Genomic DNA, 115,343 nt, shown 5'->3' with positions numbered 1-115,343 from the left:
CGCAAACGATGCACGCGCAGCAAACTGGGTCATCCGCGTCAGCTTGCGTTGCTTCAAACACGCTTGATGGACAGGCAAGCAATTTTAGTATTTGTCTCATTGCTGGGCCGTTTCCTGCGTCGCACGGTGGAGTTCCTTCCAACGTCGTACAGGAGTGGTTCCATGCATCGAATCCAACGCCGCACACGTCGCATTTGCCTGGTGCTGGCACTCGCTGCGCTTGCCGCACCATCGCTACAGGCCGCGGAACGCAGTCTCGATGGTGTCAATTTCACCGGCCCGTTGATCACGCCGAATCCGGCCGGCCTGCCGCAGAGCAACTGGTACATCGAGCCCTATCTGGTGCGGGTCGACAGCCGCGACCACTACGACAACAACGGTGATCGTCGCCGCAGTGCCGGGCACATTGGCGCCTGGGCCACGGTGGTGCCGATCATCTATGGCTTCAGTGACCGGGTGATGGGCCAGGTCAATCTCAGCGCCTCGCGCGCCGAATCCGGCAGTGCGCGCAGCAGCGGCTTCCGCGCCGGTGACACCACCGCACGCCTGCAGTACCTGCTGCAGGCGCCGAATGCCGATGGCACCCGTCCGGCCATCTCGGTCGCGCTGGTGCAGCGTTTCAGCACCGGCAGCCATGACCGTATCACCGGCAATCCGCTGGATGCACAGGGCGACGGCGTTCAGCGCACCACCGCGGCGCTGGGCGTGCAGCAGGTGGTGTGGCTGGGCAATGACCGCCCCGTGCGCTGGCGCGCCCAGCTCAGCGCCGGGCCGGCACCGTCGCGCACTGCCATTTCCGGCACCAGCGTGTACGGCACCGACGACAGCTTCCAGGGGCACATTTCGCGTGGCTCGGTACTGGGCCTGTCGGTCGGCGCCGAGTACAGCTTCAATTCGCGCTGGGTGGGGGTGATGGAAATCGCCGCCAGCCGCGAGACCGGCCAGCGTCTGAGCGGCTTCGCACGCAACGGCAGTGGTGCGATCGAGCGGATTGAAGAGCACCGTCCGGCCAGCCGCAACGTCAGCCTGGCGCCCGCGGTGGAGTATCACTTCAGCCCGTCGCTGGGCCTGATCGCCGGCGTCGAATTCACCGTGGCCGGGCGCAACACCGGCCGCATTATCAGCCCCCAGGTCGCCCTGGGCATGTTCTTCTGAGGGGCTGCCGATGAACATCGAATCCATCGTCAACACCATCCTCGGCATCGTCTGGAGCCCGTACCTGGTGGTGCTCTGCCTGCTCGCCGGCCTGTACTTCAGCGTGCGTACCCGCTTCATCCAGCTGCGCGCTGCCGGAGATGCTGCGCCTGATGTTCCGGCACGAGCGCTCCGAAGCCGGTGTGTCACCGTTCCAGGCCCTGTCGCTGTCGTTGTCCAGCCGCGTCGGCGTCGGCAACATCGCCGGCGTTGCCATGGCCATCGCCTTTGGTGGCCCGGGCGCGATCTTCTGGATGTGGATCGTCGCCTTCCTCGGCGCCTCCAGCGCCTTCATCGAATCCACGCTGGCACAGATCTACAAGGACCGCGATGCCAAGGGCCAGTACCGCGGTGGTCCGGCGTACTACATCGAAAAGGGCCTGGGCCAGCGCTGGTACGCGGTGCTGTTTGCGCTGGTGACCGTGCTGGCCGGTGCGATGCTGGCCGGCACCCAGTCCAATGCGATCACCAGTGCGGTGAACGAAGCCTGGGACGTGCCGGTGATGACCACCACGGCGGTTCTGCTGGTGGTGCTGGGCGCGATCCTGATCGGCGGTGTGCGCCGCATCGCGCGGGTTGCCGAGTGGGTGGTGCCGTTGATGGCGGTGGCGTATCTGCTGGTGGCGGCACTGGTGATGGTGCTCAATGCAGAGAAAGTGCCGGAGGTGATCATGCTGGTGCTGCGCAGTGCATTCGGTGTGGATGCAGCGTTCGGTGCAATGATCGGCACCGCCATCCAGTGGGGCGTGCGCCGTGGTGTGCTGTCCAACGAGGCCGGCATGGGCAGCGGTGCGCATCCGGCCGCCGCCGCCGAAGTCACCCACCCGGTCAAGCAGGGCCTGGTGCAGTCATTTTCGGTCTACATCGATACGATGGTGGTGTGCAGTGCTACCGCCTTCCTGATTCTGTCCACGGGCCTGTACAACGTCTACGACCCGGCTGTGAACGGTATTCCGGATGAGGCGCGCCTGCTGCTGGGCAATCTGCCTGGCGTCGAGGCCGGGCCGCGCTTCGTGCAGCACGCGGTGGAGTCCGCGCTGCCGGGCTTCGGCCGTTCGTTCGTGGCGCTGGCGATCCTGCCGTTCGCGTTCACCACCATCCTGGCGCTGTACTACATGGCCGAGACCAATATCAGCTACCTGTGCCGTGATCGTCCCGCGCCGTGGGTGATGGGCGGGTTCCAGCTGCTGTTCCTGGCCGCGACCGGCTACTCAGCGGTGAACAGTGCAACGATCGCGTGGTCGCTGGGCGACATCGGCGTCGGCCTGATGAGCTGGCTGAACATCATCGCCATCCTGCTGCTGCAGAAGCCAGCGCTGGCGGCGCTGCGCGACTACGAACAGCATCGCCAGGCGGGCAAGGATCCGCTGTTCAACCCGAAGCTGCTGGGTGTGCGCAACACCAGCGTGTGGGAGGGCTGACAGGATCGGGTCAGATCCCTCGCCACGGCGAGGGCTCTGACCCACGCCATCGCCCGGTGGGTGCGCCCTTACCCGGTGGGTGCGAACCTTGGTTCGCACCGCTCTCGCCGCTGCTTTCGCCGGGCATGGTCCGGCGCTACCGCATCACTCGTTCGGCGGCGTGGTCGCCTTGGCTTCGCTGCCGAAACTGCCATCGGCTTCCGCGGCCAGATACGCGAACACGGTGTACGCGGCCACGTTCTGCGCCAGCGCCTTCGGGTCGATCTTGTCCAGCGTGTCGTCGGCGGTGTGGTGCAGGTGGAAGTAGTCCGAGCCGTCCTGCGCCAGCCATGCCCACGCGCCACCCTTGGCGGCCAACGGGCCGACGTCCGGGCCCGGGCCACCCTTGTCGGCCTGGTACTCGATGCCCAGCGGCTTCATCACTTCGGCAATCTGCTTCGTCGCTTCGCGCGAGCCTTCCGGGTTCGGCGAACCGGTATTGAAGGCATAGATGCGGCCGGCACCGAAGTCGCTCTCGGCGGCCAACTGGTGCAGGGCCACGTCCTTGGCGTGTGCCTCGGCATAGGCCTTGCCGCCGTACAGGCCCTGTTCCTCGTTGGCGAAGGCGATCACGCGGATGGTGCGCTTCGGCGCCTGCTTGAGCTGGCCGATCAGATGGCCCGCAGCCATGGTGATGCCCACGCCGGCACCGTCATCCACTGCGCCGGTGCCCAGGTCCCAGGAATCCAGGTGACCACCGATCACCACCACTTCCTTGGGCAGGCTGCGGCCGGTGATCTCGCCGATCACGTTGTACGAGGTGGCGGTGCCGTCCCAACCGCAGTCCAGCGCGACCTTCACCGTTGTCGCGCCACGGGCCAGCAGGCGGGCCAGCTGATCGGCGTCGGGCACCGACAGTGCTGCCGACGGCACCGGGGTCAGGCCGTCGTCGAAACGGGTGATGCCGGTGTGCGGCACGCGGTGCGAGTCGGTACCGGCCGAGCGCATCAGGAAACCGACCGCGCCCTTGCGGATTGCTTCGGACGGGCCCTTGCTGCGGATCGCGCCGCCACGGCCGTAGTCGCGGCCATCGCGGAACGGCAGCATCTGGTAATCAACGAACGCGATCTTGCCCTTCAGCGAACCGGCCGGTGCGGCCTGCAGTGCGGCCAGGTCGGCGAAGCGGACCACTTCGGCTTCAACGGTGCCGCCCGGGCTCCCGCCCAGCGCCGTGATCTGCAGCGGCTGCGGGTTCTTGCCGGTCACCGCGGCGTGTTCGCTGCGGCGCTCCCACTTCGGGAACGTCACCGGTTCCTTCCAGACCTTGTCGAAGCCGAGCGACTTGAACTTGGCTTCGGCCCAGGCCACGGCGCGGGCGTCGGCTTCGCTGCCGGCGATGCGCGGGCCGATTTCGGTGGTGAGCGATTCAACCACCTTCCAGCCGGTGTCGTCAGCCAGCGCCTGGTCGCGCAGCTGCGCAGCGGTGGCCAGCGACGCCGGGGGCAGGGTGGTGGTGTGCGGCGCCGCGAAGGCCGGGGCGGCCAGCAGGGCGAGGGAGGATGCGATGGCAAGGACGCGGCGACGCATGGACAGCTCCGGGAAGGGACCAAGCCTTGGAGCTTAACAGTCGTTCAGGCCCGCGCATGGGCGGGAGGTCATGGCTGCCGCGAACGCTGTTTTCCGCCACGTCCGGCAAAGCGAAAGCCCCGCCAGGGCGGGGCTTTCGTGCAGTCGCGGTAGTGCCGGCCGCTGGCCGGCTCCCGCATGTTCCGATGTTGCCGGCCAGCGGCCGGCACTACCGGTAGGCGGCCTTACTTCTTCAGGCTGTCGCGGATCTCGCGCAGCAGCACCACTTCCTCGGCCGGTGCGGCCGGGGCGGCGTCCTGCTTGCGCGACAGGCGGTTGATCGTCTTGACCACCAGGAAGATGGCGAAGGCCACGATCACGAACTGGATCAGCGTATTGATGAAGTCGCCGTAGCCGATCACCACGGCCGGGATTTCCTTGCCGTCGGCACCGATGCTGGCCGGTGACAACGTCCAGGCCAGCTGCGAGAAATCCACCTTGCCGATCAGCATGCCCAGCGGCGGCATGATGATCTTCTCGACCAGTGCGGTCACGATCTTGCCGAAGGCCGCGCCGATCACCACGCCGACGGCGAGGTCGATGACGTTGCCGCGCATCGCGAATTCCTTGAACTCGGTGAGCATTCCCATTGTTGTTTTTCTCCGGTGGGGGAAGTGGACAGCGCGCAGGGTAGCGCAGGTGATGTCAGCCGGCGATCACGCCGTGGCGCTCGGCCACGTTTTCCAAGCGGGCACTGAAGCGGTCGCCGGGCTTCAGCGCGGCCACTCCGGACGGGGTACCCATGAACACCAGGTCGCCGGCACGCAGCTGCCACAGCTTGGACAGCTCATGCAGAATCTCCGGCACGTTCCAGATCATCTGGTCCAGCAGCGCCTGCTGGCGCACTTCGCCGTTGACCTCCAGCGACAGGTTCAGCGCGGCCAGGTCGCCGACTTCCTCGGCATGGACAATCTCGCTGATCGGTGCCGAGGCATCGAAGCCCTTGGCTGCATCCCACGGATGACCCTTGTCCTTGGCGGCGGCCTGCAGGTCGCGGCGGGTCAAATCCAGTCCGACGGCATAGCCGTAGACCAGAGCGTCGGCATCGGCCACGGCCAGTTCGCCGGCTGGCGCATCACGGCCGATCGCCACCACCAGCTCCACTTCGTGGTGCAGGTTGGCGGTTGCCGGGGGATAGGGAATGGCATCGTCGTGGCCGACCACGATCGCATCGGCCGGCTTGCTGAAGAACATCGGACGGCCGCGATCGTCGGCCGCCGGCACTGCTGCGCCCATTTCGCGGGCATGGTCGGCGAAGTTGCGGCCGACGCAGTAGATACGGTGCACGGGGAAACTGCCGCCACCGGCTACCGGCACACGCGGCACGGCTACGGCAGGGATCACATCGGAGACATCGGACATGCGGGCATCCAGGAAGGGCGTGCCCGCAGTCTAGAACGCATGACGCCCGCCGTCAGCGGGCGCGGAGGGCGTGGATCAACGCGAGGCCGGCAGCACCGGCTTGCGCACCACGCGGAACTCACCCTCGACCACGTTCGGGTCGAGCGGACGGGCAGTGCCCGGCTTGCGCGAAGCCAGCAGCTTCCACGCCAGGCCGACCAGGATCATCGCCGCACCGACGAACACGCCGATGAACACCATCGCGGCCAGGATCGCCAAGCCGAGCAGGCCCACGGCCACACGCACCAGCGGGTGACGCGGCTTGCGTGGCGCGAACAGGGTGCGGAACTGGTTGAAGGCGGATGCGCGATTGAACATGGCGGCTCGATAGGCTGGGATCAGCGAAACCAGAGTATCGGGAGGTGCCACTGTCATTGAGTGAAAAACTCGTTAAATATAGCCTGTGCTTATTACGAATCAATGACTTGTGTTCATGTTGCAGCCAGTCACCTGAGCGGGCGTGCGACAATGCGCGTTTACTGTCCGAGCCTTCGCCATGACTGCCGCCGCTGCCCTGATCGCCCTTGATGCCATTGCCGATGGCGCGTTTGCCGAGGTCGAGGCGGTGGTTGATGGCGATGCCGAATCGCTGGTGCTGTACCGCGACGGCGCGCAGGTGCGCGCGTTCCTGAACATCTGCCCGCACGCCGGCCGTCGCCTGGACTGGGCCCCGGGCCAGTTCCTGAAGAGCCGCGAGGGCCACCTGGTCTGCGCCGCCCACGGCGCCTCGTTCGCGCTGGACAGCGGCGACTGCATCGCCGGTCCCTGCAAGGGCGACCGCCTGCGCGCCGTGCCGGTGGATGTGCGCGACGGGCAAATCTACCTGGCCTGACCCATCGGTGTGCGGACCAACGGTCCGCACCCACCGGATCAACAGATATCCAGAGATCCATCCACGCATGGCGTGGATCTACCGTGTCGACCAAGGTCGACATCTACCAAAGCAGTGCAGGACGCCGTTCCGACAGATCGCAGAAATCTGTCGAAGGCGGGGTGGGTCCGGTTGCGGGGGCGTGAGCCGCATGGATGCGGCGACCGAGCTTACAGGGACGTACTTGCAGCGTCCCCCGCAACCGGACCCACCCCGCCATCCCACGGATAGCCCGCTGTTGCTGTTGCTTCGGCCGTTGCCGTTGCCTCTGCGGGTGCAGGGCGCAGCCCTGCCAACAAACCCAACCCTCAGAACATCAGGTTGATCATCAGCACCACCACGCAGGTGTAGATCAGCGACAGCGGGCCGCCGACCCGCCACATCTCGCGCGGGGTGTAGTTGGCCGGGCCGGTGATCATCGAAATTACCGGGTTGGAGGCCGTCATCAGGTTGTTGGACGCCGACAGCGCCACGATCAGCGCGAACGCCGTCGGGTTGCCGCCCGCCGCCAGCGCAAGGTTCACCGCAATGGGCACCATCACGATGGTGGCGCCCACATGGCTGATGACCAGCGAGAACGCCGTGGTCAGCAGCGCCAGCGCCACCTCCAGTACCCATACCGGAATACCGGTGGGCAGCTTGTCGATGGTATGGCCGGCCACCCATGCCGCCGCACCACTGGAATCCATCGCCCAGCCGAGCGGGATCAGCCCGGCCATCATGAACACGGTCTTCCAGTTGATCGATGCATACGCCTCGTCCATGCGCAGCACGCCGGTCAGCAGCATGCCGGCCACGCCGGTCATCAGCGTCAGCGCCACCGGCAGCTTGCTGGTCAGCGCGATCAGGATGGTCAAGGCGAAGATCGCCATCGCGATCTTGAACTTGTGCGGGCGCTGCTCGCCGGTCGGGTAGTCGGTCACCACCACGAAGTCACGGCTGCGGGCGGCCTGCGCCAGGTCGGTCCAGATGCTGTGGAAGACCAGCATGTCGCCGGCGCGCAGCTGCACGTCGCGCACGTCCTCGCGGATCACCTGCTTGTCGCGGTTGATCGCCAGCAGGCTGATGCCGCGCTCCTTGCGCAGGCGCAGATCGGCCGCGCTCTTGCCGATCACGTTCGAGGTAGGCGGCACCACCGCTTCGGAAATACCGGCACGGCTCGGGTTGAACAGGTCGCCCAGGTGCTTCAGCCGCGAAGACATGCGCAGGAACTGGTTCTGCGCGAAATCGTTGATCTGCTCACGCGGGCCCATCGCGCCGAGCACGCTGCCAACCCAGATGCGCATCTCCGCCGGTGGCGCCAGGCGGGTGTCATTGCCGGTTTTCAGGGCCAGCAGCAGCGGGGCATCGTGCAGGTTCTCGGCCTCGCCCAGGGTCATGCCCACCAGCGGGCTTTCGGCACTGACCACCAGCTCGAACACATCGCCTTCGATGCCATAGGTCTTGGCGAAGTAGCTCTCGGTGCGCGCGGGCGTGACCCCGTCGTTGACCAGGTTCTCTTCCTCGATCAGCTTGCGGTCGCCGTAGTAGCGGAAATACAGCAGCGAAGCGATCAGCAGCGCCACGCCGATCGGCAGCGGCGCGAACATGCGCAGCGGCTCGATCGTGGCCAGGCCGGAAGGCAGGTTGTTGTTGGCCGAGGCCAGCAGATCGTTCAGCAGGATCAACGGTGAATTGCCGACCATGGTCAGCGCACCACCCATCACGATTGCCGCCGAAATGGGCAGCAGCAGGCGCTGCAGGGTCAACCCGGTGCGCGCTGCCAGTCGCGAGGCGACCGGCAGGTACAGCGCCATCACCGACGGGTTCTGCATGAAAGAGGAATTCAGGCCGGCAATGGCCGTGGTCATCATCAGCAGCCGCTGCTCGACGCCATGGCCGCGCCGCAGCAGCCACGCGGCCAGCCGGTTCAGCGCCCCGGTGCGGTCCAGGCCCGCACCGAGGATGGTGGTGGCGATGATGCTCATCACCGCGTTACCGGAGAAGCCGCCGAAGATTTCCTCCGGCGCGATCAGCCCGGTGACACCGAGCACCACCAGGACCACCAGCGCGACCACGTCGGCGCGGATGCGCTCGAACAGGAACATCGCCATCGTGAAGCCGACCAGCCCGAGCACGAGCTTCATGTCGTTGGTCAGCGTCAGCGCGGTATCCATGTGGGGCGCGGTGTCCTCAGGCGATCGTCAGGTGCGGTCGTACAGCAGGTCCCAGACGCCGTGGCCGAGCTTCTGGCCGCGGGTCTCGAAGTGCGTCTGCGGCCGCCAGTCCGGGCGCGGCACGCTGCCACGCGGGCCGGCGCGGTTGACCAGGCCAGCGGTGGCGTCGAGCACGTCCCACATCTGCTCGGCGTAGTCTTCCCAGTCGGTGGCGCAGTGCAGGCGGCCGCCCGGGCGCAGCTTGCGCACCAGCAGCTCGGCAAATGCAGGCTGCAGCAGGCGGCGCTTGTTGTGGCGCTTCTTGTGCCACGGGTCCGGGAAGTAGATGCGCACTTCATCCAGCGCGCCATCGGCAATCTCGTTCTGCAGCACTTCCACCGCATCGTGGTGGTACAGGCGCACGTGGTCGGCGTTGTCGTCGGCCAGCGCGTTCAGCAGGCGACCCACGCCGGGCGCGTGCACTTCGATGCCGATGTAGTCACGCGACGGATCATGCTGGGCGGCGAAGCGCAGCGCGGCACCGTTGCCGAAGCCGATTTCCAGCACCTTGTGCGCCTGGCGGCCGAAGGTGGCGTCCAGATCACGCGGCTGGCCGTTGTAGTCAATGCCGAAGCGCGGCCAGCGTTCGTCGAACGCGCGCTGCTGGGCAGGCGTGAAGCGGCCTTGGCGCAACACGAAGCTGCGGACCTCGCGGCGGCCCTCGCTCACGGTGAAGGGCTTGGGCGGGGCCTTGGAACCGGCGCTGTCGAAGGGATTGGTCATCAGCCGATCAACCCATCCACCGGGGAGGAGGCGCTGGCGTAGCGCTTGCGCGGGATGCGCCCGGCCAGGAAGGCCTCGCGGCCGGCCTCGACCGCCTTGCGCATGGCGCTGGCCATCAGCACCGGGCTGCGCGCACCGGCAATGGCGGTGTTCATCAGCACGCCGTCGCAGCCCAGCTCCATCGCGATCGCCGCATCCGACGCGGTGCCCACGCCGGCGTCGACGATGATCGGCACCTTGGCGTCTTCGATGATCTGCAGCAGGTTGTACTTGTTCTGGATGCCCAGGCCCGAACCGATCGGCGCAGCCAGCGGCATCACCGCAGCGCAGCCGATCTCTTCCAGGCGCTTGGCCAGGATCGGGTCGTCGGAGGTGTAGACCATCACTTCGAAGCCGTCCTTGACCAGCTGTTCGGCGGCCTTGAGGGTCTGCACCACGTCCGGGTACAGCGACTTCTGGTCGCCCAGCACTTCCAGCTTGGTCAGGTTGTGGCCGTCCAGCAGTTCGCGCGCCAGCCGGCAGGTGCGCACCGCGTCTTCGGCGGTGTAGCAGCCGGCGGTGTTGGGCAGGATGGTGTAGCGCTCCGGCGGCAGCACGTCGAGCAGGTTCGGCTCGCCCGGGTTCTGCCCGATGTTGGTGCGGCGGATGGCCACGGTGACGATCTGGGCGCCTGCAGCCTCGGTGGCCAGGCGGGTTTCTTCCAGATCCTTGAACTTGCCGGTGCCGGTGAGCAGCCGCGAGCCATAGGTCTTGCCGGCGATCACCAGCGAATCGGGGGAGACATGAACGTTCATGGCGCGATTATCGCTTATCCGCCTGAAGATGGGATCACGCAATGGCGTGCAGCCAGCAGAAGGGTAAAGGTAGTGCCGGCCGCTGGCCGGCAGATGCAGGGTGCCTGACGGCGTCGGATTGCCGGCCAGCGGCCGGCACTACCCGGGATGGCCTCAGCCCCCGCCCAGCGCGTGCACGATCTCCACCACGTCGCCTTCAACCAGGACATGCTCGCCATGGCGGCTGCGGCTGACGATCTCGCCGTTGACCTCCACCGCCACCCGGCGCTGCAGCAGCTGCTCGGCCTCAAGCAGGTCGTGGAGGGTCGCCGAGGCGGGCAGGGTGCGGGGTTCGCCGTTGAGCTGGATGTTCATCCCTGCATTGTCGCTGATAGCCCGTCGGGATCGGAACGTTTGTAATTTGAACCGGGCGCCAGCTCCGGCACAGCAGGGTTCGGCGTGGTCAGGCGACAATCCATGCGGCGGCGCAGCGTGAGCAAACGGCAGCGCGGTGAAACCATTGACCGTGCGCCGGCGTACGTGCGCCGGATTCCAACTTGTTTACCCCACAGGAGTTCCTAGATGCAGCTCAGCAAACACCCGATCCGCTCCCTCATGGCGGCTGCGATCGCACTGGCCGCGCTGCCGGCCATGGCAGGCGAAAATCCGTACTCCAAGGCGGTGTTCTTCGGTGACAGCCTCACCGACGCCGGCTACTTCCGCCCGCTGCTGCCCGAGGCCACGCAGGGGCTCTCCGGCCAGTTCACCACCAACCCGGGCTGGGTGTGGTCGCAGCAGGTCGCCAATTACTACGGCCTCAACAAGGACCCCAACGGCAACGGCCAGAACGGCGACAACTACGCTGTCGGCGGCGCCCGCGTGTCGGTCGAAGGCAGCGGTGCCCTCGGCGCGATCCCGTCTCTGAAGTCGCAGGCGGCCCGCTACCTGGCGGCAAACGGTGGCAAGGCTGACCGTAACGCCCTGTATACCGTCTGGGGTGGCGCAAACGACCTGTTTGCCGCCGCCGGCGCTGCCGGTGCGGGTGCGCCGCCGGCCCAGGTGCAGGGCATCATCGGCGCGGCGGTCACCGACCAGATCGCGCTGGTCGGCGCCCTGAAGCAGGCCGGTGCCCAGTACGTGCTGGTGCCGAACCTGCCGGACGTGGGCATCACCCCGCAGTTCCGCGGCCCCAATGCAGCAGCCGCCACCGCCATGTCGGTCGGCTACAACAAGGCGCTGTATGGCGGCCTGAAGCAGGCGGGCATCGAGTTCATTCCGCTCGATACCTTCAGCATCCTGCGTGAAGTGACCGCCAACCCGGGCATGTACGGTTTCACCAACGTCACCGGCACCGCCTGCAAGATCAACCCGGCCAACACCACGGGCAGCATCATCGGCTGCAACCCGACCACCTACGTCAGCCCCGATGCGTACCAGACCTATCTGTTCGCCGATGGCGTGCATCCCACCGTTACCGGTCACCAGCTGCTGGGCCAGTACGCCGTCTCGGTGCTGGAGGCTCCGCGCCTGCAGCAGGTGCTGAGCCACTCGGCACAGACCGTCGGCCGTTCGCGTGCCGACCAGGTCAGCAACCACCTGGGCGCCCGTCCGGCCGATGGCCTGTCGTGGTGGGGTGGCGTGCGCGGTGACCTGCAGCGCTATGACCACGCCGACCTGTACGACGGCGTGGCGCCGGCCGGCCTGTTCGGTGTCGACTGGGCACGCAACGGCGTGGTGGTCGGCGGCTTCGCCGGCTTCGGTCGCATGAGTGCCGACTTCGGCAACAGCCGTGGCGACTTCACCCAGAAGGACACCACCGCCGGCCTGTTCGCTGCCTGGTATGGCGACCGCGTCTGGGTCAACGGCCAGGTCAGCTACACCTGGTTGTCGTATGACGTGAACCGCAAGGTCCAGCTGGGCCCGGCTACCCGCGAACACGGTGGCTCGCCGGACGGCAGCAACCTGACCGCTGCACTGAATGCCGGTTACGAGTTCGGCACCGAAGGTGGCTTCCGCCACGGCCCGATCGCTGCGGTGATCTGGCAGAAGGTCAAGATCGATGGTTACAGCGAAAGCGCTGCTGCGGGCACGCTGGCCACCGCCCTGGGCTACGACCGCCAGAACGTCGACTCGACCGTCGGCCGCATCGGCTGGCAGGCCCGCTTCGATGGCGGCACCGTCAAGCCGTACGTGCAGGTGACCTACGACCACGAGTTCGAGGACACCAAGCAGGCCAGCGCGTGGCTGCAGACCCTGCCGGAACTGGGCAGCTACCGCGTGCCGGGCCTGGACTTCGACAAGAACTACGCCACTGCCGTACTGGGTGCGCGCATGGACCTGTTCGGCCTGCAGGGCAACGTTGGCCTGAGCACCACGGCCGCGCAGAAGCGTGCCCGTGACGCGACGATCTTCGCCACCGTGGGTGGCAGCTTTTGATGAATGCAACATCCCGGGCACCGCAAGGTGCCTGGGATGCCTGCACGGCAGCGCCGGGCCATGCCCGGCGGGTGCGGCGGCCACCATTGCGCAACACCGGCCGCTCCGCATAGACTTTCACCCGCAATGCGGGCGTAGCTCAATGGTAGAGCTGTAGCTTCCCAAGCTACTGACGTGGGTTCGATTCCCATCGCCCGCTCCATGTCTCCCAACGGTTTGCGCCGCTTCAGGCGCTCCGCGATATCCAGACTGCTCCGCATTTCACCGCGTCGGAGTGGCCTTGGCCCCACTTCTTTCGCACGTAGATCTCGGTCGTGGTGACCGATGAATGGCCCAGTTGGTGCTGCGCCTCGCGAATGTCCTTTGCCGAATCGGCCTTGTCCGTGCCCGCCTTGGTGCGGATATCTCGGAACTGGAACTCCCCCTTTGCAGTACCCGCTGCCTCCCGGGCCTTGTCGAACCGGTAGCGCAGGGCCGCGCGCCCCAGAGCTAGGCCGTCGTCGTCTACGATCAGCCGCGTGCTGTAGACCTTCTCTCGCCCATTCGGGCACTTCTCCCTCTTGCGTTTTGCAACGCGCTCGAGCAGCGCAGCCAACTCGCCTGTGATCTCCATGGCGACGCGGTTGCTGGTCTTCGACTTCTGGATGATGAGGCCGCGCGCTGCGACCTGGCTCACGTCCATTGCGGATGCCAACGGGCAACCAGTCTTCTCCCAGGTCCCGGCAACTGTCTTGTACGGAGTGCACTGATATACCAGCAGGCTTTGAGGCGTACACCTCATCTGGAACGGTGCATGTCCGAAGCGATCTGCTCAACTTCCATTTGCGCCATAATATCGATATCAACGAAGCTTGCGCCGTTGCGTACCATGTGTCGAGGATCATAGTAGCCCGGTACGTCACGCTTGACTTCCAGGCCAAGAGCCCCGTAGTTGCGGTCACTGGTCCGAACAGCAACTTCGGGCTCAACGTGATTTTGACTAATCTCGGAGGCAACAACTGGCGAGTGTCGGCCTACGCGGGCTCATCGTTTGTATTCGATACGGTGCGGGTATGCGACTCGGTTGTGACCGGAACGCCGGGCAAGACCGGAATCGAGGTCTACCGAGCGCACACCGTGGAGCTGGCCTTCGCTTTGTGGGCGAAGCCCCTGCGCATCATGGGCGTAGCTACTGCCCTGTTCGGGGCGGCAGAGGACGCCTATATGCTGGTGCCGGCTGGCCGGCGCTACGCGGTGATCTCGTCTCGTTCGTGTCAGCGGATTGAGCGTGGCGTGGGCTTCCGCCTGACCGGGCCGCAGAAGATGGGACCGGTGTAGCGGGTTCGGGGCGCTTCTACTATGCCGGTGCGACTGCCCTGATCCCGCAGTCCGACAATGAGACACAGTTCAGCGCATCCGGCCACTTCGTGCTGATCGACGTGACCGGGCACTAGGCTGCGGCGTGTCAGATTGCGCCGATGTGCTACTCAGCCCAGATCACCGCCGTGTATCAGAGGCTGTGCCGTAGCATCGGCGAGGGAATGTTGATGCATGAGGTTGCGTCTGAGGACGAGAAATGGCGCCGATTGCTTGGATGCGCGATCAGTCCAGTCGAGGTAGTATCGGTTGGTCACTGTAGAGAGAAGCAGGCTTGGCGGTCTACTTCGGAAGTGACGGAAATCGCATTGTTACCAAGGAGAAGGTCGTGTTGAAGGGCTGTTTTGCTGGGCTTCTTGCGCTGGTGGGATTCATTTCCTTCGCTCCCGATGTTGAGGCGAAAGCTGTTCGTTGCGATACATGTACTAGGGACCTTGATTTCCGCAATGAAGCAATAAGGCTAGGTGCGGGAACACATCTTGTTTATAACGTATCCGCCAATTTGATCCAGCAGTACTACATCGGATACGACAGCACTGGAGGTGGAGGTGGAGGTGGTGGCGTTGTTCCCCGTGCTGCGGGTCCTGTGGTGCAGCGTCAGACGCCACCGTCAGGAGCAGTCGAGGAGGTTAAGCGTGCGCACCAGGTAATGGTGGAGGGCGGCGGCACCCTACGGCCCACTTATATCGTTCCAGTTGATGTTTTGGGTCTGAACCCAAGTGCCTCGGGCAAGACCGCCTATGACTACGTCGGTGATCACAACTTGCGCGCGATGGTAGAGTCAGCAGCTGGCAGTACTGGTGTAATCACAAAGATTGTTGGTGCCAACGTTTTGACAGCGATGTCTGATCTTCTCCAGCACGTGACCAACTACACAGGACTTCGCGATCAAGCTCGACTGTTGATGCGGATTGTGTTCAAAGATGGATCCTACGTTACGGTTATTGTGAATCTTGAGTATCAGAACGGTCAGAGCGAAGTAGGTAGTGAGCGTACTGCCGCAGGTCAATTGATTCCTTCCGATATTCAGCAGGTGCAGGGGGAGTGGACGGACTACAACGGGGAGAACCTTGCACAAATGGTCACGCACCTGCATGGCCTTGGTGCAACGATGACTTCGTCTGGTCCATCCTCTGGCTCCGTGCAGGCAATTACTTGCAGCGGTGCCGGCGCGGCCAAGACATGCCATGTACAGTATCTGATTCGCTGATTGTACTGGCCGCTGGAATAGCCCCTGTATAAAGGGGCTATTTTATTGTGAGGCGAATATTGTCGAAGCTGGGGTGATGGCCGCTAAATCCCTCTGCGCCTGAGCAGCGCCGCGCCGGCCAAGCCGTCGACGACCAAGCCCCTTCCGAAGGACGCCATCAAAGCGTGGGTGAGGGCAGAGATTCAGCAGATGCAGCGTTTCGTCTCAGGGGCCCGAGCGCACTCCGCAATTGCTGCGGATACTGCGTTTCTCTCGGTAAAAGTGAATCTGCAGCGCGGCCCATTGCAGAGCGGAAATCATAGGTAAGCCATTGAAGCGTAGGGGGTCATGACGAGCTTCCCAAGCTGCTGACGTGGGTTCGATTCCTATCGCCCGCTCCATGTCTCCAAGGTACTCCCCCCAAGCGAACGCGGCGCAATCGCTGAACCACACCGAAGTCCAGCGTGTGGCGGCAGCGCCCTGATTTCTCTCTTCAATGCGTTGGACTGTGGCTTCTCCGAACCGCAGCTCAAGTGACTTGTTTACAAGGCGCATTGCAATCGCGTTCGAATCGTCGACGCTGGCTCCTGCAACCTCCGCTGTCTGCCGGGTCCGCCGGGCCGCGGGGTTCAGTTGGTGCTGGGCTTGGGGATGCTAAAAGATCGTTAACCCTTGCCTCCCATCGTCAGCTGCCCGGAGCGCGAATGATCCCCGCACTTTTGCCCCTCAGGCGTTGCTTTGATTTTTCAGGGCGATCCAACCGGAAGGAGTTCTGGTCATACTCCCTGTCTGCTGCCCTTGTTGTGGCAGTGGGCTACACCTTGATGGACGGCGGATACTGGCTGACGGGCACCGTGCTGCTCGACGGGGAGGCCTTCGAGCCGTTCCGGACGCTGGGGTGGGTCATGACGGTCTGCGCGGTCATCGTCCTCCTTCCGCCCATGCTGGCCCTGGCCGTTCGACGACTGCACGACATCGACGAGTCCGGCTGGTACGTCGTGATCGCCTTCATCCCGTTGGGCGTATTCGTCCTCTTCCCGGTCATGCTTCTGCCGGGCAACGAGGAAGAGAATCGATTCGGCGGTGTTTCCGGCCTGCCAGGTGCCTGACTCAACGCCGGGCGAAGTCCACCAGGTCGGAAGGGTAGTGGGGGCAGGTGCGTAGCGTGGCGTCGTCACCGCCATACAGCACCACCAGCGCAGCCACTTCAAATGCCCAGTAGCCCCACGCGTTCGGCCCGATCAGGCGCCGGGTCCGCTTCTGAGCCTTTGGCGGCAGCAGGAAGAAGTCGCGGTACTGCACCTGCAGGTAGCCGGCCAGCAGTGAAGGGTCGAACGCTTCACCGTCGCGCAGCGGCGCGAACAGCTCGGCGAACGGTCGCGGATGAAAGACCTCATCACTGGCTTCCACCAGGCCCAGCGCCGGCGCGCTGAGGTAGTCCAGCACGCGGTCGGTGTCGAAACAGAGCACTTTCTCCACCAGCGCCGGCAGGCGTTCCTGCGCATCCAGCAGCACGCCCAGTGACAACAGCTGCAGTGCGTATTCGTAGTGCTGCGTTGTACGCGATTGCAACGACGCAGCCAGCGCGATGTCGTGGCCTTGCTGTTGCAGGCTGTCCCGGGCAAGGGCCAGCAAACGCGCATGCTCGAGCCAGAGATCTGCTACGTCGGCATGCATCTGCTGCAACGCCGTGGGGGCGAAGCCGCGGTCGATGCCTTTCAGCAGCAGGTTGCTGCCGGTCTGTGCAACCGTCTCCCAGCCGTAGGCATGCTCCAGGGCCGCATGTCCCTGCAGCGGTTCCTCCACAGATTCACCGCCATTGCGCGCATGGCGTGCAAGCAAGGCCATGCCTGCGTTCCAGTCCGCCTGCCAATCCGGCAGGCGAAGCGTGCGGCGCGGCTGGCCCGGGGCCTTGGCCAGTGCTCTCCATCGCGGCAGCATGTCCTGCAGCAGATTCCGGCGATTCACGGCAGTCATCGATTCCATCATCAGCGAGAGTCTAGCGGCATTGCCGGCTCGAACCCCATTGCCTGGCACAGCGTTGAAGGTTTGAATGGTGCACAGTCGCCGCCACCCAGCCTGCATGACCGTTGATCGAATCGCCCTCCGCCGTTTCACCCAGTGGCTGCCGTTCCTGATATGGGTAGCGATCTGCGTGGTGTGGTGGTCGCCTTGGGGCGTGGTCGTTGGCCTGGCCGCATGCCTTGCCCTGGGCGGCGTGCTGCAGCACTTCGATCTGGTCGGCGATGCTGTAGGGGGCGCACTGCTGCGCTCGCGGGCGAAGCTGCCCTTCGCCACCCGGCCGCCCACGCATGATGTCCTGTTGGATTGGGGCGAGCTGGGCATGGGCGGGCCGGCCTACGGCACCCTGATGCTGCGCGATGGCGCCATTGTCGAGGGCGTATCCACCGCAGGCAGCCACGATGCCAGCGGCGAGTGGCTGGCGCTGGCGGGTAGTGCGCTGCGTGTGGCCAGTGGCTACAGTGATCGCAGCGAAGCGGTGATCGTCTATGACGAAGCGGACAAGAGGGTGATGCACCTGCTGGCGATTGTTCCCAGCCTGTTCTGGCAGGAGCTGCACGAGCGCCGGCAGCTTGGCGGGGATGCCGAAGCCGCGATGTGGTTGCGGGATATTCCCAGTCGATCGACCACGCTGCGCCCCTGCCGGGGTCTATGGCTGGAACAGGAGCATCCGGCGCTGGCCGCCGGGGTGCCGCAGGTGTTGCGGCATGTCCTGCCTGATGCCCGGGTGCTGCAGGCCATCCCGCTGCTTCCCGACGACCTGCGCCTGACTGCGCATCCGACCTTGTTCGCGCGCATCTGCCCGTACGCGCTCTGTCTTGATGGCGAGCCCAGTGACCGTCACGTCTGCGATCTGGAGACGGTCATTGCCAGCCCGTCCGGACGATGCGTGGTGGTGGCGGGCAGCGTGCTTGATGGGGATCTGCGTCCCATCGAGGGCGTATGGCTCGTTCACTGGCAGGGGCGTTGGCAGGCCATTGGCCGCCGTGCGATGGGCGGCACTGGCAAGACCCGGAGTGGGGCCTGGATCGATGTGATCGCGGTCGGCGATGACGGAACGCTTCGCTGCGAAGCCTATGAGGAACACTGGACGTTCGAGGCGATCACACGCGTCCCCACGCCACACACGGCATTGGCGCTGCCTGTGGAATGGCGGGAAACCGCATTGGCCGTGCGTGTCCGCGATGGGGGCTTCTCGCTGCGCCTGCCCCGCGCGGATCAGCGGCCCTCAGTCACAGGTTAGACTGCGTCGAATCAAGCAGGGAGGTTCCGGCATGCGTCGTCGATGCAGGCCGGGAAAGCGCTGGAAAAGCTGAAGAAATGGGCTGCGGGCAGTACCGGGTGCGGATGACCGGCCTTCCGTATGGCTCATGCGTCTGCCGCCTGCACCTGTTGCGCATACTCCTCGGTAAACAGCCCTGACAATGCCCGGCGCTGCTCTGCATCGATGGCGCGCGAGGCGTTGGTTGTGTAGTCGAAATGCACCATCACGCAGCGCCCGCTGGCCACCAGGGCCTCGAACTGGAACGCCTGCTGCACGATCGATAGCGAGGAGCGGCCGATGTTTTCGATGCGGGTCTCGATGCGCACTTCGTGTCCCGGCTGTATCTGCTGCAGGAAGTCGATTTCGTAGCGGCGCAGGATCAGCGTCAGGTCGCGCATGCTGGCCTCGCGGCTGAAATGACGGAAGATCTCCTGGCGACCTTCCTCGAACCAGACGGGCAGGGCGGTGTTGGTGACGTGGCCGAGTACATCCACTTCGGAGAAACGCGGAAGGATCGTCAACGGCATGAAGTCTCCGGGGTGTAGTGGGTGGGGTCTCCGGCGACGATGCTGCCATCGCCGGAGACAGTGCGGCGACTACCGGCTGTCAGTCTGAGTAGAAGCCGTTGCCGAGGGTGCCGGGCAGGCCGGGTTCCGGCCACGGCATCAGTGACGTGCAGGCGTCATACAGCGTGCAGAAGTCCTGCCGCAGTTGTGCAGGCACCCAGCTGCCATAGGAAACGTCGGTCGAGTCGCCCTGGCAGGCGTAGGAAACATCGATCCAGCGGGTATTGGCGTGTGAGGCAACGCCCTGGTGCTGTGTCTTGCCCGTGCAGTAGCGCAGGCCCTGGCCGATCAGGGTGTTGTTGGCATCGAAGTAGAGCCGGGAGACTGCGTGGGTTGGCGCAGCCTGTACGTGTGCGGCGCTCCCCATCAGGCCAAACAGCAACAACAGCGGAATTCCCATTCGCATCTGTGGTTCTCCTTGGGTTGTGTAAGCCGGCCGTGTCCTGTCCTGTAGCCGGCAACAGCCATCTTCGCACAGCCCCGGCAGGCACGCAGATGCGGCGGCCTGCAGGGCATCATCCGCCCGCCACACGCCCGCGCTATGCTGCGCGCCTGCCGTCCGATCCTGCCGCGATGAAGCTCGCCATCCTGTCCCGCAACAGCTCCCTGTACTCCACCCGCCGGCTGGTCGAGGCGGCCCCGCGCGCGCGGCCACACCGTTCGCATCCTCGACCCGCTGCGCTGCTACATGCGCATCGCCGCCGATGGTTTTTCGATGCACTACAAGGGCCGGCCGATGACCGGCGTGGACATGGTCATCCCGCGCATCGGCGCCTCGATCACCCGCTATGGCACCGCCGTGCTGCGCCAGTTCGAGCTGATGGGTGCGCGCACTCCCAACCCGTCCGATGCGATCCTGCGTTCGCGCGACAAGCTGCGCGCGCACCAGCTGCTGGCAGCCAAGGGCATCGACATGCCGGTCACCGTGTTCGGCGACAACCCCGATGACACCGTCGACCTGCTGTCGATGCTCGGCCCGCCGCCGCACGTGGTGAAGCTCAACGAGGGCACTCAGGGACGGGGCGTGATCCTCACCGAGAAGGCCAGCGCTTCGCGTGGCATCGTCGAGGCCCTGCGGGGCCTGTACGCCAACTTCCTGATGCAGGAGTTCATCGGCGAAGCCAAGGGCGCCGACCTGCGCTGCTTCGTGGTCGGTGACCAGGTGGTGGCGTCGATGCAGCGCCAGGCGCCGGAAGGTGACTTCCGCTCCAACCTGCATGCCGGCGGCACCGCGGTGGCGGCCAAGGCCAGCCGCGCCGAACAGCAGGTGGCGGTGCGTTCGGCCAAGGCGCTGGGCTTGTCGGTCTGTGGCGTGGACCTGATCCGCTCCGCGCGTGGGCCGCTGGTGCTGGAGGTCAACTCCACGCCAGGGCTGGAGGGCATCGAAGCCGCCTGCGGGGTGGATGTGGCCACGCGTATCATCGAGCATGTCGAGAAGTTCAAAAAACCTTGATTAATCAATGGCTTGAAATTCTCATGGGCAAATGGGGCCAGCTTTAACGCGCCTTTAATCGGCGCCGGCGTAGCCTTCAGCGAACCGCAGCTCTGCCTCTCAGCAGGATCGGTATCGGGATACGACTTCAGACCCAGGCGGGGCACCGTCTGGGTCTTTTTTATGCCGCCGGAAGTCCCTTGTGGAGGCAGCGTGACGGCCGTAGAGTGGCGCCCATCGTTCCTGGATGGATCCGGAGGCTGGCGATGTACCGCATCACGATGATCGCGTTGTTGCTGGGGCTGTCTGGTGCTGTCTCCGCCAAGCCGGAGAAGACCGCCATACAGATGGATGGGCAGGCCCCGGTGGCCGAGCAGGTCCGGCGGGTTGAGAAGGCCCTCGATGACGGCGAGTACAGCGAGATTTCCGCCGATGACCGCGCCCAGGTGCAGCAGGCACTGGCGCGCATCACCCAGCGCATGGGCGACCACCGCACGCTTCAGGAGCTCCCGCCGCAGGTCCAGGCGGAGGTGTTCAACGACCAGGAGCGTATCAATACCGTTCTTGTCCGCGCCCACGAGGACAGCCGCCAGATCTGCCAGCACACCCGCACCACCGGCAGCAACATGCCTAAAAGCCGCTGCCTGACCGTGGCCGAGCGCCGCCGGATCGAGGAAAAGGGCAAGGCACTGCTCAACGACCAGCGCACCTTCAACAACTTCAACCCCGCCACCAACCACTAGGCCGTCCGATGCCCCTGCGCATGGCACTTGCTGGCGTGAAGGTGGTGCGAATACAGTCAACACTCAACTCAAACAAGGATTCGTTTGTCATGAAGTCCCTCCTGATGTCGGCGGTCCTGATCTCGGGCCTGACCCTGGCCACCGCCGCCTCTGCATCGAACCAGTCCGGTGAGGTCTTTATCCCCGGCAAGCCGCTGCAGCAGCAGATCGAGCGCATCGAAATCGAACTCAACGATGGCGAGACCTACAGCGAACTGAAGCAGACCGACCGCAGCCGCGTACGCGAGGCGCTGGTGCGCATGCGCACGGCCGTCGAGCAGCATCCTGACCGCGATTCCATGCCTGAACAGGTACGAACCGATGTCTTCAACGACCAGCAGATCGTGAACACGGTTTTGACACAGGCACGTGAAGATAGTCGTCTAATATGCCAACGTGAAAAGGCCACGGGTTCGAACCGGTCCACGACGCAGTGCACTACCGTTGCCGAGCGCGCCCGGCGGAAGGACAAGGCACAGCGTGATATGGGCCAGGCCCAGCGCATCGGCAAATTCGTAAATTAGAGGTGACAGTGAGAATCCTGGTAATCGAAGACAACAGCGACATTGCGGCCAACCTGGGCGACTACCTGGAGGACCGGGGCCACACCGTGGACTTCGCGGCTGACGGGGTTACCGGTCTGCACCTGGCCGTGGTGCACGAGTTCGACGCGATCGTGCTGGATCTCAATCTGCCAGGCATGGACGGCATCGAGGTCTGCCGCAAGTTACGCAATGAAGCGCGCAAGCAGACCCCGGTACTGATGCTCACCGCCCGCGATTCGCTGGACAACAAGCTGGCCGGCTTCGATTCCGGCGCGGACGACTACCTGATCAAGCCGTTCGCGCTGCAGGAAGTGGAAGTGCGTCTGAACGCCCTGTCGCGACGCGGCAAGGGCGTGCAGACCCGCGTACTGGAAACCGGCGATCTGGAATACAACCTGGATACGCTGGAAGTGCGCCGCCAGGGCAAGCTGCTGCAGCTCAACCCGACCGCGCTGAAGATCCTGCAGGCGCTGATGGAAGCGGCCCCGGCCGTGGTGACCCGCCAGGAGCTGGAAACCCGTGTGTGGGGTGAAGAACTGCCCGATTCGGATTCCCTGCGCGTGCACATCCATGGCCTGCGTGCGGTGGTCGACAAGCCGTTTGAAGTGCCGCTGATCCAGACCCGCCATGGCATCGGATACCGCATCGCCACCCCGGAAGCCTGATTCGGTGGCAACCAAGGGGGAGCGCCGGCGCACGCCTTATCGGCGGCGCCTGCGCAGCCGCATCATCGTTTCGTTCGTGTTGTTGGGCTTCTGCCTGACGACACTGTTCGCGTTCGCCACCAACTGGGCCCGCCTGCGCGTGGAAAACCAGCTGGTGGAAGAGCTGATGAACCGCAACATCGACGAGTATGCGCGCCGCTATTACGAGCACCCCGGGCATAACCCGGACGCACCGGTGCTGCAGATCAAGGCCTATGCGTATTCGAAGGACAAGTTCGACCGGGTGCGCGAAGAACGCGCGCAGTGGGCGGGCTTTTCCGATGGCATCCACAGCGTCAGCGGCGATGAGCACGGCGAGCCGTACTCCTACAAGCTGGCCGTGCGCAAGACGCCCGACGCCTGGTTCTTCCTCGCCTATGACATGACCGACAGCGTGCGCGGCGGCAAGCAGCTCAACCGCGCGCTGGTGCTGTCGGTGCTGGTGTTCAGCGTGCTGTCGCTGGTGCTGGGCTGGTGGTCGGCCTCGAAGGTGATGAAGCCGGTGTCGGATCTGGCCGCGCGGCTGCGTGCCTATCGCGGCGGCACCAGTGATCCCGAGCCGTTGGCGCCACGCTTTCCCGACGACGAAGTGGGGCAGCTGGCCCAGGCGCTGGACGACTATTCCTCGCGGCTGACCGAAGTGGTGCAGCGCGACCGTGAATTCAATGCAGACGTCAGCCATGAGCTGCGTACGCCGCTGGCGGTGATCCGTGGCGCCACCGAGCTGCTGCTGACCCGGCCCGGCCTGGACGAGAAGGTGCTGCAGCGCCTGCAGCGCATCCAGCGCGCCGAACAGCAGTGCAGCGATCTGATCGGCGCGCTGCTGCTGCTGTCGCGCAACGAGCGCGGGCAGGGCACCAGCAACGTCGCCCGCGTGGCCGAGCAGCTGCTGGACGCACACCGTGCGCAGCTCGGTGGCAAGCCGCTGGAGCTGCTGCTGGAAGGTGAGCGCAATCTGGTGATCGACGCGCCCGAGGCGGCGCTGTCGGTGGCACTGGGCAACCTGATCGGCAACGCCGTGAAGTACTCGCAGGACGGCGAGGTACGCGTGTTCGTCGGCACCAATTCGGTGTCGGTAACCGACAGTGGCCCGGGCCTGAGCGAGGAAGACGCGGCCAAGCTGTTCCAGCGTGGCTACCGCGGCACGCATGCCGGCCACTCGCAGGGCGGCGGCATCGGCCTGTCGATCGTCAGCCGCCTGTGCGACCTGTACGGCTGGCAGGTAAGCGTGCGCCCCGGCGGCCAGCGTGGCGTGATCGCCACCCTGACGTTCTCGCCGAAGCCGTTGTAAGCGGTAGGTGCCGACCTTTGTCGGCACAAACCCTGCCGACCTTGTATCGCGCCCTGTGTCGCTGGTGCCACCACCGTGATCGCTGCCGCGCCCCGCGCGTGTAGATCCCGCCATGCGTGGATACGCTTCGGTAGTGCCGGCCGCTGGCCGGCAACCAGGCCTCACCCCCCGGCCAACCCCAGATACCGCGCATGCAGCTGTTCCACCTGCACCTGCAGGTCCTCCGGCTGCCCATCATTGACCACCACGTCATCGGCCAGCGCCAACCGCTGCGCGCGGCTGGCCTGCGCAGCAATCATCCGGTCGGCCAGCGCGGCATCAATGCCATCGCGCTGCATCAGCCGCGCATGCTGCACGGCTTCGGGCGCATCCACCAGCAACACCCGGTCCAGCCACGGGTAGGCTTTCCGCCCACCTACCTCGGTCAGCAGCGGAATCGCGGCAATCGCATAGGGGCTCTCAGCCTGCTCGCACTGCTGTTGCATCAGCCGACGGATGGCGGGGTGGGTGATGGCTTCCAGCGCCGTCCGCTCGGCCGGGTCGGCAAACACGTGGGCGCGCAGGCGCCCCCGGTCCAGGCTGCCATCGGCCAGCAGCATGTCGGCGCCGAAACGCTCGGCGATACGGGCCAGCGCCGGGCTGCCGGCAACCACCACGGCCCGTGCGGCCAGATCGGCGTCGGCCACCACGATCCCCAGCGCCTCGAAGCGCCGGGTCACCTCGCTCTTGCCGGAGGCGATGCCTCCGGTCAGGCCAACCACATAGCGGCTCATGGGGACTCCCCTCAGCGCAGCCCGCTCATCACCAGGTACTGCTCCACCAGTGGCGCACCCCACATGAAGTACAGCCAGCCGGCGATGGCCAGATATGGCCCGAACGGGATGGGCGTGGCGCGGTCACGGCCCCGGCTGTACAGCCAGATCGAACCGATGATGGCGCCCAGCACCGACGACAGCAGGATGATCGGCAGGATCCCCTTCAGACCACACCAGGCGCCCAGGGCCGCCAGCAGCTTGAAGTCGCCGTGGCCCATGCCTTCCTTGCCGGTCAGCTGCTTGAACAGCCACCAGACCGTCCACAGCGACAGGTAACCCACCGCCGCGCCCACCAGGGCGGGCTTGGCCGGCATGTACAGATTGTCGATGCTGCCTATCAGCCCCAGCCACATCAGCGGCAGAGTGAGCTGGTCGGGTAGCAGCTGCGTGCGCAGGTCGATGCCGGACAGGGCGATCAGGAAGCAGGTCAGCACGATGGCGCCGAAGCCCTGCCAGCCGAAGCCGAACTGCCAGACGCATGCCAGTACCAGCACCGAGGTCAGCGCCTCCACCAGCGGGTACTGCAGCGAGATCGGCGCCTTGCAGTGGCGGCACTTGCCACCCTGGATGATCCAGCTGAACAGCGGGATGTTCTCGTACCAGCTCAGCTTGTGCTTGCAGTGCGGGCAGTGCGACGGCTCGACCACGATCCCCGGTGGGGGTGGTTCATAGAAGTCCGGTTCCTCCAGGACCTCGCGCGCATCGCGCTTCCACTGCCACTCCAGCCGCTTGGGTAGCCGCAGGATGACCACGTTCAGGAAACTGCCCAGCAGCAGTCCCAGGGCGGCCGCGGCGGGGTAGCCGAGGCCGGGGTGCTGGTCGAGAAATGCCATTGATACCTTTAGCCGACGACGGCGCCGAGTTTGAAGATGGGCAGGTACATCGCGATGACCAAGCCACCGACAATGGTACCAATGAACACCATGATCATCGGTTCCAGCAGGCTGCTCAAGGCATCCACGGCATTGTTCACTTCCTGCTCGTAGTATTCAGCCACCTTGAACAGCATGGCGTCCAGGGCGCCCGCCTCTTCGCCGATGCCGGTCATCTGGATGACCATGTGCGGGAACAGGTTCAGCTGCTTCATGGCCATGTTGACCGGGTAGCCCACCGAGACGTCGTCGCGCATCCGCAGTACCGCCTCGCCATAGACCTTGTTGCCGGTGGCGCCAGCCACGATGCCCAGCGCCTCCACCAGTGGCACGCCGGCCTTGAAGGTCACCGCCGTGGTGCGGGCGAAACGGGCGATCGAGCTGTTGTGCATGATCTGGCCGATCACGGGCACCTTCAGAATGGCCCGATCCAAGCCATGCTGCATCTTTGGCGATCGCTTGTAGGCCATAATCGTTCCAACGACCGCAGCGACGATCACGATCACGATGGGCAGCCACCAGCTAACCATGAATCGAGATAGTCCCACGACCATCTTGGTGAAGGCCGGAAGGTCTGCACCGAAACTCGTGAACACTTCTTCGAACTGGGGAACGACCCATACGAGCAGAATCGTGCTGACCAGGAAGGCCACCACAAGCACCATGGCCGGGTAGAACAGGGCCTTCTTGATCTTGCCCTTCAACGCTTCGATGTTCTCCTTGTAGGACGCGATCGTGTCCAGCACCGTTTCCAGCACACCGGCGCTTTCACCGGCACGTACCAGATTGCGGTAGAGCTCGTCGAACTGGACGGGGTGACGGCTGATCGCCTCGTTCAGCGAAGATCCGCCTTCGATGTCGGCGCGGATCCCATCCACCATCTTCTTCATGCGCGGGTTCTTGTGCCCGCTGCCGATGATCTCCAGTGCCGAGACGATCGGCACGCCGGATTTCATCATCGTGGCCATTTGCCGGCTGAAGAAGGCGATGTCCTTGGCATTCACCGGCTTGCCGGCCGCGCCGAACAGCGGCTTAGGCTTGGGCTTCACTTGGCCGGGATTGATCCCCTGCTTGCGTAGTTCGGCGCGCAGCAGATTGGCGTTCTTCGCCAACTGCTCGCCCTTCATCTTGATACCCCGCTTGTCGGTCCCCTCCCAGACAAACGGCTGCAGCTCCATGGTGCTACGCGCCACGGGCTCTTTCTTGATCGCACTGCGACTGACAGACATGTTGGCTCCCCAAGGCCCGCCATCCCCAGGCGGGCATCCTGACCGGCGATGGTAGCTGGTTCAGGGCCGTCCGGGGAGCCCGCTGGCGTGACGCCGCGCAGGGTTTTCGACCTGGCGAGACGAAAGGTGACGTACCGCGTCACATTGCCGCGTCCATCGCAGATTCGCTTCTGGGGGGTTCCCATCCGCGAAATTGCTGCCATCATTGGCGAGGGGAAATCGGGGAGACGCTGCCATGGGAGATTGGCACGTAACCTGCGTTGATCCACCCGCGGGGACGGGCAGCCTGCTCATCCGGCCTTCTGACCGGTCGGCAGCCACCCCCGACATCAACCACCACTTATCTTGGGGATGTACCACCATGAAGAACCAGAAGGGCTTCACCCTGATCGAACTGATGATCGTCGTTGCGATCATCGCCATCCTGGCCGCCATCGCGCTGCCGGCGTACTCCGATTACACCAAGAAGTCGAAGGTCTCGGAAGTCGTGCTGGCCGCTTCGGCCCTGCGCACCGCTGTTGCTGAATACGCTTCTTCGAACAATACTCTGCCGGGCGCGAGCTGGAGCGGCTTTGAGGCTCAGTCGTCCAAGTACGTCAGTGGTGTCACTTGGGATGGCACCAAGATCACTGCAACTGCCCAGAGCATTGGTAGCGGCGTCGATGGTGCAACCATTGAACTGACTGCGAGCTTGAACTCGGCCAACGGTACTGTTGACTGGAAGTGCAGCGGCGGCATTCCGTCCAAGTACCGTCCGGGCAGCTGCCAGTAAACAGCTGCAAACGCTGTAGTTTCTTAGTACTAAAAGCAGCCCCGCTATAGCGGGGTTTGCTTTTCTTGGGGGAGCGGACGGGGTACATGGGGATGTCTACCTTGCGCAAACTTGCGCCTTGGTGCTTTGCGCTGGCATTGATCATCTATCTGCGACCCTATACGGGGATCAGACATGACGCCACGCTGTACTTAGCTCAAGCGTTGCGGATTATCAGTCCTGATATCTATGATGGCGATTTGTTCTTTGCGGCAGGTAGCCAGGCAGATTTCACCCTATTCCCGCAGCTGCTCGCGTACCTGCTACGTCACGTTGAGCCGGGATCCGCTTTTCTGGCATTAACCTTTGCGCTTCGTGTCATCTTCTATGCGGCAAGCGCATACGTCGTCCGGGCGCTGTTCCCTCAAGGATGGCGTTGGCCAGCGATCTTCGCACTGATCGTTATGCCTAGTCTGTACGGCGCATTCAGCATGTTTTCCTATGCTGAGCCCTTCTTGACCGCGCGCCCATTGGCTGAGGCTCTCTCTCTCCTTGCAATCGGTCTTCTGCTGCGCCATCGCCTTTTGTGGTCATTCGTGTGCCTCGTCATCGCGGGATTGATGCATCCCTTGCAGGGTGCGGCAGCTGGTCTTGTAATCTGGTGCTGGCTGCTCATTCAAGATCGCAGATGGCTGTGGGCAGTTTCTGCGATTGTGCCTGTTGCTCTCTTGGGGCTCTTGCATGTGGGGCCGTTTGGAGGTCTCTTCCAGTCCATCGACTATGAATGGTATGAGCAAATCTCTGCGTTGAGTGCCCAGATTTTCGTTGGATCTTGGGAGCCGCGGGATTGGTGCATTGTCCTATCGGATTTCTATCTCATCTATCTTCTGTTTCAGCGTACAGAAAGAGATGTTGCTTTATCAAAAATGGCAGCGGCAACCATTCTTGCGGTTGCAATCGGCTTCGCATTCAGCGCAGTTTTTGCAGATGTACTGAGGCTGGTGCTGCCAGCTGGGTTGCAGATCTGGCGTGTTCTTTGGTTGGCGCATTGGTTGGCGATGGCTAGTATTCCATTTTTGATCAATGATCAATGGATCAGAAGCAATCGAGACCTGGTGGCGACATCGCTGTTGATCGCAATTGCTGTAACGGGCGCCAGCGTTCCTAGGATTACCTTGCCGTGGGCGGTGCTTGGTTTAATTCCCTTGCACATGTTGTGGCCCTACGCGGCAACGAGGGTTAGCCGCACTGGAAGGGCGCTAATTTTATCGGGACTTCTCCTGATTCTCGTGGCTGCGCTTTTCTGGTACCAGATACGTGCCTGGACGGTATTTGAGGCGCTCGGGAGTGATCTGGAAAGAGTGCGGCAAGATGTCGTTGTTGTCGGCTACCCGTTGATCGCGGGGGGAGTAGTAGCGGCTACCGTCTGGCTCTATCGGCGATCGGGATCGCGTTTGGGGGCTCTACTTGGCGTTGGAAGTATCTTTCTCCTGATAGCAGCAATATTCGTTTGGGATGCGAGAAGCCCTTGGAGCAAGACGCTGGAAACGGCAAAAGGAACGGACATCTTTGGTGTAGAGATTCCGCGCCATTCCAGTGTCTACTGGTATGCGAGTGAGCCGTCGCCGCTGGGGCCATGGTTGGTGCTGGAGCGGGCCAATTATTTCAGTATTTTTCAGCTGTCCGGTCAGATGTTCAATCGGGGGACGCCAATGGAGGGGGCCAGGCGCAAGGATCAGGTCGATCCAGTAAACAGCCAGGGAGAGATCTGTGACACCATGAATGCGGTCAATAAGGATGAGGACTCATGCTGGATCGGTACTGAAGGGATTCAGCATCTCTGCACGGCGCGCGGCAGCACGCCGGCGCCGGATTACTTCGTTCTTCCATTCAGGCAAAGGCAGCACGTGCGCGGCGTTTGGGATGTTAAGCACCCTATGCGCGACGAGACTCTTGGGCGACTTTATCTTTACAAATGCAGTGATTGGGTCGCTTTCGACGATGCTACGCATCAAGAACTCGAAAGAAGTGTTGATGCGAGGTTTGGGGAATGAGTGCCCGGTCGAGGGCGGGTTTGGTCATCAGATCACTACGCATTCGGCTTGGGTCGTTTGCTGAGGGGGTCGGGTATCTACTCGCCTCGGCAGTGGCCTTGCTCGCAGACCTCGGAACCTTCACGTTGCTTTCGTGGTGGTGGGGGGGCTGGTATTCAGCTGCCGCTGGCGGTTTCCTGGTGGGGAGCGTGGTGGCCTACGTTATCAGCGTGCGTTGGGTATTCGCTCGGCGCGTGGTCAGCTCTGCTTCGGCTGAATTGGCCATATTCGTGCTGATTGGTTGCTTCGGTCTGCTGGTTGTCCAAGGCGTGATGTGGGGCTGTATTGAGTGGTTTGGTTTGCCCGGTGGCATTGCAAGGTTGGTTGCGGTCGGATTCTCGTTCACATCGAATTTCGCGTTGCGTAAGTTGATTCTTTTCCGGTCGCGGGGGCGCGAACGGGCCATCGGGGAGGTGGCATGAGCAAGCATGTTGTAATCATCGGTGCGGGTCCGGCAGGCTTGACTGCCGCGTTGGAACTGGTTGGGCAGCCGGATGTGAAGGTGACGGTGCTGGAGGCGGATGATTGCGTGGGTGGCATCTCACGCACTGTCAACCACAATGGCAACCGCATCGATATTGGCGGGCACCGGTTCTTTTCGAAATCGGACTGGGTGATGCAGTGGTGGGCCAACCTGATGCCCATCGAGCACACAGGCGACGTTCCGTTGAACCTTCGCTACCAGGGCCAGGCGCGCGAGGGCTTGCCAACGGGGGCGCCTGTGGCAGATGGCTCGCAGCCGACTGCGATGCTGGTGCGCAACCGCCTGTCACGCATCTATTTCAATCGGCGCTTTTTCTCTTACCCGTTGAAGTTGAATGCGGACAGTTTCCGCAATCTGGGTGTGGGCAAGTCCGTATTGTTCGGTTTCAGCTATCTGCGCTCGCAGGTTAGCAAGATCGAGCCGGAAGTGAGTCTTGAAGACTTTCTCGTCAACCGCTTCGGGCAGCGTCTTTATCGCCAGTTCTTCAAGGAGTACACCGAGAAGGTCTGGGGTGTGCCTTGCAACCAGATCAGTGCAGAGTGGGGCGCGCAACGCATCAAGAGTCTGTCGATCACCAAGGCGGTGCTGCATGCTGCGCGAAGTGCGCTGGGCTTGAACGGGAAGGCTGAACAGACTTCGTTGATCGAGAACTTCCTGTATCCGAAGCATGGCCCCGGTGAGATGTGGGAAACAGCTGCTCAGCAGTTCGTCGCGCGTGGCGGCACATTGCTGATGAAGCATCGTGCCGTTGGACTGGAAGTGGGCGATGACCAAGTGCACAGCGTCACCGTACAGTCCGGGTCTGGCGAAGCCTTCAAGCTCGAGTGCTCGCACGTGGTCTCGACCATGCCCGTGCGTGAGCTGGTATCCGCATCGCGGACAAGCTGGCCCGAAGATGTGGCAACGATTGCGGATGGGCTGCAGTACCGTGATTTCATCACCGTCGGCCTGCTTTACGATGCGTCCGATCTTCCTCGGGCATTGGGCGACAACTGGATCTACATTCAAGAGCCGGGTGTGAACGTAGGGCGTGTACAGGTCTTCAACAATTGGAGCCCGTACATGGTTCGCGACGCATCGAAAGTATGGATGGGGCTCGAGTTCTTCTGCCGTGAGACTGATCCGCTGTGGAACATGGGTGATGCAGACCTTCAGGCACTGGCCCAGCGCGAGATGCTCCAGATCGGCCTGGTCACCGCCGAGCGTGCGCAGGATGCGGTTGTGATCCGAGTACCCAAAGCCTATCCGGGCTACTTTGGTGAAGCCTACGCCCAGTTCGATCGATTGCGGTCCGCGTTGGATCAGGTGCAGAACCTGTTCCTGGTGGGGCGCAATGGGATGCACCGTTACAACAATCAGGATCACTCGATGCTGACAGCCAAAGAGGCTGCCGATCAGATCCTGTCCGGTAACGTGGACAAGAGTCGGCTGTGGTCAATCAATGTGGACGATGAGTACCACGAAGAGGCCAAGGCCTGAGCCCAAGCTGCCCTCATGCCTCCTTCCCGGCACTTGCCGGGATTGGGGAGGACGGTAGCCAGGTGCGGTATTCGATCTGACGTGGAGTCATGCAGATGTGGAACGTCCTTGTTTGTGGAGGGGCGGGTTACATCGGTAGCCACATGTCACAGTGGCTGGCCGAACAGGGTCATGCCGTAACCGTGTTGGACAACCTGTCCACCGGTCACCGGCAGGCAGTGAAATGGGGAGAGTTGATCCAGGCAGATCTGCTTGACGAGTCTTCGCTGGAGCGTGCGTTCAGCGGGCGGCGTTATGACGTGGTGATGCATTTCGCTGCGAGTTCGTTGGTTGCGTCTTCCGTCGCCGATCCATTTTCCACCTATCGGAACAATGTGGCCGGAACTCTGAATCTGCTGGCGCAGCTGCGGTACCGGGATATAGGCAAGGTGGTCTTTTCATCCACGGCCGCTGTGTTCGGGCAGTCATCGGCTTCCCTAGTTGACGAACAGCAGCCGATGCAGCCGATCAATCCCTATGGTGCCAGCAAGTTGATGGTTGAGCGGATGCTTGCAGACGCTTGGGAAGCGTATGGCTTGTCGTCGGTAGTTCTTCGCTACTTCAATGCTGCCGGCGCTCTTCCTGAACACGGCATAGGTGAAGCGCATGCCTGTGAGACTCATCTGATTCCGAACGTGCTCAGGGCCGCCGCCGGACAGGCGCCTCCGCTGAAGGTATTTGGTGCGGACTACCCCACACCTGACGGAACCTGTGTACGGGACTACGTACATGTGCAGGATCTCGCGCGTGCCCACGGCTTGGCGATGAACCTGATGGAGCGGAGTCCTGGAACCCATGACTTCAATCTGGGCAGTGAGCAGGGCTACTCAGTCATGGATATCGTTGAGGCCGCCGCGCAGGTGGTCGGGCGCGCAGTACCTTTCGAGGTCGTCGGCCGTCGGGCCGGGGATCCAGCCCGGCTGGTGGCCTCCAGCGCCAAGGCGCAACGGGAGCTGGGATGGGAGCGAAGTTGGCAGGACCTGGTAGCCATCGTCAAAAGCGCCTGGGATTGGCATCGGGAGCAGCCGTTCTGAAAGCGGACTGTGGGTGTCTGGACAAGCGTTCACACGGGGTGCGCGGTTAGTATGTCACCCCTGTAGACAACACTATGGCCGCCATGGCGGCCGTCTTGGGTCAGTAAAGGAAGCGTATGAGCGCAGTCACCACCCCCAACCTCGTCGGCATCACCGGCCTGGCCCGCCGCCTGGTTCAGGATGGCGCCTTGGACGAGGCTTCCGCCCGCGACGCCATGGCCAAGGCCGCCGCCGCTCGCCAGCCGCTGCCAACCTGGTTCGCGCAGAACAAGCTGGTCAGTGCCTCGCAGCTCGCCGCCGCCAACGCGGTCGAGTTCGGCATGCCGCTGTTCGACGTGTCCACGTTCGACACCAGCCAGAACGCGATGAGCTTGGTCAGCGAGGAGCTGCTGCGCAAGCACAACGTGCTGCCGCTATTCAAACGCGGCGGCAAGCTCTTCGTGGGTACCAGCAATCCGACCCACGCGCTGGACGAGATCAAGTTCCACACCAATCTGGTAGTGGAACCGATCCTGGTTGATGAAGACCAGATCCGCCGCACGCTGGAGCAGTGGCACGCCAGCCACGACACCATCGGCGATGCGCTGGGCGGCGACGACGAGGGTATGGCCAACCTCGATGTTGGCCTGGGCGACGAAGACAACGCGGGGGGCGACTCCGGCATCGATGCCAAGGGCGACGACACCCCGGTGGTGAAGTTCGTCAACAAGGTGCTGGTCGATGCCATCCGCAAGGGCGCATCGGACATCCACTTCGAGCCCTACGAAGACGATTACCGCGTGCGCCTGCGCATCGACGGTCTGCTGAAGATGGTGGCGCGGGCGCCGGTGAAGTTGAACCAGCGCATCGCCGCGCGCCTGAAGGTGATGGCGCAGCTGGACATCGCTGAGAAGCGGGTGCCACAGGACGGGCGCATCAAGCTGAACCTGTCCAAGTCCAAGCAGATCGACTTCCGCGTCAGCACGCTGCCGACGCTGTTCGGCGAGAAGGTGGTGCTGCGTATCCTCGATGGCAGCGCGGCCAAGCTGGGCATCGACAAGCTGGGCTACGAGCCGGACCAGCAGAAGCTGTTCCACGACGCCATCCACAAGCCCTACGGCATGGTGCTGGTGACCGGCCCGACCGGTTCGGGCAAGACGGTGTCGCTGTATACCGCGCTGGGCATCCTCAACGATGAGACGCGCAACATCTCCACCGCCGAAGACCCGGTGGAAATCCGCCTGCCCGGCGTCAACCAGGTGCAGCAGAACAACAAGCGCGGCATGACCTTCGCTGCTGCGCTGCGCTCGTTCCTGCGACAGGATCCGGACATCATCATGGTCGGCGAAATCCGCGACCTGGAGACGGCCGAGATTGCGATCAAGGCGGCGCAGACCGGCCACATGGTGCTGTCCACGCTGCATACCAACGATGCGCCGCAGACCATCGCGCGCCTGGTGAACATGGGTTCGCCCCGTCATCACCCGCGGGGGGGGGGGGGGGGTCGCGGCGCGCCGGGGGCGGGGGGTGTGGGGAAGGGGGGGGGGGGGGGGGGGGGGGCGGCGCAGCTGGATGCGGGCATCCAGTTGTACGAGGCGGTGGGCTGCGATGAGTGCACCGAGGGCTACAAGGGCCGAACCGGTATCTACCAGGTGATGCCGATGACCGATGAGATCGCCACCATCGTGCTGGCCGGTGGCAACGCACTGCAGATTGCCGAGGCGGCGCAGCAGATCGGGGTGAATGACCTGCGGCAGTCGGCGTTGAAGAAGGCGGCAGCGGGTGTGACCAGCCTGGCCGAGATCAATCGCGTTACCAAGGATTGAGGTAGATCCACGCCATGCGTGGATGACGCGATGCATGAGGTTGCCGGCCAGCGGCCGGCACTACCGCGTTGGTGGGTAGATCCACGCCATGCGTGGATGACGCGATGCATGAGGTTGCCGGCCAGCGGCAGGCACTACCGCGTTGGTGGGTAGATCCACGCCATGCGTGGATGACGCGATGCATTGGGTTGCCGGCCAGCGGCCGGCACTACCACGTTGGTGGGTAGATCCACGCCATGCGTGGATGACGCGATGTATTGGGTTGCCGGCCAGCGGCCGGCACTACCACGTTGGTGGGTAGATCCACTCCATGCGTGGATGGCGCGGCGGCGCACGCCAACCAAGGTTGGCACCTACCAGGGCCGTTCGGCCCTTACTCCATCCCCAGCTTCTTCAGCTTGTAGCGCAGCGCGCGGAAGGTAATCCCCAGCTGCGCAGCCGTGCGGGTCTTGTTCCAGCGGTTCTCTTCCAGCGCGCTGGATGGCGCTGCGCTCCAGCTGCTCGATGTACGAGGGCAGGGCGGCACCGCCCGGCTGCAGGTCGGCCACGGCTTCGGCGGGAGCAGCGCCGCCGGGCGCACGTGGGGCGTGCTGCGGCAGGCGCAGGTCGTCGGCACCGATGCGGTCTTCTTCGGCCAGTGCCAGCGCGCTCCAGAATGTTCTCCAGCTCGCGCACATTGCCCGGGAACGCATAGTGGGCCAGCGCTTCCAGCGCCGATGGCGCCAGCAGCGGTGTGGCACGGCCGTGGCTTCGGGCCAGCCGCGCCAGCACGGCGGCAGCCAGTTCCGGCAGGTCCTGGCGGCGCTCGCGCAGCGGCGGCACCTTCAGTTCAATCACGTTGATGCGGTAGTACAGGTCGTGGCGGAAGCGCCCGTCCTCGACCAGCTCGGCCAGGTCACGGTGCGTGGCCGAGAGAATGCGCACGTCCACCGGTTCTTCGTTGGCCGCACCCACCGCACGCACCGACTTTTCCTGGATCGCGCGCAACAGCTTCACCTGCATCTGCAGTGGCAGCTCGGCCACTTCGTCCAGGAACAGGGTGCCGCCGTGTGCCGCCTGGAACAGGCCGGGCTTGTCGGCATGCGCGCCGCTGAAGCTGCCTTTGCGGTGGCCAAAGAATTCGCTCTCCATCAGCTCGCCGGGAATGGCGCCGCAGTTGACCGGTACGAACGGGCCGGCCGCACGCGCGCCCTGGGCGTGGATGGTGCGCGCGACCAGTTCCTTGCCCACGCCCGATTCACCGAGGATGTAGACCGGTGCCTGGCTGCGCGCGACCTTGCCGATGGTGGTGCGCAGTACGTCCATCGCCGGCGAAGCGCCGAGCAGGCGTGCAGCCTGTTCGGTGGCGGGGCCGGGCGCAGGGCGTTCGGTGTTGTTGAGTTCCAGCGCGTGCTTGACCAGGCCGCGCAGCACCGAGATGTCCACCGGCTTGCTGACGAAGTCGAAGGCGCCGGCCTTCAGCGCTTCCACGGCCAGGTCCATGCTGCCGAATGCGGTGATCATCGCCACCGGTGTGCGCGGGTAGTGCTGGGCGATCTCGCTGACCAGCTCGATGCCGTTGCCATCCGGAAGGCGCATGTCGGTGATGCACAGGTCGTACGGGTTGCTGGCCAGCAGCTCGCGCGCTTCGGCCAGGTTGGCGGCGGTACTGATGCGCAGCCCCATGCGGCCGAGGGTCAGTACCAGCAGTTCGCGGATGTCGCGTTCATCGTCGACGACGAGGGCGCTGCGGGTTTCGTTCATGGGCGTGAAAGATAAACGAGGGGGCTGGAAGCGACAAATGTTTGACGCACAGAATTGGAATCAGGTGGGCAACAGCGTGTGCGGGCCAGGCAGCACCAGGCGGAAGCAGGAGCCGCCGGCGGGCACCGGGATGTAGTCGAGCCGTGCCTGGTTGGCGCGGCACAACTCGCGGGCGATATACAGGCCCAGCCCGGTGCCGTGCTCGGAGGTGGTGAAGAACGGGCGGAACAGCTGTGCGGCCACGCTCTCGGGAATGCCGGGGCCACGGTCCATCACGTCGATCACCGCGCTGCGCTCGTGCTGCGCCACGCGCAGGCGCACGCGCGCCGGCTGCTGGCCGATGCGGCCGTACTTCAGTGCGTTGTGCACCAGCACGGTGAGCACCTGGTACAGGTGTTTGCTGTCGACCTGGGCCATCACCGCCGTGTCGCTGATGATCGGTTCGATGCTGTCGGTTTCCAGCGTCTGGCCCTGCTTGTACTCCAGCACGAAGCGGCGCACGAAGGCGACCAGGTCGACGTTCTCGGGTGTGGCGCGCTCGCGCCGTGCCAGCCCCAGCACGCTCTCGACGATGCCGTTGGTGCGCTGGCATTGCTGGCGGATGATCTGCAGCAGGCGGCGGTCGCTTTCGTTGAAACCGGTGCCTTCCTCCAGCAGCTGCACGGCGTAGTTGATCGCCGCCAGCGGATTGCGGATTTCATGGGCGAGGCTGGCCGAGAAGCGGCCCATCGCCGACAGGGTGAGCGATTCGGCGCGCCGCGAGACCACGCTGGAGTCGTCCAGGAATACCAGCGCCAGTTCGCTGCCGGCCAGCAGGCGGGCGAAGCGCGGTTGCACTTCTGGCTGGTCGGGGTTGAGCTGCAGCGGCAGTTCGTCCTGCGCCCAGCCGTTGCGCCAGCGCTGCAGACGGCGCGCCAGTTCCGGCGCGGCACTGGCCAGATCCAGCCGTCCCGTCTCACCGATGCCGTCGTTGTCGCCGAGCAGCATCGAGGCCGCTTCATTGGCCAGGGTGATGCGGTTGTCGGCGTCCACCACCAGCACGCCGGTGCGCATGCGGCGGATGATCAGTTCGTTGATCTGGAACAGGTTGGCCACTTCGTCGCCGCGCTGGTTGGCCAGCTGCTGGTTGCGGCGCGCGGTTGCCCACCTGGTAGCTGATGAAGGCCAGCGCCAGGTAGCTGGTGGCGAACATGGCCAGCTCGGCCAGCGTGCGGGTGGGATCACCGCCTTCGAGCACCTTCCAGAGGTATTCGGTACCGGTGGCCAGGCTGGCAGCGACCGCCAGGCCCAGGCCCCAGCTCAGCGGCAGCAGGGTGGCGGCGGCGGCGATGTTGAACAGCAGCGACATCGAGATGCCGGCGCTGGCACCGGGCAGGGCATGCGCCAGCAGGGTGGCGGCGATGATGTCCACCAGCACGCTGCTGACCACGATCGGGCGCAGCCAGCGTTCGTTGCGGCCGATCGCCAGGGCCAGCAGCGACAGCAGCAGATAGATCGCCGCGACGGTATCGGCCAGACGCGGGTGATGGGCCTCGCCGACCATGCCGGACAGGGGGCTGTAGAGCAGGCCGGCGATGACCGCGGCGATCAGCACCCGGTACAGCGCGAAGAAGTACAGCTCACGCCGCGGAATCGATTCGATGCGGTCGATCAATGAAGCACTGGGTGACACGCCGGAACTCCCCTTCTGGCTGCCTGGGTCTGGAATCTGCGGCGGCCCTGCCTGGCATCCCCTGAAGCCGGGCGGGTACGTCGCTTCTCTATGGCCTGCGGTGGAAGCCGCCGGGCAGGCCCGACACTACACACCTTGGTTGACCAGTATAGGGCCCCCGGCAGGGCGCCGCCGGAGCCGCCCGGATCGCGCATTTGGCCCGCCGTGGATACCGGTGGCCAACGGCGGCCCGGGCGCAACTGCCTGAATGGCGGTGGAAATCTGGCCGGGTCTGGCGATTTGTACAGACTTCTTTGCGCCCCGGCGCTCGCTCGGCCACAATAGTGGGCCCGCCGCGGTCCATGCCGGCGCCCCGCCGGGGCCCTGAGGAATTGCGTGCGGTCGTTCCTATTCCCACGGTGACGCATGAATTTCCACGAATACCAGTCAAAACAACTGCTTGCCGAGTACGGCATCCCGGTCCCGGCCGGCAAGGTCGCTGCGACCCCGGACGAAGCGGTTGCCGCTGCCAACTCCCTGGGCCAGGGCCCCTGGATGGTCAAGGCGCAGATCCACGCTGGCGGCCGCGGCAAGGCTGGCGGCGTCAAGTTCTGCAAGACCACCGACGACGTGAAGGCCGCTGCGGCCAAGATGCTCGGCACCAAGATGGCCACCTACCAGACCGCAGGCGTTGAACTGCCGGTCAACCTGGTGCTGGTGACCACCGCCGGCGAGATCGTCAAGGAACTGTACCTGTCGGTGCTGGTCGACCGTGGCACCAAGACCATCACCTACATCGCCTCTTCGGAAGGCGGCGTGGAGATCGAGCAGGTCGCCGCTGAAACCCCGGAGCTGATCCACTCGCTGAACGTCGACTTCGTCGAAGGCGTGCAGGGTTACCACGGCCGTGATTTCGGCTTCAAGCTGGGCCTGACCGCCAAGCAGGCCGGCCAGTTCGCCAGCATCATGGTGAACCTGTACCGCCTGTTCAACGAAAAGGACCTGGCGCTGGTTGAAATCAACCCGCTGGCCATCCTGGACGACGGCAACCTGTACGCGCTGGACGGCAAGTTCGACAGCGACGACAACGCCGCGTTCCGCCAGAAGGCCCTGGTCGCCATGCGCGACAAGACCCAGGAAGATCCGACCGAAGTGATCGCTTCGGAGCTGGACATCAACTACGTCACCATGGACGGCAACATCGGCTGCATGGTCAACGGCGCAGGCCTGGCCATGGCCACCATGGACGTCATCAAGCTCAACGGCGGCGAGCCGGCGAACTTCCTGGACGTGGGCGGCGGTGCCAACAAGCAGCGCGTCATCGAAGCCTTCAAGCTGATCCTGTCCTCGGACAAGGTCGAAGGCATCTTCGTCAACATCTTCGGCGGCATCGTCCGCTGCGACATGATTGCCGAAGGCATCATCGCCGCCGTGAAGGAAGTGGGCGTCAAGGTTCCGGTCGTGGTGCGCCTGGAAGGCACCAACGTGGAAGAAGGCAAGCAGCTGCTGCGTGACAGCGGCATGGCCATCATCCCGGCTGACAACATCAACGATGGCGCCAAGAAGATCGTTGAAGCTGTCAAGAACGCTGCCTGATTCGACACCAAGGAATTCCCATGTCTGTTTTGATTAACAAGAACACCAAGGTGATCGTGCAGGGCTTCACCGGCCAGCAGGGCACCTTCCACGCCACTCAGATGATCGAGTACGGCACCCAGGTTGTTGGCGGCGTGACCCCGGGCAAGGGGGGCACCACCCACATCGACCTGCCGGTCTTCAACACCGTTGCCGACGCCGTGCAGAGCACCGGCGCCAACGCTTCGGTCATCTACGTGCCGCCGCCGTACGCGGCCGACGCGATCCTGGAAGCCGCTGCTGCCGGCATCAAGGTCATCGTCTGCATCACCGAAGGCATCCCGGTGCTGGACATGCTGCGCGTCAAGAACGTGCTGACCCGTTCGCATCCGGACACCGTGCTGATCGGGCCGAACTGCCCGGGCGTCATCACCCCGGGTGAGTGCAAGATCGGCATCATGCCGGGCCACATCCACCAGCCGGGCAAGATCGGCATCGTGTCGCGTTCGGGCACCCTGACCTATGAAGCGGTCAAGCAGACCACTGAAGTCGGCCTGGGCCAGTCCACCTGCATCGGCATCGGTGGTGACCCGATCAACGGCCTGAACTTCGTCGACTGCCTGAAGCTGTTCAACGAAGACCCGCAGACCGAAGGCATCATCATGGTCGGCGAAATCGGCGGTGACGCTGAAGAAGCCGGCGCCGAGTACATCAAGAACCACGTGAAGAAGCCGGTCGTCGGCTTCATCGCCGGTGCGTCGGCTCCGGCCGGCAAGCGTATGGGCCACGCCGGTGCGATCGCCTCGGGCGGCAAGGGCACCGCGGAAGGCAAGTTCGCCGCGATGGAAGCTGCTGGCGTCGTCACCGTCCGTTCGCCGGGCGACCTGGGCGCTGCCATCGCCAAGCTGGTGAAATAAGACCGCTTGTGTAGAGTCGAGCCATGCTCGACTGACGCTCTTGTTTCAAACAGAAAGGCCGCCTCCGGGCGGCCTTTCTGCGTCTGGTGCCCTGACCATCCCGGTAACCCCATCCACGCATGGCGTGGATCTACTGAGCCGGGGCTGTCCACGCAGTGAGCGCGCCCAGCGCATGGCGCAGCGCTACAATGGGCACATTGCAACCACAGGCTGGATTCCCATGGCTTCGATCCGCATCGCGATGGCGCAGTTCGACTTCCCGGTCGGCGATGTCGCCGGCAACACCGAGCGCATCATCGAGATGATCGACCAGGCGCGCGACGAGTACGGCGCCGAGCTGGTGATGTTCCCCGAGCTGGCGGTGAGTGGTTATCCGCCGGAAGACCTGCTGCTGCGCCCGGGCTTCCTGTACGAGTGCGAGCAGGCGATGGCCCGCATCGCTGCTGCCTGCCGTGGCATCACCGCCGTGGTTGGTTGGCCGCAGGCGGCCGGTGCGGTGGTCTACAACGCCGCCAGCGTGCTGCGTGACGGCCTGGTCGAGCAGACCTACCGCAAGCGCGAGCTGCCCAACTACGCGGTGTTCGACGAGCGCCGCTACTTCGATGTCGATCCGGATGGCGGCAGCTGCGTGTTCGAGGTCAACGGCATTCCGGTCGGCCTGCTGATCTGCGAGGACCTGTGGTTCGCCGAGCCGCTGGCCGACACCGTGCGCGCCGGTGCGCAGCTGGTGGTGGTGCCGAATGCCTCGCCCTACGAGCGTGGCAAGCATGCCCAGCGCGATGCAGTGCTGGCCGCACGCACCCGTGAGAGCGGGGCGGCGATCGCCTACCTCAACGTGGTCGGTGGCCAGGACGCGCTGGTGTTCGACGGCGCCTCGGTAGTGGCCGATGGCGACGGTACCGTGCACCCGGCCGCCGCCGCCTTCGTCGACCAGTGGCTGGTGGTGGAGTACGACGGTGAAAGCCGCCGCTTCATGCCGCACGTGTGGATGGACGATGGCGACGAGAGCATGGACGCGCTGGCCTGGCGCGCAGTGACCCGTGGCATCCAGGACTACTGCCGCAAGAACGGCTTCAAGAAGGTGTGGCTGGGCCTGTCCGGCGGCATCGATTCGGCGCTGGTGCTGGCCATGGCCGTGGACGCGATGGGCGCGGAAAACGTCACCGCCGTGCGGTTGCCGTCGCGCTATACCGCGGGCCTGTCCAACGACCTGGCCGCCGAACAGTGCCAGGCACTGGGCGTGAAGCTGGAGGCGGTATCGATCGAGCCGGCGTTCAAGGGACTGATGGAAGCGCTGGCGCCGATGTTCGAAGGCACTGCGCCGGACGTGACCGAAGAGAACCTGCAGTCGCGCAGCCGTGGCGTGATCCTGATGGCGCTGGCCAACAAGTTCGGTGGCCTGTTGCTGACCACCGGCAACAAAAGCGAATACGCGGTGGGTTACGCCACCATCTACGGCGACATGTGCGGTGGCTATGCGCCGCTGAAGGACCTGTACAAGACCGAAGTGTTCGGGCTGTCCAAGTGGCGCAACACCGTGGGCGGCGCGCCGGTGATCCCACCGGCCGTGATCAGCCGCCCGCCGTCGGCCGAGCTGCGCGAGAACCAGCTGGACCAGGATTCGCTGCCGGCCTATGACGTGCTGGACGGCATCCTGTACCGCTACATCGACCAGGAGCAGTCGCGCACGGAGATCGTGGCGGCCGGTTACGACGCGGCCGTGGTCGACCGGGTGCTGCGCCTGGTGCGCATCAGCGAGTGGAAGCGGCACCAGGCCGCGCCGGGGCCGAAGGTCTCGCGCCGGGCATTTGGCCGCGAGCGTCGTTACCCGATCAGCAACGGTTACAAGGGCTGAAGCTGCGGTTGGCGGGTAGTGCCGGCCGCTGGCCGGCAACCCCGTATACCGCGTATCCACGCATGGCGTGGATCTACCGGGCGTCCTCAAGCAACTGTTCGAGGCTGGCGGTTTCCGCAGCGTCGTTGAAGCGTCCGTCTCCCAGCCGTGCCCGCACAAACGCCAGGCCATCCGCCGCCGCCGCGTCCAGCGTGCCACGGTGGTCGACCGGGTAACGCCGGAACGCGACCGGCTCGCCTCGCAGGGCCAGGCCTGCGGCATACAGCAGGGTGGTCAGATAGGGCACGTCGCGGTCCTCGCTGCCGTGGCCCAGCATCAGCGGTTGGCTGAAGCCGCGGCGCGGTACGCCGAGATAGTCGTACAGCACCGCCCAGATGCCCGGCACGCTGGTCAGCGGTGCAGTGAACATGCTGCCGGTATCCGCACCGTCCAGCGTGGTGGCCAGTTCGCCCAGGCACTGTTCGCGTGCCACTGCCACGCGGGCGCGACCGGTGTCGCTGAGGACGCGGTCGATCTGTGGCGCAACCTGCAACAGACCGTCGAGCAGATACGCGTGATACGCGTTGAGCGCGCCAGGATTGGCGCTGCGGTTGTCCGGCTTCATCACCAGCGCGGTCAGCTCGACGGCGGTGGGCGTGCCGGTGGTGAAGCTGCCGCGGTAGTGCAGGGAAGGGCCACCATAGGTGGGCGCCAGATGCCCGGCTGTGAGGGCTGCAGCGCCACCCTGTGAATGACCAACCGAGACCCAGCGCGGCGACAGCGCTGCGTTGCCCAGGTACTGGCGGCTGGCCTTGACCAGGTCGATGGCATTGCGCGCGGCCGTGCGGACGTGCAGATAGGCATGCTCGCCGGGGCTGCCGAGCCCCTGGTAGTCCGCGGCGACCACCGCATAGCCCTGGGCCAGGAACTGATCGAGGAAGCGCCTGTCGCGTTCGGGTTGGTAGGGGCCGGACACCGAGGGCGCGCAGCGATCTGCGATGCCCTGGGTGCCGTGTGCCCAGGACACCACCGGCCAGCCGCCCGCTGGAGCCGCGCCGGCGGGCAGGTACAGCAGGCCGGTGCCTTCGGCCAGCTGGCCGCGAAGATCCGGGGTGCGGTAGTGGAGCTTGTAGGCCTGCGCAGCCTTGGACGGCACCCATGACGCGCGATAGGGGGCAGCAGACAGCAGATCGCCCGGTGCACCCGGTGCGGCAGCCAGGGGGCCCGAGGACAGCGCCAGCACGGCGGTGGCAAGGAGGCAGGCGAGGGGGCGGAAACGGCGGGGCGGTAGGGTCATGGGGCGCTCCTTCACGGCCGGGATGGCCGTTGCGCCGCAGTGTGGAGGGCGTCGCCGGAGCGGGATGCGACCGGCGTCGCATCCGCCGGGAATTCGTAGAATTCCTAGTGTCGTGGTCCATGGGCGTACGAACCATCCACGCATGGCGTGGATCTACCGACAAAGAAAAGGCCCCTTTCGGGGCCCTCTCTTACTTCTTTTCCAGTCGCGCGTTGCGCTGGCCGGTGCTGGCGGATTTCTCGCCGGCGAACGGGTTCAGCTTGCGGATCATCCACGGGTACTTCGGCCATTTGCCTTCCAGCCACGGGTGGTCCGGCTGGTTCAGCTGCAGGACGCGGCGGGCATCGTCGGCCAGGGTCTTGTTGCCCAGGTGGGTGTAGGAATCGGCCAGCACAGCCACGGCGTCGTACTGGAACGCGCTCTGCGGGTAGGTTTCCAGCAGGTAGTTGGCGCGGCCGGCGGCCGAGACCCAGGCGCCGCGGCGCATGTAGTACAGGGCGTTGTCCAGCTCATGCTGGGCGAACACGTCACGCAGCTCCAGCATGCGCTGGCGCGCATCGGCGGCGTAGCGGCTGTTCGGGTAGCGGTCCACCACGATGTTGAAGTCCGAATACGCCTGGTGCGGCGTGGACAGGTCGCGGCGGCTGGCATCCAGAGACCATACGCGGCGCAGGAAAACCGTACTGCGGTTGGAGTTGGCCAGGCCGCGCAGGTAGTACAGGTACGCGATGTTGCGATGGGTCGGGTAGGTACGGATGAAGCGGTCGATGCTGGACACCGCGTCATCGTGCTTGCCGGCCTTGTACTGGGCGTAGGCGGTCTCGATCATCGCCTGCTCGGTGTACGGACCGTACGGATACTGGGCCACCAGGCGGCGGAAGCTGGCTTCGGCGCCGCTCCAGTTGCCACCCTGCATCAGCTTGTGGCTCTTCTCGTACAACTGTTCGACCGGCGTCCCTTCATCGGGGCGATCACCCTTCTTGGCACCACGGTGGCAGCCGGTGGCGGCGATGACCAGCACCAGCAGCAGGGCGGTGAGGCGGACGGGCGCGGAGAGCATGGCGGAGCGTCGGATCATGGGGTCGAGGCGGGACGCGGCTGGAATACGAAGGGTCGATGATAGCCTAGTGTCCTGTCCAGCGACTGAAACCGGCCGCCGGGACCCCAAAATTTCAAAGAATGCCCCCTGCCATGTCTGAACAACCCTCTGAATCGGCCCGCCAGGCCATCGTCCCCGACACCGCTGCCGGCCGCCGTTTCGACGCCGTCGTGGCCGAACTGTTCCCCGAATACTCGCGTTCGCGCCTGACCGAGTGGATCAAGGCCGGTGAGGTGCTGCTGGACGGCGCCCAGGTGCGCCCGCGCGATCCGCTGCGCGGCGGCGAGCTCGTGACCCTCAACGTGGTGCTCGAGACCCAGACCGACGCCCAGCCGGAGGACATCCCGCTGGACGTGCTGTTCGAGGACGAGCACCTGCTGGTGATCAACAAGCCGGTCGGCCTGGTGGTGCATCCGGGTGCGGGCAACCACAGCGGCACCCTGGTGAATGCCCTGCTGTTCCGCGACCCGTCGGTGGCGGTGCTGCCGCGCGCCGGCATCGTGCACCGCCTGGACAAGGACACCAGCGGGGTGATGGTGGTGGCCAAGACCCTGGAAGCGCAGACCGCGCTGGTCGAGCAGCTGGCCGCGCGACGTGCACCGCCAGTACCTGGCCATCGTGATGGGTGCGCTGGTGGCCGGCGGTACCGCCGATGCCCCGATCGACCGCCACCCACGCGACCGCCTGAAGATGGCCGTGCGCGAGGACGGCAAGGAAGCGGTCACCCATTACCGCCTGCGCGAGCGCTTCCGTGCGCACACTGCGCTGGAGTGCCGCCTGGAAACCGGCCGTACCCATCAGATCCGCGTGCACATGGCGCATGTGCGCCATCCGATCATCGGTGACCCGCTGTACGGCGGTGCGCTGAAGCTGCCCAAGGGCGCCAGTGATGAGCTGGTAGCCGCGCTGCGCGGCTTCAAGCGCCAGGCCCTGCACGCCGAGACCCTGGAGTTCACGCACCCGATCACCGGTGAGCTGGTGCGCAACACCGCGCCGGTGCCGGACGACATGCTGCACCTGATGAAGGTGCTGCGCGAAGACAGCGAAGCCTTCGCCGCACGCGAGCGGGACCGCTGGTGATGGCCGCCGCGTTGCCTTTGCTGCAGGCGGACTGGCCGGCGCCTCCGGGCGTCCATGCGCTGACCACGCGTCGGCACGGTGCGGGCATTTCGCCGGCGCCGTTCGCGCAGTTCAACCTGGGCAACCGGCACGCGGCCGATGGTGATACCCCGGCCAACGTGGAGCACAACCGGCAGCTGCTGCAGCAGGGGCTGGCGCTGCCGTCGGCACCGCACTGGCTGCGCCAAGTACACAGCAGTACCGTGCTGCGCTTCACAACGCCGCCGGTGCCAGGCGCAAGCGAACCGGTGGCCGACGCTGCGGTGACCTCGGTGCCCGGCGTGGTGCTGGCGATCCTGACCGCCGACTGCCTGCCGGTGGTGTTCGCCGCTGCCGACGGTAGCGAGGTGGGCGCCGCTCACGCTGGATGGCGCGGGCTGGCCGACGGCATGCTGGAGGCCACCGTGGCCGCCATGCAGACCCCGCCCGCGCAGCTTCGCGCGTGGCTGGGCCCGGCGGCCGGGCCGGCCGACTACGAGATCGGCGAAGAGGTCTTCCACGCCTTCGTCGGCCATGATCCGGCGGCCGAGGCGGCGTTTGTGGCGACACGCCAAGGGCACTGGAAGGTGGACCTGTTCGCCCTGGCACGTCAGCGCCTGCAGGCGGCGGGCATGGACCCGGCGCAGGTGTATGGCGGCACGGTGTCGACGATGGCCGATCCCGACCTGTATTCGCACCGGCGCGACCGTCGCACCGGGCGCATGGCGACCCTGGCCTGGATCGCGCCCTGACCACGCCGCTGTTCGCGCGCGTGCTGGGGCCGGCCTTCGCCACCCTGGCCACGCCGGTGCAGGCGCTGCATGCCGCGCCGTTGCCGTGCCGCTACGTGGGGCAGGCGCGCATCGTGAGAGGGCGGCACTGGCTGGTGCCGCTGCTGGCCGCGTTGGCGCGGTTGCCGAAGGATGGCGACGCGCTGCCCACCGAAGTGGCGTTCAGTGCACACGGGCAGGGCGAGCAGTGGGCGAGGCGGTTTGGCCGCTGGCCGATGGTGTCGCGGCTGTGGGCGCACGAGGGGTACCTGCGCGAGCAGTTGGGCGCGGTGCGCTTCGAATTTGATCTGCAGGCCCGCGAGGGTGGCATCGACTGGTCGGTGCGGCGGGTCTGGGCGTTCGGGCTGCTGCCGCTGCCGAGGCGCTGGTTTGGTGGTGTGCGTTGCCGCGAAGCCTGGCAGGGTGAGCGTTACACTTTCCTGGTCGATGTGACGCTGCCCTGGGCCGGAGCCCTGATCCGCTATGAAGGCTGGCTCGAACCGCAGTGATTCCGCCGCCGAGGCCGGCAGCGCGGTGATCGTGTTCGATGGCGTATGCGCGCTGTGCAACCGCTGGGTGCGCTTCCTGCTGCGTTTCGATCGCAAGGGGCGCTACCGCTTTGCGGCGATGCAGGGCGCGCAGGGCAGCGTGATGTTGCGGCGCGCACGGGCTGGACCCGCAGGATCCGATGTCGTTCCTGCTGCTGGACGAACAGGGCGCCTGGACCGATACCGATGCGATCCTTCGCGTGCTGGCGGGGCTGGGCGGCGTCTGGCGTCTGACCGGTGCATTGCGCGTGCTGCCGCGCAGCTGGCGTGATGCCGCGTACCGCGCGCTGGCCCGCAACCGCTACCGCTGGTTCGGGCGGCATGACGCCTGTTACCTGCCCGCACCGGAGCAGGCCGCGCGATTCCTGGATTGAAGAAAAAAGGGGACGGAGGGGATTAAGTCGTTTGTGCACAAACGACTTAATCCCCTCCGTCCCCTTTTTCCCTCAACCTTCCAGCGCGTCCAGATAGCTGCGGCGCCAGTGGTTGATGTCGTAGGTGCGCAGGTGCTCCATCATCGCGTGCCAGCGTTCCTTGCGCCTGCGCAGCGACATCGTTGCCGCGGTGGCGATGGCGTCGGCCACGCCGTCCAGATCATGCGGGTTCACCAGCAGCGCCTGCTTGAGTTCGTCGGCGGCGCCGGCCAGCAGCGACAGCACCAGCACGCCGGGGTCTTCCGGGTCCTGCGAGGCCACGTACTCCTTGGCTACCAGGTTCATGCCATCGCGCAGCGGCGTGACCAGGCCCACTGCCGCCGCCCGGTAGAAGCCGGTCAGCGTGGCATGGGTGAAGTTCTGGTTGACGTAGCGCAGCGGCGTCCAGTCCGGTTCGGCGTGGCCACCGTTGATGTGCCCGGCGATCTGTTCCAGCTGGCTGCGCAGCTGCCGGTACTCGGTGACATCGCCGCGCGAGACCGGCGCGATCTGCAGGTAGGTCAGCGAGCCGCGCTGGTCGGGATGGCGCTCAAGATACCGTTCGAAGCCGAGGAAGCGTTCGGGCAGGCCCTTGGAATAATCCAGGCGATCGACACCGATCGCCAGCTGGCGATCACGCAGGCTGGCGCGCAGGTTCTTTACCGCAGCCTTGGTGGCGGCGGTGCCGGCCTGGCGTGCGATCAGCTCGGTGTCGATGCCGATCGGGAACGCGGCTGCGCGGAAACGGCGCCCGCCCGGTGCTTCCAGTTCGCCGTTGTCGAGCACGCGGCCGCCGCCGAACAGGCGCAGGTAGGTCTGGAAGCGATCAGCATCGCGCTGGGTCTGGAAACCGACCAGATCGTAGGCATACAGGGCGGAGAACAGGCGCAGGTGGTCCGGCATCGCCTGCAGCAGGTCGGCCGACGGCATCGGGATGTGCAGGAAGAAGCCGATGCGGCAGCCGATGCCACGCTCGCGCAGCAGCGCACCAAGCGGGATCAGGTGGTAGTCGTGGATCCAGACGATGTCGTCCTCGCGCAGCAGTGGCGCGAGCTTGTCGGCGAACAGCGCGTTGACCTTATGGTAGGTCTCGCGGGTACCCCGGTCGTAGTCGACCAGATCCAGGCGGAAGTGCAGCAACGGCCAGAGGGTGCGATTGGCGAAACCGTTGTAGTAGCCATCAACCTCGCGCTTGCTCAGGTCGAGGGTGACGAATTCGATATCGCCATCCTTCTGCGTGTGCAGCGTGCCGCTGCCGTCGCGCACACTCTTGCCGCTCCAGCCGAACCACATGCCGCCACGTTCCTTCAGCGCGGCCAGCAGGCCCACCGCCAGGCCGCCGGCGCGGTTCTCGCCCGGCACCGCCACGCGGTTTGAAACCACCACCAGACGACTCACGATGCCTCCTGCCAGGACCGCGACAGGCGCATTGCGGCGGTGATCAGGCCGACGTGCGAATAGGTCTGCGGGAAATTGCCCCAGGCCTCGCCGCTGTCGAAGGCCAGATCCTCCGACAGCAGGCCAAGATGGTTGCGCTGCTTCAACAGCAGTTCGAACATCCCGCGTGCTTCGTCCATGCGCCCGATCGCCGCCAGCGCATCGATGTACCAGAAGGTGCAGATGGTGAAGCTGGTTTCCGGTTCGCCGAAGTCATCCGGCGCGACATAGCGGTACAGCGAGTTGCCATGCTTGAGGTCGCGCCCGATGGCGTCGACGGTGGCAATGAAGCGCGCATCCATCGCGTCGATGAAGCCGATGTCGGCCAGCAGCAGCAACGAGGCGTCCAGCCGATGACCACCGAAGGTGTCGGTGAAGTGGCCCAGCGCCTCGCTCCAGGACTCGGCCATGATGCGCGCATGGATGGTGTCGGCGCGCTCGCGCCAGTAATGGGCGCGGTCATCGCGCTTCAGGCGCACGGCGATCTTGCACAGGCGGTCGCACGCCGCCCAGCACATCGCGCTGGTGTAGGTATGTACTTCGGTGCGGCCGCGGAACTCCCACAGGCCGGCATCGGGTACGTCGTGCAGGGCGAACGCCTGTTCACCCAAGGGTTCCAGGCGGGCGAAGGTGTGCGCATCGCCCGGGTCCTGCAGGCGGCGGTCGAAGAACAACTGGGTGGACGCCAGCACCACGCTGCCGTAGACATCGTGCTGGCGCTGCACCCAGGCCAGGTTGCCGCGCCGCACCGGGCCCATGCCACGGTAGCCGGACAGGCTGGGTACTTCGTCCTCGTCCAGCTTGGCCTCGAAGCCGATGCCATACAGCGGCTGCAACGTGCCGTCGGTGGTGGCCAGGTTGAAGATATAGCCGAGGAACTGTTCCATCGTGCGCGTTGCGCCGAGGCGGTTCAGCGCGCACCACGAACGCGGCATCGCGCAGCCAGCAGTAACGGTAGTCCCAGTTGCGCACGCTGCCGGGCGCTTCCGGAATGGAGGTGGTCATTGCCGCGATGATCGCGCCGCTGTCCTCGTACTGGCACAGCTTCAGGGTGATCGCACTGCGGATCACCGCGTCCTGCCATTCCAGTGGAATGGACAGGTAGCGCACCCATTCGCGCCAGTAGTCGCGGGTGCGCTGGAAGGCTTCCTGCACATAGCCACTGATCGAGCGGTTGAGCGATTCATCCACGCCCAGGATCAGGTGGATGGGATGGTTGAGCACGAACGGCAGGCCATCGCGGATGAAGCGCACCGGCACGTCGGTGGTCAGCCGCAGCACGTGTTCGGGCAGGATCCAGCGCACGTGGTTGCTGCCCCAGGTGGACTCGGGCACGCGTGCGCCCCAGTCGGCCAGTGGCCGTGCGTGCACGGTGATGCGTGGGCTGCCGGCCAGTGGTCGTACCTGACGGATCAGGCTGACCGGTCGGTAGAAACGGTCGTTCTGGCGCCAGCGCGGGGCGAAATCAAGGATTTCCAGTTCACCACCGTGCGCGTCGCGCAGCACGGTACGCAGGATCGCGGTGTTGGTCAGGTATTCCTGCTCGCTGCTCGCGAAGTCCTCCAGCTCGATGGCGAAGTCGCCACCCGTCTGCTGGTTGGGGCCGAGCAGGGCACAGAAGGTGGGGTCGCCGTCGAAGGTGGGCAGGCAGCTCCAGACAACGCGGGCACGTTTGTCGACCAGGGCGCCGAAGCTGCCGTTGCCGACCACGCCCAGATCAAGATCGGGTTGGGTCATCACGCGGTACATCTCGGTTGCGGCCGTGGGGTGGCCGGGTCAATAGGCATTCTCACGCAGCCAGGCGTGCACGCTGCGTATGTCGGGCAGCGCGAACACGGCTTTGCTGGGTTCCCGTTCGCCTACCAGTACGCTCCAGCCATGCTGGCCATTGGCGGCGTCGAAGCCGAACTCATCGGTCAGGTCATCGCCGAGGAACACCGGCAGGCGGCCGCGGAACGGCAGGTACTGCATCATCCGGCGCACGGCACGGCCCTTGTCGGTGCCGACCGGAACGAATTCGACCACATGGTCACCGGGCTGCAGGCGATAGCTGGAACGGCCACGCACATGGCGGTCGGCGAAGGCGCGCACATCACTTGCCGCGTGCGGCGCACCGCGCCAATGCAGCGCCAGGCCGACGCCCTTGTCTTCCACCAGCACGCCGGGATGGCCATGGGCGAAGCGCATCGCCTGCTGGTGCAGCGCGTGCAGCCACTCGGCGGTGTCGTCGTCGTGTTCGTCGCGCAGGACGCGACCGTCTTCGCCGCGCAGTTCGTGACCATGCAGGCCGGCGGCGGGCAATTTCAGGGGAGCGAACAGTTGATCCAGCTGCTCAAGCGGGCGACCACTGACCAGTGCCACAGCACCTTCCAGGCGGTCGCTGATGCGGCCGATGGCTTCACGCACATCCGGCAGCAACTGCACGGCATCCGGGCGTGCAGCGAATTCGATCAGGGTGCCGTCGACATCGAGGAACAACGCGCAGGCGTCATCCAGCAATGGCGGTGGCGGACGCAGGGGGAGCGGTTCAGCCATGATGCCCAGCTTGCCAGCGTGGGCGTGTACGCGGGGTCGAGGGCAGGCTACGGATTGGGTAGTGCCGGCCGCTGGCCGGCAACCACAGGGTGCATCCGCGGACCATGAGGTTGCCGGCCAGCGGCCGGCACTACCGGACTGGCGAATCAGAACGTATAGCGGACGCGGCCGTAGTAATACGCGCCGTTGCTGCCGATCGGCGACAGCACGTCGTACGGCAGGTTGCCGAAGTAGTGGATATCGCTGTTGGATCGATCCGGGTAGTTGTCGGTCAGGTTCTGGCCGCCGATGGCCACGCTCCATTGCGGGGTGATGCGGTACTCCACTTCCGCATCCAGCTGCCATTCGGCCCGGTAGGTCTGGCGCGGGATGTAGCCATCACCGAAGTTGAACACGCGTGTGGCGCTGCCGTAGCGGTTCACGCGGGTGCTCAGCGACCAGTGGTCGTTGCTCCATGCGGCCGAGAAACTGCCACGCGTGCGCGGCGTAGCATCGGTGAGCGTGTTGGTTTCTTCGATGCCGAACAGCACGTAGTCCGGGTTCAGTGCACGCAGCTGCGCCGGCGTGGCCAGCACGTTCTTCAGCGTGGTCTTGGTGTACGCATAGGTGCCGGTCAGCAGCAGCTGGCCATCGCCCAGCGACTGGCGCCAGTTGGTGACAAGCTCGGCGCCGCGGGTGCGGGTATCGGCGGCGTTGACGAAGAAGCTGGCGCTCTGCAGGCCGCTGACGCCGTAGTTGGCGGCGACGTAGTCGGTCAGCGCATCACCGGTGATGCTCTCCGACAGCGCGATGCGGTCGTCGATGTCGATCTGGAAGAAGTCCAGCGACAGGTCGAAGTGCTCGCCGATGCGGCTGGTGAAGCCCAGCGAGGTATTGATCGACTTTTCCGGCTTCAGGTTCTGCGCACCCAGGCCACGGGCGATCGGATTGTTGACCGACAACAGGCGGCCCTGTACCAGCTGGCCGCCAGCGTTGTAGCCGGTCGAGGTGGATTCGTAGCCGATCTGCGCCAGCGACGGTGCGCGGAAGTTGTTGGAGATCGCGCCGCGCAGCGCGAACGCCGGGGTGAATTCATAGCGCAGGCCAAGCTTGCCGGTCAGTTCACCGCCGAAATCGTCGTTGTGCTCGTAGCGTGCGGCCAGATCGGTGGAGAACTTCTCGCCGAACTGGCTGGACAGGCTGGCGTAGGCGCTGGCCACGTCGCGCGACAGCCGCGCCGCATCCTGCGGGGTCAGGCCGCCACCGGCCTGCGAGCCGGTCGGGCGATCGGTGTAGGGGCCGGCGGCGTAGCTGGCCGGGTCGCCGGGACGGGTCTGGTAGCGCTCGTGGCGTGCTTCCACGCCCAGGCTCAGGGTGTGGCTGATGCTGTCGCTCTGGGTGAACACACGACTCAGATCGAGGTTTCCCACGGTCTGTGCGTATTCGTAGTCGGCGGTCTTGAAGCGGGTCGGGCTGGTCGGGCCCAGCGACGCGTTGAGCGAATCACGCAGGCGGTAGGTGAAGTCGTTCTGGCCGTAATCCAGGCTGCCGTCGTAGCTCCATTCACCCCACTGGCCGCGCACGCCGGCCACGGCCTGCACGTCGCGGTTCTCGCCTTCGGAGATTGGCCGGTAACCGTTCGGATAGACCTGCTTCCAGTTGGCGTCGCCATCGGGGTAGCGGAAGTAGTTCGCACCTTCGGTATCACGCTGGTTGAAGGTGCCGAACGCATAGAACGTAGACGTCTGGCCCACCGGAATCTCGGTGTTCAGCCACAGGTTGATGTCCTTGCTCTTGCCATCGCCCAGCACGTAGTTGCGCTTGCCCTGCAGCGCCAGGTTGTCCGGCGTCTGGTCCCACGGCGGAATCTGGTCGAAGCCGGCGCGGTTGGTGCCGTTGCGGTGCTTGTACTCCAGGCCGACACGCAGGAAGCCGCCGTCCTCACCCAGCGAGGTGCCGACCTTGGCGCTGATGTTGCCGGTCTGGCCGTCGGTGAGGGTGCGGCCGATCGGGTTGAGGTCGGTGTGGTTGGCGCCGTAGCTGGCCTCGATCTCGCCACCGTCGCCGCCGTTGTCGAGGATCACGTTGATCACGCCGGCCACGGCGTCCGAGCCGTACAGCGCACCGGCGCCGTCGCGCAGCACTTCGATGCGCTTGATCGCGCTGACCGGGATCGAATTGAAGTCGACCGGCGTGGTGCCCTTGCCGATCTTGCTGTCGGTGTTCACCAGCGCGGTGTGGTGGCGGCGCTTGCCATTGACCAGCACCAGCACCTGGTCCGGCGACAGGCCACGCAGCTGTGCGGCGCGCACGTGGTCGGCGCCGCCGGAGTTGGACTGGCGCGGGAAGTTGAACGACGGCAGCAGGGCCTGCAGCGCACTGCCCAGCTCACCGTTGACCACGCCCGCCTTGCGGATGTCCTCGGCGGTGAGCACGTCCACCGGCGAGGTGGATTCGAGCACGGTGCGGTCGGCGGCACGGGTGCCGGTGACGATCACGGTGTCGAGGTTGGTAGCGTCCTGGGCCAGAGCCGGGACGGCGGTGCAGGAAAGCGCGAGGGCGATGGCGAGGCCGAGCGGCGACGCGGGCAGGCGGATGGACATGGGGGCTCCAGCAACAACGACGACGGGGAAGGGGGAGATAGTTTCACTTACATCCATCCGGATGAAGCGATATATTATCTTCGCGTGATGGCCGGTGCCGATGCAAGTCCCTGCCGGTCCGGCATGAGTTGATGCCCCGTTGGCATCAGCACGCCGGACCGGTGGCGCTGTACGCTGCCGGCTCGCCTTGTCCCCCTTCCCCGGAGCTGTACCGATGAAACACCTTGGCCTCGTCTTCGCCGTGCTGCTGGCCACCAGTGGCTGCGCCAGCCTGTCCTCTCAGGCGCCCAGCGCCTATGCCACGGCCACCACCGCCGAACTGAAGGGTGATGCCGCACGCCCGTCCGCCGGCCACGGCTGGGTGCGCAGTGAGCTGTACTTCGGCGTGGGCGAGGAGCAGGGCGCCGGCAACCGTCCGCAGGCCGACACCATCAGCGAGACGCAGTGGCGCGCTTTCCTGGACAAGGAAGTGACCCCGCGCTTCCCGGATGGCCTGACCGTGTTCGATGCCTATGGCCAGTGGCTGTTCCGCGGCGATGCCTCGCCCAACCGCCTGCGCACCAAGGTGCTGGTGGTGCTGCACGAGGACACCCCGCAGCGCCGTGCCGATATCGAAGCCATCCGCCTGGCGTGGAAGCAGCAGACCAAGCATCAATCGGTGCTGTGGTCGCGGCAGCCGGTCGAGGTATCGTTCTGAGTTGAAGGTGCCGCCGCGGTGCCGCAGGGAGCAATGATGAACTACAGGGAATGCCTGCTGGGCCTGGTATTGGCAGGTGTGCTGGCACCGACGGCGCAGGCGCGTGGGGACGATAGCGAAACGCTACGCTTCCAGGTGGCCGCGCATGTGCAGGCGCATGCCGATCCGCAGCAGGACGGCAGCATCGCCGTGCAGCTGTCACCGTCGGGCAAGCGCCAGACGCTTGAGGGCGCGGCGGATGCCGATGGCACCTCGCGATGGTCACTCGAAGATGTCGATTTCGATGGCTACCCGGAACTGGTCGCACGCGCCTCGGTGGGCATGGTCAACGAAGCAGTGGCGGTGTACCGGTTCGATCCGGCCACTGTGGGTTTCCGCGCGCTGCAGGCCGACACCCACGGCAAGGACAGTTGCGGTGACCTGATGGGGTTGAGCGTGGATGCTGCCACTCGAACCCTGACCAGCAGCTGCCGCAGTGGCCCGATGTGGTACACCGACCAGTACCGGTTTGCAGGCGCGAAGCTCCATCTGTACCGCTCTGAGAGCGTGCTGATGCTGGGCGATACCTTGAACGCCGCGCTGCAGTGGGAACAGACCGATGAGCAGGGCCCGTTGGCGGTCTGGCGCACGTATGATCCGGCCGGCCGTGTGCTGGAAAGTGCCATCGCCGATGGCCTGGGCGCACCGCCGGCCGGGCCGTTGCGTGGTCAGCAGGCCACCGTGGTGCCAGCGCGGTTGTTCCTGTTCGATCGACCCGGCGCATCCAGTACCAAGCGCTACCTGGTGCAGGGCGACCGCGTGGAGATGCTGGATGAGCAGGATGGCTGGATGAAGCTGCGCTACCGCAATCCGAAGCTGGGCGCGGTGGAAGGTTGGATCAACGTCAACGATTGAAGAAAAAAGGGGACGGAGGGAATTAAGTCGTTTGTGCCGTTAACGACTTAATTCCCTCCGTCCCCTTTTTTTGGTTCTTCTCCCATCTGAGGGGAGAGGCTCACGGCCGACCCGCTAGATTGTGGTTGTCGAGACTACAAACTGGGGCCGGCCGTGGCCAAGCTGGATTGTATGCCGTTGTTGGGGGACTGGGCGGGGTATCGCCTGGATGGTTGGAGACGCGAGGTTCGTCATGGGGTCTCGTGGCTGGTACTTTCGCTGCTTCCCGATGGACGCCGCAGGCACCGCTGCAGCGGCTGTTCCAAGTGGGTTACCTCCATCCACGACCATGTGATCCGGCGTATCCGTGATCTGCCTGTTTTCGATGAGCCGGTCGAGCTGGAGGTGCAGCGGCAGCGCGTGGCCTGCCCTCGTTGCGGGCCGAAGCTGGAGCATCTGGACTGGCTGGATCGGCACTGCCGGGTCACGCAACGACTCGCAAAGAGCGTTGCACAGATGTGTGCTACCACGTCGATCCATGCCACAGCCAGATGGCACGGACTGGACTGGAAAACCGTCAAGGCGCTTGATTTCAGGCACTTGCAGCAGACGTTGGGACCGGTGGACCTCTCCGGAATCCATATTCTTGCAATGGACGAATTCGCGATCCAGAAGGGCCATCGCTACGCCACGGTGATAGTAGAGCCGTCCCGCAAACGAGTGCTATGGGTTGGGCGTGGTCGTAGCCGAGCGGATGTTCGCCCCTTTTTCGAGCTGTTGGGCCGGGAGGGCTGCGAACGTATCCAAGCGGTCGCCATGGACATGAATTCGGCATTCGACCTAGAAGTGAAAGCCCAATGCCCAAATGCCGAAGTGGTCTACGACCTGTTCCATGTGGTGGCCAAATACGGCCGGGAGGTCATCGACAGGGTCCGCGTGGATGAAGCCAACAGGCTGCGCCAGGACAAACCTGCTCGGCGTGTGGTGAAGACCTCTCGCTGGCTCTTGCTGCGCAACCGGCAGAATGTCCCGGCGGATCAACGAGTGAAGCTCAAGGAGCTGCTGGCTGCCAACAAGGCACTACTGACGGCCTATGTGCTGAAAGACGACTTGAAGCAGCTCTGGCGCTACCGCAGCCAGGCTTGGGCAGCAAAAGCGTGGAAGAGCTGGCGACAGCGCGCATTGCGTAGCCGCCTGGAGCCCCTGCGAACGTTTGTCCGTCGCCTACAGCCCTATCTGGCAGGCATTCTGGCTCATTGCCGGTGGCCCCTCGGAACGAATCTGGTCGAGGGGATCAACAACAAGATAAAGGTCATAAAGCGCGTCGCCTACGGATACCGGGACGACGCCTATTTCTTCCTCAAAATCCGAGCCGCCTTCCCCGGAGTTGGGTGAAGAACCCCTTTTTTTGCGGAAGCATCACTTCATCAGGTCTAGCCTCGGACGTTCCCCCGTTCGAGGATGTATCCGATGAGCAAGCGCGTGGCAGAAATCGTGGTGGACGCCCTGCAGCAGGCTGGTGTCCGCCGTTGCTACGGCATCGTGGGCGATACGCTCAATCATGTGACCGATGCGATGCATGGCAGTGACATCGCCTGGGTGCACGTACGACATGAGGAAGTGGCCGCATTCGCCGCCGGTGCCGATTCGCTGGTGAGTGGCGAACTGACCGCCTGCGCCGGTTCCTGTGGGCCCGGTGGCCTGCATTTCATCAATGGCATCTTCGAGAGCAACCGCAACCGCGCGCCCATGGTGCTGGTCGCCAGCCAGATCGTCACCAGCGAGCTGGGCATGGAGTTCCCGCAGGAAGTGGACTTCAAGGCGGTGTATGGCAGCTGCACGGTGTTCTGCGAGCAGGTGCACAGTGCCGAACAGGCGCGACGCGTGGTGGCGCTGGCCTGCCAGGCCGCGATCAGCCGTCGCGGCGTCGCCGTAGTGATCCTGCCGGCCGACATCAGCGAGGCCGAGGTGAAGCACGATGTGCCGTTCTCGGTGCACTACACCCAGCCGGTGCTGCGTCCCTCCGACGCGGAACTGCAGCGTATCGCCGAGCTATTGGGGCAGGGCAAGCGCGTTGGTGTCTACGCTGGTGCCGGTTGTCAGGGCGCGCACGCGCAGTTGTTGGAACTGGCGCGCAGGTTGCAGGCGCCGGTGGCGCACACCTCGCGCGCCAAGGACTTCGTCGAGCCGGACAACCCGTACAACATGGGCATGACCGGCATCTTCGGCATCGAATCCGGCTTCCACACGCTGATGGAGTGCGACACGCTGCTGCTGCTCGGTGCCGACTTCGCCTGGGGCCAGTTCTATCCGGACAAGGCCACGATCATCCAGGTCGACCGCGATGGTAGCCACCTCGGCCGCCGCCATCCGGTGAACCTCGGCGTGGTCGGCGATATCGCACCGACGCTGGATGCCCTGCTGCCGATGCTGCCGCCGCGCGAGGACAGCAGTTTCCTGGACGAGTGCCTCGAGCGCCGTGACAAGGCACTGAAGAAGCGCGAACAAGAAGAACAGCCGGGTGAAGGCGAATTGATCCATCCACAGCACCTGACCGCGCTGCTGTCGAAGCATGCCAGCGACGATGCGCTGTTCACCGCCGACGGCGGCTCGCCGATGGTGTGGGTGCTGCGGCATATCCGGGTGAATGGCCGCCGCCGCACGCTGACCAGCTTGCTGCACGGCACGATGGCCAACGCGATGCCGCAGGCGCTGGGCCTGCAGAAGGCGTTCCCCGGCCGGCAGGTGATCTCGCTGTCCGGCGATGGCGGTCTGGCAATGCTGTTGGGCGACCTGCTGACCGCAGTGCAGGAAAACCTGCCGATCAAGGTAGTGGTGTTCAACAACGGCTCGCTGAATTTCGTCGAGCTGGAGCAGAAGGTGGAGGGGCTGCTGGACAACTACACCGACCTGAAGAACCCGGACTTCGGCCGTCTGGCCGAAGTGATCGGCTTCCACGGCCGCACCGTGACCCGCAGCGAGGATCTGGAGGAAGCGGTGCAGGACTTCCTGGCCCAACGCGGCCCGGCGCTGCTGGATGTGCACACCAGCCGCGCTGAACTGGTGATGCCGCCGCAGATCGAGGCCAAGCAGGTGGCCGGTACCGCGTTGTATGCCGCCAAGGCGGTGTTGAACGGGCGCTTCGACGACGTGAAGCATCTGCTGGTGGACAACTTCCTGAAGAAGTAGGGGGTTGGTTGATGCAGGGCTGCGCCCTGCACCCGCGGTAGTGCCGGCCGCTGGCCGGCAACACCAACAGCAGGAGCAGGTTTCTGAGGGATGGCGGGGTGGGTCCGGTTGCGGGGGACGCTGCAAGTACATCCATGTAAGCTCGGTCGCGCCATCCATGGCGCTCACGCCCCCGCAACCGGACCCACCCCGCCTTCGACAGATCATCGCTGCTGTTGGTAGGTGTCGACCTTGGTCGACACAGTAGATCCACGCCATGCGTGGATAGCGTGGAAATGATCGAATTGTTCTTGTAGAGCCGAGCCATGCTCGGCTGAGAGGCTTCGCGTACAGCAGCCGAGCATGGGCTCGGCGCAACAACGAGAGCCTGCCTTTGCTTTTGATCTTTTGATTCTCTTCCGTGGCTGGCACGCGCAGGAAACTGTCAGGGGCCGTTCGGGATGGGCTGCGCAGGACCGTTGGCGCCATGGATGGCGCCATCGAGCCCCCAGGGACGGGTTTACGGCGTGTCCTGCGCAGCCCATCCCGAACGGCCCAACCCAGAAATCGCTGTCCGCGACCAACTCAGCCACGAGGGGCCCCGCCGTTGGCTGGAACCCATCATTCCACGACGGAATTGGCGCCCGGGCCCCGCTGGGCCTACCATCGGCGGTCCCCACCCCCACCACCCCTTCCATGTCCGCTCCCGCTTCCGCCGCACCGCGTCGCTGGTTCGTCTCCGGCGACTTCAACGGCTTCTTCGGCCTGGTCGTCGACAACCTCTCCATCCTCGGCTTCATCGCCATGGCCCTGGTCGGGATCTTCCAGTTCCCCGCCGATGTGGTGTTCGGCCGCATGTTCCCCGGCACCGCCTTCGGCGTGCTGGTCGGCAACCTGCTGTACACCCTGATGGCCCGCCGGCTGGCTGCGCGTACCGACCGCGACGATGTCACCGCCATGCCGCTCGGCCTGGATGCACCGACCAGCATCGGCATGGCCCTGCTGGTGCTCGGCCCGGCCTTCATCGCCTTCAAGCAGCAGGGCATGGATCCGCACGCGGCGGGCATCGCCACCTGGCAGCTGGGCATGGCCGCGCTGGTCATCATGGGCGTGCTCAAGTTCGTGCTGTCGTTCTTCGGCGAAGCGGTTACCCGCGCGCTGCCGCGTGCTGCGCTGCTGGGTTCCATCGCCGGCATCGCGCTGGTGCTGATGGGCCTGCTGCCGCTGCTGGAAACGCTGCGCTCGCCGCTGGTTGGTTTCACTACGCTGGGCCTGCTGCTGTACGTGCTGATCGCCAAGGGCAAGCTGCCGGTGCGTGGCCCCGGCGTGCTGTTGGCCTTCGTGTTCGGCACCGCGTTGTATTACGGCCTTGGCCTGGCTGGGCTGGGTGCACCGGGCTTCCACGTACCGGAGTGGGTGCCGCCGCAGGTGGTGCTGCCGCTGCCGACGCTGGGCTTCCTCGAGGGCCTGCCCACCGCGATGACCTACCTGCCGCTGCTGCTGCCGTTCGGCCTGCTGATGGTGGTTGGTGGCATCAACGTGTCTGAAAGCGCACGCGCGGCCGGTGATGATTACCGCACCCGCGACATCCTGCTGGTGGAGGCGGTGGCCACGCTGGTGGCCGGTGTCTGCGGCGGCGTCGCGCAGACCACGCCGTACATCGGCCAGCCGGCGTACAAGCACATGGGCGCGCGCAGCGGCTACACGCTGCTGACCGGCCTGTTCGTTGGCATCGGCGGCATGCTCGGCATCATCTCCGGGTTGGTGCAGTGGCTGCCGCTGGCGGTGCTGGCACCGATTATCGTGTACGTGGCCATCGACATCACCACCCAGGCGTTCCAGGCCACGCCGCGTCACCATACCGGCGCGATGGTGTTCGGTTTCCTGCCGTCGGTGGCCTACCTGCTGGCGATCAAGGCGCCGGGCTGGATCGCGCCGGACCAGTTGCCGCAGCTGCTGACCAAGCTCGACGGCCACGGCCTGCCGGAGCTGGCGGTGATCTTCACCCTCGGCAATGGCTTCATCATCACCTCGATGCTGTGGATCTCGGCGGTGGCGGCGATGGTCGATGGCCGTCTGCGCCGCGCCTGCGGCTTCCTGCTGGTGGCCGCGGTGCTGACCTTGTTCGGCCTGATCCATTCGGTTGACCCGCGCGGGGGGATCTACCTGCCGTGGGACCTGGAAGGGCTGGCACGCATCATCAGCTGGCAGTTCGCCGGCGCCTACGTGGCGTTGGCGTTGCTGCTGGGCCTGCTGTCACTGCAGAGGCAGGCGGTGAAACCGCTGGGTGAGAACAGCTGACCCCACGGTAGTGTCGGCCGCTGGCCGGTACCCTGCCTTCGTTCGGATCTTGCAGTTGCCGGCCAGCGGCTGGCACTACCGCTCCCCATCCAGCTCCGGGTAGTGGCGGAAGATGCCATTGGTGTTGAACGGCAAGCGCCGTTCCGAGGCCAGGTAGGCGGCAATGGCCGGCCGCTTCGCCACCCGCTCCTGCAGCGCACGCAGCAGGGGCAGGGTCGGTTCCAGTGCCTGCATGCGGCGTGGGAACATGTAGTCCAGCCCGCTCAGCAGCTGGAACAGCGACAGATCCACGTAGGAATGCTCGCGCAGCGTATGGCGGCCGCCATTGGCGGCCAGTACCTGCTCGAAGTAGCCAAGGAACTTCGGAAGCCGTTCGCTGCGCAGAGAGGCGGCGCGTGCCTTGGCTTCGCTCTTCTGGTCTTCGTAGTACTTCGATACGGCGATCGGATGGTGGGTGTCATGCACCTCGGCCACCAGATCGGCGATGGTCAGCTGCAACTGCAGCGCCTGCATCCGCCGCGAGGCCGCCTGTGGCACCAGGTCCAACGTCGGGCCAAGGAAATCCAGGATGGCCGCGACCTGCGCGATAAGCTGGCGACCGGCCTTCAGGAACGGCGGCGCGAAGGGCTGCGCACCTTCACTGCTGCCATCGAGAAACGGCTGCATCACTGCATCGCCGTGCGCCCGCGCCATGTCGATGTAGTCGGCACCGGCATCCTCCAGCGCCAGGCGCACGAACTCGCCACAGCCCTGGATGCCGGTCCAGTAATACAGCGCGTACTGCATGGCTGTGTCTCCACGGGACAGGATGCATAGCGTCGCGCTGCTCGCGCAAAGCGGGCGTGAGTGCAATGCCTACCTGGCGTTGGATGTCGGAGTGTTCAGGCCGATGGCGCGACGGTGATGATGTCGTGTTCATTGACGCTGCCAGCCAGCGTGTAGCGATATCCCTTGGCCAGCACTTCAACGTAGCTGTCATGTGCGGCAAGGATGAAAAGCTGCAGGTCGTGGACATTGCGGGGATCGTAGTGCGCGAGCAGTGCCGCCAGGCCAGGATCGTGGATGACCCGGTAGAAGCCGGGGAAAGGGCAGAGACCGGTTTGCCGCCAGTGCGCGGTTTCATCGGCTGGTCCGGTTTCCTCGACGATCTCGCCGTGGCGCATCTCGTGAAAATTTCCGCCCCGGCAACGCGCTTCATGGACAAGTTCGAAATCCACCTGCAGTGAGCGGTAACGCATGCCCGGCTGCGCTGCATAGTCCTCCAGCGTCTGTGCCTCCACGTTCACCTGTGCGCTCGCGTTCTGCTCTCGATACACCAGTGTCAGGTCGAGCGTGCTGATGCGGAAAGGCACCGGTTCCGGGCGAAGCTCCATGGGTCGTTCGTCGAAGGGGCTGGACTGCTCATTGGGCCGCCCGTCGCACTGCGCTGTCAACGCGTTTCCCGAACCTTACCGGAACGGGTGGGGAACCCACGGAAATCAGCCGGGTCACACCTTCTCCATGCGTGTGAGAACGAGGTGCTGCATCATGCAGAGTGGAAAAGCAGTTTGGCCCTGGGTGTTGGGCGTGGTGGTGATCGGTGGCGCGGGCGGTTGGCTGTTCCGCGACCAGCTGAAGAGCCTGGCGGACGGAGTTTCGGTGCCGGTGCAATCAACCCCTGCCAGTACCAGCGCACCGCCACAACCGCAGGCGGCCGCAGAACCCGCGCCAGCGTCGCCTCCGATCAAGCATCCGCTGGATACCGGGGCCGCGGCAGATCCGGCGCTGCCGAAGCTGGCTGACAGCGATGCCGCTGCCTGGGGGGCATTGAGCCAGCTGTTCCAGGGCGAAGGGCCGCTGACCCTGCTGTTGCGCGACCATCTGATCCAGCGCCTGGTCACCCAGGTCGACAACCTGGACAAGCCCAGCGTGCCGCCGACCGCACTGGCCGCGCGGCCGTTGCCGGGCAATCTGCAGGTCGAGCCCGGTGAGGGCGGCGAACGCATCGCCGCCAGCAACGCGGCGCGCTATGCGCCCTACGTGCAGGCGTTCACCGCGCTGGATCCGGCGGCGACGGCCACCGCGTACAAGCGTTTCTATCCGCTGATCCAGCAGGCTTACGTGGACCTTGGCCGGCCCGAGGGCTATTTCAACGACCGTCTGGTCACGGTGATCGACCACCTGCTGGAGACCCCGGAACTGGCCCAGGCGCCGCTGGTGCAGCGCGACGAACGGGGCCGCTATCGCTTCGTCGATCCCACCCTGCAGTCACGCTCGATCGGGCAGAAGGCCCTGCTGCGCATGGATGTGGCGCAGGCAAGGGCGGTCAAGCAGCAGCTGCGGGCGATCCGCAGCGCGATCACCCGCTGAGTCCCTCCACCGCGCGGAACTGATCGGGATCAACGCGCCGACCACACCCGTTCCGGCATGCTGGCCGCAGGCTGACTGGCCTCGGGGTGCAGTCGCAGCCACCCTTGAAACGGGGTGGGGCAACCGCATCTTTCCAGCATCGCCGGCGCGGGCCGGCCCTGATGACCGATGAGGATTCGCAATGCGGATGGACAAGCTCACCTCGCGTTTCCAGCAGGCGCTGGCAGACGCACAGTCGCTGGCCGTGGGCCGCGACAACAGCATCATCGAACCGGTTCACCTGTTCAGCGCGTTGCTGGACCAGCAGGGCGGCAGCACGCGCCCGCTGCTGGCCCAGGCCGGGGTGAACGTGCCGGTGTTGCGCGAGCGCCTGACCGAGGCGCTGGATGCGCTGCCCAAGGTGTCCGGCCAAGCCGGCAACGTTTCGATGGGCAATGACCTGGGGCGCCTGCTCAACCAGACCGACAAGCTGGCCCAGCAGAACGGCGATGCCTTCATTGCCAGCGAGTGGTTCGTGCTGGCGGCGCTGGACGACGGCGGCACGCTGGGCATGGCGCTGCGCGCTGCCGGTGCCGACAAGACCCGACTGCAGGCTGCGATCGACAAGCTGCGCGGCGGCGAGAACGTGCAGTCGGAGAATGCCGAAGAGCAGCGCCAGGCGCTGGAGAAGTACACCATCGACCTGACCGCGCGCCGAGAGTGGCAAGCTCGATCCGGTGATCGGCCGTGACGAGGAAATCCGCCGCACCATCCAGGTGCTGCAGCGCCGGACCAAGAACAACCCGGTGCTGATCGGCGAACCCGGCGTGGGCAAGACCGCGATCGTCGAAGGCCTGGCCCAGCGCATCATCAACGACGAAGTGCCCGAGGGCCTGCGCGGCAAGCGCGTGCTGTCGCTGGACATGGGCGCGCTGATCGCCGGTGCCAAGTTCCGCGGTGAATTCGAGGAACGCCTCAAGGGCGTGCTCAACGACCTGGCCAAGAGCGAAGGGCAGATCATCCTGTTCATCGATGAGCTGCACACCATGGTCGGTGCGGGTAAGGCTGATGGCGCGATGGATGCCGGCAACATGCTCAAGCCGGCGCTGGCACGCGGCGAGCTGCACTGCGTCGGTGCCACCACGCTGGATGAGTACCGCAAGTACATCGAAAAGGATGCCGCGCTGGAGCGCCGCTTCCAGAAGGTATTCGTGGGTGAGCCGTCGGTGGAAGACACCATTTCCATCCTGCGCGGGCTGAAGGAAAAGTACGCGGTGCACCACGGCGTGGAGATCACCGACCCGGCCATCGTCGCCGCTGCGACGCTGTCCAACCGCTACATCACCGACCGCCAGCTGCCGGACAAGGCCATCGATCTGATGGACGAGGCGGCCTCGCGCCTGCGCATGGAAATCGATTCCAAGCCGGAGGAGCTGGACCGCCTGGAACGCCGGGTGATCCAGCTGAAGATCCAGCGCGAGATGCTGAAGAAGGAAAAGGACGAGGCGTCGCGGCAGCGCCTGGCCGATCTGGAGAACGACATCGATGCGCTGGAGCGTGAGTTCTCCGACCTCAATGAAATCTGGAAGTCGGAGAAGGCCGCGCTGCAGGGTGCGACCAAGATCAAGGAGCAGGTCGAGCAGGCCAAGCTGGAGCTGGAAGCCGCGCAGCGCCGCCAGGATTTCGCCAAGATGAGCGAGATCCAGTACGGCCTGCTGCCGCAGCTGGAAAAGCAGCTGGCCGCTGCGCAGGAAGCCGAACACAGGGACTTCAAGCTGGTGCAGGACCGGGTCACCGACGAGGAGATCGCCGAGGTCGTGTCGCGCTGGACCGGCATTCCGGTCAACAAGATGCTCGAAGGTGAGCGCGACAAGCTGCTGCGGATGGAAGAGGTGCTGCACAACCGCGTGGTCGGCCAGGAGGAAGCGATCAAGGTCGTCTCCGATGCCGTGCGCCGTTCGCGTGCGGGCCTGTCCGATCCGAATCGCCCGGCCGGTTCGTTCCTGTTCCTCGGCCCGACCGGCGTCGGCAAGACCGAGCTGTGCAAGTCGCTGGCCGAGTTCCTGTTCGACAGTGCCGACGCGATGATCCGCATCGACATGAGCGAGTTCATGGAGAAGCACAGCGTCGCCCGCCTGATCGGTGCGCCCCCGGGCTACGTTGGTTACGAGGAGGGTGGCTACCTGACCGAGGCCGTGCGTCGCCGTCCGTACTCGCTGATCCTGCTGGACGAAGTGGAGAAGGCGCATCCGGATGTGTTCAACATCCTGCTGCAGGTGCTGGACGATGGCCGCCTGACCGATGGCCAGGGCCGCACCGTGGACTTCCGCAACACCGTCATCGTGATGACCTCGAACCTGGGCTCGCACCAGATCCAGGACATGAGCGCTGATGACAGCCCGGAGGCCTACACGCAGATGAAGGCGGCGGTGATGGGCGTGGTGCAGGCGCACTTCCGCCCGGAGTTCATCAATCGCCTGGACGACATCGTGGTGTTCCACCCGCTGGACAAGCAGCAGATCAAGCAGATCGCGCGCATCCAGATGCGTGGGCTGGAAAAGCGCCTGGCCGAACGTGGTTTGAAGCTGCTGGTGTCCGATGCGGCGTTCGACCTGCTCGGCAACGTCGGTTTCGATCCGGTCTATGGCGCGCCCGTTGAAGCGTGCAATCCAGTCGCAGCTGGAGAATCCGCTGGCGCAGCAGATCCTGTCCGGTGCTTTCGTCAACGGCGATACCATCGAAGTCGGAAACGACGGCGGCCGCCTGGTGTTCGCCAAAGCGTGATTCACACGGGGCGCTGCCTGGCCGCAGCGCCCCGTTTCCTGCGAAGTGGGCCGGGCCATGCCCGGCGCTCACTCAGAAGCGGTGCGTATAGCCGCTCATCAAGCCGAACTGGTTCGCCTTCTGCACGATCGGGCTGTCGGCGGCATCACCGAGCAGGCGCGTGCCTTCGGCCGAGATGTACCAGTTGCCGTTGCGGCCCACGCGGTGGCTCCACTTCAGGCCGACACCGGCACTGACCAGGCCGGCCTTTGGCTTGTGCTCGGCAAAGCCGGTACGTGCCGCCTGTTCCGGGCTGACGCCGTACCAGGTCTGCATGTAGCCGCGGTTGCCGTAGTCGGTGGACACGCTGCCGCTGACCACGCCGCCGGCCAGGTCGAACAGCGGCATGCTCAGGTTCAGATGGATCTGCTGGGTGGCCAGGCCGTTCTCGGCCTTGTCCTCGTCCTTGCGGGTGAACTGCCAGGAGCCGCTCAGCACGGCTTCGCCCAGCGTATAACCAGCCGAGATGCCGACCAGGGGACGGGTATCGATATCACCCATGCCGCGCAGGAAGTCGGAACCGCCGAGCAGCGAGTCCTTTTCCTTGCGGATGCCGCTGGCGCCGACATAAGCGCGCACGCGGGTGTGCTCGCCGATGGAGGTGCCCCAGCCAATGCCACTGGTGCCCAGAAACCATCCACCCGGCGAGGTGACATCAAAGGACAACGACGGCGTCGCACGATACTCCTCGCTGCCGCTGTAGCGCGGCGCCACGCCACCGCCGGCAGCGACCTCGAAGGTCCAGTGGTCATCCTTGGCGTGGGCGATCGGTGCGGCGAACAGCGGCAACAGGGCCAGGCAGAGCAGGGCGGGGGAACGGCGAAGCTGGGACATGGAAACTCTCGACAATGGGAGGAAGGCAGCACGCGCATCCGGCGAGTGCTGCAGGGTCGCCAGCGTGGCGATACGCTGGCGACCGATCCGTCCGCAGTTGTGCGGGAGTTGTAATCAACTGTAATCGCGCCCAAGGGCGTTCAGCTGGCAGCCAGCGGCCAGTGCATTTCCATGCGCGCCACCCAGCGTGGCGCGGCTGATGCGAAGTTCGCCGCCGTGGCGGACGGCAATGCGGCTGACGATGGCCAGGCCCAGGCCGAAGCCCCCGGTATCGCGGCTGCGGCTGTCATCCAGGCGGGTGAACGGGCGCATCACCTTCTCGCGATCGGCTTCGGCAATGCCGGGACCGTCGTCATCCACACGCAGGCAGGCGCGGCCGCTGACACCGACCAGCGAGACTTCCACCTGCGAACGCGCATGGCGCAGCGCATTGCCCACCAGATTGCTGAGTGCCAGCTGCAGCAGGCGTGGTTCGGCATCCACCCGCGGCAACGCACTGGGCTGCACGCGCAGTACCACCCCGGCACGTTCGGCATCACGGCGCGCATCGGCCAGGCAGGCCTGCAGCCAGTCGTTGGCTTCGATGCGCTGCATCGGCTCGCCCTCGCTGGGATGCTCCAGCCGTTCGTAAGCCAGCAGTTCGCTGACCAGCCGGTTGAGTTCGGCCAGATCGCCGTGCAGGCCCCGCGCCAGCCGTTCGCGGCGTTCGCGGTCATCGCTGTCCTGCATCAGGTCCAGGCCGAAGGCCACGCGCGCGATCGGCGTGCGCAGCTCGTGGGAGATCGCATGGGTCAGGTCGCGCTGGCGCTGCACCAGCTCGGCCACGCGCGCGGCCATGCGGTTGGAATGGTCGACGATGACGCGTATCTGCGAGCGTGGCGAAACCTGCGCGCGCCTGCAGATCGCCGGCACCGATGCGATCGGCGTGCACGCGCAGCGCGTCCAGATCGCGCCAGAGCAGGCGCACCCAGGCGTACAGGCACAGCCCGAACAGGGCCAGCATTACCGAATAGGCGATCAGGGTGAGATAGAGGGTCATCGACGGCTCGCCTGGCAGATGCAGGCGCAGCCAGGGGCCATCGGGATGCAGTGGATCAAGCGGCGCCAGTACGATCTCGAACTTCTGCCGGGAAATGAGCCCGTTGCGCTGCAGCTGTTCCTGTTCGCCGGCCGCGAGGGCCGGTGCTGACGGCAGCAGAGCCAATGCGATGCCATAGTGGGGTTGCCATTGCGCCAGTTGATCCTGCTGGGCGGCGGAGTCCTTTCCGTCCAACCCCTGCCGCAATGCATACAACTGGCCGCGCACCTGCTCTGCGAACACACGCTGCTGGAACGGCAGGTAGATGCGATCGAAGATCACGTTGATCAGCAGCAGGGTGATCAGGAAGCTCGCGCCGACCACCAGCCACAGGCGCAGGAACAGCCGCTTCATGCCGACCAAGACGAAGGATTGAACTGGTAGCCGCGGCCCCACACCGTCTTGATCCGCCGCGGTTCGCGCGCGTCATCGCCCAGCTTGCGGCGAAGCTTGCCGATGCTGACATCGACACTGCGGTCCAGCCCGTCGAAGCCGATGCCGCGCACCGCCTGCAGGATCTGGTCACGCGAGAGAATCTGCCCCGGCTGGCTGGCCAGCAGCCACAGGATCTCGAATTCGGTGGTGCCCATGTCCACCGGCTGGCCGTGCAGATGCACCTCGCGCTGCATGCGGTCGATCAGCAGCTCGCCGTGCATCAGGCGGCAGGGGCTGCCGGTGTTGCTGCTGCCATGGCGGCGGCGCAGCAGGGCGCGCAGGCGGGCCAGCAGCAGGCGCGGCTCGATCGGCTTGTGCACATAGTCGTCGGCGCCTGATTCCAGGCCGAGCACCTGCTCGATGTCGTCCTCGCAGGCCGTCAGCATCAGGATCGGCACATCGGAGAAGCTGCGGATCTGCCGGCACACGTCGATGCCGCCAAGGCCGGGCAGCATCAGGTCCAGCACCACCAGTTCCGGCGCGTGCTGGCGGCAGGCCGCACCGGCGAGGTCGCCACGGGCCACATGCTGCACGGCGAAGCCATGTTCGTGGAGATAGTCGCTGACCAGCTCTGCCAGGCGGCGGTCGTCCTCCACCAGCAGGACCGGGGTCGGCGTACCGCTGGCGGTGGGTGTCCAAGGGGATGGCTGCATGCGCGTTGGGCCTCCGTGCCCCGGGCAGGGGCGCCCGGTGGCGAAGCCTAGCAATGGCCCATGACGGCTGCCTGAATCGTGGCCAACCTGATAACCGGTGGTACTGGCGTCATCGCCAGCGGCTTTCAGCGGCCGGCCCCGGCTGGCCTATGGTGGCGGTTTCCCCGGATGGAGCCTGGCGCAATGAGCGACCCGCAGTGGCAACTGGAAACCCTGGCCGTGCATGGCGGCTACCGTCCCGACCCGACCACCCGCGCGGTGGCGGTGCCGATCTACCAGACGGTGGCGTATGCCTTCGATGACACCCAGCACGGCGCCGATCTGTTCGACCTGAAGGTGCCCGGCAACATCTACACGCGCATCATGAACCCCACCACCGACGTACTGGAGCAGCGCCTGGCTGCGCTGGAAGGCGGCATCGGTGCGCTGGCGCTGGCCTCGGGGCAGGCGGCCATCACCTATGCCATCCAGACCATCGCCGAGGCCGGCGACAACATTGTCGCCTCCAGTGCGCTGTATGGCGGCAGCCTCAACCTGCTGGCGCACACCCTGCCGCAGTACGGCATCCAGGCGCGCTTCGCCGACCCGGCCGATCCGTCCGCGTTCGCCGCGCTGATCGATGAACGCACGAAGGCCGTGTTCGTCGAATCGATCGGCAACCCGCGTGGCAACGTCACCGACATCGCCGCCATCGCCGAGGTCGCGCATGCCGCCGGCGTGCCGCTGATCGTCGACAACACCGTGGCCACCCCGTTCCTGTTGCGCCCGTTCGAGCACGGCGCCGACATCGTGGTGCATTCGCTGACCAAGTACCTCGGCGGCCACGGCAACAGCTTGGGTGGCGCGATCGTCGATTCCGGCCGCTTCGACTGGGCTGCACAACCCCAGCGCTTCGCACGGCTCAACCAGCCCGACCCCAGCTACCACGGCGTGGTCTATACCGAAGCGCTGGGGCCGGCGGCCTACATCGGCCGCGCGCGGGTGGTGCCGCTACGCAATACCGGCGCGGCGCTGTCGCCGTTCAATGCGTTCCTGATCCTGCAGGGCATTGAAACCCTGGCGCTGCGCATGGAGCGCATCAACGCCAACGCGCTGGCTGTCGCGCAGTTTCTGAAGTCACACGCAAAGGTGGCCTGGGTGCGCTACGCCGGGCTGGCCGACGACCCCGAGCATGCCGCCGCGCAACGCTATCTGGGTGGGCACGGCTCGGGCGTACTGACCTTCGGCCTGCCGGGCGGCCGTGAAGCCGGCGCACGCTTCCTCGATGCACTGAAGCTGTTCACCCGGCTGGTCAACCTGGGCGACGCGAAGTCACTGGCCACCCATCCCGCCTCGACCACCCATCGCCAGCTGGATGCCGCCGAACTGGCCAAGGCCGGCGTCAGCGAGGACACCGTGCGGCTGTCGATCGGCATCGAGCATATCGGCGACCTGCGTGCCGACCTGGAGCAGGCCCTGGCTGGCGCCTGATAGCCGCACGCTTGGTCGTCATCGCCACAGGCGATCACCACCGGCACCGCGATGCGCTACGGTGGAACTGCCTCTCCAAGGCATGGCAACGTGGCGATCCAGATCCCCGGTCGATGCGGGTCGACCGGGGATTTTTTTGTTTCCGGGGTCAGATGCACCGCCGTGTCGACCAAGGTCGACACCTACCAACAGCCGCAGGTAATTGTCGAAGGCAGGGTGGGCCCGGTTGCAGGGGCGTGAGCGCCATGGATGGCGCGACCGAGCCTCCATGGACGGATTCACGGCGTCCCCTGCAACCGGACCCACCCCGCCATCCCACGGAATGCCAGCTTTTGCTTTTGTCGTTGCCGTTGCTTCAGCAGGTGCAGGGCTGCAAGCCCTGCCGCACCCACACTCCTCACACCACCGGAATACTGTGCTGTCCCAGCCCGCGATACGGCGGCGTGGCCATCACCATCTCGGCCAGCGAGTACGCCAGCTCACGCTCGGCCATCACCGTGCCATCGGCACCATGCTCCAGCAGGTGCTTCACCTCCGCATCGCTGTGTGCTCGCGCCAGCAGGGTCAGATCCGGATTGATCGCACGCAGCTTGGCCAGCGCCTCACCGGCTTCCAGCGGCTGAGGAATCGCCAGCACCGCAATCTTCGCGCGTTCCGGATGCGCTTCGGCCAGCACGCGGTCGGCAGCAGCACTACCACGGATCGCCGCCAGGCCCTTGGCGTGCGCCTGTTCGACGTGCTCCTTGTTGTCATCGATCACCAGCACCGGCACGCCACGATCGCGCAGCACCTGCGCCAGCTCGCTGCCGACCCGGCCGTAACCAATGACGATGGCATGGTCATGCAGGTCACGCGAGGGACCGGTGGCCTCTTCCGGCTCGGCGGCCTGGGGCGACTGCTCCTGCTTGGCCTGCCAACGGTCAAGCAGCCCGAACACCAGCGGGTTGAGCATGATCGACACCAGCGCACCGGCCAGCACCAGCGACTGGCCTTCCTTCGGCAGGATCTGCAGCGCGACGCCGAGGCCGGCGATGATGAAGGCGAATTCGCCGATCTGCGCCAGGCTGGCCGAGATGGTCAGCGCAGTGCTGGTCGGGTGGCCGAACGCGCGCACGATGAAGAATGCGGCGGCCGACTTGCCGAACATGATGATCAGCACCGTGGCCAGCACCTGCCACGGGTGCTGGACGAGGATGTTGGGGTCGAACAGCATGCCGACCGAAACAAAGAACAGCACCGCGAACGCATCGCGCAGCGGCAGCGAATCATGCGCGGCCTTGTGGCTCAGCTCCGATTCGTTGAGCAGCATGCCGGCGAAGAACGCGCCCAGCGCGAACGAGACGCCGAACAGCATCGCCGAGCCGAACGCCACGCCCAGCGCGATCGCCAGCACCGACAGGGTGAACAGTTCGCGCGAACCGGTGCCGGCGATACGCTCGAGGATCCACGGGATGACCCGGCGCCCGACCACCAGCATCACCGCCACGAACAGGCCCAGCTGCACGAAGGTCCAGCCGATGTCGGCCAGCACGCTGCCCAGCGAGTGCGATTCCTTGGCCGCATCGGGGCCGAACACACCGGCCATCACCGGCATCATCACCAGCGCCAGCACACAGGCAAGGTCTTCCACGATCAGCCAGCCGACCGCGATCTTGCCGCGCATGGTTTCCAGCAGGCGGCGCTCCTCCATCGCCCGCAACAGCACCACGGTACTGGCGGTGGCCAGCGAGAAACCGAAGATGACGCCATGCAGGGCTGGCCAGCCCATCAGCGAGGCCACGCCCCAGCCGAGCAGGGTAGCGACCGCGATCTGGCCGATGGCACCGGGGATGGCGATGGCCTTGACCGCCATCAGGTCCTTCAGCGAGAAGTGCAGGCCGACGCCGAACATCAGCAGCATCACGCCCAGCTCGGCCAGCTGGTTGGCCAGCGCCTGGTCGGCGACGAAGCCGGGGGTGAACGGGCCTACGCAGATGCCAGCAACCAGGTAACCGACCAGGGGAGACAAGCGGAGCTTGTTGGCCAGCGCGCCGAAGATGAAGGCGAGCCCGAGGCCAACGGCAACGATGTTGATCAGGTCGGTGTCATGGTGCATCGGCACTCGCAGGAAATCGGGGGGATGCCCCGATTTTCACCTAATGCGCCAAATGCGGCAAACCCAGGGGGCAAATCCCTTCCCGCAGGGAAGGCACCTGCCCCCTGGGTTTGCCTGCGCATTTCTCCTCTACCCCCGCCTTCGGCGCGCCCCTTCAACAAGAAGGGGCTCTCCTCCAGATGCGGCAAGGGGATGCCGGCCAGCGGCCGGCACTACCAGAGCGGCGCTGGGTATGGCCCGGCGCTACCAATACCGCTTACCAGGTGTACTTGATCCGCCCGTACACATACGCGCCGTTGAAGCCGAACGGCGAGTAGTTGCTGTACGGCAGCATGCCGAAGGTGGAGTTCTGCAGGTCTTCGGTGCGGTCCGGGTACTTGTCCAGCAGGTTGTCGGCGCCCACGGTCAGGGTCCAGTTGCTGCTCGGCTTGTAGCTGGCCGAGGCATCCACCACCCAGGCGTCGCCATAGGTCTGGTCGCGCAGTGCGGTGGCCGAGTTGCGCACGGTGAATTTGCCGTAGCGGGTCGCGGCCAGGCCCAGTTCCCAGTGGTCCGAACGCCAGGTGCCGCTCAGGATCGCCTTGTCGCGCGGATAGCTGTCCTCGATGCGGCCGATCTCATCGCGGCCGATCAGCGACTGGGTCAGGCCCAGCGTGCCGAACACCGCCGGGGTGCCGCCGACGCGGCGCACTTCGGTGTCGTTGTAGCTGTACGCGGCGGTCAGTTCCAGGCTGCTGGCGCTGAAGGGCACCGTGTAGCTGGACACGAAATCGACACCACGGGTGCGCGTATCCAGGCCGTTGGTGAAGTACGAGAACGCGGTCACCTGCGGCAGGCCCAGCGTGCCCAGCAGCGCGCTGGTGGCGGCGTTGGTGGTGATGCTGGACGACAATGCGATGCGGTCATCGATGTCGATCTGGTAGGCGTCGACGGTGATGTACAGGCGGTCGACCGGCTGCAGCACCAGGCCCAGGCTGTAGGAGGTGGAGGTCTCGGCCTTCAGCGGCGAGGCGCCCAGCGCCTGCGCAGCCGGGCTGGTGGTGGGGAAGGTGCCGCGCTCGACGAACACGCCGTTGAGGAACTGGCTGGTGACCGCCTGGTAGCCCTGCTGCGCCAGCGACGGTGCGCGGAATCCGCTGGACGCGGTGGCCCGCAGCGCAACCTTGTCGGTGAACGCGTAGCGCGCCGACAGCTTGCCGGAGAAGCGGTCGCCGAAGTCCGAGTAATCCTCGTAGCGGCCGGTGATGCCGGCCGAGAACTTCTCGGTCAGGTCCGCTTCCAGACCCGCATAGACCGCGTAGTTGTGGCGGTCGGCATGCACTTCATTGGTCGGGGTGAAGCCACCGAAGCCCTGCGCGCCACTGCCGGTGTACGAGTTCAGCTCGCCCGGCTTCTGGTCCCACTTTTCCTTGCGGTACTCACCGCCGAAGGACAGCGTGACCGGGTAGGCCAGGCCCCAGTCCAGCGACTTGGTCAGGTCGGCATTGAAGATGTCCTGCTGGTACTTCAGCGTGCCGTCGTAGAACGAGCGCGGGCTGGTTGCGCCGAGGCTGTAGTTGATGCTGTTGCGGGTGTGGAAGTCGAGGGTGTTCTCGCCGTGGTTCAGGCTCAGGTCCCAGGTCCAGCCGTTGTCGGTGTTGCCCTTGACCCCGGCCACCAGCGAGCGGTCCTTGGAGTACTGGTTGATCTCCGGCACGAAGCCGTCCGGGTAGGTCTGCGCCAGCAGCGCGCTCTGCCCGCTGTGGTTGCGCGAGCGGTAGAACGCGAACGAGGTGATGTCGCGGTTGCTGAGCAGCGCGCTGGCGTAGCCGGTCACGCGGTCGCTGAAATCGAAGCTGGCGTTGACCGAAGCCGCAGTCGCATCCACGCGCGGGTCGCCGACGATGAAGGTCTTCTGGCCGATGCTCGGGAAGTTGCCGGTGTTCGGGGTGGTGCCGCGGTACGGGCCGGCGCGGTTGCTCTCGTCCTGCTGGCTGGTCTGGCCAGCCACGTGCACGCGACCACGGCCGTTGCCGAACTCGACGCCGGTATCGCCGGAGAGCTGGTACTTGTTGCCGTCACCGGCCGAGTACTGGCCGTAGTCCACCGCCAGGCTGCCGCCACTGCCGCTGCCCTTGAGCACGATGTTGATGACGCCGGCGATGGCGTCCGAGCCGTACTGCGCCGACGCACCGTCGCGCAGCACTTCCACGCGCTCGATGGCGGCGATCGGGATCGCATTGATGTCCACCGCCGACGAACCACGGCCGATGCTGCCGTTGACGTTGATCATCGCCGAGGTGTGGCGGCGCTTGCCGTCGACCAGCACCAGCACCTGGTCCGGTGACAGGCCGCGCAGCTGCGCCGGGCGCACGCCGCTGGTGCCATCGGTCAGCGCCGGGCGCGGGAAGTTCAGTGAGGGCAGGGCGCGCGACAGTGCGGTGGCCAGCTCGCTGGTGCCAGTGGACTGCAGGGCTTCTGGGGTGATGATGTCGATCGGCGACTGCGATTCGGCGACGGTGCGGTCGGCCACGCGGGTGCCGGTGACGATCACCGTGTCCAGGGTGTTGGCGGCGGTGCCGGCCTGCTGGGCAGCGGCAACGAACGGAGAGCCACCGAGTGCGACAGCGACGGCGGCGGCGATCAGGCTGGTCTTGCGGGTCATCGGGACGGAGCTCCGGTTGGCGGGGGCGGCACCGGAATCGACATCACGGGGGTGAGGCGGACGGCGGTTGTTGCGGTGCGCAAAGCAGGAATTAACGGGATATTCAGTGCGTGTCAAATGCCGGTCATCGGAAAAAACGTTGCAGCAGCAACCATTTAGCCCGGATCGGCACTGGCGGGGGAGGGAGCCCGGGACGCGCGCGGCAAGGACGTGGGAGAGAGGAACGCCGGCCGCCGCGCATCCCGGGACGCGTCAAGTATTCGTTAACGCTAGAATTGCGTCGCAGGAACAGTGCTCACCAGCACATTCCATCTGGTTATATGGACGCCTCCCCCGATGATTTCCCTTCGTAATTTCGCCTTGCGCCGCGGCGAGCGGCTGCTGTTGTCCAATGTCGACCTGACCCTGCACGCCGGTTACCGGGTGGGTGTGGTCGGCCGCAACGGTGCTGGCAAGTCCAGCCTGTTCGCGGCGGTGAAGGGCGAGCTGGAGGCGGACAAGGGCGATGTCGATCTGCCCGGCAAGGTGCGCATCGCCAGCGTCGCCCAGGAAACCCCGTCGCTGCCAGACCCGGCGCTGAGCTTTGTGCTGGGCGGGGATACCGATGTGGCTGCGGTACTGGCTGAAGAGGCTGAAGCAACCGCGCGAAGACTGGGAGGCGGTGGCCAACGCGCACACGAAGATGGCCGAGATGGGGGCCTACGACGCCGAGGCGCGCCGGCAAGCTGCTGCACGGCCTCGGTTTCCCGGCCGAGACCCACCACCGCGCGGTGTCCTCGTTCTCCGGCGGCTGGCGCGTACGCCTGAACCTGGCCCGCGCGTTGATGATGCCCAGTGACCTGCTGCTGCTGGACGAACCGACCAACCACCTGGACCTGGACGCGGTGTACTGGCTGGAGCAGTGGCTGCTGAAGTACCCCGGCACCCTGCTGTTGATCTCGCATGACCGCGAGTTCCTCGACAACGTGGCCACCCACACCCTGCACCTGCACGGCGGCGGCGCCAAGCTCTACCCGGGCGGTTATACCGATTTCGAGCGCCAGCGCGCCGAACAGCTGCGCCAGCAGCAGATCGCGCACGAGAAGGAACAGGCCGAGCGTGCCCACCTGCAGAGCTTCATCGACCGCTTCAAGGCGCAGGCCAGCAAGGCCGCGCAGGCGCAGAGCCGCATGAAGCGCCTGGCCAAGCTGGCCGGCACCGAAGCGGTGCGCGCCGAGCGCGAGTTCCGCATCGAGTTCGCGCCGCCGGCCAAGCTGCCGTTCTCGCTGATCCGCCTGAACCACGTCGAGGCTGGCTATGGCAACGACGCGGTGATCCTGCACAACGTCGGCTTCGGACTGGAAGCGGGCCAGCGCATTGGCCTGCTCGGCCCGAACGGTGCCGGCAAGACCACCCTGGTGAAGACCCTGGTGGGCGAGCTGGCACCGATCGTCGGCGAGCGCATGGCGCACCCTGACCTGAAGATCGGCTACTTCGCCCAGCATACGGTGGAGTCGCTGCACGAAGGCCAGTCGCCGATGGAGCACTTCCGCGAGATCGCCCCGGACGCACCGAACCAGTCGTTCCGCGATTTTCTCGGCAAGTGGAACTTCCCCGGCGACCGTGCATTCGAGCCGGTCGATGGTTTCTCCGGCGGCGAGCGCGCGCGCCTGGCGCTGGCGCTGATCGCCTGGCAGCAGCCGAACGTGCTGTTGCTGGACGAACCGACCAACCACCTTGACCTGGAAATGCGCGAAGCGCTGGCCGAAGCACTGGCCACCTTCGAAGGCGCGATCGTGATGGTCTCGCATGACCGCCACCTGATCGGCCTGGTCTGTGATACCTACTGGCGCGTGGCCGATGGCGTGGTCGAGCCGTTCGATGGCGACCTGGATGCGTATGCCGCGTGGCTGCGCACCCGTCCGCAGGCGCAGGGCACCAAGGCGCGCATGGAGCAGGTGGAAGAGCCGGTGGTGGTCAAGACCGCCCCGGTGGCGCAGGTGGTGCAGAAGAAGCCGGTGAATCCGCACAAGCTGGCCGCCGCCGAGGCCAAGGTGGCCGAGCTGGAAGGCGCGCTGGCCGAGCTGGACCGCCAGTTGGCCGATCCGGCCAACTACGCCGATGCCACCCGCATGGCGGTGATTGGTCGTGACCGCGAAACCGCCGCCGCCCAGCTGGAAAAGGCCGAAGCGGCGTGGATGGAGCTGCTGGAGTCCTGACCGGTAGTGCCGGCCGCTGGCCGGCAGCGCGATGCGCCCACGACGATCAAGGGGTTGCCGGCCAGCGGCCGGCACTACCTACGCGCCCTGCGCCTGCAGCCATTCGCGGAACCGCTTCGCCGGTTCACGCTCGGCACGCGAGCATGGCGGTGATCGGCCGTGACCGCGAAACCGCTGCCGCCCAGCTGGAAAAAGCTGAGGCAGCGTGGATGGAGCTGCTGGAGTCCTGACCGGTAGTGCCGGCCGCTGGCCGGCAGCGCGATGCGCCCACAACGATCAAGGGGTTGCCGGCCAGCGGCCGGCACTACCTACGCGCCCTGTGCCTGCAGCCATTCGCGGAACCGCTTCGCCGGTTCACGCTCGGCACGCGAGCGCAGTCGCGTGAGCCAGTAGCGCCCCAGCTCCAGCGTGGTGCTGAACGGCTGCAGCAAACGGCCTTCAGCCAACTCCTGCTCGAACATGCGCAATGGCAGCAGCGCCACGCCGGCACCACCGACCGCGGCCATCGCGACCGTCAACGAGGAATCGAATACCGGCCCGCGCGCTTCCACGCCGCTGACCCCGGCCGCCTGCAGCCAGCGCGGCCATTCGTCGCTTCGGTAAGAGCGCAGCAGCGGTAGCGTGCCCAGGTCGCGCGGCTGCTTCAGCCGCCGCGCCAACGCCGGGGCGCACAGCGGTGCGAAGGGTGCATCGAGGATTGCCGTGCAGGCCTGCCCCTGCCAGTCGCCATCACCGAAGCGGATCGCCAGGTCCAGGCCCTCGCCGGCCAGATCGATGCGGTTGTTGTGGGTCTGCAGTCGCAGCTCGATGTCCGGGTGTGCGGCCTCGAACGCCGCCAGCCGTGGCAGCAGCCAACCGGTGGCGAAGGTGCCGACCACGCCCAACGTAAGTACTTCACGGGCCGGGCCACCGGTGTAGCGCGCGATGCTGGCCGAGATGCGCTCGAACGATTCGTTGAGCACCGGATACAGCGCCGCGCCCTCCTCGGTGAGCGCCACGCCGCGCGGCAGGCGATGGAACAGACGGATGCCGAGCCGGTCCTCCAGCCCGCGGATCTGGTGGCTCAGCGCGGCCTGGCTGACGCACAGCTCCAGCGCGGCACGGGTGAAGTTCTGGTGGCGTGCGGCCGCCTCGAAGGCACGCAGGGCGTTCAGCGGCAGGGTAGGGTGCAGCATCAGAGTAGTCGTGAGTCAATGTGATGGCTGATCCTACCTTCCCAGTAGCCAGTTCAGAAGAATTAAAGGGTTGATTGCGACAGGCATTAATTCAGCTAATGCCTTCCGCTGATTTTTCGCGCTGGTCGCCTGCGTGCGAGGCTTCAATAATCGGGCGGTCCCCCAGGAGAACCCCGCATGCTCGCCCGTCGCCGATTCCTGCAGTTCAGTGGTGCCGCTGTTGCTTCCTCGCTTGCCCTGCCGTTGCTGCCACGTGCGGCGGGCAAGACCGCCGCCAGTGCACCGACCGATGCCGCCCTAACCGCCGCCACCGACTTCGCGGCGCTGGAAAAGGCCTGTGCCGGCCGCCTCGGCGTGACCCTGCTTGATACCGCCAGCGGCCGCCGCATCGGTCATCGCCAGGACGAGCGTTTCCCGATGTGCAGCACGTTCAAGAGCGTGCTGGCCGCCACCGTGCTCAGCCAGGCCGAGCGCAGGCCCGCGTTGCTGGACACGCGCGTGCCGGTGCGCGATGCCGACCTGCTCTCGCACGCGCCGGTCACCCGCCGCCACGCCGGCAAGGACATGACCGTGCGCGATCTGTGCCGTGCCACGATCATCACCAGCGACAACACTGCAGCCAACCTGCTGTTCGGCGTGGTCGGTGGCCCGCCCGCGGTGACTGCGTTCCTGCGCGCGAGCGGTGATGCGGTGAGCCGCAGTGATCGCCTGGAGCCGGAGCTGAACAGCTTTGCCAAGGGCGATCCGCGCGACACCACCACGCCGGCGGCGATGGCTGCGACCCTGCAGCGCGTGGTGCTGGGCGAGGTGCTGCAGCCGGCGTCGCGGCAGCAGCTGGCCGATTGGCTGATCGACAACGAAACCGGCGACGCCTGCCTGCGCGCGGGCCTGGGCAAGCGCTGGCGCGTCGGTGACAAGACCGGCAGCAACGGCGAGGACGCGCGCAACGACATCGCCGTGTTGTGGCCGCTGGCCGGCGGCACGCCCTGGGTGCTGACCGCCTACCTGCAGGCGGGTGCGATCAGCAACGAACAGCGTGCCACGGTGCTGGCGCAGGTAGGCCGCATCGCCGATCGGCTGATCGGTTGAGGTAACCGGGGTCATTCAGAAGTGGCTTGCCGGATCGGTTCGGCGCGCATCCTGCGCGCGTTCGAATCACACGGAAGTCCCCCATGAGCCATGAACTGATCTACCTGCTGCTGATCTTTGCGCTGCTGGTGATCCCGCGCGCGCTGCAGCGTTTCAGCCTGCCCGCGCCGCTGACCTGCCTGCTGTTCGGCATCATCGGCATGCTCTGGCTGGGCGACCAGGCGCACGACGCGGTGATCGGTCTGTTGGCCACGCTGGGCATTTCCTCGCTGTTCCTGTTCGCCGGCCTGGAAGTGGATCTGCAGGCGCTGCGCCGTGGCATGTGGCCGCTGCTGGCGCATCTGGTGATCCGTACCGGCACGCTGTTCGGCGTGGGCTGGCTGGCCTGGCGATATGCGGGATTGCCGTGGCAGGCCGCTGGCCTGCTGGCGCTGGCCCTGCTGACGCCCTCCACCGGCTTCATCATGGACTCGCTGTCGCGGCTGGGCCTGAGCGAGGACGAGCGGTTCTGGGTGACCAGCAAGGCCATCGCTGGCGAACTGCTGGCGCTGGCGGCGTTGTTCATCGTGCTGCAGGCCGGCGACCCGGGCCACATGGCGCTGTCCAGCCTGGCGCTGCTGGCGATGATGATCGGCCTGCCGCTGCTGTTCATCGCGCTGGGCCGCTGGGTGGCGCCGCATGCGCCGGGCTCGGAGTTCTCGCTGCTGGTGATGGTGGGCATGGTCGCGGCCTACATCACCTATCTGCTGGGCGTGTACTACCTGGTCGGTGCGTTCATCGCCGGTCTGGTCGCCCGCCTGCTGCATCAGCGCATGCCGCTGCTGGCTTCGCACGAGAACCTGCACGCGCTGCGCCTGTTCGCCTCGTTCTTCGTGCCGTTCTATTTCTTCAATGCCGGCACCAAGGTGCCCAGCGAAGCACTCAGTTTCGAGGCGCTGGGGCTGGGCATCGTGATCACCCTGGTGGTGCTGCCGCTGCGTATCGGCGTGGTCTGGCTGCAGCGCCGGGTGATGTTCGGCGAGAGCTTCCGCAGCAGCCTGAGGGTCTCGCTGGCGCTGGCGCCGACGCTGATCTTCACCCTGGTGCTGGCCGCGATCATGCGCGAGCGCTTCCAGATCCCGGCGGTGCTGTTCGGTGCGCTGCTGCTGTATGCGGCGCTGACCACGCTGCTGCCGTCGCTGGTGTTCCGCACGCCGTTCGATGTCGATCCGGTTGAACAGGAACCTGCGGGTGAAGGCGAGGCCGCGCCGGTGGCGGCCACCGAAACGCTGCCAGCGGCATCTGCAGTCGATCGCTGAGCGGATGCTGCGCGTGCGGTTTGCGCACTTCGGCCATGGCCGTTAGGGTTGGGGCATGAAACTGCCTGCCGTTGTCACCGCTTCCGCCCTCCTGCTCAGCCTTGCTGCGTGTTCGCAGCGCTCCGATACGGTCGCCCATGATCTGGCGACCGCACCGGCCGATGCCTTCATGGCAGCCATCGCCGCGCACTGCGGCCAGGCTTACGCCGGCAAGGTGGTGGAGGACACGCCGGCACCGACCGGCAAGGATCCGTTCGCCGGGCAGCGCCTGGTCATGCATGTGCGCGGCTGTGCCGATCCGGCGCACGAGCTGCGCATCCCGTTCCATGTCGGCGATGACCACTCGCGGACCTGGGTGCTGACCCGTACGGAAACCGGCCTGCGCCTGAAGCACGACCATCGCCACGAAGACGGCAGCCCCGACGCGATCACCCTCTACGGTGGCGACAGCACGCCGCCGGGCACCGCCGAGCGCCAGCAGTTCCCCGCCGACGCCGATTCGGTGGCGATGTTCCGCCGCGCCGACATGCTGGCCTCCACGCACAACACCTGGGCGATGGAGATTGATCCCGACCAGACCTTCGTCTACGAGCTGACCCGCCCGGAGGGCCGCCGCTTCCGCGTGCAGTTCGACCTGAGCAAGCCGGTTGCCCTGCCGCCTGCACCGTGGGGCGACGACAAAGCGTCCGCCCCGTGATCCCAGGGTCGGATCCCTCATGCGGAGGGCCCCGACCCCAGAAGGACCCTCAGTAGATCCACGCCATGTGTGGATGCGGGATACCGGACCGGGGCCAGAGCCCTGGCCGTCGGCCAGGGATCCGACCGTGTACTTACCGCGTACCGAAACGCGCGCGGCAGCCATTGCTCACCCACACCTGGCCACGTGAGTAGCCCCAGCTGCGGCCTTCCTGGCAGGCACTGCCGGACAGCTGCTGCTGCAGCACCGGGCGGCCCTGACGCTCATCCCAGTCGCAGGTCTGCGAGCGGTTGTTGTTGCTGCTGCAGGTAACTGAGTAATTGCTGTTGCCGCCCCCCCAGCCACCGCCACCACCGCCCCAGCCGCGGGCTTCGGCGAATTCGGCACGGCAGCCGCCACTGACCCAGACCGCGCCGTTGCGCACGCCCCAGGTACGCCCTTCGTTGCAGGGGCTGCCGGACAGCTGGCGGACCAGGCGGGCATTGCGCCAGCCGACCGGGCAGCTGCGCTCGCGGTTGTTCTGGCTCTCGCAGCGGATGGTCTCGCGGGGCCGGCCGTTGTTGCCGCCCCAGCCACCGCCATTGCCGCCGCCCCAGCCACCGCGGGCCTCGACGAATTCCGCGCGGCAACCGTTGGTGACCCAGATGCTGCCGTTACGGCTGCCCCAGGTGCGTCCTTCATCGCAGTCCGAGCCGGACAGCTGGCGCACCAGCTGCGCATTGCGCCAGCCGGTGTTGCAGACCCGTTCGCGGTTGTTCTGGCTTTCGCAGCGGACCACGCCGCTCTGCGCATGCGCGGAAGGGGCGGGCAGGGCAAGGGTGCCCGCGGCACCCAGGCTGAGGGTTACGGCCAGGCTGGCCAGGGACAGCGGTTTCATGGCGGCATCCCATACGGTGACAGGTGCCCGACTATAGGGAGGGGGGCGATCAAGCCGGTGTGACTGGCCGGATTTGCCCCGGCCGGGGCCTCGGCCGCAGAATACGAGGCTTTCCGGCCCCCATCCGGTGCCGGCGTTCTCCAGCGGAGCTTCCCCCCATGCGTACCCACTTCTGCGGCCTGGTCGATGAGACCCTGATTGGCCAGACTGTCACCCTCGCCGGCTGGACCGACGTGGCCCGTAACCAGGGCGGCGTCTGCTTCATCGATCTTCGAGATCATGAAGGCATCGTGCAGGTGACCGTGGAAGTCGACAACGCCGACGTGTTCGCCGTGGCCGCGTCGCTGGGCTACGAGGATGTGCTGCAGGTGGAAGGCGTGGTGCGTGCCCGCCACGCGGTGAACGACAAGATGCGCACCGGCAAGGTGGAAGTGATCGCCACCGCCATCACCGTGCTGAACAAGGCCGCGCCGCTGCCGTTCCACGCCCACGAGAATCCGGGCGAGGAAACCCGCCTGAAGTACCGCTACCTGGACCTGCGCCGCCCGGAAATGCAGCGCATGCAGCGCACCCGCATCAAGCTGGTGCAGGCCCTGCGCCGCCATCTGGACGAAAAGGGCTTCCAGGACATCGAGACCCCGATCCTGACCAAGGCCACCCCGGAAGGCGCGCGACTTCCTGGTGCCGGCGCGCATGCACCCGGGCGAGTTCTACGCCCTGCCGCAGAGCCCGCAGCTGTTCAAGCAGATCCTGATGGTGGCCGGCTTCGACCGCTACTACCAGATCGCGCGCTGCTTCCGCGACGAGGCCCTGCGTGCCGACCGCCAGCTGGAATTCACCCAGCTGGACATGGAATTCGCCTTCGTCCGCGAGCGCGACGTGCAGGATTTCGTCGAGGACATGATCCGCGCCATCTTCAAGGAAGTGGTCGACGTGCAGCTGGACGCCAGCTTCCCGCGCATGACCTGGGCCGAGGCCATGCGCCGCTACGGCTCGGACAAGCCGGACCTGCGCATCGCGCTGGAGCTGGTGGACGTGGCCGAACTGGTCAAGGACAGCGAGTTCCCGGTGTTCACCGGCCCGGCCAATGATGCTGAGGGCCGCGTTGCCGCGCTGCGCATCCCGGGCGGTGCGTCGCTGTCGCGCAAGCAGATCGACGAATACTCCGCGCATGCCGCCAAGTACGGCGCCAAGGGCCTGGCCTACATCAAGATCGCCGACAACGGCGAGATCAGCTCGCCGATCCAGAAGTTCTTCAGCGAGGAATCCTTCGCCGCGCTGGTCGCCCACGTCGGCGCCGGTAACGGTGACATCGTGTTCTTCGGCGCCGGTGGCTACAACAAGGTCTCCGATTTCATGGGCGCGCTGCGCCTGAAGGCCGGCAAGGACTTCGGCCTGGTCGCCGACGGCTGGGCACCGCTGTGGGTCACCGACTTCCCGATGTTCGAGTGGGACGAGGAAGAACAGCGCTATGTCGCCCTGCATCACCCCTTCACCGCACCGGCCGTGGACGACATCGCCGACCTGCGCGCCAATGCCCGTACCGCCGTTTCGCGCGGCTACGACATGGTGCTCAATGGCAATGAAATCGGCGGCGGTTCGATCCGTATCCATCGTCCGGACATGCAGAGCGCGGTGTTCGAACTGCTCGGCATCGGCGCCGAGGAAGCCCGCGCCAAGTTCGGCTTCCTGCTCGACGCGCTGAACTACGGCGCGCCGCCGCACGGTGGCATCGCCTTCGGCATCGACCGCATCGCCGCGCTGATGGCCGGCACCGAGTCGATCCGCGACGTCATCCCGTTCCCGAAGACCACCGGTGCACAGGATCTGATGACCGACGCGCCGTCGCCGATCGTCGACGCGCAGCTGGCCGAAGTGCACATCCAGGTTCGCCCCAAGACCAACTGATCAGGAGATCCAGGCAATGACCGAGTTTGCGTTTTCGCTGGAGTGGGAAAAGCTGGGCAATGAAGGCTCCGAGGCCACCCTGGTCACCGAGCGTGCGCGCGTGTTCGGTGGTTGGCTGGTCCGCGTCGGTACCAATCCGGCGGCGATGGCCCTGACCTTCGTCGCCGACGGCGAGGGCCGTTGGGACGGTGAAGACTTCGGCGTCGAGGATTACGAGGACGACGAAGAGGAAGAGTACGACGAGGACGAGGAAGGCGAAGAAGAGGACGAGGACGAAGAGGAATACGAGGAAGAGGATGAGGAAGAAGAAGCGGAATCGCCTGAAAAGGCTTGACCCGCGCTTCGCCCTGACGTCAACTTCCTGCATGTATTCGATCCGCCGCGCCACCGTGGACGACGCGCCGACCCTGTCGGCGCTGGCTGCCCGCACGTTCACCGAAACCTTCGGCCATCTGTATCCGCCGCAGGACCTGCAGGCCTTCCTCGAGGAGGCCTACACGGTCGAGCGCCAGCGCGTGATCCTGGCCCACCCGGATTACGCGGTGTGGCTGCTGGAGCTGGACGGGGAGGCGGTCGGCCATGCCGCCGCCGGCCCCTGTGGCCTGCCGCACCCGGACGTGAAGCCCGGTGACGGCGAACTCAAGCGGCTGTACCTGATCAAGACGCAGCAGAGCTGCGGCTGGGGCAGCCGCCTGCTGGAAACCGCGCTGGCCTGGCTGGAACACGAAGGCCCGCGCACGCTGTGGCTGGGCGTGTGGTCTGAGAACTTCGGCGCACAGCGTTTCTACGCCCGCTATGGATTCGAGAAGGCCGGCGAGTACCTGTTCCCGGTCGGTGACACCCAGGACCTCGAGTTCATCCTGCGCCGCGCACCGCGCGCGGCCTGATGTTCACTGCCGCTTGCTGCGCGCGCGTGTTCAATCACCGTACGTTCCTGCCCCGCTGACCGCCAGGCTGTTTGCATGACTCCCCCCGTATTGCTGCTGCATGGCATCTGGAATGCCCGCGCCTGGGTCGGGCCGCTGGCCTGGCGCCTGCGCGCGCGGCTTCCAGGTGCACGCGTTTGGTTATTCCTCGGTGTTCGGTGGCCCGGACGTGGCCGTACCGCAGCTGCTGGAGCGGCTGGCCGACGCCGGCCCACTGAGTTTGGTCGGCCACAGCCTGGGCGGGCTGCTGGCGCTGGAAGCGCTGCGGCGCAATCCGCAGCTGCCGGTGCAGCGCGTGGTCTGCCTGGGCTCGCCGCTGCGCGGCAGTGGCACTGCGCGTTCGCTGTCCGAGCACGGCTGGGGCCTGGCGTTGGGGCGCAGCAGCGATCTGCTGCTCGATGGCCTGCCGGACTGGCAGGGCAGGGCCGAGGTTGGCCTGATCGCCGGTTCGGTGCCGCACGGCCTGGGCAGCCTGCTGGGCGCCATCGACGACGCCTCCGACGGTACCGTGGCCCTGGCCGAGACACGCCTGCCGGGCCTGGCCGACCATTGCGTGGTACGTACCAGCCACAGTGGCCTGGTGGTATCGCCCGATGCCGCGCGGCAGACCGCGCATTTCCTGCGCCACGGCCAGTTCGATCACAGCCGCGACGCCGCCGCTGCATGATTGAGTGGGTGCGACGGGCCTGCCTCGGTGGGTGCGAACCGTTGGTTCGCACGCTCTCCGCCGGGCATGACCTGGCGGCATCCCTCCGCCCTAGACACGGTTGCCGCCCCCGATCAGGTAGAATCCGCGCCTTGATCCTGAAGCAGCCAGACGGTAGCACCCATGGGTAGAGGCCCCTCCATCGAAGCCCGCAAGAACGCGTCCGACGCGAAGCGCGGCAAGATTTTCACCAAGATCATCCGCGAGATCGGCGTTGCCGCGCGCGGCGGTGGAGGCGACCCCAACAACAATCCGCGCCTGCGAGTGGCCGTGGACAAGGGCCTGGCCGTGAACATGTCCAAGGACGTGATCGAGCGCGCCATCAAGAAGGCTACCGGTGAACTGGAAGGCGTCGATTACGAGGAGATCCGCTACGAGGGCTACGCCCCGGGTGGCGTGGCCGTGATCGTCGACTGCCTGACCGACAACCGCGTGCGCACGGTGGCCGATGTCCGCCATGCGTTCAGCAAGTGCGGCGGCAACATGGGCACCGAAGGCTCGGTCGCCTTCATGTTCAAGCGCCTGGGCGTGCTCAGCTTCGCCCCGGGTGCCGACGAGGAAGCCATCACCGAAGCGGCCATCGAGGCCGGCGCCGATGACATCGTGGTCTACCCGGACGACGGCTCGATCGACGTGGTCACCAGCCCTGACGCGTTCAACGCGGTCAAGGATGCGATGGCCGCCGCTGGCCATGTCGCCGACCACGCCGAAATCACCTTCCGCGCGGACAACGACATCAAGGTCGAGGGCGAGGTTGCCCTGCAGGTCAAGAAGCTGCTGGACATGCTTGAAGACCTGGACGACGTGCAGGACGTGTACTCCAACGCCGAACTCGGCGCCGACGCCTACGCCTGAGCCGTCCTTGACGGCCTGGGCGCGGGCCGTTGAACGGTCACCGCGGACAGTCATGAGCCCATACGCCTGCCAGCGCCTCCCGTTCCGCCCCGCCAGGAGTGCAGCATGACCCGCATCCTCGGCATCGACCCCGGTTCGCAGCGGACCGGGGTCGGCATCATTGATGTCGACGCCACCGGCCGCGTCAGCCACGTGCACCACCAGCCGCTGGTGCTGCTCGGCGCCGACGATTTCCCGCAGCGCATGAAGCTGCTGGTGCTGGGCCTGGCTGACCTGTGCCGCGAGTACCAGCCGCAGGAAGTGGCCATCGAACGCGTGTTCATGGCCCGCAACCCCGATTCGGCGCTGAAGCTGGGCCAGGCCCGTGGCGCGGCGATTTCCGCCGTGGTGCTGCGTGACCTGCCGGTGCACGAATACGCCGCCAGCGAGATCAAGCTGGCGGTGGTCGGGCGCGGTGGCGCCGAAAAGCAACAGGTTCAACACATGGTCGGGCTCATGCTCAACCTGAAAACCAAGCTGCAGGCCGACGCGGCCGACGCGTTGGCAGTGGCGATCACCCATGCCCACGTAAGGGCAACGGCCAACCGCCTGGGGCTCAGTGCCCGCCAGGCGTGGGGCCGCAAATGAGGAGCTGCACGCAATGATCGGTCGACTGCGCGGCATCGTCGCCTACAAGGCGCCGCCGTGGCTGGTGGTGGACGTGAACGGAGTGGGCTACGAGCTGGAGGCGCCGATGAGCACCTTCTACGACCTGCCCGAGCTCGGCCGCGAGGTCACCCTGTACACCCATTACTCGCAGAAGGAAGACAGCGTCTCGCTGTACGGCTTCCTGCGCGAAGGTGAGCGGCGCCTGTTCCGCGACGTGCAGAAGGTCAGTGGCATCGGCGCGAAGATCGCGCTGGCCGTGCTGTCCGGCGTCACCGTCGAGGAATTCGCGCGCATGGTCCAGGCCGGTGACATCACCGCGCTGACCCGCATTCCGGGCATCGGCAAGAAGACCGCCGAGCGCATGGTGCTGGAGCTGCGCGACCGCGCTGCCCAGTTCGGTGCCGGTGGCGCACTGCCGACCGGCAGTGGTCTGGCCCCGGCCGATCCGCTGTCCGATGCCACCGTGGCCCTGCAGCAGCTGGGCTACAAGCCGGCCGAAGCGGCGCGCATGGCCCGCGATGCCTTCAATGAAGGTGATGAAGTGGCCACCGTGATCCGCAAGGCGCTGCAGTCGGCGCTGCGCTGACCCGCTTTCCTTTCCTCCAACGAACCGCCTGAGCCCCGCCAGGAGTCCCATGTCCAGCAGTCAAACCCCGCACGCAGCTGCCCCCGGCGGCCACGGTCACGCTCCTCCAGCCGGAGGCCTGGCGCTGATCATCGGTGCGATCGGCGTGGTCTTCGGCGATATCGGCACCAGCCCGCTGTACACCCTGAAGGAGGCGTTCTCGCCGCACTACGGGCTCAACAGTGACCACGACACCGTGCTGGGCGTGCTGTCGCTGGCGTTCTGGGCGCTGAACATCGTGGTCACCCTGAAGTACGTGACCATCATCATGCGCGCCGACAACGACGGCGAGGGCGGCATCATGGCGCTGATGGCGCTGACCCAGCGCACGCTGCGCAACGGGTCGCGCTCGGCCTATGTGGTCGGCATCCTCGGCATTTTCGGTGCCTCGCTGTTCTTCGGCGATGGCGTGATCACCCCCGCGATATCGGTGCTGGGTGCGGTGGAAGGCCTGGAGGTTGCCGCGCCAGGACTGCACGCCTTCATCGTTCCGATCACCGTGGTGGTGCTTCTGGCGGTGTTCGCGGTACAGCGCTTCGGCACCGCGAAGATCGGCAAGCTGTTCGGGCCGATCACCTCGATCTGGTTCATTTCGCTGGCGGCGATCGGCATCTACAACATCGTCGATGCACCGGAAGTGCTGAAGGCGTTCAACCCGTGGTGGGCAATCCGCTTCTTCATGGAGCATGGCTGGCACAGCATCTTCATCCTCGGTGCGGTGGTGCTGGCAGTGACCGGCGGTGAGGCGCTGTACGCCGACATGGGCCACTTCGGTGCCAAGCCGATCCGCCACGCCTGGTACTTCTTCGTGCTGCCGTGCCTGGTGCTGAACTACCTGGGGCAGGGTGCGCTGGTGCTCAACCACCCCGAGGCGGTGAAAAATCCGTTCTTCGAAGCGGTGCCGTCGTGGGCGCTGTATCCGATGATCATCCTGGCCACCATGGCCGCGGTGATTGCCTCGCAGTCGGTCATCACCGGCGCGTTCTCGGTATCGCGCCAGGCCATGCAGCTGGGCTACATCCCGCGCATGCGGATCAAGCACACCTCGCACGACACCATCGGCCAGATCTACATCCCGGGTATCAACTGGGGCATCGCGGTGATGGTGATCGGCCTGGTGCTGGCCTTCCGCAGCTCCTCCAACCTGGCGGTGGCCTACGGCATCTCGGTGTCGGCCACCATGCTGATCGACACCCTGCTGCTGGCACTGGTGGCGCGCTCGCTGTGGCCGAAGGCGCGCAAGTGGATCCTGCCGCTGTGCGTGGTGTTCTTCGTCATCGACCTCGGCTTCGTCATCGCCAATGGTGCCAAGCTGCTGCAGGGCGCCTGGTTCCCGGTTGTGCTGGGCATCTTCCTGTTCACCATGATGCGTACCTGGCGTCGTGGCCGCGAGCTGCTGCGCGATGAAATCCGCAAGGACGGCATCCGCCTGGACACCTTCCTGCCGGGCCTGATGCTGGCACCGCCGGTACGCGTGCCTGGCACCGCGGTGTTCCTTACCGCCGACCCGACCGTGGCCCCGCACGCGCTGATGCACAACCTCAAGCACAACAAGGTGCTGCACGAGCGCAACGTGTTCCTGCACGTGGAAACCCTGCCCATTCCCTATGCGATGGAAGGGCAGCGGCTGAAGATCGAATCGGTGGGCGACGAGTTCTACCGGGTCTACGTGCGCTTCGGTTTCATGGAGACCCCGGACGTGCCGCTGGCGCTGATGCGCTCGTGCGACCACGGCGGCATCTACTTCGACCCGATGGACACCACCTTCTTCGCCAGCCGCGAAACCATCGTCGCCACCGCCAACCGTGGCATGCCGATCTGGCGCGACAAGCTGTTCGCGCTGATGCACAGGAACGCCGCTCCGGCGACCGGGTTCTTCCGGATTCCGGGCAACAGATTGGTGGAACTGGGCGCGCAGGTGGAGATCTAATCTCCACCTGCGCCACGCCCCACGATCTGCTGCGCAAACCGCGGGCCCCGCGCGCATTCCACCTTATCCCCCCGCCTGTCGGCGCGCCCCCTTGAAACGCAGGCGCCTTGGGCGCCGGCGTTCCGCGCATTCCACCTTATCCCCCCGCCTGTCGGCGCGCCCCCTTGAACAACAAGGGGGCTCCACTTGCGGAGACGGCGCGCTGGAAGCTGGCCCACTCTGCTCTCCAGTTTCCTCCACGCCTGGATCTACCGTGCCGACCAACGGTCGGCACCCACCAAAGCAGAACGCCGTTCCGACAGGCCGCAGGAAACTGTCGAAGGCGGGGTGGGGCCGCTTGCGGGGGCGTGAGCCGCATGGGCCCGAGGCATGCCTCGGGCGGGTTGGGCAGGACGCCCAACCCCGGTCTTGCCGTGTGCGCAGGATTGCGCACACGAGCAAGCGGCGACCGAGCTTACATGGGTGAGGGCGCTTTGCTTGCGAAGCACTGCTTCGCAAGCGCCCGAACGCACAGCCGCCAGCGGCTGGGCCGGGCCCCGGAGGGGTACTTGCAGCGTCCCCCGCAAGCGGACCCACCCCGCCATTCCCCAGGACGCGCGCTTCGGCTGTTGCTCTGGATGTTGCCGTTGCCGTTGCCGTTGCCTCTGCGGGTGCCGGGCGCAGCCCGGCCGAAGCCCGCGCTTTTGCCGCATAATCAGCACATGACCGACGACCGCATCATCGGCGCCGGCGCCACCCGCGAGGATGACGCCGCCGACGCCAGCATCCGCCCCAAGCGCCTTGCCGACTACCTCGGCCAGGTGCCGGTGCGCGAGCAGATGGAGATCTACATCCAGGCGGCCAAGGGGCGCGGCGACGCGCTCGACCATGTGCTGATCTTCGGGCCGCCCGGCCTGGGCAAGACCACCCTCAGCCATGTCATCGCCAACGAACTGGGCGTGGCCCTGCGGGTCACCTCCGGCCCGGTGATCGAGAAGGCCGGCGACCTCGCCGCGCTGCTGACCAACCTGCAGCCGCACGATGTGCTGTTCATCGACGAGATCCATCGCCTGTCGCCGGTGGTGGAGGAAGTGCTGTACCCGGCGATGGAAGATTTCCAGATCGACATCATGATCGGTGAGGGCCCCGCCGCCCGCTCGATCAAGATCGACCTGCCGCCGTTCACCCTGATCGGTGCCACCACCCGTGCTGGCCTGCTGACCGCGCCGTTGCGCGACCGCTTCGGCATCGTCCAGCGCCTGGAGTTCTACAGCGTCGAGGAGCTGACCCGGATCGTGCGCCGCTCGGCAGCCATCCTGGCCATCGACTGCACCGCCGATGGCGCCGGCGAGATCGCACGCCGCGCGCGTGGCACCCCGCGTATCGCCAACCGCCTGCTGCGCCGCGTGCGCGACTATGCGCAGGTGAAGGCCGGCGGCCACATCGACGAGGCCGTGGCCCAGGCTGCGATGAAGATGCTCAAGGTTGACCCGGAAGGCTTCGACGAGCTTGACCGGCGCCTGCTCAAGACCATGGTCGACTACTTCGATGGCGGCCCGGTCGGCATCGAATCGCTGGCCGCGGCGCTGTCTGAAGAGCGTGGCACGCTGGAAGACGTGGTCGAGCCATACCTGATCCAGCAGGGCTTCCTGGTGCGCACCGCGCGTGGCCGCATGGCCACCCACAAGGCCTACCGGCACATGGGCCTGAAGCCGAAGAACCCGCCGCAGGACCTGTTCGCGGAGGTCCCCGATGTCGGTTGAGCCCCGATTCAGTTGGCCGACACGCATTTACTGGGAAGATACCGACGCAGGTGGCGTGGTCTACCACGCCCGCTACGTGGCCTTCATGGAACGGGCCCGGACCGAATGGATGCGTGCGCTGGGCTACGGCCAGGAGCGCATGCGCGCCGAGCACGGGATGGTCTTTGCGGTGCGCTCGATGCAGATGGATTTCATCAAGCCGGCACGGCTGGATGACACCCTGCAGGTGAGTGCCCGCCTGGTCCAGCTGAAGAGGGCCAGCATGGTCTTCGACCAGCAGATCCTGCGCGACGGCGAGCTGCTGCTGTCGGCGCAGGTCCGCATCGCCGCACTGGAAGCGGCCAGTTTCCGCCCGCGTGGCATGGACGAGGCCGTCCTTGCCGTGCTGCAACCCCACCTCCACCCCGAATCCGAACACTGAGGAACAACGGATGATCGCAACGCTCCTGGCCCTGCAGGCCACGGTCACCGAGGCACTGCCGGCCGATGTCAGCAACGCCGCGACACAGACCCTTGCCCAGGCCACCACTGGCGGCGGCATCAACTACCTCGAACTGATGGCCAAGGCCAGCCTGCCGGTGAAGATCATCGTGCTGCTGCTGCTGGTCGGCTCGTTCGTCAGCTGGGTGATCATTTTCCGCAAGGCCCGCGTGTTCAAGCAGGCCACCCGCGAAGCCGACGAGTTCGAGAACCGCTTCTGGTCCGGTGCGGACCTGGGCAAGCTGTACAGCTCGGCCACCGACCGCAGCCGCAATGTCGGCGGCCTGGAAGCCATCTTCGAAGCCGGCTTCCGCGAGTACACCCGCCTGCGCGACAAGCGCCGCCTGGACGGTCGTGCCCAGCTGGAAGGCGCACAGCGTGCCATGCGCACCACTTACACCCGCGAAGTGGACCAGCTTGAGCGCAACCTGGAACTCCTGGCCAACATCGGCTCGACCGCGCCTTACGTGGGCCTGGTCGGTACCGTGTTCGGCATCATGGTGACCATGCACGACATGATCAGCAGCGGTGCGCAGGCCGGCATCGCCGCCGTCGCGCCGGGCATCTCCGAGGCACTGTTCGCCACCGCCATCGGCCTGTTCGTGGCGATCCCGGCGGTGTGGGCCTACAACCGCTTCACCACGCGCGTGGAGCGCATGTCGGTGCGGTTCGAGACCTTCGCCGAAGAGTTCAGCTCCATCCTGCAGCGCCAGAGCGCTGGCGACGAGTAAGCGCCTGACCCGGGAGTCCAAGCCATGTCCGCTGCCATCGGTCGCCGCAAGCGCCGCAAGCTGAAATCGGAAATCAACGTCGTTCCCTACATCGACGTCATGCTGGTGCTGCTGATCATCTTCATGGTCACCGCACCGCTGCTCACCCTGAGCTTCGACGTCGACCTGCCGCAGTCCAACGCCAAGGCGCTGGAGAGCAAGCAGGATCCGGTGATCGTCTCGGTGCGCCAGGACGGCCAGCTCAGCCTGAAGCTGCCCGACGCCAAGGACCCGACCGCCGTGTCGGCCGAGGAACTGGAAGGCCGTCTGGCCGGCATCGCCGCCCAGGACAAGGGCGTGCGCGTGATCGTCGCCGCCGACCGCGCCGTGGCCTATGAAAAGGTCATTGCTGCGATGGATGTGATCAAGCGCGCCAAGGTAGACAAGGTAGGCCTGGCCACCGATGCACGCTGACGCCCTGCCACCCCCGCATCAGCGCGAACCCGGCTGGGGCCTGCCCCTGGCGCTGGCGTTGCTGGTGCACCTGCTGGTCGCGCTGGTGTTCATCGTGGCCTGGTTCTGGTCGCCCGAGCGCAACACCGATGCCGCCGCCGGCGACCCCTCGGTCGAGGCCAGCCTGGCGCTGTCCGCGTCCGAGGCCTCCGCCGCGCGCCAGGCCCTGCGCCAGTCGGAGAAGCTGGAAGACCTGCCGCCGCCGGTGGCCGAGCCGATCCCGGTGCCGGAAGACACCATCCCGCCGCCGCAGCCGATTCCCGAGCCGCGCCCGCAGGACGCCCCTACGCCGCAGCAGCAACAGGCGCAGGAGCGTGTCGCGCAGCCGGACACCAAGGACCAGGAAGCGGTGAGCGCGCTGGCCATCTCGCAGGAGAAGGCCAAGCAGGAACAGGAAGCCAAGCGCCGCCAGGAACAGATCGACCTGACCGAACGCAAGCGCCAGGAAGAAGCGGAGCAGAAGCTGCGCCTGGCCAAGCAGCAGGAAGCGGACGAAAAGAAGAAGCAGGCCGAGCAGGAGCGCGTGGCGGCTGACAAGGCCGAGGCCGAGAAGCAGAAGAAGATCGCCGAGATCCGTGCCCGCCGCGAGCAGGCCGAGAAGGAAGCCAAGCTGGCCGAGCAGAAGCTGCGCCAGGTGGCAGCCGCGCGTAATGCTGCCGGCAGTGCCGCTGCCGGTTCCAGCGGTGCCTCCCAGCCGGCCGCCGGTGGCGGTGGCAACAGCGATGATCTTTCGGCCAAGTACGCGGCCGCGATCCAGGCCAAGGTGCTGTCGCAGTGGGTGCGCCCGGATACGGTGCCGCTCGGCCAGCGTTGCCAGATCACCATCACCCAGATTCCGGGGGGCACGGTGATGCAGGCCAAGGTCAGCCCGAACTGCCCGTACGACGAGGCCGGCAAGCGTTCGATCGAGGCCGCGGTGCTCAACGCCCAGCCGCTGCCGTACCGCGGTTTCGAGTCGGTGTTCGCGCGCACGCTCAACTTCACCTTTACCGCCCAGGATCGCTGAGGCGGGCAGGGCAGGGTGGCCATCGGGCCACCTGCGCCCACGGATGTCGCGCTTGCCTCTGGCGGGCCCGGTTTCAGCCGGGCAGGCTGGACGTCGCCCGGGAACGCCGCCTTTCGATGGGGGGCGTGATCGGGGCCGACGAGGCCGGTGGGTGCGATGTTAGCCACGACGTTAACGGTGCGTGAGAGGACGGGCTGGAACTGACCCGGAATTCACGTACCCTTGGTTCATGATTGCGAAGCGGTTCACTCCCGCTTTGTTATCCCTCGTTCCGGTTTCCCCCTATTGAGCGCTCCATGAAAAAGATGCCTCGCTGGCTTGCCGTGTTTGCGGCCCTGTTGCTGCCCTTTGCTGCCGTCGCGCAGCAGAAGGGGCTGGATATCGACATCATCGGCGGCAATGCCTCCGCGCTGCCGATCACCATCGTGCCGATGCCCTACCAGGGTTCGGCGGCTGCACCGCAGACCGACGTCGCCGGCGTGGTCCGCGCCGACCTCGAGCGTTCGGGCCAGTTCCGCACGCTGCCGGAAGCACAGATCGTCGAAAAGCCCGTGCGGGGCGGCGACATCCAGTTCGCCACTTGGCGCGCTGAAGCAGAACTACATCGTGGTCGGCCGCGTGCTCGACGCTGGTGCCGGCGCCTACCGTGTCGAGTACGAACTGTTCGACGTACCGAAGGGCGAGCGCCTGCTGGGCCTGGCGATGACCGCCCGTGGCAACGCCATGCGTGACGTCGCCCACCAGATGGCCGATGCCATCTACGAGAAGATCACCGGTGTCCGTGGCGCCTTCTGGACCCGCATCGCCTACGTGACCGCCAGCGGCAAGGGCGACGCCATGCGCTACGCGCTGATGGTGGCCGACTCCGATGGCTACAACCCGCAGACCATCGTGCGTTCGGCCGAGCCGCTGCTGTCGCCGTCGTGGAGCCCGGATGGCAGCAAGCTGGCCTACGTCAGCTTCGAGCGTGGCAATTCGGCCATCTACATCCAGAACATCGGCACCGGTGCGCGTGAGCTGGTCACCAGCTTCCGCGGCATCAACAGCGCCCCGGCGTTCTCGCCGGACGGCCGCAAGCTGGCCCTGACCCTGTCGCGTTCGGGTAACCCGGAAATCTACGTGATGGACCTGGGCAGCAAGCAGCTGACCCAGCTGACCAACCACTTCGCCATCGATACCGAGCCGACCTGGGCGCCGGACGGCAGCGCGGTGTACTTCACCTCCGACCGCGGCGGCCGTCCGCAGGTCTACAAGGTCGGTGCGGGCGGCGGCAGTGCCGAACGCGTGACCTTCCAGGGCAACTACAACGCCAAGCCCTCGGTGTCCTACGATGGCAAGAAGATCGCCGTCGCCCAGGGCTCGGGCAACAGCTACAAGATCGCGATGATGGACAGCTCGCTGGGTTCGCCCCGCTGGAGCACGTTGTCCCCGGGTTCGCTGGATGAATCTCCGAGCTTTGCGCCCAACGCAAGCATGGTGTTGTACGCCGCCCGCGAGGGTGGCCGTGGTGTCCTGTACGCCGTTTCTGCCGATGCGCGCGTGCGCCAGCGGTTGGTTCTGGCTGACGGAGATGTGCGCGAACCGGCATGGTCCCCATACCGTACCCAGCGCTAAAAGAGTGTTAATATTTTCGCTGTCTTGAACCCCTCATCGGCCTAGGAGCCACAAAGGTATCGCCATGAACAAGTCCACCCGCGTTCTGCTTGTTTCCCTGCTGTCTGTGGCCGTCCTGGCCGGTTGCTCGAAGAAGGTGAAGGAAGAGCCGGCAGCCCCGGTCGACACCGGCACCTCGACCACCACCCCGACCGCTCCGTCGACCTCCGGCCTGTACGGCCCGGGCGACCTGGACACCGACGCTTGCCTGCGCCAGCGCGTTGTCTACTTCGACCTGGACAAGGAAGACGTGAAGCCGGAATTCCAGGCCATCATGGCGTGCCACGCCAAGTACCTGCGTGACCGTCCGTCCTCGCGCATCACCCTGCAGGGCCACACCGACGAGCGCGGTTCGCGCGTACAACCAGGCCCTGGGCGAGCGTCGTGGCAACGGCGTCAACTCGGCCCTGCAGGCCAACGGTGGCTCGGCTTCGCAGCTGACCGTCGTGTCCTACGGTGAAGAGCGTCCGGTCTGCACCGAGTCGAACGAGTCCTGCTGGTCGCAGAACCGTCGCGTCGAAATCGTCTACACCGCGCAGTAATCCATGCGTATTGGCATCAAACTGATGCTGGTCGTTGCGGCAGCCCTCGTGGCTGCCGCACCGGCGCATGCACAGCGACAGAGCCTGGCCGACCGCGTTGGCGCGATCGAGCAGCAGATGTACAACAACAGTGCCAACCAGGACCTGTTGAACCAGATCAATCAGCTGCGGCAGCAGGTCACCAGCCTGCAGGCCTCGATCGAGCAGTTGCAGCACGACAACGCCCAGCTCAAGCAGTCCGCCCAGGACCAGTACCTGGATCTGGACAGCCGCCTGAACCGGTTGGAAGGGGGCAATGCCGCCCCGGCCCTGCCGCCCGTTCCGGCGAGCGCGCCGAAGGCCGCCCCGGCCCCGGCAAAACCCGCAGCGGCGGCCACTTCCGAGCGGCCGCCTTCCGTCCATGGTGATGCCGGCAGCCTTGCCGCCACCGGCGACGAGCGCACCTCCTACAACGTCGCCTTCGATTCGCTGAAGGCCGGCAAGTACGATGATTCGGCGCAGCTGTTCCTGAGCTTCCTGCAGCTGTACCCGAACGGCGTCTACGCGCCGAACGCGCTGTACTGGCTGGGCGAGAGCTACTACGCCACCCGCAATTTCCCGATGGCGGAGACCCAGTTCCGTGAACTGCTCTCGCGCTATCCGACCCACGACAAGGCCGCTGGCGGCCTGCTCAAGGTCGGCCTCTCGCAGTATGGCGAGGGCAAGGTCGACCAGGCCCAGCAGACGCTGGAGACCGTCGTGGCGCAGTACCCTGGCTCGGACGCCGCGCGCACCGCGCAGGACCGCCTGCAGTCGATCCGCCTCGGCAAGCAGATTCGCTGATCCGCTGACCGGGCGTACAATACGTGTCCTGTAGAGCCGAGCCCACGCTCGGCTGCTTTCGTTTCCTGACCGGCAAACCCGCCCGGATCCGGTAGCGCCGGGCCATGCCCGGCGGTTCGCGTCACCGGCTGGGCCATACCCGACCGGCTGCAGTTGTAGAGCCGAGCCATGCTCGGCTGCTTTCGTTACCGGCCACGGTAGCCCACCCGCCACGTGTCCCACCAAGAAGTCCCCGCCATGACCGCCGTTACCTCGTCCAGCGCCGCCGCCACGCCCAGTGAGATCGTGCAGTCGCCCCTGCCACGCCTGAAGATCACCGAGATCTTCACCTCGCTGCAGGGCGAAGCCGATACCGCCGGCTGGCCGACCGTGTTCGTGCGCCTGACCGGCTGCCCGCTGCGTTGCCAGTACTGCGACACCGCCTATGCCTTCCATGGCGGCACCTGGTGGGACATCGACGACATCGTGGCCGAGGTACTGGCCCAGGGCGTGCGCCACGTCTGCGTGACCGGTGGCGAGCCGCTGGCACAGAAGCGCTGCCTGGTACTGCTGCAGAAGCTGTGCGACGCCGGCATGGATGTCTCGCTGGAAACCTCCGGTGCGCTGGACGTCAGCGCTGTGGACCCCCGGGTATCGCGCGTGGTCGACATCAAGACCCCGGGTTCGGCCGAAGTGGCGCGCAACCGCTGGGACAACCTGCCGTTGCTGACCGCCCGCGACCAGATCAAGTTCGTCATCTGCAGCCGCGAGGATTACGACTGGGCCAAGTCCCTGTTGGCCGAGCACGATCTGGTGAAGCGTTGCACCGTGTTCTTCTCGCCGAGCAAGGGTGAGATCACCGCGCGCCAGCTGGCCGACTGGATCGTCGAGGACCGGCTGCCGGTGCGCTTCCAGATGCAGTTGCATAAAATCCTGTGGAACGACGAGCCGGGCCGATGAGCCCAGGCAGCGTTCCCTGATGTAGCTCCGGCGCGGGACAGCGTGCTGGCTTTCCCCTCCCAACCGGATGTTTTACCCATGAAGAAGGCAGTCGTGCTTCTCTCCGGCGGCATGGATTCAGCCGCCGTCATCGCCATGGCCCAGGAACAGGGCTTCGCCGTGCATGCCCTGAGCGTGCGCTACGGCCAGCGCCATACTTCCGAACTGGATGCCGCCGCCCGCGTGGCCAAGGCCCTGGGCGTTATCGCGCACAAGACCGTGGACGTGGACCTGCGCAGCATCGGCGGCTCGGCGTTGACCGACGACATCGACGTGCCCGAGGCCGGCGGTGCCGGCATTCCGGTCACCTACGTGCCGGCGCGCAACACCATCATGCTGTCGCTGGCGTTGGGCTGGGCCGAAGTGCTCGGCGCCAACGACATCTTCTGCGGCGTCAACGCCGTGGACTACTCCGGCTACCCGGACTGCCGTCCCGAGTTCGTGGCCGCGTTCCAGGCGCTGGCCAACCTGGCCACCAAGTCGGGCGTGGAAGGCGCGGGCATCAAGGTGCACGCACCGCTGCAGTTCCTCAGCAAGGGCCAGATCGTCAGCGAAGGCGTGCGCCTGGGCGTGGACTTCGGCCTGACCGTGTCCTGCTACAACGCCGACGCCAACGGCGCCGCTTGCGGCCACTGCGATGCCTGCCGCCTGCGCGCGCAGGGCTTCACCGAGGCCGGCGTAGCCGACCCGACGCTGTACGCCTGAAATACGGGTGCCGGGCATGGCCCGGCGCCGCCGGGGTCTGGAATCTGGTAGTGCCGGCCGCTGGCCGGCATTCCCGTGGGTGCCAACCTTGGTTGGCACTGTCCGCAGGGCATGGCCCGGCGCTACCGCTGCCGTAACCACCCCGACGCGTCAATAAACGCCCGCACTGCCTCCGGATCGGCATAGTCCAGTTCGATCATCCGCGCGATCGCCGCCTTCTCATCGGCCTGCTGCCGCATGTACCCCTGCGCGATGCGATACCCGGCGTAGTACCCCACATCACTCACCCCGAACGGATTGCGGGCGCTGTTGTAGAGCCAGTTGTCGAGATTTTCCCCGTTCATCTCAGCAATGAAGCGTGCGCGGATTTCCGCCTCGTGTGTTGCGCCGTAGTCGTAGAAGGATAATGCCGGCCGGCGCCCGCTCAGCCGCTCCGCCACATACTCGGCCACACCCTCGCGCACCGCGTACTGGGCCAGGCTGCCGGTGGTCTCGCGCTGCTGCGTATGCACGTACTCGTGCAGGTTGTTCTGCGCGTTGTTCGCCCCCGGGCGGCTGTCGTAGAAGATCCGCAGGCGGCTGCGCATCGGCTCCGGCAGCTCGCTCACGTCCACGCGCTCATCGCCCAGCGCCATCTCCGCTCCGATCAGCACCTTGTCACCCAGCGTCGTGCCGCCGGTACGCAGAACACCGACCGCATAGGTGATGTTGGCGGGGCGCAGGGCGGGGTAAAGCTCCCGGAACGCAGCCAGGTCCCGTTCCAGGGTGGCGCTGGCCTGCTGCGCGTTGGCGGTCAATGGCCGTACCGACGTCCAGAAGCGCGGCCACGTACGCATGGCCGTGGCGTATTCGCGGGCGGTGTAGTTGCGCACCTGCATCAGCGCATGCAGGCCGGGGCTGCCCGGATCGATGTAGCGCTCCTGCACCAGTGCGACCTGGCGTTCAACGTCGGGCTCGGTGCGCACGGCGTCATAGGTAGCCCAGAAGCGGCCGATATCATCAGTGACGACCTGGGGCGGGGCGGCCAGTGCTGCGCAGGGCACCAGCAGGGCGGCAATGAGGCAGAAGGGCAGGCGCATCCGTGGCTCCGGGGAAGGATCACAGATGGGATGCGACGGAGGCCCGGAAGGTTTAAGCCGGCGGCCCAGATCGGGGTAGTGCCGGCCGCTGGCCGGCAACCTCGACGCACCAGGGTTTCACCCGGCCCGGCAAAGTAGGGTAGAATGCCCACCCCGCCGAAAGGCTGGGGCAGTGCAATGGGCCGTTAGCTCAGTCGGTAGAGCAGAAGACTTTTAATCTTTTGGTCGAAGGTTCGAATCCTTCACGGCCCACCATTGCATCCAATGACCCAGGTCATTCAGAAAGGCACCGCAATGCGGTGCCTTTTTTGTGGCGCTCGTCCAGGGCAACTACTTCGTCCGCGCATTCTTCGCTTTAGCCGCCGCCGCGTCGGCAGCCTCCTGTGCGGCCGTTGCTGCCGCATTCGCAGAACGTGCCGCCTCCGCTCTTGCCGCCTCGAAATAGGTGAGCCGCTGCAGGTTGGTTCTGCGTTCCAGTTCCATTGCTGCGGCGAAGCTCTCCGGATGCTTTGCAGCGCAGGCCTCCTGCACCAGTTGCACGGCACGATCAGACAGTCCGGGCTGGATGTTGCCGAGCAGGCAATCGGCATACGGTACGGGCGCGGCCGGGCTGGCGGCCAGCGCGGCGATGAGTACGGCACTCAACATGCAAACCTCCTTGTAGGTTTCGAAGGGACTGGCGACCAGCCCGTCCCAAGTATGGACCGGTTCTGGGTACAACGGCGGGTACGCCGGCCGGATATCCCGGCACACCCGTTCCGCCAGCCTGCGGCAGGCGAAGAACAACCCATCGCCCCCCCTTCATCCAGATGGCAGTCGGGCGTGGTCATCGACCGGCAGTGCTCAGCGGCGTGCAGCATTTCCGCCACGGTCAGCATGCCAACGGCGGCACGCTTCGCGCGTGCCATCGCGGATGCGCTTGAGGCATCCCCAGAATGCGCATCCACGCATGGCGTGGATCTACTTTCGCCTGAGAACAATCGCTGCGATGACGGCTGCGATGCCGACCGGGATCAGGACGACCGCCAGAAGAATGATCCAGTGCCAAATGCTGAAGCCCCCCATGTGCCAACTCCTTGTAGGAAACGACGAATGCTAGCAAACCCGATTGCAGTCATTTCCCGATACAGTTCAAGCATCGCGCAGCGCCGTAGCATACGTGCAGGCTTGCCGAATCGGCCGACGCCTTGGCCTTGGCGTTATGCTCGGCACTTTCCCAGGATGGGCCGCTCCATGCGCTTGATCGTGCTGTCGCTGTTGTTGTCCGCTGTCTCCGCCGCGCCGTTGATGGCCGCCGAGCCGGCGCCGTCCGCACAGGCCGCCGCCGCAACCCCGCTGGTCATCGGCGAGACCTTCACCATTGAATCGAAGGCGCTGGGCGAAACCCGCCGCATCAATGTCTACCGCCCGCAGCCGTGGGGCCTGGACCCGAAGGCGGCGTTGCCGGTGCTGTACATGGCCGATGGCGGCATCGGCGAGGACTTCCTGCATGTGGCCGGGCTGGTGCAGGTGCTGAGCGGCAACGGCAGCATGCGTCCGTTCCTGCTGGTAGGCATCGAGAACACCGAGCGCCGCCGCGACATGACGGGCCCCAGCAGCGACCCGCAAGACCAGAAGATCGCGCCCCGCATCGGCGGTTCAGCGGCCTACCGCAGCTTCCTGCGCGATGAACTGATGCCACAGGTGCGCCAACGCTACCCGACCACCGACGAGCGCGCTGATCGGCGAGTCGTTGGCTGGACTGTTCGTGGTCGAGACGTTGCTGCAGGAGCCGACACTGTTCAACAGCTACATCGCGCTGGACCCCAGCCTGTGGTGGAATCGGGGCACGATGTTGGCCGCTGCGGCCAAGCAGTTGCCGGCGGTGACGCGTGCGCAGCCGCGCGTGTTCCTGGCCAGCAGTGGGCAGCCGGAGCTGGCTGCGTCCGCCGCGCAGTTGGCCACGCTGCTGCAGCAGGCGTCGCCGTCGCCGCTGGTGAAGTACCTGCCGCTGCCGGAGGAAACCCACGCCACGATCTATCACCCAGCCGCCTTGCAGGCGCTGCGCACGCTGTTCCCGGCACCGCCGCCGGCGTCGCCCTGATCCGGCGTGGCACTGCACCGCATGACGTGTGAGGATGCGGTAGCGGCGCCACCTGAGGGCGCCGCCCGCAACGGGAGAGCGTGGATGCAGCGTGTGCGTGGATGGAGTGTGGCGGCCTGCCTGGCCGTGAGTGGCTGTGCGATGTCGGTGGCACCACCGGCAACGCAGAGTGACGCGAAGGAAAGCGCGGCAACGGCGGTGCCGGGCGTAGTGCTGCCGGATACCGAAGCGCTGCGCGTACATGACCCGGTGGGGCGCGACTACCCGATCTGGGTGGCGCTGCCGGCCGATTATGCGGCGCATCCGGAAAAGCACTATCCGGTCCTGTACGTGACCGATGCGCTGTACAGCTTCCCGCTGGTGCGCAGCGTGCGCAATCTGGTGGGGCAGCAGGGCGTCAACATCGAGAATTTCATCCTGGTCGGTTTGCCGCCGCAGGAAGGCCTGACTTCAAAGCAGAGCCGCTCGCGCGACTACACGCCCAGCAATCCGGCGCGCACGGTCGATGGCTATTACAGTGATGACGTCACCTACGGCGGTGCCGCGCACTACCGTGATTTCCTGGCCGCACAGGTGCTGCCGATGGTCGATGCGCGTTATCGCACCGATCCTGCCCGGCGCATGTTCGCTGGTCATTCCTATGGCGCGCTGTTCGGTGCCTATGTGCTGACCACACAACCGGACATGTTCAGCACCTACATCCTGTCCAGTCCTTCGCTGTGGTTCGACCAGCTTCTGCTGCCGCGCATGCAGGATGGCGCCGTCATCCCTGCGCAGCCTACGCGCGTGCTGCTGTCGGTGGGCAGTTACGAGACGGACAAGCCAGGGCCGCGTTATTCAACCGGCAACGACATGCTGAGGCAGACCGCGGACTTCACTGCCCAGCTGAAGCGCACGGGTCGCAAGTTGAATGTGGACAACGTGGTGATTGACGGTGAGGACCATCTCACGGTTTACCCGCGGGTGATCACTCGCGCACTGCTGGAGGTGATGCCGGGTGAAGGGCCGTACACCGGCGGTTGATGGGGAGGCTGCATCCACGCATGGCGTGGATCTACCGGTGGTGTTGACGTGGATCCATGCCGAAGAGAAACGGAATCAGTAGATCCACGCCAGGCGTGGATGATTGCCTCAGGCCGCGCTGGCCTGCGGCGGCGGTATCAGCGTGGCATCCGCTGCGTGCCGGAAGCACAGCCGGATGGCATCGAGCAGCTCGCTCATGCTGTACGGCTTGGGCAGGAAGTGGATGCCGGCGCGCAGCTGCGGCAGCACGCGGTGCTGGTCCATGCCGGAGGTGACCAGGATCGGCAGCTGCGGCAGGTGCTCACGCACGCGGTTGGCGGTTTCGATGCCGCTGATGCCGCCCAGGCAGACGTCGGTGAACAGCAGGTCGAACGGTTCGCCGGCGTTGAGCAGGCCCAGTGCGGCCTCGGCGCTGCTGACAGCGGTGACCTGGCAGGCCTGGCTTTCCAGGGCGAGGCGACTGAGTTCCTGGGTTTCCTCGGCGTCCTCGATCAGCAGGACGCGCGGTTCCACAAAGCGCTTGGACAGCAACATGACGCGGCAACTCCGGACAACAGGGGGAGCGAAAGGCGCGCAAGTATGCGCAAGCCGGTAGTGAGCCCGGCGTGCACGGCAAGCTAAGTGGGCGTTACAGCTGTCCGCGCCGTTGGCGGCGCACGTACCAGGCCAGGATTGCGACCGCGAGCAGGGCGGTGCCGATGCGCAGGCTGGTGGCCTGCCAGCCGAGCGCGACGGCGTCATCAAGGCTGAACACATTCCAGGCCAGGTTCATCGAAACGTGCAGGACCAGGCCGCACCACAGGGTGTCACCGTCGAGGTGGTCGAGCCAGGCGAAGATGAAGCCGCCGAGGGCGATCACCGCGCCGACGAACAGCGCGATGCCGCCACCGTCGAACCCACCGAAGCCCAGCCAGTGCACCATGCCGAACAGCAGCGCCTGCGGCAGCGCGAGCAGCGGCCACGGACCACGCACGATCTTCACCAGCAGCACGAAGCCCAGGCCGCGGAACAGCACTTCCTCGGCCAGTGGGAACAGCACGGCCAGCATCGTGGCGTCCAGCGCGGTCAGCGCGGTGTTCGGGGTGCCGAGCATCGCCAGGCCCAGCCAGCACGGCAGGCTGGCCAGCAACACCCACATCGGGCCGCCCCAACCATTCCCGCGCAGCCCGAGGCTGCCCAGCAGGCCCATGCCACGGGGCCGCAGCAGCGTGGCCAGCAGTAGTGCCAACAGCACCGCCAGCGCGTTGTCCAGCAGGCTGCCGCCGTAGGGTATGGGCAGGGCGGGAATCGGAGTCCCTGCGGCCGCAGCGATATCGCGCAGATTCAGGCCCAGGCCAACGCCCAGCAGGACCAGCAGCGGGCGCGCGGCGGTGGGCAGGCGGGACAACGCGGTCATGTACGCACTCCCTGCGGAACAGGGGCCCAGTGTGTGCGACTGCCGCCGCATCGGCACGCGTCGGAAGTCCCTGTGCCATCGGTCATGCGTTGCCGCACAGTCATCACCGCACAGGTACAGTCGATGCAGGACCGACAGGAGCAATGCCGATGCTGTGCCCCGTGTGCAAGACCCAGACCCTGCAGATGGCCGAACGCCATGGCATCGAGATCGACTATTGCCCCGGCTGCCGGGGCGTGTGGCTGGATCGTGGTGAACTGGACAAGATCATCGAGCGTGCCGGTGCCGGTGCCGGTGCCGGTGCCGGTGCGGCCGTGCCGCCGCCCGCGCCTGTACAGCAGCATCCGGCATCCTCTCCGCCGCCGGTGATGCACCGTGATACCCGCCACTTGGGCCAGCGCTACGAGGACAATCGGGGCCACGGATACAAGAAAAAGAAGAAGGACAGCTTCCTGTCGGAGCTGTTCGACTTCTGAGGCGTTGTAGAGTCGAGCTTGCTCGACTGGCTCTTGTTACCAATAGTCGAGCAAGCTCGACTCTACGGATCAGGTGCAGTCGAGCATGGCTCGACTCTACATGGAGCGCGTGATCACGGCCGCCGCAGGATGAACTCGCGGTCGTGGGTGTCGCCGACGATGAAGTCGTACTCGCCAACCTTGCTGCAGCCGTAACGCGCATAGAAGCGCTGTGCGCCGAAATTCTCTTCCCACACGCCCACCCACAGGGTGCGGCGCTGCGGCTGGTCCAGCCAGGCCATGAACGCGTCCATCATGCGTGCACCATGGCCGCCGTTCTGGTGTGCGGCCAGGATGTAGAACCGCTTCAGTTCGATGTCGCCCTCGCGTGCATCCGTGTGCGGCAGGGTGTTGGCACCGGCGGCCAGATAGCCGACCACGGCGTCACCGTTCATCAATAGCCAGATGGCACTGCGTGGATCGGACAGTTCGATGCGCTGCGGCTCGCTGCTGTAGTGCGCCTGCAGGAAATCGTGCAGCTCCTGCGGCGGATAGGAATCGCCCCAGGTTTCGTTGTAGCTGGCAATCGCGATGGCCGACAGCGCGTCGACGTCGGCAAGGGTGGCGCGGCGGATCTGCAACGACATGGCGGTGCCTGCATTGGAACGTGGCGCAGTGTAGCCGGCCCCGGCGGCTGCCGGGGCTGGCCATTGCTCACGAACTGCTGCTCAGAACCACATGCGCACGCCGGCCACCCAGCGTGTGTCGCGTGCGTGGTCACCGGCGTAGTCGGCGGTGTCACCAAACGTGCGTTCGTGGCTGATGCCGATGTAGGGCGCGAAGCGGCGGCTGAACTCATAGCGCAGTCGCAGACCGGCTTCGACCTTGTTCAGGCCACGACCGATGCCGTACTCCTTCTCGTCCTTGGCCGCGACGGTGGCTTCCAGCAGCGGCTGCAGGATCAGGCGGTTGGTCAGCAGCACGTCGTACTCGACTTCGGCCTTGGCCAGCACCTGGCCGCCGGAGCCCAAGTACAGCGTGGCCGAGCTCTCGAACTTGTACGGCGCCAGGCCCTGGATGCCGACGGCCGCCCACGTGCGCGAGTCGGCCGGGCGGAAGTCCTGGCGCACGCCGACCAGCACGTCCCACCATGGCGACACGCTGCGGCCATACAGTGCTTCCAATGACGACGATTCCGTGCGGCCACGGCTGCGTTCGCCATCGGTGCGCAGCCACAGGCGGTTGATGTTGCCGCCGATCCAACCGGTCGCCTCCCAGGCCTGACCATTGCTGCTCTTGCCATCCCAATGTTCCAGACGGTCGATCAGCAGCAGGCTGTTGATCTCCGGCGCATGCTCCATCGCACCGTGGGCGATGGGCGGGAAGGCCGCGGCGCGGTCGGCATCGGTCGGCACCGGGATGGGTTCGCGCGGTTCGGTCGGTGCAGGCGATCCGTGGCCCATCGCGGCGTGGTCCATCGTGGAATGGTCCATCGTCGCCGGCTGCGTCGCACCATGGTCCATCTTCGAGTGATCCATGGCTGAGTGGTCCATCGCGCCCGAATCCATCTTCGAATGATCCATCTTCGAATGATCGACCGGTTCGACCGGTGTCTTCACGGTCTTCGCGGGCGCATCCATCGCGGCCATGTCGTGGCCAGCGTGCGACTGCGCGAACACCGGCAATGCAGCGGCCAGGCCCAGGGCCAGCAGGCTGGGGGAAAGCAGTGAGCGGCTCATTCTTCGATCCTCACTTCGCGCATCATGCCCGCTTCCATGTGGTACAGCAGATGGCAGTGGTAGGCCCAGCGGCCGAGTGCATCGGCGCGCACGCGATAGCTGCGGCGGGTGCCCGGCGGCATGTCGATGGTGTGCTTGCGCAGCTGGAACTCGCCCTGTGCGTTTTCCAGATCGCTCCACACGCCGTGCAGATGGATCGGGTGCTGCATCATGGTGTCGTTGACCAGCACGATGCGCATGCGCTCGCCGTAGTTCAGCCGCAGTGGTTCGGCGCTGGCGAATGGGATGCCATCGAACGACCAGGAGAACTTCTCCATGTGGCCGGTCAGGTGCAGTTCGATCTCGCGGCTCGGCTCGCGGCCATCCGGGTCTTCGAACAGGCTGCGCATCGCGCCGTAGGTCAGCACCTGGCGGCCGTTATCGCGCAGGCCGATGCCGGGGTCGTCCAGCTTCGGTTCGGAGGCCGAGCTCTGCATGTCCACCAGCGGGTTGTTGCGTTCGCTGGCAGGGTGCTTCGGTGCCTTGCTGGCGGCATCGCCGCCGCCGTGCGCGCCGTGGCCCATGCTGGCGCCGCAGCCACCTTCCATGCTTTTCATCGCGGCCATGTCGTGACCGCCGTGGCCACCACTGCCCATGTCGTGACCCATGTCGCTCATCGTCAGCAACGGACGTGGGTCGCGCGCGGGAATCGGTGCCTGCAGGCCATGGCGAACCGCCAGTGTTCCGGCGGCGTAGCCGGTGCGGCCCATGTCCTGGCAGAAGATGGTGAAGGCGTCCTGGCCGCTCGGTTCGACGATCACATCGTAGGTTTCGGCCGGGGCGATGCGGAACTCATCGATGCTCACCGGGTGGATGTACTGGCCGTCGGCAGCGACCACGGTCATCTTCAGGCCAGGAATGCGCACGTCGAAGTAGGTCATCGACCCGCCATTGATGAAGCGCAGCAGCACCTTCTCGCCGCTGCGGAACAGGCCGGTCCAGTTGCCGGCCGGGGCGGTGCCGTTCATCAGGTAGGTATAGGTGTGCGCGTTGATGTCGGAGATATCGGTGGGCGTCATCCGCATCCGGCCCCACATGCCACGGTCGGACAGCGCCGCCGACCAGCCGTCGCGTTTCGCGTCGCGCAGGAAGTCGGGCAGGGTGCGCTTGTAGTAGTTGTCGTGCTCGGCCAGCTTCTTCATGCGGCGGAACAGCGCGCCCGGGTCCATGTCGGTCCAGTCCGACAGCATGATCACGTGCTCGCGGTCGTGGTGGTACGGCGCCGGTTCGGCCGGGTCGATGAGAAGCGCGCCGTACAGACCAGCCTGCTCCTGGAACATGGAGTGGCTGTGGTACCAGTAGGTGCCCGACTGCTTCAGCTCGAAGTGGTAGTGGTAGGTCTCGCCGGGGCCGATGCCGTTGAAGCTCAGGCCGGGCACGCCGTCCATGTTGGCGGGCAGCAGGATGCCGTGCCAGTGGATCGAGGTCGGGTGGCGTTCCAGCGTGTTGCGCACGAACAGGTCGACGGTCTGGCCTTCGCGCCAGCGCAGGATCGGTGCCGGCAGCGAGCCGTTGACGGTGATCGCCGGGCGGGTGCGGCCGGTGAAATTGGCGAGCGATTCGCCGATGGCCAGTTCGATGCGGGTGTCGCTGAGCACGGCGGGGGCGCCGGCCAGCCGTGGGGCGGCCGTGGCGGCGAGCGCGCGCTGCGGCACGCCGACAGCGGCGATGCCGGCAACCACGCCGCCGGCGGCCAGGCCCTGCACGAACAGGCGGCGCGACGGCATGGGCACAGCGCCCGGACCGGGGGGAATGCGGGTATTCATGGTGGTGACTCCAGACACGTAAAGACGCCGGCAGGCGGCCGGCTGCGGTGCGCAAGGCGCACGGTGCGTGTGGAATCAGCCGATGGGAGGACGCGAAATCGGCGGCAGTGGCGGCGCCGGACGGCCAGTGGCCGGCATCGGCTGCGGGGCCAGCGACAACGTCGGACCGGCCATGAACGGCAACGGCTGCACCACCAGCAGCGGGTGCTGGGCGCAGCTGCGCACGCAGTCCTTGATCTGGCAGTGGGCGTCGTGGGGCGGGGCCTTGGCCTGCGGGGCCTCGTCGGCCTGCATACCCGCGTGATGGTGGCAGTCAGGGTCACCGCCGTCGGCGGCAATGGCCACGGCGTGCGCCATCCGGCCCATTTCCTCGTGACCACTGGCCATGGCCGCGTTCAGCCCGTTGAGCAACAGGCTGAGCATGAGCACGACACGGAGCAGGGTCGAGGCCAGGGACATGGCGCTAATCTAGCTGCAAGCGGGCGCGGATGCACTTCCGGCTGAATGGCCGGTTCAAGGTTGGACCAGCACCAATGTGGAGCCGCTACCCTTCTTCGCGCACGATCTCCACTAGGCGCGGGCCGTAGCGGCTCAGCTTGGTGCCACCGATGCCGCCGACCCTGGCCAGTTCATCCAGGCTGGTCGGGCGCTGTTCGGCGATGTTGCGCAGGGTGCTGTCGTGGAAGATCACGAAGGCCGGCACGTTCTGTTCGCGGGCCAGTTCGGCACGCAGGCCGCGCAGGGCGTTGAACAGGGCCAGATCCTGCGGCAGCACCGACAGGCCGGTGCGCTGCGCGCTGCGCTCGCGCCCGCTGGTGCTGCTGGCCGGGTCGCGGCGCATGCTGATCTGGCGGCGGCCGGTCAGCACGTCGCGGCTTGCATCGGTCAGGCGCAGGCCACCGTGGCCCTCGCTGTCCACTTCCAGCAGGCTGGCGGCGACCAGTTGGCGGAATACGCTGCGCCAGGTGCGCGCGTCGAGGTCGCGGCCGATCGCATAGGTGCTGAGCTTGTCGTGGCCCTGCTGCTTCACCTTTTCGTTCTCGCTGCCGCGCAGCACATCGATCAGGTGACCGACGCCGAAGCGCTGGCCGCTGCGATAGACACAGCTCAGCGCCTTCTGCGCCGGAATGGTCGCGTCCCAGGAGGCGGGCGGGGTCAGGCAGTTGTCGCAGTTGCCGCAGGGCTGGGGATAGGTCTCGCCGAAACCGGCCAGCAGCACCTGGCGGCGGCACTGCATGGATTCGCAGTAGCCCAGCAGGTGGTCCAGCTTGGACCGCTCCAGCTGCTTGCGCTCTTCGCCGGCTTCGGACTGCTCGATCATCTGCTTGAGCAGCACCACGTCGCCCAGGCCGTAGCACAGCCAGGCCTCGGCGGCCTCGCCATCGCGGCCGGCGCGGCCGGTTTCCTGGTAGTAGCCTTCCATCGACTTGGGCAGGTCGGTATGCGCGACAAAGCGCACGTCCGGCTTGTCGATGCCCATGCCGAAGGCGATGGTGGCGCACATCACGATGCCATCCTCGCGCAGGAAGCGGCGCTGGTTGCTGGCGCGTACTTCCGGTGGCAGGCCGGCATGGTAGGGCAGGGCGTTGAAGCCCTGGCCGTTGAGGAATTCAGCGGTCTCTTCGACCTTGCGCCGCGACATGCAGTAGACGATGCCGGCCTCGCCGCGGTGGCCGCGCAGGAAGTCGGTCAGCTGCTTGCGGGCGTTGTCCTTCTGCACCACGGTGTAGCGGATGTTGGGACGGTCGAAGGAACTGACAAAATGGCGCGCTTCCTGCAGATCGAGGCGCTCGGCGATCTCGCGCTGGGTCGGCGGATCGGCGGTGGCGGTCAGCGCGATCCGCGGGATCTGCGGCCAACGCTCGTGCAGCACGGTCAACTGGCGATATTCGGGGCGGAAGTCATGGCCCCACTGCGACACGCAGTGTGCTTCGTCGATGGCGAACAGGGCGATCTGGCTGCGCGACAGCAGCGACAGGAAACGCCCGGTCAGCAGCCGCTCAGGGGCGACATACAGCATGTCCAGTTCGCCGGCGAGCAGCTCGCGCTCGACGCGGCCGGCGGTCTCGGCATCCAGGGTTGAATTCAGGTACTCGGCGCGCACGCCGAGCTGGCGCAGGGCTTCGACCTGGTCCTGCATCAGTGCGATCAGCGGCGAGATGACGATGCCGCAACCGTCACGCAGCAGGGCCGGCACCTGGTAGCAGAGCGACTTGCCGCCGCCGGTGGGCATCAGCACCAGGGCATCATGACCGGCAGCCACATGCTCCACGATGTCCTGCTGGGGACCACGGAAATCGTCGTAACCAAAGACGCGTTGAAGCAGGTCGTGCGCGGGACGGGAAGCCATCCGGCTAGTTTACCCCGGCGGGGGTTCGGCAGGGCTGCGCCCTGCACCTGCTACAAGCCAGAGCAACCTCAAAGGCAACAGCCGGCTCTGGGGTGATCCGTGGGTTGGCGGGGCGGTGTCGGATTGCGGGGACGCCGCAAGTACGTCCGTGTAGGCTTGGCAGCCGCATCCATGCGGCTGACACCCCCCAATCCGACACCGCCCCGCCTTCGACAGGTTCACGCGGCTGTTGGTAGGTGTCGACCTTGGTCGACACATCTGTCAGATATCGAGTGAATTCATCTGTGTCGACCAAGGTCGACACCTACCAGAGCGGACGCTGTCCCGGCAGATCGCGAAAAACTGTCGAAGGCGGGGGGGGGGGGCCGGTTGCGGGGGCGTGAGCGCCATGGATGGATTTACGGCGTCCCCCGCAACCGGACCCACCCCGCCAACCCACGGATAGCCAGCTTCTGCTCTGGCTCTGGCCTTGGCTTCAAGGCCTCTGCGGGTGCAGGGCGCAGCCCTGCCGAACACCCCCAACCCTTACTGCAGCAGCGAGCGCAGCATCCAGGCGTACTTCTCATGGGTCTGCAGGCGCTGGGTCATCAGATCCTCGGTCGGGGCGTCGTCACCCTTGGCCGCCACGTCCAGCACTTCACGTGCCGTACGGCAGACCGCTTCGTTGGCGACCACCAACTGGCGTACCATTTCACGCCAGTCCGCACTGTCGGTAAGGCCCGGTTCCTCGGCGATCGAGGTCAGCGCAGCGAATTCCCGGTAGGAGCCCGGGGCATTGAAGCCCAGCGCGCGGATGCGCTCGGCCACGTCGTCCAGTGCCGCCCACTGCTCGGTGTACTGCGTCTCGAACATGGTGTGCAGCGAGTTGAACATCGACCCCGTTACATTCCAGTGGAAGTTGTGCGTCTTCAGGTAGAGCGTGAACGCATCAGCCTGGAAGCGCGACAGACCGTCGGCGATCTTCTTGCGGTCGCCCTGGGTGATCCCGATATCGATGTTCGGCGCCGACGGTGCCGCCGCTGCAAGCTTCTGCTTGCCGGTCTTGGCCTTGGTCGTGCTCTTGGTCTTCGCCATGGGGTTCCTCCTTGTGGAATCGTTGGCCTTCACAATAAACCGGTCGTGATGACTGGTCGCTTTCAAAGTTTTGAACGAACCGATTGATGAACTCTATCGATAAAAATCCATCGCCCCGCCTGCGCCAACAGCGTGCCGCTATCGACGGCGCCATGAGCCGCGACCGGGGCCGTTTGCTGGGAATGCTCTCGCGTTGCCAGGCCAAGCCACAGGATGCGGCACTGGCCGCCACCTTCGAGCAGGCCTTGCAGGCGTCGGTGCAGCGCCGGCAGGTGCGGGCGCTGCAGCAGCCGTCCATTACTCTGGACCCGCAGCTGCCGATTGCGCGTGAAGCCGACGCCATCATCGGTCTGATCCGCGACCACCAGGTCGTGGTGATCGCCGGTGAAACCGGCTCGGGCAAGACCACCCAGCTGCCGAAACTGTGCTTGGCCGCAGGCCGTGGCCAGGCCGGCATGATCGGCTGCACCCAGCCGCGACGGATTGCCGCACGTGCGGTGGCCAGCCGCGTGGCGCAGGAACTGCAGAGCGAACTGGGCCAGCTGGTCGGCTACCAGGTGCGCTTCAACGACAAGGTCAGCGAAGACAGCCGAATCAAGTTCATGACCGACGGCATCCTGCTGGCGGAAATCGCCAGTGACCGCTGGTTGTCGAACTACGACACGATCATCGTCGACGAGGCGCACGAACGCAGCCTCAACATCGACTTCCTGCTGGGCTACCTGAAGCAGCTGCTGCGCAAGCGCCCGGACCTGAAGCTGATCGTCACTTCGGCCACCATCGACACCGAACGCTTCGCCCAGCATTTCGACAATGCGCCGGTGATCAGCGTTGAAGGCCGCACCTACCCGGTGGAAGTGCGCTACCGCGCGCTGGAAGGCGAGGGCGAAGACCAGGGCGAACGCACCGTCAATGACGCCATCGTGTCGGCCATCGACGAAATCACCCGCCTGGATGCGCGCGGCGACGTGCTGATCTTCCTGCCGGGCGAACGCGAGATCCGCGATGCGCACCAGTCGCTGGAACGCCGCAAGTACCGCAATACCGAGGTGCTGCCGCTGTACGCGCGCCTGTCCAACCAGGACCAGGACCGGGTGTTCAACCCCGGGTCGAACCGGCGCATCGTGCTGGCCACCAACGTGGCGGAAACCTCGCTGACGGTGCCGCGCATCCGCTACGTGGTCGATCCGGGCTTTGCCCGAGTCAAGCGCTACAGCCCGCGCAACAAGCTGGACCGCCTGCACATCGAGCCGATCTCGCAGGCCAGCGCCAACCAGCGCAAGGGCCGCTGCGGCCGTATCGCCGAGGGCATCTGCTACCGCCTGTATGCCGAGGCCGATTTCCAGGCGCGGCCCGAGTTCACCGATCCGGAAATCCGCCGCTCCAGCCTGGCCGGGGTGATCCTGCGCATGCTGCAGCTGGGCCTGGGCCGCATCGAAGAGTTCCCGTTCCTGGAAGCGCCGGACGAGCGTGCGGTGGCCGATGGCTGGCAGCAGCTGACCGAACTGGGCGCGATCGACGCCGAGCGGCGCATGACCACCATCGGCAAGCAGATGGCACGCCTGCCGGTGGACGTGAAGCTGGCGCGCATGCTGGTCGCCGCGCAGGCTGCCGGCTGCCTGCGGCCGATGCTGGTGATCGCCTCGTTCCTGGGCATCCAGGACCCGCGCGAGCGCCCGCCCGAAGCGCGTGGCGCGGCCGACAGCGCGCATGCGCAGTTCGCCGATGGGCGGTCCGAATTCGTTGGTGTGCTGCGCCTGTGGGATGCCTATCGGCAGGCCCATGAAGACCTGACCCAGTCCAAGCTGCGCGACTGGTGCAGCCGCCACTTCCTTGGCTTCCTGCGCATGCGCGAGTGGCGCGAGCTGCATCGCCAACTGCGCCTGCTGTGCGAGGAACTGGGCTGGAAGGAAGAAGCCAACGAGGCCTCGATGGCACCGCTGCTGGCCGGCAGCAGTGCACCGGCCCCGGCGCGTGATGATGCCGCCGCAGTGAAAGCCACCCGAGGCCAGCTGCACCGTGCCGCGCGCCTGGCCCGCGAAGGCAAGGCCGAGGCCGCATCGGCGCCGGTAGCCGTGCGTGCGCAGAAGGAACAGGCGCCGGTGGGCGGCGGTTTCAGCGAGCGCGTGCGTGCCGCTGCGTACCAGACCCTGCATCGGGCGCTGGTGGCGGGCCTGCCGACGCAGATCGGCCACCGCACCGAGAAGGGAGATTTCCAGGCGCCACGCCAGCGCCGCTTCCTGCCGTTCCCGGGTTCGGCGCTGTCCAAGCGGCCGCCGCCGTGGCTGCTGGTGGCCAACCTGCTGGATACGCAGAAGGTGTGGGGCATGACCTTGGCGGCGATCGAGCCGGACTGGGTGATCGCCGAACTGCCGCACCTGCTGCTGCGCAAGCACTTCGATCCGCACTGGTCGCGCGCAGGGCCAGGTGCTGGCCTCCGAGCAGATCAGCCTGTTCGGCCTGGTGCTGGCGCCGAAGAAGCCGGTGCACTACGGTCGCATCGCGCCGGGCGAAGCGCACGACATCTTCGTGCGCCAGGCACTGGTGACCGGCGAGATCAACACCCGCGCCAGCTTCGTGGCGGACAACCAGAAAGTGCTGGAGATCGCCCGCGAGGAAGAAGCCAAGCTGCGCCGCGCCGGCATCGTCGCCGACGAGGACTGGCAGGCGCGCTGGTATCTGGACCGGGTGCCGCCGCAGATCCATTCGGCGGCGGGTCTGGATACCTGGTGGAAGGGGCTGGCGCCGGAACAGCGCAAGACCCTGCACTGGTCGCTGGTCGATCTGTTGCCGGGTGAGGGCAGCGAACAGGAGCGCTATCCGAAGTACCTGCCGCTGGGCCAGGCGCGCCTGCCGCTGCATTACCGCTTCGAGCCGGGTGCCGACGACGATGGCGTGACCCTGGACGTACCGCTGCACCTGCTCAATGCGCTGGACCCGGCGCAACTGGGCTGGCTGGCGCCGGGTTTCGTCGCCGACAAGGCCTC

Annotated in this window: 88 protein-coding genes, 2 tRNA genes and 15 pseudogenes (1 of these 105 only partly in view); 62 read left to right on the top strand and 43 right to left on the bottom strand. The window is 65.9% G+C overall.

Features of this window, described 5'->3' with window-relative positions; all coding sequences use genetic code 11:
* The first annotated feature begins 162 nt into the window (after positions 1–162).
* Positions 163–1,155 (top strand): hypothetical protein, encoded by a 993-nt coding sequence (locus ACZK2V_RS18440; protein ID WP_486322657.1) that lies wholly within the window; start codon positions 163–165, stop codon positions 1,153–1,155.
* A 10-nt stretch (positions 1,156–1,165) separates the two neighbouring features.
* Positions 1,166–2,615: pseudogene (locus tag ACZK2V_RS18435) on the top strand (alanine/glycine:cation symporter family protein).
* Positions 2,616–2,759: 144 nt separating this feature from the next.
* On the opposite strand, the gene ACZK2V_RS18430 reads toward ACZK2V_RS18435, so the two are convergent.
* The 4 genes from ACZK2V_RS18430 to ACZK2V_RS18415 form a co-directional block, all read right to left on the bottom strand.
* The gene (locus ACZK2V_RS18430; RefSeq protein WP_486322656.1) at positions 2,760–4,181 is read right to left on the bottom strand and encodes a M28 family peptidase; all 1,422 of its coding nucleotides are present in this window, start codon (positions 4,179–4,181) and stop codon (positions 2,760–2,762) included.
* Positions 4,182–4,405: 224 nt separating this feature from the next.
* Positions 4,406–4,810, bottom strand: a complete 405-nt coding sequence (gene mscL / locus ACZK2V_RS18425; protein WP_107432151.1) for a large-conductance mechanosensitive channel protein MscL — start codon at positions 4,808–4,810, stop codon at positions 4,406–4,408.
* Positions 4,811–4,865: 55 nt separating this feature from the next.
* Positions 4,866–5,582: a fumarylacetoacetate hydrolase family protein gene (locus ACZK2V_RS18420; RefSeq protein WP_201117192.1), complete on the bottom strand. Its 717-nt coding sequence runs from the start codon at positions 5,580–5,582 to the stop codon at positions 4,866–4,868.
* A gap of 75 nt (positions 5,583–5,657) precedes the next feature.
* Positions 5,658–5,939: a hypothetical protein gene (locus tag ACZK2V_RS18415; RefSeq protein ID WP_046985468.1), complete on the bottom strand. Its 282-nt coding sequence runs from the start codon at positions 5,937–5,939 to the stop codon at positions 5,658–5,660.
* 178 nt (positions 5,940–6,117) lie between these two features.
* On the opposite strand from ACZK2V_RS18415, the gene ACZK2V_RS18410 reads away from it, so the two are divergent.
* A complete protein-coding gene (locus tag ACZK2V_RS18410) occupies positions 6,118–6,453 on the top strand; it encodes a Rieske (2Fe-2S) protein (RefSeq protein ID WP_049401603.1) in 336 nt (111 codons plus the stop codon).
* A gap of 347 nt (positions 6,454–6,800) precedes the next feature.
* Here the strand turns inward: ACZK2V_RS18410 and ACZK2V_RS18405 are convergent, their stop codons facing one another.
* From ACZK2V_RS18405 to thiS, 4 genes are all read right to left on the bottom strand, one after another.
* A complete protein-coding gene (locus ACZK2V_RS18405; protein ID WP_010481466.1) occupies positions 6,801–8,648 on the bottom strand; it encodes an SLC13 family permease in 1,848 nt (615 codons plus the stop codon).
* 27 nt (positions 8,649–8,675) lie between these two features.
* A complete protein-coding gene (trmB, locus tag ACZK2V_RS18400; RefSeq protein ID WP_071229637.1) occupies positions 8,676–9,410 on the bottom strand; it encodes a tRNA (guanosine(46)-N7)-methyltransferase TrmB in 735 nt (244 codons plus the stop codon).
* Positions 9,410–10,204 (bottom strand): thiazole synthase, encoded by a 795-nt coding sequence (locus ACZK2V_RS18395; RefSeq protein WP_010481470.1) that lies wholly within the window; start codon positions 10,202–10,204, stop codon positions 9,410–9,412. The genes trmB and ACZK2V_RS18395 overlap by 1 nt, the downstream gene beginning before the upstream one ends.
* A gap of 153 nt (positions 10,205–10,357) precedes the next feature.
* Positions 10,358–10,558 carry a sulfur carrier protein ThiS gene (thiS, locus tag ACZK2V_RS18390; RefSeq protein WP_125892724.1) on the bottom strand — a complete coding sequence of 67 codons (201 nt, stop codon included), beginning with the start codon at positions 10,556–10,558 and terminating at the stop codon, positions 10,358–10,360.
* A gap of 207 nt (positions 10,559–10,765) precedes the next feature.
* Between thiS and ACZK2V_RS18385 the strand changes: the two genes are divergently transcribed.
* Both ACZK2V_RS18385 and ACZK2V_RS18380 read left to right on the top strand, forming a co-directional pair.
* The gene (locus ACZK2V_RS18385; RefSeq protein WP_032128836.1) at positions 10,766–12,619 is read left to right on the top strand and encodes an autotransporter domain-containing esterase; all 1,854 of its coding nucleotides are present in this window, start codon (positions 10,766–10,768) and stop codon (positions 12,617–12,619) included.
* Positions 12,620–12,747: 128 nt separating this feature from the next.
* A tRNA-Gly gene (locus tag ACZK2V_RS18380) sits at positions 12,748–12,821 on the top strand.
* 24 nt (positions 12,822–12,845) lie between these two features.
* On the opposite strand, the gene ACZK2V_RS18375 is transcribed toward ACZK2V_RS18380, so the two are convergent.
* A complete protein-coding gene (locus tag ACZK2V_RS18375) occupies positions 12,846–13,295 on the bottom strand; it encodes a tyrosine-type recombinase/integrase (RefSeq protein WP_486322655.1) in 450 nt (149 codons plus the stop codon).
* Positions 13,296–13,408: 113 nt separating this feature from the next.
* Between ACZK2V_RS18375 and ACZK2V_RS18370 the strand changes: the two genes are divergently transcribed.
* The 3 genes from ACZK2V_RS18370 (at position 13,409) to ACZK2V_RS18360 (ending at position 16,273) form a co-directional block, all read left to right on the top strand.
* On the top strand, positions 13,409–13,936 hold the full coding sequence (locus tag ACZK2V_RS18370; RefSeq protein WP_486322654.1) for a hypothetical protein: 528 nt from the start codon (positions 13,409–13,411) through the stop codon (positions 13,934–13,936).
* 313 nt (positions 13,937–14,249) lie between these two features.
* Positions 14,250–15,185 carry a hypothetical protein gene (locus ACZK2V_RS18365; protein WP_486322653.1) on the top strand — a complete coding sequence of 312 codons (936 nt, stop codon included), beginning with the start codon at positions 14,250–14,252 and terminating at the stop codon, positions 15,183–15,185.
* Between the two features lie 683 nt (positions 15,186–15,868).
* Entirely contained in the window at positions 15,869–16,273 is a 405-nt protein-coding gene (locus ACZK2V_RS18360; RefSeq protein ID WP_049425112.1) for a DUF805 domain-containing protein, read from the top strand.
* Position 16,274: 1 nt separating this feature from the next.
* On the opposite strand, the gene ACZK2V_RS18355 is transcribed toward ACZK2V_RS18360, so the two are convergent.
* Positions 16,275–17,141: a PoNe immunity protein domain-containing protein gene (locus tag ACZK2V_RS18355; protein ID WP_486322652.1), complete on the bottom strand. Its 867-nt coding sequence runs from the start codon at positions 17,139–17,141 to the stop codon at positions 16,275–16,277.
* Between the two features lie 106 nt (positions 17,142–17,247).
* On the opposite strand from ACZK2V_RS18355, the gene ACZK2V_RS18350 reads away from it, so the two are divergent.
* Positions 17,248–18,429 carry a hypothetical protein gene (locus ACZK2V_RS18350; RefSeq protein ID WP_486322651.1) on the top strand — a complete coding sequence of 394 codons (1,182 nt, stop codon included), beginning with the start codon at positions 17,248–17,250 and terminating at the stop codon, positions 18,427–18,429.
* Between the two features lie 125 nt (positions 18,430–18,554).
* On the opposite strand, the gene ACZK2V_RS18345 is transcribed toward ACZK2V_RS18350, so the two are convergent.
* A complete protein-coding gene (locus ACZK2V_RS18345) occupies positions 18,555–18,977 on the bottom strand; it encodes an acyl-CoA thioesterase (RefSeq protein ID WP_049425109.1) in 423 nt (140 codons plus the stop codon).
* 79 nt (positions 18,978–19,056) lie between these two features.
* Complete coding sequence (locus tag ACZK2V_RS18340; protein WP_223224661.1) at positions 19,057–19,422, bottom strand: hypothetical protein; 366 nt, start codon at positions 19,420–19,422, stop codon at positions 19,057–19,059.
* Between the two features lie 167 nt (positions 19,423–19,589).
* On the opposite strand from ACZK2V_RS18340, the pseudogene rimK reads away from it, so the two are divergent.
* The 5 genes and pseudogenes from rimK to ACZK2V_RS18315 all read left to right on the top strand — a co-directional run bounded on the left by rimK (position 19,590) and on the right by ACZK2V_RS18315 (position 23,770).
* A pseudogene (gene rimK, locus ACZK2V_RS18335) lies at positions 19,590–20,469 on the top strand (30S ribosomal protein S6--L-glutamate ligase).
* A gap of 245 nt (positions 20,470–20,714) precedes the next feature.
* Positions 20,715–21,191, top strand: a complete 477-nt coding sequence (locus ACZK2V_RS18330; protein ID WP_010481495.1) for a hypothetical protein — start codon at positions 20,715–20,717, stop codon at positions 21,189–21,191.
* A gap of 89 nt (positions 21,192–21,280) precedes the next feature.
* Positions 21,281–21,754 carry a hypothetical protein gene (locus tag ACZK2V_RS18325; protein ID WP_071229642.1) on the top strand — a complete coding sequence of 158 codons (474 nt, stop codon included), beginning with the start codon at positions 21,281–21,283 and terminating at the stop codon, positions 21,752–21,754.
* A gap of 8 nt (positions 21,755–21,762) precedes the next feature.
* A complete protein-coding gene (locus ACZK2V_RS18320) occupies positions 21,763–22,440 on the top strand; it encodes a response regulator transcription factor (RefSeq protein ID WP_005410804.1) in 678 nt (225 codons plus the stop codon).
* Positions 22,403–23,770: a sensor histidine kinase gene (locus ACZK2V_RS18315; protein WP_032128829.1), complete on the top strand. Its 1,368-nt coding sequence runs from the start codon at positions 22,403–22,405 to the stop codon at positions 23,768–23,770. The genes ACZK2V_RS18320 and ACZK2V_RS18315 overlap by 38 nt, the downstream gene beginning before the upstream one ends.
* Before the next feature lie 161 nt (positions 23,771–23,931).
* Here the strand turns inward: ACZK2V_RS18315 and coaE are convergent, their stop codons facing one another.
* The 3 genes from coaE to ACZK2V_RS18300 are packed head-to-tail and all read right to left on the bottom strand — an operon-like array spanning position 23,932 to position 26,686.
* The gene (coaE, locus tag ACZK2V_RS18310; RefSeq protein ID WP_486322650.1) at positions 23,932–24,543 is read right to left on the bottom strand and encodes a dephospho-CoA kinase; all 612 of its coding nucleotides are present in this window, start codon (positions 24,541–24,543) and stop codon (positions 23,932–23,934) included.
* 11 nt (positions 24,544–24,554) lie between these two features.
* Complete coding sequence (locus ACZK2V_RS18305; protein WP_032128827.1) at positions 24,555–25,418, bottom strand: prepilin peptidase; 864 nt, start codon at positions 25,416–25,418, stop codon at positions 24,555–24,557.
* Between the two features lie 8 nt (positions 25,419–25,426).
* A complete protein-coding gene (locus ACZK2V_RS18300) occupies positions 25,427–26,686 on the bottom strand; it encodes a type II secretion system F family protein (protein ID WP_057504392.1) in 1,260 nt (419 codons plus the stop codon).
* Between the two features lie 361 nt (positions 26,687–27,047).
* Here ACZK2V_RS18300 and ACZK2V_RS18295 point away from each other — a divergent pair, with 361 nt between their 5' ends.
* From ACZK2V_RS18295 to ACZK2V_RS18270, 6 genes are all read left to right on the top strand, one after another.
* Positions 27,048–27,458, top strand: a complete 411-nt coding sequence (locus ACZK2V_RS18295) for a pilin (protein WP_057504393.1) — start codon at positions 27,048–27,050, stop codon at positions 27,456–27,458.
* A 101-nt stretch (positions 27,459–27,559) separates the two neighbouring features.
* Positions 27,560–29,491 carry a hypothetical protein gene (locus ACZK2V_RS18290; RefSeq protein WP_486322649.1) on the top strand — a complete coding sequence of 644 codons (1,932 nt, stop codon included), beginning with the start codon at positions 27,560–27,562 and terminating at the stop codon, positions 29,489–29,491.
* The gene (locus ACZK2V_RS18285; protein WP_486322648.1) at positions 29,488–29,952 is read left to right on the top strand and encodes a GtrA family protein; all 465 of its coding nucleotides are present in this window, start codon (positions 29,488–29,490) and stop codon (positions 29,950–29,952) included. The genes ACZK2V_RS18290 and ACZK2V_RS18285 overlap by 4 nt, the downstream gene beginning before the upstream one ends.
* Complete coding sequence (locus ACZK2V_RS18280; RefSeq protein WP_057504396.1) at positions 29,949–31,493, top strand: NAD(P)/FAD-dependent oxidoreductase; 1,545 nt, start codon at positions 29,949–29,951, stop codon at positions 31,491–31,493. The genes ACZK2V_RS18285 and ACZK2V_RS18280 overlap by 4 nt, the downstream gene beginning before the upstream one ends.
* Before the next feature lie 143 nt (positions 31,494–31,636).
* Positions 31,637–32,566 carry a UDP-glucose 4-epimerase GalE gene (gene galE / locus ACZK2V_RS18275; protein WP_231298679.1) on the top strand — a complete coding sequence of 310 codons (930 nt, stop codon included), beginning with the start codon at positions 31,637–31,639 and terminating at the stop codon, positions 32,564–32,566.
* Between the two features lie 116 nt (positions 32,567–32,682).
* Positions 32,683–34,371, top strand: a complete 1,689-nt coding sequence (locus ACZK2V_RS18270) for an ATPase, T2SS/T4P/T4SS family (RefSeq protein WP_486322647.1) — start codon at positions 32,683–32,685, stop codon at positions 34,369–34,371.
* Between the two features lie 373 nt (positions 34,372–34,744).
* On the opposite strand, the pseudogene ACZK2V_RS18265 reads toward ACZK2V_RS18270, so the two are convergent.
* Together ACZK2V_RS18265 and ACZK2V_RS18260 are read right to left on the bottom strand one after the other, a co-directional pair.
* A pseudogene (locus ACZK2V_RS18265) lies at positions 34,745–36,114 on the bottom strand (sigma-54-dependent transcriptional regulator).
* 60 nt (positions 36,115–36,174) lie between these two features.
* Positions 36,175–37,786: pseudogene (locus ACZK2V_RS18260) on the bottom strand (sensor histidine kinase).
* A 405-nt stretch (positions 37,787–38,191) separates the two neighbouring features.
* On the opposite strand from ACZK2V_RS18260, the gene sucC reads away from it, so the two are divergent.
* From sucC to ACZK2V_RS18245, 3 genes are all read left to right on the top strand, one after another.
* Positions 38,192–39,361 carry an ADP-forming succinate--CoA ligase subunit beta gene (gene sucC / locus ACZK2V_RS18255; RefSeq protein ID WP_004154430.1) on the top strand — a complete coding sequence of 390 codons (1,170 nt, stop codon included), beginning with the start codon at positions 38,192–38,194 and terminating at the stop codon, positions 39,359–39,361.
* Positions 39,362–39,381: 20 nt separating this feature from the next.
* Positions 39,382–40,257 (top strand): succinate--CoA ligase subunit alpha, encoded by an 876-nt coding sequence (sucD, locus tag ACZK2V_RS18250; RefSeq protein ID WP_005410793.1) that lies wholly within the window; start codon positions 39,382–39,384, stop codon positions 40,255–40,257.
* A 220-nt stretch (positions 40,258–40,477) separates the two neighbouring features.
* The gene (locus ACZK2V_RS18245) at positions 40,478–42,112 is read left to right on the top strand and encodes an NAD+ synthase (RefSeq protein WP_486322646.1); all 1,635 of its coding nucleotides are present in this window, start codon (positions 40,478–40,480) and stop codon (positions 42,110–42,112) included.
* 73 nt (positions 42,113–42,185) lie between these two features.
* On the opposite strand, the gene ACZK2V_RS18240 is transcribed toward ACZK2V_RS18245, so the two are convergent.
* Positions 42,186–43,388 (bottom strand): lipase family protein, encoded by a 1,203-nt coding sequence (locus ACZK2V_RS18240; RefSeq protein WP_486322645.1) that lies wholly within the window; start codon positions 43,386–43,388, stop codon positions 42,186–42,188.
* Between the two features lie 190 nt (positions 43,389–43,578).
* A complete protein-coding gene (locus tag ACZK2V_RS18235; RefSeq protein ID WP_029379759.1) occupies positions 43,579–44,466 on the bottom strand; it encodes an outer membrane protein assembly factor BamD in 888 nt (295 codons plus the stop codon).
* A 113-nt stretch (positions 44,467–44,579) separates the two neighbouring features.
* Here ACZK2V_RS18235 and rluD point away from each other — a divergent pair.
* The 4 genes and pseudogenes from rluD to ACZK2V_RS18215 all read left to right on the top strand — a co-directional run bounded on the left by rluD (position 44,580) and on the right by ACZK2V_RS18215 (position 47,277).
* Positions 44,580–45,567 (top strand): annotated as a pseudogene (gene rluD / locus ACZK2V_RS18230) (23S rRNA pseudouridine(1911/1915/1917) synthase RluD).
* Entirely contained in the window at positions 45,567–46,337 is a 771-nt protein-coding gene (gene pgeF / locus ACZK2V_RS18225; protein WP_032128817.1) for a peptidoglycan editing factor PgeF, read from the top strand. The pseudogene rluD and the gene pgeF overlap by 1 nt, the downstream one beginning before the upstream one ends.
* A gap of 20 nt (positions 46,338–46,357) precedes the next feature.
* A complete protein-coding gene (locus ACZK2V_RS18220) occupies positions 46,358–46,864 on the top strand; it encodes a DUF4166 domain-containing protein (protein WP_486322644.1) in 507 nt (168 codons plus the stop codon).
* Positions 46,839–47,277, top strand: a pseudogene (locus ACZK2V_RS18215) (thiol-disulfide oxidoreductase DCC family protein). Before ACZK2V_RS18220 ends, ACZK2V_RS18215 begins: the two are co-directional and overlap by 26 nt.
* Positions 47,278–47,349: 72 nt before the next feature.
* On the opposite strand, the gene otsA reads toward ACZK2V_RS18215, so the two are convergent.
* From otsA to ACZK2V_RS18195, 4 genes and pseudogenes are all read right to left on the bottom strand, one after another.
* Positions 47,350–48,714 carry an alpha,alpha-trehalose-phosphate synthase (UDP-forming) gene (gene otsA / locus ACZK2V_RS18210; RefSeq protein ID WP_014038253.1) on the bottom strand — a complete coding sequence of 455 codons (1,365 nt, stop codon included), beginning with the start codon at positions 48,712–48,714 and terminating at the stop codon, positions 47,350–47,352.
* Positions 48,711–50,490 (bottom strand): annotated as a pseudogene (locus ACZK2V_RS18205) (glycoside hydrolase family 15 protein). The gene otsA and the pseudogene ACZK2V_RS18205 overlap by 4 nt, the downstream one beginning before the upstream one ends.
* 39 nt (positions 50,491–50,529) lie before the next feature.
* Positions 50,530–51,288, bottom strand: a complete 759-nt coding sequence (otsB, locus tag ACZK2V_RS18200; protein WP_201117171.1) for a trehalose-phosphatase — start codon at positions 51,286–51,288, stop codon at positions 50,530–50,532.
* Between the two features lie 146 nt (positions 51,289–51,434).
* The gene (locus ACZK2V_RS18195) at positions 51,435–53,870 is read right to left on the bottom strand and encodes a TonB-dependent receptor plug domain-containing protein (RefSeq protein WP_486322643.1); all 2,436 of its coding nucleotides are present in this window, start codon (positions 53,868–53,870) and stop codon (positions 51,435–51,437) included.
* A 214-nt stretch (positions 53,871–54,084) separates the two neighbouring features.
* Here ACZK2V_RS18195 and ACZK2V_RS18190 point away from each other — a divergent pair, with 214 nt between their 5' ends.
* From ACZK2V_RS18190 to ACZK2V_RS18170, 5 genes are all read left to right on the top strand, one after another.
* Positions 54,085–54,567, top strand: coding sequence for a DUF3574 domain-containing protein (locus tag ACZK2V_RS18190; RefSeq protein ID WP_201117166.1), 483 nt, complete (start codon positions 54,085–54,087; stop codon positions 54,565–54,567).
* Positions 54,568–54,603: 36 nt separating this feature from the next.
* A complete protein-coding gene (locus ACZK2V_RS18185) occupies positions 54,604–55,461 on the top strand; it encodes an SH3 domain-containing protein (RefSeq protein ID WP_201117164.1) in 858 nt (285 codons plus the stop codon).
* Between the two features lie 171 nt (positions 55,462–55,632).
* On the top strand, positions 55,633–56,835 hold the full coding sequence (locus ACZK2V_RS18180; RefSeq protein ID WP_429000642.1) for an ISL3 family transposase: 1,203 nt from the start codon (positions 55,633–55,635) through the stop codon (positions 56,833–56,835).
* 75 nt (positions 56,836–56,910) lie between these two features.
* Positions 56,911–58,629, top strand: coding sequence for a thiamine pyrophosphate-dependent enzyme (locus tag ACZK2V_RS18175; protein ID WP_201117160.1), 1,719 nt, complete (start codon positions 56,911–56,913; stop codon positions 58,627–58,629).
* Between the two features lie 675 nt (positions 58,630–59,304).
* Positions 59,305–60,909 (top strand): SulP family inorganic anion transporter, encoded by a 1,605-nt coding sequence (locus tag ACZK2V_RS18170; protein ID WP_201117158.1) that lies wholly within the window; start codon positions 59,305–59,307, stop codon positions 60,907–60,909.
* Between the two features lie 75 nt (positions 60,910–60,984).
* Here ACZK2V_RS18170 and ACZK2V_RS18165 read toward each other — a convergent pair whose 3' ends face one another.
* Both ACZK2V_RS18165 and ACZK2V_RS18160 read right to left on the bottom strand, forming a co-directional pair.
* Complete coding sequence (locus tag ACZK2V_RS18165) at positions 60,985–61,695, bottom strand: glutathione S-transferase (RefSeq protein ID WP_486322642.1); 711 nt, start codon at positions 61,693–61,695, stop codon at positions 60,985–60,987.
* 95 nt (positions 61,696–61,790) lie between these two features.
* Positions 61,791–62,282 (bottom strand): hypothetical protein, encoded by a 492-nt coding sequence (locus ACZK2V_RS18160; RefSeq protein ID WP_049400792.1) that lies wholly within the window; start codon positions 62,280–62,282, stop codon positions 61,791–61,793.
* A gap of 154 nt (positions 62,283–62,436) precedes the next feature.
* Here ACZK2V_RS18160 and ACZK2V_RS18155 point away from each other — a divergent pair, with 154 nt between their 5' ends.
* Positions 62,437–63,258 carry a DUF3014 domain-containing protein gene (locus ACZK2V_RS18155; RefSeq protein WP_201117156.1) on the top strand — a complete coding sequence of 274 codons (822 nt, stop codon included), beginning with the start codon at positions 62,437–62,439 and terminating at the stop codon, positions 63,256–63,258.
* 181 nt (positions 63,259–63,439) lie between these two features.
* Positions 63,440–66,021 (top strand): annotated as a pseudogene (gene clpB / locus ACZK2V_RS18150) (ATP-dependent chaperone ClpB).
* Between the two features lie 72 nt (positions 66,022–66,093).
* Here the strand turns inward: clpB and ACZK2V_RS18145 are convergent.
* The 4 genes from ACZK2V_RS18145 to ACZK2V_RS18130 all read right to left on the bottom strand — a co-directional run bounded on the left by ACZK2V_RS18145 (position 66,094) and on the right by ACZK2V_RS18130 (position 69,060).
* On the bottom strand, positions 66,094–66,894 hold the full coding sequence (locus ACZK2V_RS18145) for a MipA/OmpV family protein (RefSeq protein WP_005414289.1): 801 nt from the start codon (positions 66,892–66,894) through the stop codon (positions 66,094–66,096).
* 114 nt (positions 66,895–67,008) lie between these two features.
* The gene (locus ACZK2V_RS18140; RefSeq protein ID WP_486323337.1) at positions 67,009–67,644 is read right to left on the bottom strand and encodes an ATP-binding protein; all 636 of its coding nucleotides are present in this window, start codon (positions 67,642–67,644) and stop codon (positions 67,009–67,011) included.
* Complete coding sequence (locus ACZK2V_RS18135) at positions 67,607–68,326, bottom strand: sensor histidine kinase (RefSeq protein WP_486322641.1); 720 nt, start codon at positions 68,324–68,326, stop codon at positions 67,607–67,609. Before ACZK2V_RS18135 ends, ACZK2V_RS18140 begins: the two co-directional genes overlap by 38 nt.
* Positions 68,323–69,060, bottom strand: coding sequence for a winged helix-turn-helix domain-containing protein (locus ACZK2V_RS18130; RefSeq protein WP_134951174.1), 738 nt, complete (start codon positions 69,058–69,060; stop codon positions 68,323–68,325). Before ACZK2V_RS18130 ends, ACZK2V_RS18135 begins: the two co-directional genes overlap by 4 nt.
* A 183-nt stretch (positions 69,061–69,243) precedes the next feature.
* Here ACZK2V_RS18130 and ACZK2V_RS18125 point away from each other — a divergent pair, with 183 nt between their 5' ends.
* Entirely contained in the window at positions 69,244–70,530 is a 1,287-nt protein-coding gene (locus tag ACZK2V_RS18125) for an O-acetylhomoserine aminocarboxypropyltransferase/cysteine synthase family protein (RefSeq protein ID WP_032128543.1), read from the top strand.
* A gap of 397 nt (positions 70,531–70,927) precedes the next feature.
* Here the strand turns inward: ACZK2V_RS18125 and ybaL are convergent, their stop codons facing one another.
* Together ybaL and ACZK2V_RS18115 are read right to left on the bottom strand one after the other, a co-directional pair.
* Complete coding sequence (ybaL, locus tag ACZK2V_RS18120) at positions 70,928–72,625, bottom strand: YbaL family putative K(+) efflux transporter (protein ID WP_107431474.1); 1,698 nt, start codon at positions 72,623–72,625, stop codon at positions 70,928–70,930.
* Positions 72,626–72,881: 256 nt separating this feature from the next.
* Positions 72,882–75,269 (bottom strand): TonB-dependent receptor plug domain-containing protein, encoded by a 2,388-nt coding sequence (locus ACZK2V_RS18115; protein WP_486322640.1) that lies wholly within the window; start codon positions 75,267–75,269, stop codon positions 72,882–72,884.
* 336 nt (positions 75,270–75,605) lie between these two features.
* Between ACZK2V_RS18115 and ACZK2V_RS18110 the strand changes: the two are divergent.
* Positions 75,606–77,467, top strand: a pseudogene (locus ACZK2V_RS18110) (ABC-F family ATP-binding cassette domain-containing protein).
* Positions 77,468–77,775: 308 nt separating this feature from the next.
* Here the strand turns inward: ACZK2V_RS18110 and ampR are convergent.
* The gene (ampR, locus tag ACZK2V_RS18105; protein WP_049422902.1) at positions 77,776–78,642 is read right to left on the bottom strand and encodes a LysR family transcriptional regulator AmpR; all 867 of its coding nucleotides are present in this window, start codon (positions 78,640–78,642) and stop codon (positions 77,776–77,778) included.
* 177 nt (positions 78,643–78,819) lie between these two features.
* On the opposite strand from ampR, the gene blaL2 reads away from it, so the two are divergent.
* The 3 genes from blaL2 (at position 78,820) to ACZK2V_RS18090 (ending at position 81,726) form a co-directional block, all read left to right on the top strand.
* Positions 78,820–79,731 (top strand): L2 family extended-spectrum class A beta-lactamase, encoded by a 912-nt coding sequence (blaL2, locus tag ACZK2V_RS18100; RefSeq protein WP_486322639.1) that lies wholly within the window; start codon positions 78,820–78,822, stop codon positions 79,729–79,731.
* Between the two features lie 83 nt (positions 79,732–79,814).
* Positions 79,815–81,029, top strand: coding sequence for a cation:proton antiporter (locus ACZK2V_RS18095; RefSeq protein ID WP_049422904.1), 1,215 nt, complete (start codon positions 79,815–79,817; stop codon positions 81,027–81,029).
* Between the two features lie 55 nt (positions 81,030–81,084).
* Positions 81,085–81,726, top strand: a complete 642-nt coding sequence (locus ACZK2V_RS18090) for a hypothetical protein (RefSeq protein WP_049422905.1) — start codon at positions 81,085–81,087, stop codon at positions 81,724–81,726.
* A 133-nt stretch (positions 81,727–81,859) separates the two neighbouring features.
* On the opposite strand, the gene ACZK2V_RS18085 is transcribed toward ACZK2V_RS18090, so the two are convergent.
* Complete coding sequence (locus ACZK2V_RS18085) at positions 81,860–82,603, bottom strand: DUF3011 domain-containing protein (RefSeq protein ID WP_049422906.1); 744 nt, start codon at positions 82,601–82,603, stop codon at positions 81,860–81,862.
* Positions 82,604–82,761: 158 nt separating this feature from the next.
* Between ACZK2V_RS18085 and aspS the strand changes: the two are divergent.
* The 18 genes and pseudogenes from aspS (at position 82,762) to queC (ending at position 99,352) form a co-directional block, all read left to right on the top strand.
* Positions 82,762–84,511, top strand: a pseudogene (gene aspS / locus ACZK2V_RS18080) (aspartate--tRNA ligase).
* Between the two features lie 16 nt (positions 84,512–84,527).
* Positions 84,528–84,845 carry a hypothetical protein gene (locus tag ACZK2V_RS18075; protein ID WP_032128534.1) on the top strand — a complete coding sequence of 106 codons (318 nt, stop codon included), beginning with the start codon at positions 84,528–84,530 and terminating at the stop codon, positions 84,843–84,845.
* 31 nt (positions 84,846–84,876) lie between these two features.
* Entirely contained in the window at positions 84,877–85,398 is a 522-nt protein-coding gene (locus tag ACZK2V_RS18070) for a GNAT family N-acetyltransferase (RefSeq protein ID WP_014038229.1), read from the top strand.
* 75 nt (positions 85,399–85,473) lie between these two features.
* Positions 85,474–86,104 (top strand): annotated as a pseudogene (locus ACZK2V_RS18065) (esterase/lipase family protein).
* Between the two features lie 162 nt (positions 86,105–86,266).
* A complete protein-coding gene (locus ACZK2V_RS18060) occupies positions 86,267–86,998 on the top strand; it encodes a YebC/PmpR family DNA-binding transcriptional regulator (protein ID WP_032128531.1) in 732 nt (243 codons plus the stop codon).
* A gap of 105 nt (positions 86,999–87,103) precedes the next feature.
* Positions 87,104–87,625, top strand: coding sequence for a crossover junction endodeoxyribonuclease RuvC (gene ruvC / locus ACZK2V_RS18055; RefSeq protein ID WP_032128530.1), 522 nt, complete (start codon positions 87,104–87,106; stop codon positions 87,623–87,625).
* A 13-nt stretch (positions 87,626–87,638) separates the two neighbouring features.
* Positions 87,639–88,232, top strand: coding sequence for a Holliday junction branch migration protein RuvA (gene ruvA / locus ACZK2V_RS18050; RefSeq protein WP_201117143.1), 594 nt, complete (start codon positions 87,639–87,641; stop codon positions 88,230–88,232).
* 49 nt (positions 88,233–88,281) lie between these two features.
* A complete protein-coding gene (locus ACZK2V_RS18045; protein ID WP_032128529.1) occupies positions 88,282–90,201 on the top strand; it encodes a potassium transporter Kup in 1,920 nt (639 codons plus the stop codon).
* Positions 90,202–90,902: 701 nt separating this feature from the next.
* Positions 90,903–91,943, top strand: a complete 1,041-nt coding sequence (gene ruvB, locus ACZK2V_RS18040) for a Holliday junction branch migration DNA helicase RuvB (protein WP_010481595.1) — start codon at positions 90,903–90,905, stop codon at positions 91,941–91,943.
* Positions 91,933–92,364 (top strand): tol-pal system-associated acyl-CoA thioesterase, encoded by a 432-nt coding sequence (gene ybgC, locus ACZK2V_RS18035; RefSeq protein ID WP_049422909.1) that lies wholly within the window; start codon positions 91,933–91,935, stop codon positions 92,362–92,364. Before ruvB ends, ybgC begins: the two co-directional genes overlap by 11 nt.
* Positions 92,365–92,374: 10 nt before the next feature.
* Complete coding sequence (gene tolQ, locus ACZK2V_RS18030) at positions 92,375–93,154, top strand: protein TolQ (RefSeq protein ID WP_006438802.1); 780 nt, start codon at positions 92,375–92,377, stop codon at positions 93,152–93,154.
* Positions 93,155–93,178: 24 nt separating this feature from the next.
* Positions 93,179–93,607 carry a protein TolR gene (gene tolR / locus ACZK2V_RS18025; RefSeq protein WP_049400778.1) on the top strand — a complete coding sequence of 143 codons (429 nt, stop codon included), beginning with the start codon at positions 93,179–93,181 and terminating at the stop codon, positions 93,605–93,607.
* Positions 93,597–94,652 (top strand): cell envelope integrity protein TolA, encoded by a 1,056-nt coding sequence (gene tolA / locus ACZK2V_RS18020; protein ID WP_005410750.1) that lies wholly within the window; start codon positions 93,597–93,599, stop codon positions 94,650–94,652. The genes tolR and tolA overlap by 11 nt, the downstream gene beginning before the upstream one ends.
* A gap of 296 nt (positions 94,653–94,948) precedes the next feature.
* Positions 94,949–96,266, top strand: a pseudogene (tolB, locus tag ACZK2V_RS18015) (Tol-Pal system beta propeller repeat protein TolB).
* Between the two features lie 64 nt (positions 96,267–96,330).
* Positions 96,331–96,847: pseudogene (pal, locus tag ACZK2V_RS18010) on the top strand (peptidoglycan-associated lipoprotein Pal).
* Positions 96,848–96,850: 3 nt separating this feature from the next.
* A complete protein-coding gene (ybgF, locus tag ACZK2V_RS18005) occupies positions 96,851–97,669 on the top strand; it encodes a tol-pal system protein YbgF (protein ID WP_010481611.1) in 819 nt (272 codons plus the stop codon).
* Positions 97,670–97,906: 237 nt separating this feature from the next.
* Positions 97,907–98,608 carry a 7-carboxy-7-deazaguanine synthase QueE gene (queE, locus tag ACZK2V_RS18000; RefSeq protein WP_049463254.1) on the top strand — a complete coding sequence of 234 codons (702 nt, stop codon included), beginning with the start codon at positions 97,907–97,909 and terminating at the stop codon, positions 98,606–98,608.
* A 78-nt stretch (positions 98,609–98,686) separates the two neighbouring features.
* Positions 98,687–99,352: a 7-cyano-7-deazaguanine synthase QueC gene (gene queC / locus ACZK2V_RS17995; RefSeq protein ID WP_201117141.1), complete on the top strand. Its 666-nt coding sequence runs from the start codon at positions 98,687–98,689 to the stop codon at positions 99,350–99,352.
* A gap of 122 nt (positions 99,353–99,474) precedes the next feature.
* On the opposite strand, the gene ACZK2V_RS17990 is transcribed toward queC, so the two are convergent.
* Positions 99,475–100,431, bottom strand: a complete 957-nt coding sequence (locus tag ACZK2V_RS17990; RefSeq protein ID WP_201117132.1) for a DUF2268 domain-containing putative Zn-dependent protease — start codon at positions 100,429–100,431, stop codon at positions 99,475–99,477.
* Positions 100,432–100,610: 179 nt separating this feature from the next.
* Here ACZK2V_RS17990 and ACZK2V_RS17985 point away from each other — a divergent pair.
* Positions 100,611–100,686: transfer RNA gene (locus ACZK2V_RS17985), tRNA-Lys, on the top strand.
* A 75-nt stretch (positions 100,687–100,761) separates the two neighbouring features.
* Here the strand turns inward: ACZK2V_RS17985 and ACZK2V_RS17980 are convergent.
* Positions 100,762–101,079 (bottom strand): hypothetical protein, encoded by a 318-nt coding sequence (locus ACZK2V_RS17980; protein WP_201117130.1) that lies wholly within the window; start codon positions 101,077–101,079, stop codon positions 100,762–100,764.
* A 585-nt stretch (positions 101,080–101,664) separates the two neighbouring features.
* Here ACZK2V_RS17980 and ACZK2V_RS17975 point away from each other — a divergent pair.
* Together ACZK2V_RS17975 and ACZK2V_RS17970 are read left to right on the top strand one after the other, a co-directional pair.
* Positions 101,665–102,514: pseudogene (locus ACZK2V_RS17975) on the top strand (alpha/beta hydrolase).
* A gap of 84 nt (positions 102,515–102,598) precedes the next feature.
* Entirely contained in the window at positions 102,599–103,537 is a 939-nt protein-coding gene (locus tag ACZK2V_RS17970; RefSeq protein WP_049422916.1) for an alpha/beta hydrolase, read from the top strand.
* A 108-nt stretch (positions 103,538–103,645) separates the two neighbouring features.
* Here the strand turns inward: ACZK2V_RS17970 and ACZK2V_RS17965 are convergent, their stop codons facing one another.
* Positions 103,646–104,071: a response regulator gene (locus ACZK2V_RS17965; RefSeq protein WP_049400506.1), complete on the bottom strand. Its 426-nt coding sequence runs from the start codon at positions 104,069–104,071 to the stop codon at positions 103,646–103,648.
* A 94-nt stretch (positions 104,072–104,165) separates the two neighbouring features.
* Complete coding sequence (locus ACZK2V_RS17960) at positions 104,166–104,933, bottom strand: CPBP family glutamic-type intramembrane protease (RefSeq protein WP_486322638.1); 768 nt, start codon at positions 104,931–104,933, stop codon at positions 104,166–104,168.
* Positions 104,934–105,082: 149 nt separating this feature from the next.
* On the opposite strand from ACZK2V_RS17960, the gene ACZK2V_RS17955 reads away from it, so the two are divergent.
* Positions 105,083–105,409 carry a TFIIB-type zinc ribbon-containing protein gene (locus ACZK2V_RS17955; RefSeq protein WP_277778882.1) on the top strand — a complete coding sequence of 109 codons (327 nt, stop codon included), beginning with the start codon at positions 105,083–105,085 and terminating at the stop codon, positions 105,407–105,409.
* 113 nt (positions 105,410–105,522) lie between these two features.
* Here the strand turns inward: ACZK2V_RS17955 and ACZK2V_RS17950 are convergent, their stop codons facing one another.
* From ACZK2V_RS17950 to ACZK2V_RS17925, 6 genes are all read right to left on the bottom strand, one after another.
* The gene (locus ACZK2V_RS17950; protein WP_049420944.1) at positions 105,523–106,035 is read right to left on the bottom strand and encodes a GNAT family N-acetyltransferase; all 513 of its coding nucleotides are present in this window, start codon (positions 106,033–106,035) and stop codon (positions 105,523–105,525) included.
* An 81-nt stretch (positions 106,036–106,116) separates the two neighbouring features.
* Entirely contained in the window at positions 106,117–107,127 is a 1,011-nt protein-coding gene (locus ACZK2V_RS17945) for a copper resistance protein B (protein ID WP_201117128.1), read from the bottom strand.
* Entirely contained in the window at positions 107,124–108,932 is a 1,809-nt protein-coding gene (locus ACZK2V_RS17940; protein ID WP_049420942.1) for a copper resistance system multicopper oxidase, read from the bottom strand. Before ACZK2V_RS17940 ends, ACZK2V_RS17945 begins: the two co-directional genes overlap by 4 nt.
* A 75-nt stretch (positions 108,933–109,007) precedes the next feature.
* Positions 109,008–109,391, bottom strand: coding sequence for a CopL family metal-binding regulatory protein (locus ACZK2V_RS17935; RefSeq protein ID WP_201117126.1), 384 nt, complete (start codon positions 109,389–109,391; stop codon positions 109,008–109,010).
* Between the two features lie 85 nt (positions 109,392–109,476).
* The gene (recQ, locus tag ACZK2V_RS17930) at positions 109,477–111,282 is read right to left on the bottom strand and encodes a DNA helicase RecQ (RefSeq protein WP_201117124.1); all 1,806 of its coding nucleotides are present in this window, start codon (positions 111,280–111,282) and stop codon (positions 109,477–109,479) included.
* Between the two features lie 525 nt (positions 111,283–111,807).
* Entirely contained in the window at positions 111,808–112,356 is a 549-nt protein-coding gene (locus ACZK2V_RS17925; RefSeq protein ID WP_006439098.1) for a Dps family protein, read from the bottom strand.
* Between the two features lie 86 nt (positions 112,357–112,442).
* Between ACZK2V_RS17925 and hrpA the strand changes: the two are divergent.
* Positions 112,443–115,343: pseudogene (gene hrpA, locus ACZK2V_RS17920) on the top strand (ATP-dependent RNA helicase HrpA); it runs 1,180 nt beyond the window's last position.

It is taken from the genome of Stenotrophomonas sp. 93052_Sma (genome assembly GCF_056481145.1).
The sequence above is the reverse complement of the archived record's forward strand: the minus strand, read 5'-3'. Positions and strand labels throughout refer to the sequence as shown.

Coding starts and splice junctions, on each gene's coding strand:
- ACZK2V_RS18305 (WP_032128827.1), bottom strand. CDS start 25,418: ATGGCATTTCTCGACCAGCACCCCGGCCTCGGCTACCCCGCCGCGGCC.
- ACZK2V_RS18090 (WP_049422905.1), top strand. CDS start 81,085: ATGAAACTGCCTGCCGTTGTCACCGCTTCCGCCCTCCTGCTCAGCCTT.
- ACZK2V_RS17970 (WP_049422916.1), top strand. CDS start 102,599: ATGCAGCGTGTGCGTGGATGGAGTGTGGCGGCCTGCCTGGCCGTGAGT.
- ACZK2V_RS18325 (WP_071229642.1), top strand. CDS start 21,281: ATGAAGTCCCTCCTGATGTCGGCGGTCCTGATCTCGGGCCTGACCCTG.
- ACZK2V_RS18060 (WP_032128531.1), top strand. CDS start 86,267: ATGGGTAGAGGCCCCTCCATCGAAGCCCGCAAGAACGCGTCCGACGCG.
- ACZK2V_RS18155 (WP_201117156.1), top strand. CDS start 62,437: ATGCAGAGTGGAAAAGCAGTTTGGCCCTGGGTGTTGGGCGTGGTGGTG.
- ACZK2V_RS18420 (WP_201117192.1), bottom strand. CDS start 5,582: ATGTCCGATGTCTCCGATGTGATCCCTGCCGTAGCCGTGCCGCGTGTG.
- ampR (WP_049422902.1), bottom strand. CDS start 78,642: ATGCTGCACCCTACCCTGCCGCTGAACGCCCTGCGTGCCTTCGAGGCG.
- ACZK2V_RS18185 (WP_201117164.1), top strand. CDS start 54,604: ATGAACTACAGGGAATGCCTGCTGGGCCTGGTATTGGCAGGTGTGCTG.
- ACZK2V_RS18300 (WP_057504392.1), bottom strand. CDS start 26,686: ATGTCTGTCAGTCGCAGTGCGATCAAGAAAGAGCCCGTGGCGCGTAGC.
- ACZK2V_RS18160 (WP_049400792.1), bottom strand. CDS start 62,282: ATGGAGCTTCGCCCGGAACCGGTGCCTTTCCGCATCAGCACGCTCGAC.
- ACZK2V_RS18075 (WP_032128534.1), top strand. CDS start 84,528: ATGACCGAGTTTGCGTTTTCGCTGGAGTGGGAAAAGCTGGGCAATGAA.
- ACZK2V_RS17940 (WP_049420942.1), bottom strand. CDS start 108,932: ATGAATACCCGCATTCCCCCCGGTCCGGGCGCTGTGCCCATGCCGTCG.
- tolR (WP_049400778.1), top strand. CDS start 93,179: ATGTCCGCTGCCATCGGTCGCCGCAAGCGCCGCAAGCTGAAATCGGAA.
- ACZK2V_RS18295 (WP_057504393.1), top strand. CDS start 27,048: ATGAAGAACCAGAAGGGCTTCACCCTGATCGAACTGATGATCGTCGTT.
- ACZK2V_RS17990 (WP_201117132.1), bottom strand. CDS start 100,431: ATGCGCCTGCCCTTCTGCCTCATTGCCGCCCTGCTGGTGCCCTGCGCA.
- thiS (WP_125892724.1), bottom strand. CDS start 10,558: ATGAACATCCAGCTCAACGGCGAACCCCGCACCCTGCCCGCCTCGGCG.
- ACZK2V_RS18430 (WP_486322656.1), bottom strand. CDS start 4,181: ATGCGTCGCCGCGTCCTTGCCATCGCATCCTCCCTCGCCCTGCTGGCC.
- ACZK2V_RS18410 (WP_049401603.1), top strand. CDS start 6,118: ATGACTGCCGCCGCTGCCCTGATCGCCCTTGATGCCATTGCCGATGGC.
- ACZK2V_RS18130 (WP_134951174.1), bottom strand. CDS start 69,060: ATGCAGCCATCCCCTTGGACACCCACCGCCAGCGGTACGCCGACCCCG.
- ACZK2V_RS18270 (WP_486322647.1), top strand. CDS start 32,683: ATGAGCGCAGTCACCACCCCCAACCTCGTCGGCATCACCGGCCTGGCC.
- ACZK2V_RS18085 (WP_049422906.1), bottom strand. CDS start 82,603: ATGAAACCGCTGTCCCTGGCCAGCCTGGCCGTAACCCTCAGCCTGGGT.
- sucC (WP_004154430.1), top strand. CDS start 38,192: ATGAATTTCCACGAATACCAGTCAAAACAACTGCTTGCCGAGTACGGC.
- tolQ (WP_006438802.1), top strand. CDS start 92,375: ATGATCGCAACGCTCCTGGCCCTGCAGGCCACGGTCACCGAGGCACTG.
- otsB (WP_201117171.1), bottom strand. CDS start 51,288: ATGGCTGAACCGCTCCCCCTGCGTCCGCCACCGCCATTGCTGGATGAC.
- ACZK2V_RS18070 (WP_014038229.1), top strand. CDS start 84,877: ATGTATTCGATCCGCCGCGCCACCGTGGACGACGCGCCGACCCTGTCG.
- ACZK2V_RS17945 (WP_201117128.1), bottom strand. CDS start 107,127: ATGAGCCGCTCACTGCTTTCCCCCAGCCTGCTGGCCCTGGGCCTGGCC.
- ACZK2V_RS17980 (WP_201117130.1), bottom strand. CDS start 101,079: ATGTTGAGTGCCGTACTCATCGCCGCGCTGGCCGCCAGCCCGGCCGCG.
- ACZK2V_RS18190 (WP_201117166.1), top strand. CDS start 54,085: ATGAAACACCTTGGCCTCGTCTTCGCCGTGCTGCTGGCCACCAGTGGC.
- ACZK2V_RS18135 (WP_486322641.1), bottom strand. CDS start 68,326: ATGAAGCGGCTGTTCCTGCGCCTGTGGCTGGTGGTCGGCGCGAGCTTC.
- ACZK2V_RS18165 (WP_486322642.1), bottom strand. CDS start 61,695: ATGCAGTACGCGCTGTATTACTGGACCGGCATCCAGGGCTGTGGCGAG.
- coaE (WP_486322650.1), bottom strand. CDS start 24,543: ATGAGCCGCTATGTGGTTGGCCTGACCGGAGGCATCGCCTCCGGCAAG.
- ACZK2V_RS18360 (WP_049425112.1), top strand. CDS start 15,869: ATGATCCCCGCACTTTTGCCCCTCAGGCGTTGCTTTGATTTTTCAGGG.
- ACZK2V_RS18115 (WP_486322640.1), bottom strand. CDS start 75,269: ATGACCCGCAAGACCAGCCTGATCGCCGCCGCCGTCGCTGTCGCACTC.
- ACZK2V_RS17925 (WP_006439098.1), bottom strand. CDS start 112,356: ATGGCGAAGACCAAGAGCACGACCAAGGCCAAGACCGGCAAGCAGAAG.
- ACZK2V_RS18095 (WP_049422904.1), top strand. CDS start 79,815: ATGAGCCATGAACTGATCTACCTGCTGCTGATCTTTGCGCTGCTGGTG.
- ACZK2V_RS18330 (WP_010481495.1), top strand. CDS start 20,715: ATGTACCGCATCACGATGATCGCGTTGTTGCTGGGGCTGTCTGGTGCT.
- ACZK2V_RS18405 (WP_010481466.1), bottom strand. CDS start 8,648: ATGGATACCGCGCTGACGCTGACCAACGACATGAAGCTCGTGCTCGGG.
- ACZK2V_RS18395 (WP_010481470.1), bottom strand. CDS start 10,204: ATGAACGTTCATGTCTCCCCCGATTCGCTGGTGATCGCCGGCAAGACC.
- ACZK2V_RS18345 (WP_049425109.1), bottom strand. CDS start 18,977: ATGCCGTTGACGATCCTTCCGCGTTTCTCCGAAGTGGATGTACTCGGC.
- ACZK2V_RS18350 (WP_486322651.1), top strand. CDS start 17,248: ATGACCGTTGATCGAATCGCCCTCCGCCGTTTCACCCAGTGGCTGCCG.
- ACZK2V_RS18315 (WP_032128829.1), top strand. CDS start 22,403: ATGGCATCGGATACCGCATCGCCACCCCGGAAGCCTGATTCGGTGGCA.
- sucD (WP_005410793.1), top strand. CDS start 39,382: ATGTCTGTTTTGATTAACAAGAACACCAAGGTGATCGTGCAGGGCTTC.
- galE (WP_231298679.1), top strand. CDS start 31,637: ATGTCACAGTGGCTGGCCGAACAGGGTCATGCCGTAACCGTGTTGGAC.
- blaL2 (WP_486322639.1), top strand. CDS start 78,820: ATGCTCGCCCGTCGCCGATTCCTGCAGTTCAGTGGTGCCGCTGTTGCT.
- ybaL (WP_107431474.1), bottom strand. CDS start 72,625: ATGCACCATGACACCGACCTGATCAACATCGTTGCCGTTGGCCTCGGG.
- ACZK2V_RS18175 (WP_201117160.1), top strand. CDS start 56,911: ATGAGCAAGCGCGTGGCAGAAATCGTGGTGGACGCCCTGCAGCAGGCT.
- ACZK2V_RS18415 (WP_046985468.1), bottom strand. CDS start 5,939: ATGTTCAATCGCGCATCCGCCTTCAACCAGTTCCGCACCCTGTTCGCG.
- ACZK2V_RS17935 (WP_201117126.1), bottom strand. CDS start 109,391: ATGTCCCTGGCCTCGACCCTGCTCCGTGTCGTGCTCATGCTCAGCCTG.
- tolA (WP_005410750.1), top strand. CDS start 93,597: ATGCACGCTGACGCCCTGCCACCCCCGCATCAGCGCGAACCCGGCTGG.
- trmB (WP_071229637.1), bottom strand. CDS start 9,410: ATGACCAATCCCTTCGACAGCGCCGGTTCCAAGGCCCCGCCCAAGCCC.
- queC (WP_201117141.1), top strand. CDS start 98,687: ATGAAGAAGGCAGTCGTGCTTCTCTCCGGCGGCATGGATTCAGCCGCC.
- ACZK2V_RS18045 (WP_032128529.1), top strand. CDS start 88,282: ATGTCCAGCAGTCAAACCCCGCACGCAGCTGCCCCCGGCGGCCACGGT.
- ACZK2V_RS18125 (WP_032128543.1), top strand. CDS start 69,244: ATGAGCGACCCGCAGTGGCAACTGGAAACCCTGGCCGTGCATGGCGGC.
- ruvB (WP_010481595.1), top strand. CDS start 90,903: ATGACCGACGACCGCATCATCGGCGCCGGCGCCACCCGCGAGGATGAC.
- ybgC (WP_049422909.1), top strand. CDS start 91,933: ATGTCGGTTGAGCCCCGATTCAGTTGGCCGACACGCATTTACTGGGAA.
- ACZK2V_RS17955 (WP_277778882.1), top strand. CDS start 105,083: ATGCTGTGCCCCGTGTGCAAGACCCAGACCCTGCAGATGGCCGAACGC.
- recQ (WP_201117124.1), bottom strand. CDS start 111,282: ATGGCTTCCCGTCCCGCGCACGACCTGCTTCAACGCGTCTTTGGTTAC.
- queE (WP_049463254.1), top strand. CDS start 97,907: ATGACCGCCGTTACCTCGTCCAGCGCCGCCGCCACGCCCAGTGAGATC.
- ACZK2V_RS18195 (WP_486322643.1), bottom strand. CDS start 53,870: ATGTCCATCCGCCTGCCCGCGTCGCCGCTCGGCCTCGCCATCGCCCTC.
- ACZK2V_RS17950 (WP_049420944.1), bottom strand. CDS start 106,035: ATGTCGTTGCAGATCCGCCGCGCCACCCTTGCCGACGTCGACGCGCTG.
- ACZK2V_RS18240 (WP_486322645.1), bottom strand. CDS start 43,388: ATGACCCTACCGCCCCGCCGTTTCCGCCCCCTCGCCTGCCTCCTTGCC.
- ACZK2V_RS18170 (WP_201117158.1), top strand. CDS start 59,305: ATGTCCGCTCCCGCTTCCGCCGCACCGCGTCGCTGGTTCGTCTCCGGC.
- ACZK2V_RS18440 (WP_486322657.1), top strand. CDS start 163: ATGCATCGAATCCAACGCCGCACACGTCGCATTTGCCTGGTGCTGGCA.
- ACZK2V_RS17965 (WP_049400506.1), bottom strand. CDS start 104,071: ATGTTGCTGTCCAAGCGCTTTGTGGAACCGCGCGTCCTGCTGATCGAG.
- ACZK2V_RS18340 (WP_223224661.1), bottom strand. CDS start 19,422: ATGCGAATGGGAATTCCGCTGTTGTTGCTGTTTGGCCTGATGGGGAGC.
- ruvA (WP_201117143.1), top strand. CDS start 87,639: ATGATCGGTCGACTGCGCGGCATCGTCGCCTACAAGGCGCCGCCGTGG.
- ACZK2V_RS18285 (WP_486322648.1), top strand. CDS start 29,488: ATGAGTGCCCGGTCGAGGGCGGGTTTGGTCATCAGATCACTACGCATT.
- ACZK2V_RS17960 (WP_486322638.1), bottom strand. CDS start 104,933: ATGACCGCGTTGTCCCGCCTGCCCACCGCCGCGCGCCCGCTGCTGGTC.
- ACZK2V_RS18385 (WP_032128836.1), top strand. CDS start 10,766: ATGCAGCTCAGCAAACACCCGATCCGCTCCCTCATGGCGGCTGCGATC.
- ruvC (WP_032128530.1), top strand. CDS start 87,104: ATGACCCGCATCCTCGGCATCGACCCCGGTTCGCAGCGGACCGGGGTC.
- ACZK2V_RS18235 (WP_029379759.1), bottom strand. CDS start 44,466: ATGATCCGACGCTCCGCCATGCTCTCCGCGCCCGTCCGCCTCACCGCC.
- ACZK2V_RS18180 (WP_429000642.1), top strand. CDS start 55,633: ATGCCGTTGTTGGGGGACTGGGCGGGGTATCGCCTGGATGGTTGGAGA.
- ACZK2V_RS18245 (WP_486322646.1), top strand. CDS start 40,478: ATGGCTTCGATCCGCATCGCGATGGCGCAGTTCGACTTCCCGGTCGGC.
- ACZK2V_RS18355 (WP_486322652.1), bottom strand. CDS start 17,141: ATGACTGCCGTGAATCGCCGGAATCTGCTGCAGGACATGCTGCCGCGA.
- ybgF (WP_010481611.1), top strand. CDS start 96,851: ATGCGTATTGGCATCAAACTGATGCTGGTCGTTGCGGCAGCCCTCGTG.
- ACZK2V_RS18280 (WP_057504396.1), top strand. CDS start 29,949: ATGAGCAAGCATGTTGTAATCATCGGTGCGGGTCCGGCAGGCTTGACT.
- ACZK2V_RS18145 (WP_005414289.1), bottom strand. CDS start 66,894: ATGTCCCAGCTTCGCCGTTCCCCCGCCCTGCTCTGCCTGGCCCTGTTG.
- mscL (WP_107432151.1), bottom strand. CDS start 4,810: ATGGGAATGCTCACCGAGTTCAAGGAATTCGCGATGCGCGGCAACGTC.
- pgeF (WP_032128817.1), top strand. CDS start 45,567: ATGGCCGCCGCGTTGCCTTTGCTGCAGGCGGACTGGCCGGCGCCTCCG.